The following is a 96,514-nucleotide window of genomic DNA, read 5'->3' on the forward strand; positions in this document are numbered from 1 at the left end:
GGCTCTGGGCCGATTCCTTGATGACGGCGTCCTTGCCGAAGGACAGGCCGGCCTTCTCGGCGTAGTCGTTGTTGATGGCCGAAATGGCCAGGTCGTCGAGCGAGCGCGGCAGCTGGGCGGCGTCCAGCGACACCAGCTTGAGCTTCTTGGGGTTGGTCACCACGTCCAGCGGCGTGGCGTTGTTGTTCTTCACGGCCTCGGGCTTGAGGGTGATGAGCTTGGCCTGTTGCAGCAGCAGCAGGGCGCGGTTGCCGTTCGAGGGGTCGTTCTGGATGCCGACCGAGGCGCCGTCGGCCAGCTGGTCGATCGACTTGATCTTGCGCGAGTAGAAGCCCAGCGGCGCGGTGATGGTCAGGCCCACGGGCACGAGGTCGAAGCCGCGCGCCTTGATCTGGTTGTCCAGGAAGGGCTGGTGCTGGAAGGCGTTGGCGTCCAGGTCGCCGGCGGCCAGCGCCGCGTTGGGCAGCTGGTAGTCGTTGAACACCACGACCTGGACGGTCAGGCCGTCCTTGGCCGCGACCTTCTTGACCACCTCGAACACCTGCTCGGCGCTGCCGACGGAAATGCCGACCTTGACGGTGTTCTTGTTGTCCTGCGCGACGGCAGCGCTGCCGGCGAAAAGGGCGGTGACGAGCGTGGCGAGGGTGGCGAGCGTGAGGCCGCGGCGGCGGAAAGTGGAATGCATGGTGGCGCGAAATCGAAGAAATGAAGGCGCCGAATGTGGCATTGCCGCCGCGGATCGGGAACGAACCAATCCTCATATCGATATGGCGTCCACTCGCCTCATGTGGTCTTTCTTATCTGATTTTTAATATAAGCACGAGCCGATTTGTTCGTTCCCTTTCGGCTTGTTTCTTTTCATACTCGGCACCTTTTTGCGAACCTGCGCGGTCGCGCCTGTGCGGCCCGCGCCTTCTTTCATGACCTTCCCTTCGCCTGATGCGGCACGCGGCAACGCGGCGCCGGTCATCCGTCTTCAATCGGTGCAGAAGTCGTTTGCCTTGCCCAGCGGCGAGGTGTTCGACGCCGTGCAATCGCTCTCGCTCGAGATCCAGCAGGGCGACGTGTTCGGCCTGATCGGCAAGAGCGGCGCCGGCAAGTCGACTTTGCTGCGCCTCATCAACCTGCTGGAGCGGCCCGATACGGGCCAGGTGTTCGTTGGCGGGCGCGACCTCACGACGCTGTCGCGCCGCGAGCTGCGCGACACGCGCCAGAACATCGGCATGATCTTCCAGCAGTTCAACCTGCTGCAGAACGCCACGGTGTTCGACAACGTGGCCTTCCCGCTGAAGATCCACGGCCGCCACTCCAAGGCCGAGATCAACGAGCGGGTGCGCGAGTGCCTCGACCTCGTCGGCCTGGCCGAAAAGATCGACACCTACCCGGCCCAGCTCTCGGGCGGCCAGAAGCAGCGCGTGGCCATCGCCCGCGCGCTGGCGCCGCGCCCGCAGGTGCTGCTGTGCGACGAGCCCACCTCGGCGCTCGACACCGAAACCACTCGCGCGCTGCTCGAAACGCTGCGCGACATCAACCAGAAGATCGGTGTGACCATCGTGATCGTCACGCACGAGCTCTCGGTGGTCGAGGTGCTGTGCCGCAACGTGGCCATCCTCGAAAAGGGCCGCCTCATCGAGCAGTTCGCCGTCGATGCGCCGAGCGAGGAGCGCAAGACCGCGCTGGGCCGCGAGATCGACGAACTGGTGCGCCGCCGCGAACGCGAAGCACGTGAACCCTTGGCGCCGCGCGTGGCGACCGCACAGCGCAACGCGCAGGAGCTGGCCTATGTTTGAGAACATCACCCCCATCCTTCCCGAGCTGTGGACGGCCACGGGCCAGACCTTCCTGATGCTGGCCATCGGCCTGTCGGCGGCGGTGCTCATCGGAGGACCGCTGGGCATCCTGCTGTTCCTGCTCGGCCCGGGCCAGTCGCTCGAGAACAAGCCCGCGTTCCACATCCTCAACTGGATCGTGAACACGGTGCGTTCCTTCCCGTTCATCATCCTGCTGGTGGCGCTGGTGCCGTTCACGCGGATCATCGCGGGCACCTCCATCGGCCCGCTGGCGGCCGCCGTGCCGCTGTCGTTCGCGGCCATTCCGTACTTCGCTCGGCTGGTCGACCAGTGCCTGCGCGAGGTGCCGCGCGGCGTGATCGAGGCGGCGCATGCCATGGGCGCCTCGGAGCTGCAGATCGTCTGGCGCGTGCTGATCGTCGAGGCGCGCTCGGGCCTGGTGCTCGCGCTCACCGTGCTGGCCGTGAGCTTCCTGTCGTACTCGGCCATTGCCGGCGTGGTGGGCGGCGGCGGCATCGGCGACCTGGCCATCCGCTACGGCTACTACCGCTTCCAGACCGACGTGATGGTGCTCACCGTGGCGCTGCTCGTAGTGCTGGTGCAGATCCTGCAGTTCGTGGGCAACACCACGGCGCGCCGGCTCGACAAGCGTTGATTCGTTTCCTTCTTTTCTCCCTTCATCTTTCTGTTCATTCCATGAAAACCGCACTGCTGCGCCGTTCCGTCCTCGCCGTTTCCCTCGTCGCGCTGTCGCTCGGCGGCCTCTCGCTGTCGGCGCAGGCGCAGGACGCCAAGAAGAACCTCGTGATCGGCGGCACCGCCGGCTCCAACGCCGACCAACTCAAGGCCGGCATCATTCCGATCCTCGAGAAGAAGGGCTACAAGGTGAAGCTGGTCGAGTTCAACGACTACGTGCAGCCCAACCTCGCGCTGGCCCAGGGCTCGCTCGACGCCAATTTCTTCCAGCATCGGGTCTACCTGCAGAAGTTCTCGGCCGACCAGAAGCTGGACCTCGCCGAGCTGGTGCAGGGCCCGATCGCGCCCATGGGCGTGTACTCGACCAAGCGCAAGACGCTGGCCGACGTGAAGGAAGGCGACCGCGTGACGCTGCCGAACGACCCGAGCAACCTGGCGCGCGCGCTGGTGCTGCTGGAGCAGAACAAGCTGGTCACGATCAAGGCCGGCATCGATCCGCTGCGTGCGTCCGAGAAGGACGTGGCCGAGAACCCGAAGAAGCTCAAGTTCATTCCGCTCGAGGCCGCGCAGCTGCCGCGTTCGCTGGGCGACACCGAGTACGCCATCGTCAACGGCAACTTCGCGATCTCGTCGGGCCTGAAGCTCACCGAGGCCGTGGTGCTCGAGAAGACGCCCGACTACTACCTGAATGTGGTCGCCGTGAAGAGCGCCGACAAGAACGCCGCCTGGGCCAAGGACATCGCCGAGGCCTACCGCTCGAAGGAATTCAAGACGGTGGTCGACAGCAAGTTCCAGGGCTACGCCAAGCCCAGCTTCCTGCAGTAATCCCTCACGCTTCAGCGAAGGACGCCCCATGCCCGTGCTCGCCGTATTCGATGGCCAGGCCAATTGGCGCGACACGCACGTGTGCGACGGCTGGATCAGCGACCACCTCGCGCGCCACGGCGTGCGCTGGGGGCGCGGCGAGGCCGAAGGCCAGCGCACGCTCGACAGCGCGGGGCTGTTCTATCTGCCGACGGCGGAGGGGTATCTGGGGTTGTTGGTCGAAGGCGGGGAATGGGTCGCCATTCCCGCCGGTGCGCCGCATTTCTTCGATGCGGGCGAGGTGGCTTCGCCCGACGGGCTGCCTGCCGCGTTGCCGCGCTTCGAGGCCTTTGTCGAAGAGGTGCTCGCGATGACGGGCAACGACGCGAGCGACGAGTAGGTCAGCGACGGGCCTGCGCGGCCCGTCGCATCCCAGGCGTCGCTCAGGCCGGCGCCGTCGTCGGGCTCGGGCGCGCCGAACGCGAGGGCCCTTGCGTGTAGCGGTCCATCGCCAACCCATCCGTGCGGATCTCCGGCCGCTGGCCCGTCACCAGGTCCGAGATCAGCTTGCCCGAGCCGCAGGCCATGGTCCAGCCCAGCGTGCCGTGGCCCGTGTTCAGGAACAGGTTGGGGTAGCGCGTGGCGCCGACGATCGGCGTGCTGTCGGGCGTCATCGGGCGCAGGCCGGTCCAGAAGCTGGCGTTGGGCAGGTCGCCGCCCGGGAACAGGTCGCTCACCACCTTCTCGAGCGTGGCGCGCCGCGCCGGGTTCAGGCGCAGGTCGAAGCCGCCGAGCTCGGCCATGCCGCCCACGCGGATGCGGTTGTCGAAGCGCGTGACGGCCACCTTGTAGGTTTCGTCGAGCACGGTCGATTGCGGCGCGAGCGATTCGTCGAGCAGCGGCACCGTGAGCGAATAGCCCTTGACCGGGTACACGGGGATGTCCAGGCCCAGCGAGGCAATGGCGGCGCGCGAGTAGCTGCCGAAGGCCATCACATAGCGGTCGGCCGTGAGGATCTTGCCGGCGCGCGTGCGCACGCCGGTGATGCGGCCGCCGTCGGTCTCGAGGCCGTCGATGGTCTGGCCGAAGCGGAAGTCCACGCCCAGGCCGTGCGCGATCTCGGCGAGGCCGCGCGTGAACAGGTGGCAGTCGCCGGTTTCGTCGTTGGGCAGGCGCAGGCCGCCCGTGAGGCGCTCGCGCGCGCCGGCCAGGCCGGGTTCGACGCGCGCCAGGGCGTCGCGGTCGAGCAGTTCATAGGGCACGCCGCATTCCTCGAGCACGGCGATGTCGCGCTGCACCGCGTCGAGTTGCGCCTGCGTGCGGAAGAGTTGCAGCGTGCCGCCGGTGCGGTGCTCGTACTGCAGGCCGGTGTCGGCGCGCAGTTGCTGCAGGCAGCCGCGGCTGTATTCGGCCACGCGCATCATGCGTTCCTTGTTGACCGCATAGCGCTCGGGCGAGCAGTTGCGCAGCATGGCGGCCATCCAGCGCAGCTGGAACAGCGTGCCGTCGGGGCGGATCGACAGCGGCGCGTGCTTCTGGAACATCCACTTGATCGCCTTCAGCGGAATGCCGGGCGCGGCCCACGGCGTCGAGTAGCCGGGCGACACCTGGCCGGCGTTGCCGAAGCTCGTTTCCTCGGCCGCGCCGGCCTGCCGGTCGAGCAAGGTGACTTCGGCGCCGGAGCGCGCGAGGTAGTACGCCGTGGTGGTGCCGATCACGCCGCCGCCGAGAACGATGACTTTCATGGTGTATCCGCTGATTTGAATGGAATGATGTGAATCTAAAGTGCACAATGCAGTGAATTCCATTGTTTTTAGGTCTTTGGCCGTGAAAATCGCTGCCGAAAACCGTCCAAGGCCCCGCGCGGAGTGAAATGCCCGAACTCGACCGAATCGACCGCAAGATCCTCGACCTGCTGCAGCGCCAGGGCCGCATTTCCATGACCGAACTGGCCGAGCGCATCGGCCTGTCGGCCTCGCCTTGCGCCGAGCGCGTCAAGCGCATGGAGCGCGACGGCGTCATCAGCGGCTACCACGCGCACGTGTCGCCCGAGGCGCTGGGCAAGACGCTGCTGGTGTTCGTGGAGATCAAGCTCTCGGCCAAGTCGGGCGACGTGTTCGACAAGGTGAAGCAGGAACTGCTGCACATGCCCGAGGTGCTCGAATGCCACCTGGTGTCGGGCAGCTTCGACTACCTCGTGAAGGCGCGCCTGAGCGGCATGAGTGAGTACCGGCACCTGCTGGGCGACATCCTCAAGAAGCTGCCGGTGGCGGCCGAGTCGCACAGCTATGTGGTGATGGAAGAGATCAAGGAAACGCTGATGCTGGCGGTGGACCGGTGAGCGCCGCCGTCATCGTCATCCGGCCCTGGCGCCTGGCCGACTTCGACGCGGTGAAGGCCATCCTCGACGACACCTTCGCGAGCACCTGGCTGCCGCAGCTCACGCCCGAGGCCGCCAAGGCCTATGCCGACAGCGGCGAGCCCGTGGGCTACATCGACGAGAGCGGCCCGGCCTTCTTCGTGGCGGAAATCGACGGCGAGGTGGTCGGCATGGTGCACTGGGAGCACGACTTCGTGCAGGCCCTGCACGTGCCCGCCGCGCACCAGCGCAAGGGCATCGCCCGCGCGCTCATGGCCTTTGCCGAAGCCGGCATGCGCGCCGACGGCGTGACGCAGGCGCGGCTCGAGACCGACACCTTCAACACGCAGAGCCAGGGCCTGTATCGCGCGCTCGGCTATCGCGAGGCAGGCCGCTACCCCGACCTCGAATGGCACAGCGGATTCACGACCATCCTGTATGTGAAAGACTTGGCCTGAGCTTTCGTTTCACCCCTTCAAGGACATCGGCATGACCCTCTCGATCCGCCGCGACGGCACCACCGGCACGCGCCACATCCTCAAGATCCGCAACCACGAGATCCCTGTCGATGCTTCGCCCGCGGGCGGCGGCAGCGACGGTGGCGCCGAGCCGCACGACCTGTACGACGCGTCGCTGGCGGCCTGCAAGGCGCTCACGGTGCTGCTCTACGCGCGCCGCAAGGGCATTCCGGTGGAAGACATCGAGGTCGTGGTCGACCGCGACGACAGCGAGGAACGCAAGGGCATCTACCGCCTGAAATCGGGCCTGCGCCTGACGGGCGAGCTGACCGAGGCGCAGCGCGACGAACTGCTGCGCGTGGCGGGCAAGTGCCCTGTGCACAAGCTGATGACCGAGGTCAAGACCGAGATCGAAACCGGCTGGGCCGACTGAAGGCGCAATAAACCTACTGCGCGTCCCGATCTCGCATCTGCGGTCCTCACCGTACGGGAGTACGGTTCCGGTCCTCGACGCGACCTCGGGGCGCTCGCTACGGTTTCTTCGCGCCTTCAGAGGCGCCGGTCTTACTTCGCCGCTTCGGCCTGCTTGCGCGCCGCCGCCACGCGCTTGGCATAGCGGTCGCCCCAATCGGCCAGCGGCCCCAGCGCCGCATTGAGCGTGGCGCCCAGCGAGGTCTCGGAGTATTCGACGCGCGGCGGCACTTCGTGGAACACCTCGCGGTGCACGAGGCCGTCGGTTTCCATCTCGCGCAGCTGCTGGATCAGCATCTTCTCGCTGACCTCGGGCAGCAGCCGCTTCAGCTCGCCGAAGCGGTAGGGCTGCAGGTGCAGCTCCCACAGGATGACGGCTTTCCACTTGCCGCCGATGACCTCGAACGCGGGGCCGATGCCGCAGTTGTAGGGCTTCTTCGCTGCCATCTCTTGCTCCTTGCGATTCCAATACTTCCCATTTGGTAAGTACCTTACTTTATCGTAGGTACTTGACCATATGGAAGTGTAATTTCTACCATGCAGGCGTCATCAACCACTGCATCGGATTGCCATGAGCAACAAGAAGGAAGTTTCGGTTCTGGGCCTGGGCGCCATGGGCGTCGTCATCGCGCGGCTCTTTCTCGACCAGGGCTACAAGGTCACGCTGTGGAACCGCACGGCCGACAAGGCCGACGCGCTGGTCGCCCGCGGCGCCGTGCTGGCGCGCAGCGCGGCCGAGGCCTTGCGCGCGAGCCGCATGGCCGTGATGTGCGTGTACGACTACCGCGCCGCCGACGCGATCTTCGCGATGGACGGCGTGGCCGCCGCCATGGACGGCCGCCTGCTCGCGCAGCTCACCACCGGCAGCCCGAAGGACGCGCGCGAGGCCGAGGCCTGGGCGCACCGCCACGGCGCCGCCTACCTCGAAGGCGCGATCCAGGCCGCGCCGGACCAGATGGGCCGGCCCGACACGCCGCTGCTGGTGTCGGGCGCGCAGGCCGTGTTCGCCGAGGCCGAGCCCTTGCTGAAGGTGCTGGCCGGCGGCATCGTCTACCTCGGCGAGAAGGCCAGCGCCGCCGCGGCCATGGACCTGGCCACGCTGTCCAGCATCTACGGCACGATGCTTGGCTTCCTGCACGGTGCGCGCATCGCCGAGCACGAAGGCTTCGACGTCGCCGAGTTCGGCCGCATCGTGGCGGGCATCATGCCGACCTTCGCGGGCTTTCTCCAGCACGAGGGCGCGGTCATCCAGTCGGGCGACTTCACGATCACGCAGAGCCCGATGCGCATCTCGGTCGAGGCCACGCAGCGCATCCTGCAGACCGCGCAGGAGGCGGGCATCAACACCGAGTTCCCGGCCTTTGCCGCAGGCCTGTTCCAGCGCGCCGATGCGGCGGGGCTCGGCGGCGAGGAACTGGCGGCGCTGATCAAGCTGCTGCGCAAGTAAGGATCAGGCCCAGCGCATCGACTGGATGGCGCGCACCACCTCGGCCTCGCGTTCCATGAAGAAGTCGGTGTGGTTGCAGTGGTCCAGCGTGAGCCGGTGCGAGGTCTGCAGCGCGGCGGCCAGGCGGTCGGCGTCGGCGCGGCGCACGCGGCGGAAGATGCGCAGGAAGTCGGCGGCGTCCTGGCCGGTCTGCGCGTCGAGCGGCCGTTCGAGCCAGGGGAACAGGTCGCGCTGGTCGAACGGCAGCGCGCTCACCACCAGCGCCGGCGCGCGCACCGGGCGGTAGTCTGGCGAGAAGCGGTGGGCCGCGGTGTCCATCGCGGTCTCCACGGTGTCGGGCGTGTTGGGGCGCACGCTGCCGTCGGCCTGCACCTCGAGCGCGTCGCGCAGGTTGGCCTCGAGCGCCGGCCACCAGTTCTTCGACTTGCGCCGCAGGTAGGCAATGGCCGCCTTCATCGAGCGGCCGTCGTCGGGCGTGGGCGCGGGCTCGTCGAGCCGGCGGTTCATCGGCGGGTCTTCGCCGCCGGTGTCGGCGTCCTTCGTGTAATCGAAGGTGGTATCGAGGTACACCAGGCCGCGCACCCGCTCGGGAAAGCGGCCCGCGAAGCGCGTGAGTTCGTTGCCGGCGATCGAGTGGCCGCCGAGCACCACGCGCGTCAGGCCGAGCGCGTCGCACAGCGCGGCCAGGTCGTCGACCAGCGTGTCGACCTCGTAGTGCTGCGTGGCGCTCTTCACCGGCAGCGGCTTGTCCGACAGGCCGTAGCCGCGCCGGCTGACCGCGACCACGCGCGAGGCGGCGCCGGCTGCGACCAGTGCGGGCGCCAGGCTGTCGAAGCAGCGCGCGTTGCCGCCGAGGCCGGCGAGCAGCACGAGCACGGGACCGCCGTCGTCGCTGCGCTGCCAGTCGCGCACCTGCAGCGAGACCTCGGGCGTGGTCGACACTTTCACGCGGCGGTCGGTGGCCGCCACGGAAAGGTCGTTGCCGATGGGAGTGGGGCCGGCGTTGCCGCCGCCACCGCCGCCGCAAGCGGCGAGCCCGGCCGCGCTGCCCAGGAGCACGGCGCGCAGCAGGTCGCGGCGCTGGAAGTGAAGCGGGTTCGCCCAGTGGGGGCGAACCGTGGAAGGTGAGGGGCGAGGCACGTCGATGCTCCAGGCATGAAGAAGAAAGTAAGAGCCTTGCAGTGTGGGCACGCCGCCTGAAGAAGCCCTGCAGCCTTCATGAAGGCTTCCTGAAGCGCGGCGACGGGGTGTGGCAGATACTTCGGCCACTTCCCGGAACCGGGCTTGTTCGCTTGGAATCCTTCCCATGAATCTTTTGCTTGTTGAGGACGATCTTGATCTTGGCAACGGCGTGCGCATTGCGCTCGCCAACCAGGGCCTGGACGTGGTGTGGGTCCGCAGGCTCGACGACGCGCTGCGCACGCTCGACAACGGCGCCTTCGACATGGTGCTGCTCGACCTGGGCCTGCCCGACGGCGACGGGCTCGACCTGCTGCTGCGCCTGCGCCGCACCCGCCAGATATTGCCGGTGCTGGTGCTGAGTGCACGCGACGCACTCAACGACCGCCTGCGCAGCCTGGACGACGGTGCCGACGACTACCTCGTGAAGCCCTTTGCGCTGGCCGAGCTGCTGTCGCGCGTGCGGGCCTTGGCGCGCCGCAGCTACGGCTTCAACGACGAGACCATCCGCATGCGCGGCCTGGCGCTGCATGAACCCACGCGCGGCGTGATCGTCGACGGCGAGCCGGTGGAGCTGTCGCGCTGCGAGTTCGACCTGCTCGCGCTCTTGCTCAAGCGCACCGGCCGCGTGGTCACGCGCCGCGTGATGGAAGAGCAGGTGCTGCCCGGCGGCCAGGCCAACGGCAGCAACTCGCTCGAGGTGCACATCTCCAACCTGCGCAAGAAGATCGGGCAGGGCTACATCCGCACGGTGCGCGGCATCGGCTACGTGATCGACACGCAATCGCTGGTGCGGAGCCCGTCGAAATGATGCGCCAGCTGGCGCGGGGCTGGAAGAACTGGAACCAGCCGTCCCTGATGCGCCGCCTGCTGGTGGCGCAGATGGCGGTGGTCGCGCTGCTGTGGACTTCGGCCGTGGGGCTGCTGTTGTACGACTCGTACAAGGACCCGGGGTTGCTCAGGTTCAGCAGCATCTTCAAGGCTGCGATCTCCATTGCGCAGAAGCTGGAGGGTCAACCCGAACAGCAACGGGAAGCGCTCGAAGCCTTCGACGCCGCGCTCATCGAGGCGCTCAGCGACGGCGACGAAGGGACCGAAGCCATTGCGATCATGCAGGTCTGGCAGCACGGCAAGCTGATCTACAACTCGCGCGCCGGTGTGCCCGTGCTGCTGAACTCGGTGCCCGACCGCAACGAGACGCTGGTCGCGGGCGGGCGCGAGTGGCGCGCGCGCACGATGGCCTCGCCCATCGCCGACACCCGCGTGGTGCTGGCCGAACCCAGCGTGTGGCGGCTGGCCGTCACCATCCTGTCGCGCGGCTACTACCTGCTGCCGCTGGTGATCAGCCTGCCGTTCCTGGTCTTTCCCGCGTGGCTGTCGGTGCGGCTGGCGCTGCGCCCGTGGCGCCAGGTGAGCCGCGAGACCGCCGAGCGCGGTCCCGACGACCTGACGCCGCTGTCGTACACGCCGCCGCACAAGGAGCTCAAGCCGCTGGTGCAGAGCATCAACAGCCTGTTGCTGCGGGTGCGCGACAGCACCACGCGCGAGCGCAGCCTGATCGCCGATGCGGCGCACGAGCTGCGCACGCCGCTGGCGGCCATGCGCGTGAACGTCGAGGCACTGAAAGAGCAGAGCGCCGACGAGGGCCAGCGTGAACTCATGGCCAACCTGCTGCGCAGCAACGATCGCGCGGCCCGGCTGGTGGGGCAGCTGCTGCAGCTCATGCGCAGCGACGCGGTGGCCACCAACGCGCTGCCCGTGATGCTGTCGCTCGACGGGCTGGTGCAGGATCGGCTGGCCATGATCGAGGGCCTGGCGCGTGCGCGCGGCGTGGAGCTCGAACTGGTGTGCGACGACGCCGTGCCGGTGCTCGGCGAGCGCGAAAGCCTGGTCTCGATGATCGACAACCTGATCGACAACGCGATCAAGTACAGCCCCTGCGGCGCCACCGTGACGGTGCACGTGGCGCGCGAGGGCGCGCGGGCGCTGCTGACCGTGGCCGACACGGGCCCGGGCATTCCGCCCGCGCTGCGCGAGCGCGTGTTCGACCGCTTTTTCCGCAACCCCGACCAGACGCAAAGCGGCAGCGGGCTGGGCCTGGCGATCGTCAAGTCGGTGGTCGACCGGCATGGCGGCGACGCGGTGCTGGGCGAGGCCCCGGACGGCGGCCTGCTGGCCACGGTGCGGCTGCCGCTGGCGCAGGCCGATGTGCCGCAGCCCTTGCTCGTCGGCGCCTGAGCCCGGGGGGAAAGGCCCCCGGTCAGGCTCATTTCAGGGCGAGGAATTACACTAGCCGGCTCCCCCGGCGCTCGTCTACAGGACACTTTCACCAATGAAGTGGGTCATTCTTGCCATCTTCGTGCTCAGCGCACTCTACGTTCACTTCCGCGGCCAGGTCCGGCACAAGTTCTTCAGACAACTCTCTGATCACTCGACCTTCCTGGCGCCGCTGAACGTCTTCATGTACCTTTTCTCGAAGGTGCCCGGTACGCCGTACCTGTCGCCTGCGCAGTTCCCCGAGATGCGCATCCTCGAGGAAAACTGGGAAGTGATCCGCGAAGAGGCGCTGGCCATGCGCAACGGCGGCAGCATCAAGGCCTCGAGCCAGTTCAACGACGTGGGCTTCAACTCCTTCTTCAAGAGCGGCTGGAAGCGCTTCTACCTGAAGTGGTACGACGAGGCGCACCCCTCGGCCGCCGTGCTGTGCCCGCGCACCACCGAGCTGCTCAAGGGCATCGGCACCATCAAGGCCGCGATGTTTGCCGAGCTGCCCCCGGGCAGCCGACTCGTGCGCCATCGCGACCCGTTCGCCGGTTCGCTGCGTTACCACCTGGGCCTGTGGACGCCGGGCGTCGAGGGCTGCTACATCGACGTGGACGGCCAGCGCTACCACTGGCGCGACGGCGAGGCCGTGGTGTTCGACGAGACCTACATCCACTACGCCGAGAACACCACCGACCACGACCGCGTGATCCTGTTCTGCGACATCGAGCGCCCGCTGAAGTACCGCTGGGCCAGCGCCGTGAACCGCTGGTTCGCCAAGAACCTGCTGGCCGCCGCCGCCTCGCCCAACGACGCGGGCGACAAGACGGGCGGCCTGAACCGCGCCTTCAAGTACATCTACCAGATCCGTGTGGTCGGCAAGCGCCTGAAGGCCTGGGACAAGCGCGCGTACTACCTGGTCAAGTGGACGATCTTCGGCGGCCTGGCGCTCTGGATCTTCTGGTAACCGACGGCGCTCACGCCTCGGCCAGCACCAAGCGTGCACGCGGCGCGCGCCGCCAGCACACGAGGCCCGCCAGCAGCACACCACCGAGCACGTCGAGCAGCACGTGCTGGCGCGTGGCCAGCGTCGAATAGACGATCCCCGCGGCCCACAGCACGTTCACCCATTGCGTCCACGCGGGCGCCTGCACGCTGCGCAGCTGGCGACCGAGCCACACGGCCGCGAACACGGCAAAGGCCACATGCAGCGACGGGAAGGCATTGCCGCCCGCATCGGCGCTCTTGAGGAACTGCAGCGCCGGGTACTGCGACCAGTCGATCGCAAAGCTCGGTACCACGGTCGGAAAACACCAGAACACCGCCAGCCCGATGGCCGCCATGAGTGCGGCCCCGCGTGCGCAGGCCCACAGCTCGGCCTTGTTTTTCGTGAAGGCGGGCGCCAGCGAGATGTAGAACCACAGCGAGCTGTACAGCAGCATCGCGTCGTCGCTCACGTCCACCCAGTGGTCGATGGCCGTGAGCGGCATCACGGTCGGCACCGAGGGCGGGTGGTGCATCACCCAGAAGTACAGGACGAAGAAGCCCGAGATGCCGAGCGTGGTGCCGATCATCTTCACGACCCACAGCGTGGCGAAGCGCTGCCCCAGCGCCAGGTGCCAGGGCGTGACGGGGAGGGCGGCGGGGTTCGGGCGGGAGGGCAGCGTCACCGGTGCGCTTTCAGGAGAGGGAAGCGCCACAGCGTAGGCGCATGCATTGCGTGAACATTGCGCTGCCTCATGTGACGGCTCTCTAGAATCACCCGCCTGTCCGGTCTCTCCCCATCCCCCCCATGAGAATCCTGCTTGTCGAAGACGAAGCCGACCTGGCGCAGGCGCTCGCGTCGGCGCTGCGCCAGAACCAGGCGGTGGTCGATGTGGCGAGCTCGCTGCGCGCGGCCGAGGAGGCCGCGCTCGGCGCGCCCTACGACGTGGTCGTGCTCGACCGCGGGCTGCCCGACGGCGACGGCCTGTCGCTCGTCGCGTTCCTGGCGCAGAACGACATCGCCTGCGCCGTGCTCGTGCTCACCGCCATGACCGACGTGGCCGAGCGCGTGCTGAGCCTGGACGGCGGCGCCGACGACTACCTGGCCAAGCCCTTCTCGATGGACGAGCTGCTGGCCCGCGTGCGCGCGCTGGCACGCCGCCCCGCGGTGCGCGCCAACTTCATCATGACGCTCGGGCAGCTGCGCTTCGACCACCACACGCGCCAGGCCCATGTGGGCGAGGCTTGCCTCACGCTGCCGCGGCGCGAGCTGCTGGTGCTCGAGACGCTGCTCGAACACCGCGGCCGCACCGTGCTGCGCGAGGCGCTGCAAGACCGCGTGTACGGCCACAAGGACGACATCCAGTCGAACGCGCTCGACACGCACGTCTCGCGCCTGCGCTCGAAGCTCGACAAGGCGGGCGCGCAGGTCGAGATCCATGCGATCCGTGGGGTGGGCTACCTGATGTGCGCGCCGCAGTCCGCATGAGCCTCAGTTTGCTTTCGCTGCGCTGGCGGCTGATCTGGAGCCTGATCCTCTTGCAGGTGGTGGTCGGCCTGCTGGTGATGGGCGGCTTCCTCGGGCTGGCGTGGGCGTTGGGCCGCGTGGTCGACGAGACCGGCCACGAGACGGTGGCCGCCATCCAGCGCGCCCTGATGCGCGGCGCCGACGGCCAGCTGGTGGTCGAGCCCACGAGCGCACTGCGGCGGCTGCAGAAGGCCGACCCGCAGTTCTGGTTCATCGTGCGCGACCCGCACGGCGTGCAGCTGCGCCACGGCGAGGTGCCGCCGACCTACCTGCGGCTGCTCGACGCGCTCGACGACACCGAGCGCGTGGCCATCGACCCCGAGAGCGACGGCACCCGCCCCAAGGCCCGTTTCGAGCGCATCGAATCGCGCGCCGGCCCGGTGGCCGTGATGGCGCAGACCGGCGGCCCGCTCACGGTGGAGAACACGCTCAAGGGCACCGGCATCGCCTTCCTGTTCCTGGTGGCGCCGATGGCGCTCGTCACCTGCCTGGGCGTGATCCTGGCGACGCCGTTCGTCGTGAAGCGCGGCCTGAAGGGCGTGGTGGCCACGGCGGAACATGCCGAGGGCATCGACGTGCACGAGCGCACCACGCGCCTGCCGCTGGCCAACGTGGCCAGCGAGATCCGTCCGCTGGTCAACGCGGTCAACCGCGCCTTCGACCGGCTCAACGAAGGCTACGACCGGCAGGAGCGCTTCCTGGCCGATGCCGCGCACGAGCTGCGCACGCCGATCACCACGCTGCAGATCCATCTCGAAGGCCTGCCCAACGACCCGTTGAAGATGAAGCTCATGCAGGCCTCGGCGCGGCTGGCCACGCTGGCCGAGCAGCTGCTCGACCTGCAGCGCCTCGACCACGGCCTGTCGCTGGACCAGCAGGTGGAGCTGAAGTCGCTGTGCGAGCGCGTGGCGGCCGACATCGCGCCGCTTGCCATCCGCAGCCGCTGCACGCTGTCGGTCGACGCGCCGCAGCCGCTCACGGTGCGCGGCGATGCGCCCTCGCTCGAACGCGCGCTCACCAACCTGATCCAGAACGCCATCGAGCACGGCGGGCCGGGCTGCGACATCCAGGTGCGGCTGTGCGAGCCCTCGTGCATCGAGGTGCGCGATTCGGGCCCCGGCATTCCCGAGGCCGACCGCGAGCGCGTGGTGGCGCCGTTCCACCGGCTCGTGCCGCGCGGGCGCGGCGCCGGGCTGGGCCTGCACCTCGTGGCCGAGGTGGCGCGGCTGCACCGCGGCCAGCTGAGCATCGGCTCGAGCGAATCGGGCGGCGCGAAGATGCGGCTCGAACTGATGAACCTCGAGGCCTGAAGAAGACTCGCTTGTCATGAACGCCATCGACCGGCTGCCCGAACCCACGAACCTTGTCGGCGCGCAAGCGCTGATCGCGCGCGTGCAGGCCATGCTCGATGCCGAAGGCGTGGCGATGCGTGCGCCGCCGCCGGAGCCCACCACCTGCTGCGGGCGCGGCTGTAATGGGTGCGTGTGGGAAGGGTGGCTGGCGGCGGTGGCTTATTGGCGGGATGAGGCGTCGCTGCGGCTGGGTTAGTAGATGCGGGGCCGCAGCACCTTGATTGTTTCCGCACCCGCCAGATGGTCGACAAAAAGATGCTCTGCGAAAAGGTAGCGCCCCACCACGCTGCGCAGATCAGGTGACTCGTACACCGTCACGGTCTCATGGCGCTCGGTGAACACGAGTTGGAAGGCCGGACCTTCCTTCAGCATGTAGAAGCAGCCATCGCTGGTGATTCGCTCGGTCCTGATCCTGCCTTCGTACCAACGGGTGGCCATCGCGCGGTCTACCAACGCCTCAGCGTCGATGGTGAATACCGCTCGGCACTCGTCGGGCGTGAAGTCATCACGCAGGGCTGTGCCGTTCTCGCTGTTGTAGGCCTTGTGGATCAGGTCCGATGCCGTGTTGTGCAGCAGGGCCTCGAGTTGCGCTTGGCGGTCCGGAGGCTGCACCATCTGGTAGGGGACGATCAACGGAGGCGTGGCAAGGCTGGCGATGTGGAAAGGCTCGACACCCGTTTCCAGGCTGGTGGAAAGCTTCAGGTACCAACGCTCCTGTGCTGCGCGCGGTGTCCTGCGAGTGGCTGTCACGCTGCCGGCATAGTGCACGCGGCGTTCGCCTGTGCCGGTGGGCGTCGATGGAGCAGCATCGGCACTGCCCGTGCCCCAGAACTGATCCCTCAACGACCAATCACCGTCCACCGGATCGTTCAGGGTCTGGACGATGAGGTCCGCGAGGATCTGCGGCGGTGCCTGCGCGGGCTGGCCATCGACGGACACCGGCACCATGGCATCGACCCTGAACGCCATCGGCTCGCCGAGGCGAAAGCTTTCGTCGCGACCGACGTGGATCGCTTCGAGCGCCTGGCGTCTCGGCGGCGGCAGGGCGCGCCGCACGAGGGTATAGACGGCCACCAGCGTCAGCACGCCGAAGATCGGAAACACCGGCAGCCCCACCAACAGCCACAGCAGGTTCCAACCTCCATTCAACGACCAGCGCAGTGCGTTGAAACCGAAGGCGGCAAAGAAGGCCAGCACCGCCAGCGCGACCAGCGAACCCAGCCAGTCGGTGATGCTGGTTCGTGAAGGGGCATCTGAAGGCGGCGGCGCCGGAGACGTCCACGCCGTGTCATGCCGCTGCACGATGCGCGGCAGGCCGATCACGCGCGGATCGGGCAGCGGCGTCCAGAAGCTGTCGTCCTGCGCAGCCAGCGCGATCGTGCGAACGCCATCGCGGTGTTCAAGCTGCAGCGCTGCCTGCGCGACGCCGTCGTGCGCCGCGTCTTCAAAGCTCAGAGGGCGCGCATCGGGCTCGCGGTGGTAGCGGCGCTTCTCGATGTCGACGATCAGCGTGTCCGCACCCGCCGATGCCGCATGAAAACTTTCGTCAGAAGACGCGAGGCTTTCCGACATCGGCAGCGCCAGAACCCGCGCAAGGACGTCGAGGTAGGAGTGAGGGCGAGACATGCGTCCGAATCTAGCCGGCGATCCCGAGCGCCGCAGCCGCCAGTCTCGCCACCTCCAGCGTGCTCCCGGGCGCCTCGCCATCTTCCAGCATCCACACCGACGACAACCCGGCCCACGCCAGCACCCATTGCAGCAATCGCCGCTGCTCGATGCCCGTGGCCTCTGTGATGACCTCGATGCGGCGCGCGAAGCGCCCCGGGGCCAATGCGCTCTCGCCGTCCGGGTTGCACAGAATGTTCGTGTGGTCGAAGCCGCGCTCGCCGTGCAGCCCCTTGGGGTCGATGGCGAGCCAGCCGGTCGGGCCGAAGTCGAGCACGTTGCCGTGGTGGATGTCGCCATGCAGCACGACCACGTCGCGCGGCGCGGCCAGCAGTTCGCGTGCGGTGCGTGCGCTTTGGCCGAAGACGCTGCCGTGCGTGGCCGCGCCGGCCCACAGTGACTCGAACCAGCGCGAGAGCGGCACCAGTGTCGGAGGCGGCGGCGTGTCGCGCGGGGCATGCAGGCGCGCGGCGGCGGCGCACAGGATGCGCGTGGCCTCGTCGTCGCGACCGCCGTGAACCAGCTGCGCGAGCGAGGCCGAGCCTTGCGCACGCACCATCAGCAAGGCTTCGCCGTCATGGGCCAGCACGGGCGCGGCGCCGTCGCCGTTCCACCAGGCCATCAGCAGGCTGCCCGCCTGCTCCTCGGCTTCGTGCGAAGTCTTGAGCATGGCCGCCACGCCCTGCTGGCGCACGGGCAGCAGCGTGCCGCTCGGCGAGGTGAAGGCCTCGCCGTCGGGTGTGAGATGCCAACGTTCCAGGTAAGGCGCGAACACGCCGTGCGGGGCCACTAGCGCGATTCCCAGAACCCCCGGTGCGTGGCGATCATCTCGTCGGCCACCTCGGGCACGGGGCCGATCACCTCGACGGGTTTCTGCCCGCGCGCGAAGACCTCGCGGCAGGGCAGGCTCAGCGTCGGGTTCTCGGGGTGGTCGCCGGTGAGGGCGAGCAGCGCCGATTCTTCCGCGCCGTACACGATGCGGCCGATGTTGGCCCAGTAGCTCGTGCCCGCGCACATGGCGCAGGGCTCGAAGGTGGTCACCAGCGTGCACTGCCACAGGTACTCGGCCGGCCAGTTCTGCGCCGCATGGCGCGCGAGGGTGGCCTCCGCGTGGTGCACCGTGTCGATGTTGCCCTGCTCGGCGAGGACGGTCTCGCCGTCGGGTGCGACGAGCACGGCGCCGAAGGGGTGGCGGCCCATGGCCATGGCGCGTCGCGCCACGGCGTCGGCGCGACGCAGCGCGCGGGTGATCTGTTCGGGGGTCATGCCCCCATTATTTATGCGTTCTGCGAACCGCGGTGTGCCCAGCCGGTGGTGTGCTTCTCGATGAGGCTGAACAGCTCATACATGATCATCGCCATCGCGCCCACCACCATCAGGCCCGCGAAGGCCAGGCCCATCTGCATGGCCGAGCCGGCCGAGATCAGCAGGTAGCCGATGCCCTCGTTGGCGGCGGTCATCTCCGACACCGTGGTGCCGACGAAGGCCAGCGTGATCGCCACCTTCAGCGAGCCGAAGAAGTAGGGCATGGAGCGCGGCAGGCCGATCTTGATGAGCACGTCCCAGCGCTTGGCGCCCAGCACGCGCAGCACGTCTTCCAGCTCGGGTTCGAGCGTGGCCAGGCCGGTCGCGATGTTCACCATGATCGGGAAGAAGCTGATCAGGAACGCCGTGAGAATCGCCGGCCCGATGCCGATGCCGAACCACACGACCAGGATCGGCACGAAGGCCGCCTTGGGCAATGCGTTGAAGGCCGTCATGAGCGGGTAGATCGCCGCATACGCCAGGCGCGAGCTGCCGATCACGAAGCCCATGAGCACGCCCACCACGATCGCCAGGCCGAAGCCCGCCATCGTGACCCAGTAGGTGCGCCACGCGTGGCCCGCGATGATGGCCTTGAACTCCCAGAACTGCTCCCAGATGCGCAGCGGGCTCGGAAAGATGAAGTCCGAAACGCCGAAGCCCGCGCAGATCACCTGCCACAGCAGGAGCACCGCCACGAGCAGCAGCCACGGCGACCAGCGCTCGAGTTGTTTGCTGTTTTTCATCGCCGCCTCCTCAGTGCGCTGCCGCCGCCGCAGCAGCGGTGGGGGTGGTGGCGTTGCCGCGGATGGCGCCGATGTGGCCGCGCAACTCGAGCACGATGTCGGTGAACTCCTTGGTGTAGGTCAGCTCCAGCTCGCGCGGGCGCGGCAGGTCGATCTCGCGCTTGACCACGAAACGCCCGGGGCTCTTGCTCATCACGTACACCGTGTCGGCCAGGAACACCGACTCGCGCAGGTCGTGCGTGACCAGGATCACGTTGAACTGCTGCTCGGTCCACAGGTCGCGCAGGATGCACCACAGCTCTTCGCGCGTGAACGCGTCGAGCGCGCCGAAGGGCTCGTCCAGCAGCAGCATCTTGGGCTCGTGGATGAGCGCGCGGCAGATGCTCGCGCGCTGCTGCATGCCGCCCGAGAGCTGCCACGGAAACTTGTCCTCGTAGCCGCCCAGGCCCACCTTCTGCAGCAGGCGGCGGGCACGCTCTTCGTATTCCTTGCGTTTCGCCTTGAAGTTCGAGCGGTAGGGCTCGACGATCTCCAGCGGCAGCAGCACGTTGTCGACCGTGGTGCGCCACGGCAGCAGCGAGGGCGCCTGGAAGGCCATGCCCGAGATCTTCAGCGGCCCGGTCACGGGCTGGCCGTCGATGCGGATCTTGCCCATCGAGGGCATCTTCAGCCCCGTGGTGAGCTTCATGAAGGTCGACTTGCCGCAGCCCGAGGGGCCGACGATGGCGATGAACTCGCCGCGCGTCACCTTCAGGTCGATGGCCTCGACCGCGAAGTGGTTGGCGCGCAGCAGCTCTTCGTTGTAGGCGAGCCAGACGTCCTGGAAATCGACGAAGGGGGCGGCTGCGTCGGGTGTCGTTGCGCCGGCCGCCATCACTTGCGCAGGATTCCGCTGAGCTCGGCCGCGGGCGGGAGCATGGCCGCGGTCCACACGGCGTCGGGGCTCACGCGCGTCTTGGTGTTGAAGGCGTCGGAGACCTGCGAAGCCATGAGCGACATGCGGCCCGCGTTGACGGCGCCGAAGCCGTCGGTGCGCGCATCGGCACTGTTGATGACGGTGTCGATCGCCAGCTGCAGGCGGCGCGTCTCGAGCTTGCTGTCGATGATGCCGTCGCGCGCCTTCACCGACTCGATGCCCAGGGCCGGGTTGGCGATGACTTCCTTGGCACCCTTGGCGAAGGCCGAGAGGAACTTCTTCACCGCCGCCGGGTTGTCCTTGAGCAGCTTGGGCGAGGCGATGATCACGTTGCCGTACAGCTTCACGCCGTAGTCGGGGTAGGGCAGGATCACCACGTCGGCCGCCTTGGCGCCGCGCGCCTCCAGGTTGAGCAGCGAGGTGAAGGTGAAGCCCGTGATGGCGTCGATGTCGCCGCGCACCAGCATGGTCTCGCGCAGCGTCGGGTCCATGGCGGTCCAGTTCACGGCGCCGATGTTGTTGGCCTTGGCGAAGATGGGGAACGCGCGGCGGCCCGCGTCGAACACCGGCGCGCCCAGCTTCTTGCCGGCGAGGTCGGCCGGCTTGGTGATGCCGCTCTTCTTGAGCGCCATGACCGAGGCCGGCGTGTTGTTGTAGACCATCATCACGGCCACGGGTTTGTTCGGGCTGTCGGGGTTGTTGGCGTGGAACTCCATCAATGCCGCGAGGTCGGCAAAGCCCATGTCGTAGGCGCCCGAGGCCACGCGCGTCACGGTGCCGCCCGAGCCGTTGCCGGCGTCGATGGTCACGTCCAGGCCGGCGGCCTTGAAGTAGCCCTTGGCCGCGGGGTGCAGGAACAGCGCGGCCGGTCCTTCGAAACGCCAGTCGAGCTGGAACTTGATCGGCGTCGGGCTCTGGGCCATGGCCGAAGACAGGCCGAAGCTGAGGGCCGAGGCGGCGAGGAAGGACTGGATCAGTTGACGCTTGTTCATGCGGGTTCCGTGAAGGTGAATGCTTCGGCATTCAAGCAAAAACGGTGCCCGCACGCGATTGGTGCGAACCCTTCCGGTGAATCACCGAGGTGCGCGGTGCGCCCAGGGCGTGTGCGGCGTGCACCGCGCCTGGGAATCGGGGCCGTGGACTGCCGTCAGAGCGTCGCGCCGATCTTGCGCAGCTCGGCGATCTGCGGTGCCTTGGGCAGCCAGACCTTGTCGAACTCGGCGATGACCGGCGCGGGGTTGTAGTTGCTGGCGCTCTTGATCGCGATGCCGCTGGCCTTGAACTTGTCGATGAGGCCGAGTTCGGTGGTCACGATGTCCTTGATCTGCGCGTCGAGCTGCTGCTTCACGAGGTCGGTGATGAGCGCCTTGTCCTTCGCGTCGAGCGTCTGCCAGATGCGGCCCGACACCAGCGGCGCGAAGGGCATGAACAGCGCGTTCATCGGCAGCAGGCTTTTCGAGACACGGTCGAAGCGCTGGTTCCACGAGAACTCGATGTCGGCTTCGAGCCCGTCGACCTGGCCGTTGGACATGGCGTCGAACACGCCCGGCGTGGGAATGGGCGTGGGCGCGGCGCCCAGCAACTGGTAGAAGTCGCGGTACACCGGCGTGGGGTTGATGCGCAGCTTCATGCCTTTCAGGTCGGTGGGCGAGGCGATGTCCTTGGTGGCGAACACCACGCGCATGCCGGTGATGCCCCAGCCCAGGCCGATGGTGCCGGTCTCGCGCGGCAGCACATCGAGCAGCTTGAGCGCCGCGGGCGTGCGCACGAGCGAGGCGACGTTGGTGGTCGAGCGCACGAGGTAGGGTGCGTTGATGGCCGCCACGCTCGCCACGCGCGAACCGAGTTCGGCGGCTTGAATCCAGCCCATGTCGAGCGCGCCCGACTGCAGCTGCTGCATCATGGCCGACTCGTTGCCGAGCTGGCCCGAGTGGAACACCGTGGCGCTCAGGCGGCCGTCGGTGGCCTTCTTCAGCGCCTCGCCGAAGCTCACCGCGGCGCGGTTCCACGAGTGGCCTGCGGGCGTGATGAGGCCCAGGCGGAATTCCTTGGCGGCGGCGGCACGCGACACGGTGCCGAAGAGGGCGGTCGACGCGGCGGCGGTGCCGGCGGCGGCCTGGACGAACTGGCGGCGGGAGAGGGGCATGCGAAGCTCCTGTGGGGTGAGGTGAAGGAACGGGAAAGAAAGCGGATCAGCGCCTACTTGATGAGCGCGAGAGAAAGACTCGGGAACAGCGACAGCAGCACCAGCGCCACGCAACAGATCAGGAAGAAGGGCAGCGTGACGATGAACATCTTTCCGGGCTTGGCGCCCGTCACCGCCGAGGCCACGAAGAAGCTCAGCCCCACCGGTGGTGTCATCAGCCCGAGCACGAGGTTGATCACCACCACCACGCCGAAGTGGCGCGGGTCGATGCCGTAGATCTCCGTCGCGATGGGCAGCAGGATCGGCACGGTCATGATGAGCCCGGGAATGCCGTCGATCACGGTGCCGATCACCAGCAGGATCACGTTCACCAGCAGCAGGAAGGCGATCGGGTCCTTCGCCACGGTCTGAATCCATGCGGCCGTGGCCTGCGGCACCTTGCCGTAGATCAGCAGCCACGAGAACACCGCGGCGGCCGCCACCAGGAACAGCACCACCGCCGAGTAGATCGCCGACTTCAGCAGGATCTGCGGAATCATCGCGAAGCGGAATTCCTTGGTCACGTAGCGCCCCACCAGCACCGCGGCCACCGCGCCCACCGCCGCCGATTCGGTGGGGTTGGCCAGGCCGCCGAGGATCGAGCCGACGATCACGATCGGAATGAGCAGCGTCGGGCAGGCCGTGAGGATCGTGTGCAGCCGCTGGCGGGCGGTGCGCTTCTCGGTGCGCGGGTAGTTGTAGATCATGCCCATGCCGGCGATCACGATGAAGAACAGCACCGTGAGGATCACGCCGGGGATGATCCCGGCGATGAGCATGTCGCCCACCGCCACCTGCGCGAGCACGCTGTACACCACGAACATCACCGAGGGCGGAATGATCGGGCCGAGCATGCCGCCGTACACCGTGATGCCGGCCGCGAAGGTCTTGTCGTAGCCCTGCTTCTCCATCTCGGGCACCATGATCTGGCTCATGATCGCCACCTGCGCGGTGGCCGAGCCGATGATCGACGACACCAGCATGTTCGCCAGGATGTTCACGTAGGCCAGGCCTCCCTTCACCGAACCGATGAAGGCCAGCGCGAGGTCGACGAGGCGCCGCGTGATGCCGCCGCCGTTCATGATCTCGCCGATGAGGATGAACAGCGGAATCGCAATGAGGCTGTAGCTGTCGACGCCGCCGAACATCTGCACCGGGAACGACTGGAACAGCACCGTGTCGCCCGAGTTGAGGATGTAGACGATGCCCGACAGGCACAGGCAGGCACCGATCGGCACGCCGACCAGCATGATCAGCAGGAAGAAGGCAGAGGTCAGCATTTCAGTTCACGGCGTCCGCGTTGGCGACATGGAACTCGTCGTGCGTGCGCTTGGGCTGCAGGCCGAGGTCTTCGAAGAGGTTGGCCAGCGCATGCACGCTGAGGGTGAGCGCGAAGATCGGCAGGATCAGCTGCACCACCCACGTCGGCCAGTCGAGCGTCTGCGTGCGCTCGGTGTAGAGAAAGTTGAAGCTCTCGGCCGCGAATTCCTTCGCGTCGAAGCCGTGGCGCACGATGCCGGCCGGGTCCATCCACAGCCAGCACATCGCGAGCAGGGCCAGCCCGAGCAGCAGCACGCCGCCCGAGGCACTGGCCTTGGCGATGCGCGCGGCCCGGGTGCCGAGCTTGTCGGTGAGCAGCGTCACCGCAAAGTCCAGCCGCAGCCGCGTCATCGCCGACGCACCGAAGAAGGTGAGCCAGACCACGCAGTACACCGAGGCCTCGTCCACCCAGTAGAGCGGAAAGCCGCCGTAGCGCGTGACCACGTTCAGCAGCACCAGCACGATGAGCAGCCCCATCAGGCTGCTGAGCAGGTGGCGCTCGCAGCGCAGGACGAAGTCCGACGCGTCGAGCACGCGGCGGGACAGACCGCCGCTTTCTTTCAAGGCGTTGTCTTGCATGGTGTTCTGGGCCTTGTGGTGCGTCGTGCGCGCGGCGATTACATGACCGACTGGTATTGCGCAGGCCGCGTGGCCAGCGCCTTGGCGACGACCTTCTCGATGAAGGCGCGCTCTTCGCCGATGAGCGGCAGGCGCGGGCGGCGCATGTGCTCGGTGCCCACGCCGACCAGCAGGTCGATGAGCTTGAGGTTCTGCACCAGCTTGGTCGACACGTCCAGGTGCAGCATCGGCGTCATCCACTGGTACAGCTTCAGGGCTTCTGCAAACTTGCCGGCCTTCATCAGGTCGTACAGCGCCACCGTCTCGCGCGGGAAGGCGCAGCCCACACCGGCCAGCAGGCCGTCGCAGCCCAGCGCCAGGCCTTCGTAGGCCAGGTCGTCCACGCCCAGGAACAGCTGGTAGCGGTCGCCCACCGTGTTGCGCAGGTCGGTGATGCGGCGGATGTCGTCGGTGCTTTCCTTGATGGCGGCGATCCACTCGCAATCGGCCAGCTCGACCATGTGCTGGGGCTTGAGGTCCACGCGGTAGGCCACCGGGTTGTTGTAGACCATGATGGGTTTCTGGGCCGCGTTGGCGATGGTGCGCACGTTGAGCATGGCCTCGCGCGCGTCGGCCACGTAGATCACCGAGGGCATGACCATGTAGCCGGCCACGCCCAGCTTGTTGGCGCCGTCCACGTAGCGCAGGGCTTCGCGGGTGCTGGTCTCCGACACGTTGGCCAGCACGGGGATGCGGCCGTCGGCGGCTTCCAGGGCGATCTTGGCGACCTGCAGCTTTTCTTCGAGCGTCAGCGTGCTGGCTTCGCCCAGCGAGCCGCAGGTGACGAGGCCGTGGATGCCGTTGCGGATCTGGAAGTCGATGTGGCGGGCGGTGCCCTCGGCGTCGATGCTTTCGTCGGCGTGGAACTTGGTGGTGATGGCGGGGAAGATGCCTTGCCAGCGGGGATTGCTCATGAATGTGTACCTCGAAAAAAAGAAGAAAAGGGCGCTGCGGACAGCGGTCGAAACCAGGGCTTGAAGGCTTGGTTTTTAAATATATTAGTAAGATATGAGAAATATCTGCTCAGGGTATTAGCAGATTGCATGCCAGCCGAAATGGTGGTTGGAGGCTTCTGGAAAGGGCGGTCGGGCGCCTGGAAGCACCGCCTTGGCGCACCCACGCCTCAGGATGCGGCGGACGAAAAAAAGCCCCGCAGCGGTGAACGCGGCGGGGCGCGCAGCTGGCGCCGGCGCGGTGCTCAGGTCGGCGTCGTCGCCCCGAAGCCCAGCCAGTACGGATCGCCCACGCGCTTGCCCACGCTGCTGGCGGCGTCGCGCACGGTGGCGCCGAAGCGTTCCACCAGCGCTTCCGACAGCTGCTCCGCGGGCAGCGCGATGCCGAAGGCGTAGGTCTGGCGCGTGGCGGGGTCGAGCACCGCCGACGAGATGCCCGCCACGTTGGTCACGTACTCGCCGCGCGACAGGGCCCAGCCGGTGTCGCGGATCACGGCCAGGCGCGCGAGCAGGTCCTTGCGCGTCTTCGGTGCGTGGCCGCGGCCCTGGTCGAGCTTGGTGCCGATCAGGGCGCCCACTTCGTCGTCGTCCAGGCGCGCCAGCAGCGCGCGGCCCATGGCGCTGGAGTAGGCGGGCGCGCGGCTGCCCGGCGGCGTGTAGATCTGCAGCGCGCCGGCGCCGGTGCGCATCTGGATCACCAGCGTGTCGGTGCCGTCGAGCACGTTGATGTAGCCCGTGCAACCCGTCTCGCGCACCAGCGCATCGAGCGCTTCCTCGACCAGCGAGGCCGTGTTGCGCGAGGCGCGGAAGTGGTACGAGGCTTCCATGATCACGCCGCCCGGGCGGTAGGCGCGCGTGGCCGCGTCGCGGTCCAGGAAGCCGTAGCCGGCCATCATGCTCAGCGTGCGGGAGGCAGAGCTCTTGGGCAGGCCCAGCTCGGTCACGACGTCCGTCACCGTGATGTCGCGGCGCAGCCGCGCGATCAGCTTCAGGACGTCCATGGCGTTGGCAAGGGTGCTCATCGTGTTCGGTGGGTTGGGGTGGGAATCATAGGTTCGGCGCCGGTGCGTCTTTTCGGCCGACCCGGGTGAACGCCCGCTTGACAGCCGAAAGTACGGTTTTATCATTCAGTCCAAGTTTATTGGACATGGTTCCAAAATATGGAACTAACAAGGAATGACCATGCACCATGAAGTGACCGCCGTCGCGCCGCTGGAAGACAAGGGCGCCGGGCACACCGCGTTGCCGCCGGCCGCGCTGCATCCCAAGGCGCTCGCGCCCGCCAACCTGATCCTCACGGTGGTGCTGAGCGTGTTCGGCGCCATCGTCGGCATCCAGATGCTGGCCAGCCTGGGCATCACGCCGAGCACCTCGCTGATCGGCGCGCTCGCGGCGATGACGCTGGCGCGCGTGCCGCTGGCCATGTTCCGGGGCTTTCGCTCGGTGCATGCGCAGAACCTCGCGCAGACGAGCATCTCGTCGGCCACCTTCGGCGCGGCCAACAGCCTGTTCCTGCCGATCGGCATTCCCTTCCTGTTCGGCCTGCCGCAGATGGTGGTGCCGATGCTCATCGGCGTGAGCCTGGCGATGCTGCTCGACGCCTGGCTGCTGTACCGCATGTTCGACACGCCCGCCTTCCCGGCGAAGAACCCGTGGCCGCTGGGCATCGCCGCGGCCGAGGCGATCAAGGCGGGCGACGGCGGCGGCAAGCAGGCCTGGCTGCTGCTCGGCGGGCTGGCCACCGGCGTGGCGGGCGCGGTGTTCAAGCTGCCGATGTCGGCCTTCGGCGTGGCGCTGATCGGCGGGCTTGGCGCCATGACCGCCTTCGGCATCGGGCTGCTGGTGCGCGGCTACTCGGCGCCGCTGTTCGGCTTCGACATCGGCACGCGCTACGTGCCGCACGGGATGATGATCGGCGCCGGCCTCGTCGCGCTGGTGCAGGTGGCGCGCGTGGTGCTGAAGAAGCACGGGCGCGCGGCCGACACTGACGGCACCGTCGCGACGACAGAGGCGCTGGCCGAGGCGCGCGGCGCCAGCGTGCTCGGCCGCTCGCTCAAGCTGGGCGGCGCGGGCTACCTCGCGATCATGGTGCTGCTGTGCGCGGGCACCGGCATCTACACCGGCATGTCGCCCGGCATGCTGGCCTTGTTCATCGTGTACGGCACCTTCGCGGCCTTCGTGCACGAACTCATCGTGGGCATTGCGGCCATGCATTCGGGCTGGTTCCCGGCCTTCGCGGTGGCGCTGATCTCTTTGCTGCTGGGCATCCTGATCGGCTTTCCGCCCGAGGCGCTGGTGGTGCTGGCCGGCTTCTCGGCCGCCACCGGCCCGGCCTTTGCCGACATGGGCTACGACCTCAAGGCCGGCCACCTGCTGCGCGGCGAGGCCTCGGGCTCGGCCTTCGAACTCGAAGGGCGGCGCGAACAGATGATCGCCGGCATGGTCGGCTTCGGCGTGGCGATCGTGGTGGTGGCCTGCGCCTACCCGCTGTTCTTCGCCAACCACCAGACCGCGCCGATCAACGCCGCCTACGTGGCCGCGATCAAGGCCGGCATCTCGGGCGAGACCGCGCGCAACCTGGCGCTGTGGGCCGTGCCCGGCGCGCTGCTGCAGCTGGCGGGCGGGCCGCGCCAGCAACTCGGTGTGCTGTTCGCCACCGGCCTGCTCATCGCCAGCCCGATGGCCGGCTGGATGGTCGCGGCCGGCATCGCCTGCCGGCTCGCGGTGCACGGCGTGCTCGGCGCCGCCGCGCGCGAGCGGCTCGAGGTGTTCGCCGGCGGCGTCATCGCGGGCGACGCGCTCTACAGCTTCTTCTCGGGCGCGGTGAAGAGCCTGCGCAAGTAGTTCTCCTTCTTTCCTTTCATCACACACACAGGAATCGAATCCATGAAACGCAATCTGACCAGCGACGACGTCCGCGCGGCCATCTGGGGCGGCGCCATCCTCGGCGGCGGGGGTGGCGGGCTCATCGCGGCCGGCGAACGCGCCGCGCGGCTGGCGCTGCAGGTCGGCACGCCGCAGCTGTGGAGCGTCGACGAGTTCGACGACGCCGCGCTCACCGCCACCATGGCCCTGGTCGGTGCGCCGGCCGCGCCCGATCCGCACGTGCAGCCGGCGCACCTGCTGCGCACGCTCGACCTGCTGCGGCGCGAGCTGCCGGCGGGCCAGAAGCTGGTGGCGCTGCATGCCAACGAGAACGGCGCCGAGACCACGGTCAACGGCTGGTTCCATGCCGCCATGACCGGCCTGCCCGTGATCGACCTCGCGTGCAACGGCCGCGCCCACCCCTCGAGCGTGATGGGCGCGCTGGGCCTGCACACCGAGCCCGACTACCTCTCGGTGCAGGCCTACGCGGGCGGCGAGCCGCACCGCTATGTCGAAGGCGTCGTGTCGGGCCGGCTCGAGCAGACCTCGGCCGTGGTGCGCCGCGCCTCGGTGGAGGCGGGCGGCCTCGTGGCCGTGGCGCGCAACCCCGTGACCGTGGGCTACGCGCGCCAGCACGGCGCGCCGGGCGCCATCAGCCACGCCATCGCGCTGGGCCAGACCTTCCTGGACGGCGGCGTCGATGCCGTGGCCCGTTCGCTCGACGGCCGCCTCGTGGCCGAGGGCACGGTGCGCAGCTACCGCTGCGAGCAGCAGGAAGGGCTGGACGTCGGCGTGGTCGAGCTCGACGATGCGGCGGGCACCACGCTGCGCTTCATCAACGAGTACATGCTGCTGGCGCAGGGCGGCGAGCGCATCGCGCGCTTTCCCGACCTGATCATGACCTTCTCGGACGACGGCCAGCCCGTGGTGTCGGCCCATGTGCGCCAGGGCGCGCGGCTGCGCGTGCTGGTGGCGCCGCGCGCGCGGCTGCTGCTGTCGCGCACCATGTTCATGCCCGAGCTGTACCGGCCGCTCGAGAAGTCGCTGGGCGAAGCCTTCGCGCCGGCCTGAACGGAGACATGCCATGACACTGCGCATCCGCTGGATCCGGGCCGTCGGCAACGACACCTACAACGCGCGCTTCGCGCAAGAGTTTGCCGAGGTGAAGAACCCCGGCACCGAGGTCGAGGTGGTGTCGCTGCGCAACGCGTCGGTGCAGCACCACGTCGAGTACCAGAGCTACGAGGCGCTGCTGGGCGCCGACATCGTGCGCGCCGTGCGCGACACCGCGCAGCAGGGCTTCGACGCCGTGGTGGTCGGCTGCTTCTACGACCCGGTGCTGGTCGAGGCGCGCGAGATCTCGGGCCAGACCGTGGTGGTCGCGCCCTGCCAAGCCTCGTTCGAAATCGCGTCGAATCTGGCACAGAAGGTGTCGGTGATCGTGGGGCGGCGCAAGTGGGTGCCGCGCATCGAGGCGCGCGTGCGCGAGTACGGCCACGCGCACCTGATCGCCTCGTTCCGCGCGCTGGAGCTCGGCGTGGAAGATTTCCAGCGCGACCGCGACGAGACCGTGCGCCGCATGATCGCGCAGGGCCGCCGCGCCATCGACGAGGACGGCGCCGAGGCGCTCATCCTGGGCTGCACGCTCGAGTTCGGCTTCTACCGCCAGCTGCAGGACGCGCTGGGCGTGCCCGTCATCGATTCGGCGCTGGCGGCCTTCAAGCGTGCCGAGGCGCTGGCCGACATGAAACAGCGTTTCGATTGGAAGCCCAGCCGCGTCGGCGGCTGCGAGCCACCGCCCGAAGACAGGGAGCTGCTGGCCTGGAACGTGTTCGATCCGGCCGACGTGCCGGTGGTGTCGCCTGTCCACGCCTGAACACGGCCATCCATGAAAAACGCCCCGCCGCGGAGACCGCGACGGGGCGTTGTTGTTTCAGGGAAGAAACGTCGACGTCAGCGTCAGTCCTGCGCCTTCACCTTCGCCACGGCCAGCGCCGTCATGTTGATGATGCGGCGCACCGTCGCCGAAGGCGTCAGCACGTGGGCCGAGCTGGCGGCGCCCAGCAGGATCGGGCCCACCGTGATGCCGTTCGCGCCGGTCATCTTCAGCACGTTGTAGAGGATGTGGGCCGAGTCGAGGTTCGGGCACACCAGCAGGTTGGCCTCGCCCGTGAGCGTGGTCTCAGGCAGCGCGGTGCGGCGGATCTCGTCGGACAGCGCGGCGTCGCCGTGCATTTCGCCGTCGCACTCGATGTCGGGCGCCATCTGCGAGAACAGGTCGCGCGCCAGGCGCATCTTGCGCGCCGAACCGCGGCTGGAGGTGCCGTAGTTCGAGTGCGAGAGGAAGGCCACCTTCGGCGGCAGGCCGAAGCGGCGCACCTCTTCGGCGGCCATCACGGCGATGCTGGCCAGCAGTTCGGCGCTCGGGTCTTCGTTCACGTTGGTGTCGGTGATGAACACCGTGCGCTTCTCGAGCGTGAGCGCGTTCAGCGTGGCGAAGCCGGGCGCGCCGCGCTTCAGGCCGATCAGGTTGCGGATGTGCTCCAGGTGCACGTCGAAGCGCCCGACCAGGCCGCAGATCATCGCGTCGGCGTCGCCCAGGTGCAGCATCAGCGCGGCGATGGTCGTGTTGGAGCGGCGCACCATGGTCTTGGCGGCCTCGGGCGTGACGCCGCGGCGGCCCATGAGCTTGTGGAAGCTCTCCCAGTAGGTGCGGAAGCGCGGATCGTCCTCGGGGTTCACGATCTCGAAGTCGACACCCGAACGGATGTGCAGGCCGGCCTTCTGGATGCGGGCCTCGATCACGGCGGGGCGGCCCACCAGGATGGGCTGGGCCAGGCCTTCGTCGACCGCCCACTGCGCGGCGCGCAGCACGCGCTCGTCTTCGCCCTCGGCGTAGGCCACGCGCTTGGTGGTGGAGATCTTGGCGGCGCTGAACACCGGGCGCATGAACATGCCCGTCTGGTAGACGAAGCGCGTCAGGTGCTGGCGGTAGGCCTCCATGTCCTCGATCGGGCGCGAGGCCACGCCCGAGGCGGCGGCCGCCTTGGCCACGGCCGGCGCGATACGCAAAATGAGGCGCGAATCGAAGGGCTTCGGAATGATGTAGTCGGGGCCGAAGGCCAGCTCCTGGCCGGCGTAGGCGGTGGCCACTTCTTCGCTGATGTCGGCCTTGGTGAGGTCGGCGATCTCGCGCACGCAGGCCAGCTTCATTTCTTCCGTGATCTTGCTCGCGCCGCAGTCGAGCGCGCCGCGGAAGATGTACGGGAAGCACAGCACGTTGTTGACCTGGTTCGGGTAGTCCGAACGGCCCGTGGCAATGATGCAATCTGGGCGCACGGCCTTGGCCAGCTCGGGGCGGATTTCAGGCTCGGGGTTGGCCAGCGCCAGGATGATCGGCTGCGTGCCCATGGTCTTGACCATTTCGGCGCTCATGACGCCGGGGGCCGAGCAGCCCAGGAACACGTCGGCGTCCTTCACCACGTCGGCCAGTGTGCGCGCACCGGTGTCCTTCTGGGCGTAGCGGGCCTTCGATTCGTCGAAGCCGCCCGCGCGGCCCATGTAGATCAGGCCCTTGGAGTCGCAGGCGTAGATGTTGGCGGGCTTGGCGCCCAGGCCGACCATCACGTCCAGGCAGGCGATGGCCGCGGCGCCCGCGCCCGAGACGGCGATCTTGACGTCTTCGATCTTCTTGCCGACCAGTTCCAGGCCGTTGAGCAATGCTGCGGCCGAGATGATGGCCGTGCCGTGCTGGTCGTCGTGGAACACCGGGATGTTCATGCGCTCGCGCAGCTTCTTCTCGATGTAGAAGCACTCGGGGGCCTTGATGTCCTCGAGGTTGATGCCGCCCAGCGTGGGCTCCAGCGCCGCGATGATGTCGACCAGCTTGTCGGGGTCGTTCTCGGCCAGCTCGATGTCGAACACGTCGATGCCGGCGAATTTCTTGAACAGGCAGCCTTTGCCTTCCATCACGGGCTTGGAGGCCAGCGGGCCGATGTTGCCCAGGCCCAGCACGGCGGTGCCGTTGGTGATGACGCCCACGAGGTTGCCGCGGGCGGTGTATTCGGCCGCGAGCGCGGGATCTTCCGCAATGTCGAGGCAGGGGTAGGCCACGCCCGGCGAGTAAGCCAGCGACAGGTCGCGCTGGTTCAGCAGGGGCTTGGTGGGGGTGATCGAGATCTTGCCCTTGACGGGCGAGCGGTGGTATTCGCGCGCTGCTTCTCGAAGTGCTTCTTCAGCGGGGGACAGGGATGCAGCCATTTGAAAAGTCTCCTTGGTTCTGGCGGGCAATGAGGCTACCGCAAAAGCGCAGCCTCTTCTCTCGGGGGGAACGACGAGACCCTCTATCTTCCGCCTGATCGAGAGGGTCTGCCGACTCGCTAAACTTCAACACCCCTGTTTCAGGGGGGCAAATCCGTGCCGCACGGGCGGTGCGGCGAACCAACGTCCACAAGCACAGAACAACACGGAGGGACATCGAATGACACCCGGACCTTTTACCGGCACCGAGCCGGACGTCGTGGTCATCGGCGGAGGCCCTTCGGGCTCCACGGTGGCGGCCTTGCTCGCAGACAAGGGCCACGACGTGGTGCTGCTCGAGAAGGCGCAGCATCCGCGCTTTCACATCGGCGAATCCTTGCTGCCGATGAACATGCCGCTGTTCGACCGGCTCGGCGTGCGCACCGAGGTCGAGGCCATCGGCCTGCGCAAGCACGGCGCCGAATTCGTCTCGCCCTGGCACGACCACACCAGCCACTTCGACTTCGGCCAGGCGATGGACAAGAGCTTTCCCTATGCGGTGCACGTGCGCCGTTCGGAATTCGACGAGCTGCTGTTCCGCCACGCCGGCAAGCGCGGCGCGCGCACCTTCGAGGGCCGGCGCGTCACCGGCGTCGACATGGACGCCGGCAAGGGCACGCCCGACAACCGCCCGCTGGTGAAGGTCAAGGCCGACGACGGCACCGAGACCGAGTGGCGCCCGCGCTTCGTGATCGACGCCAGCGGGCGCGACACGCTGCTGTCGAACCAGTTCGACGCCAAGCAGCGCAACCGCAAGCATGCGAGCGCGGCGCTGTACGGCCACTTCGCCAACGCTGAGCGCCGGCCGGGCCGCTTCGAGGGCAACATCTCGCTCTTCTGGTTCGACCACGGCTGGTTCTGGTACATCCCGCTGAAGGACGGCACCGTGAGCGTCGGCGCCGTGGCCTCGCCGGCCTACTTCAAGCGGCGCCAGGGTGCGTCGCTCGAAGATTTCCTGATGCAGACCATCGCGCTGGCGCCCAAGCTGGCCGCGCGGCTGAAGAACGCCACGCTGATGGAAGGCGCCACCACCACCGGCAACTACGCCTACGACTCCAAGTTCTGCCGTGGCGACCGCTTCATGATGGTGGGCGACGCCTATGCCTTCGTCGACCCGATGTTCTCCTCGGGCGTGTACCTGGCGATGAACAGCGGCTTCGAGGCTGCGACCTGCGCCGACCACTGGCTCAAGGGCGAGGCGAAGGAGGCCGAGAAGGCCTTCCGCCACTACGAGAAGGTGATGAAGCACGGGCCGAAGATGTTCTCGTGGTTCATCTACCGCATCACCTCGCCCGCCATCCGCCGCCTGTTCATGGCGCCGCGCAACATCTGGCGCATGCAGGAGGCGCTGTTGTCCATCCTGGCCGGCGACCTGTTCCGCAACACGCCCATCGGGCCGCGCTTCTGGGGCTTCAAGGTGACGTACTACGCGTCGTGCATCGGCATCCTGCCGCAGGCCGTGAAGACCTGGGCATGGCGCCGACGCAATCTGAAGGAATCGCTGGAAGCTGCAAAGAGCTAGTTTCAGTCTGGAGCGACCGTGTGCTGGGCGAGGGCTTCGAGGGCCTTCACCAGCGCCGAGTGATCCAGCTGACCATAGCCCATCGCCGCGCAGGCGTTCATCAGCTGCGCTGCGTTCGCGGTCTGCGGCAGCGCCACGCCCAGCGACCGCGCGCTCTGCATCGCCAGGTTCAGGTCCTTCTGGTGCAGCGAAATGCGGAAGCCCGGTGCAAAGGTGCGCTTGATCATGCGTTCGCCGTGCACTTCCAGGATGCGCGAGCTGGCGAAGCCGCCCATCAGCGCCTGGCGCACCTTGGCGGGGTCGGCGCCGGCCTTCGAGGCGAACACCAGGGCCTCGCTCACGGCGGCGATGTTCAGCGCCACGATGATCTGGTTGGCCACCTTGCAGACCTGGCCGTCGCCCGCTCCGCCCACCAGCGTCACGTTCTTGCCCATCTTGTCGAGCAGCGGCTTCACGCGGCCGAAGGTGCCTTCGTCGCCGCCGCACATGATCGTCAGGCTCGCGGCCTTGGCGCCCACTTCGCCGCCCGAGACCGGCGCGTCGATGTAGCCGGCGCCCAGCGCGACGATGCGGCGCGCGAATTCCTTGGTGGCGATCGGGTCGATGGAGCTGCAGTCCACCACGATCTTGCCCTGCGAACCCTTCAGGCCGTCGGCCACGCCTTCCGCGCCGGGGGCGCCGAACAGCACTTTTTCCACGTCAGGGGTGTCGGGCACCATGATGAAGATGATGTCGGCCTTGCGCGCCACTTCGGCGGCCGAGCCGCAGATGGTGGCCTTGGAGACGAAGGGCTCCGGCGTGTTGCCGTGCGTGTTCACGAAGAGCGTGTGGCCTGCGTCGAGCAGGTGGCCCGCCATGGGGGCGCCCATGATGCCCAGGCCGATGAATCCGATTTTTTGTGGTGCTGCTGCGGTGGTCATGTCTCTGTTTCCTTCGTGAACGTTCATTGCTTCTTCGTGAGGGCTTCGCGCCAGCCGAGGCCTTCCACCGTGGTGGCGCGGGGCTTGTATTCGCAGCCGATCCAGCCGTCGTAGCCCAGCGCATCGATGTGCTGGAACAGCCACGGGTAGTTGATCTCGCCCGTGCCCGGCTCGCCGCGGCCCGGGTTGTCGGCCAGCTGGATGTGGCCGATGCGCGCCAGCTGCTTGGTGAGCGTGTTGCCCAGCTCGCCTTCCATGCGCTGTGCGTGGTAGATGTCGTACTGCACGCGCAGGTTGTCCGAGCCCACCTCGTCGATCAGCGCCAGCGCCTGGTCGGTGCGCGTGAGGAAGAAGCCGGGGATGTCGAAGGTGTTGATCGGCTCGATCAGCAGGCGCAGGCCCGCGGCTTCGAGTTCGCGCGCTGCGAGGCGCAGGTTCTCGACCACGGTCTTGTGGGCGGCGTCGGTGCTCACGCCCGCCGGCACCTTGCCGACCAGGCAGTTGAGCTGCGGGCAGCCCAGCGCCGTGGCGTAGTCGATGGCCAGCGCGATGCCTTCGCGGAACTCGCCGGTGCGGTCCGGGTGGCAGGCGATGCCGCGCTCGCCCTTGTCCCAGTCGCCGGCCGGCAGGTTGTGCAGCACCTGCTGCAGGCCGTTGGCGCGCAGGGCCGCCGTGAGTTCCTTCTTGTCGAAGGGGTAGGGGAAGAGGTACTCCACCGCCTCGAAGCCGGCCTTGGCGGCCGCCTCGAAGCGCTGCATGAACGGCAGCTCGGTGAAGAGCATCGTGAGATTGGCTGCGAACTTGGGCATGTCTCTTGTCTCCTCAATCAGTCCAGCATCGCCACCGCGAGGGCCGTGGGTGCGTCGGCCATGCTTTCGGCCAGCGGTTCGAATTCGTTGATGGCGTCGATCTCGGTGCCCATCGCGATGTTGGTCACGCGCTCGAGCATCACCTCGATGACGACCGGCACCTGGAACTCGGCCATGAGCGCTTCGGCGCGGGCGATGGCGGGCGCCATCTCTTCCTGCTTGTGCACGCGGATCGCCTTGCAGCCCAGGCCCTCGACCACCTTGAGGTGATCGACGCCGTAGCTGCCTTCGATGCCGGCGTCGGCCGGTGCGTTGATGTTGTCGAAGGCCAGCTGCACGCAGTAGTCCATCTCGAAGCCACGCTGCGACTGGCGGATCAGGCCGAGGTAGGAGTTGTTGACCACGATGTGCAGGTAGGGCAGCTTGAACTGCGCGCCCACGGCCAGCTCTTCGATCATGAACTGGAAGTCGTAGTCGCCCGAGAGCGCGACGATCTTGCGCGTCGGGTCGGCGGCGCGCACGCCCAGCGCGGCGGGAATGGTCCAGCCCAGCGGGCCGGCCTGGCCGCAGTTGATCCAGTGGCGCGGGTTGTACACGTGCAGGAACTGCGCGGCCGCGATCTGCGACAGGCCGATGGTGCTCACGTAGCAGGTGTCGCGCTCCAGGTGGTTGTTCATGCACTGGTACACGCGTTGCGGCTTCATCGGCACGGTGTCGAAGTTGGTCTTGCGCAGCAAGGTCTTCTTGCGCTCGCGGCATTCGCCGGCCCAGGCGCCACGGTCGGTGAGCTTGCCGGCGGCCTTCATTTCCTCGGCCACTTCGACGAAGAGTTCGAGCGCGGCCTTGGCGTCGGAGACGATGCCGAAGTCGGGCGTGAACACGCGGCCGATCTGCGTGGGCTCGATGTCCACGTGCACGAAGGTGCGGCCCTTGGTGTAGACGTCGACCGAGCCGGTGTGGCGGTTGGCCCAGCGGTTGCCGATGCCCAGCACGAAGTCCGAAGCGAGCACGGTGGCGTTGCCGTAGCGGTGGCTGGTCTGCAGGCCGCACATGCCGGCCATGAGCGGGTGGTCGTCGGGAATGGCGCCCCAGCCCATGAGCGTGGGGATCACCGGCACGCCGGTGGCTTCGGCAAAGCGCACGAGCAGCTCGGAGGCGTCGGCGTTGATGATGCCGCCGCCGGCCACGATCAGCGGGCGCTCGGCCGCCTGCATCATGCCGATGGCCTTCTCGATCTGGGCGCGCGTGGCGGCCGGCTTGTAGGGCTTGAGCGGTTCGTAGGCGTCGATGTCGAACTCGATCTGCGCCATCTGCACGTCGAAGGGCAGGTCGATGAGCACGGGGCCCGGGCGGCCCGAGCGCATGAGGTGGAAGGCCTGCTGGAACACCTGCGGCACCTGGCCGGGTTCGCGCACGGTGACCGACCACTTGGTGACGGGCTTGGAGATGGACTCGATGTCGACCGCCTGGAAGTCTTCCTTGTACAGGCGTGCGCGGGGTGCCTGGCCGGTGATGCAGAGAATGGGAATGGAATCGGCCCAGGCCGAGTACAGGCCCGTGATCATGTCGGTGCCCGCCGGGCCCGAGGTGCCGATGCACACGCCGATGTTGCCGGCCACGGCACGGGTGTAGCCCTCGGCCATGTGCGAGGCGCCCTCGACGTGGCGCGCGAGGATGTGCGAGATGCTGCCGCGCTGGCGCAGGGCCGAGTACAGCGGGTTGATTGCCGCGCCCGGCACGCCGAAGGCCTGCGTGACGCCTTCTTTTTCCATCACCAGAACTGCGGCCTGGACCGCTGTCATCTTTGCCATTTGAAAGTCTCCTTGAGGTGGCCTCACTGTAGGAAGCAGGGCGCATTCCAAGAAGACGGCTGGGGGCCATAAAACCTATTCCGCCATGGAATAACTGGCTACCATCCGGCCATGGATCGTTTACTGGCTATGGAAATGTTCGTGCGGGTCGTGGAGACCGGCAGCTTCTCGAAAGCGGCGCGCGAGTTCAACACCACGCAACCCACCGTGACCAAGCAGGTCGCGGCCACGGAGGCGCGCCTGAAGGTGCGGCTGCTCAACCGCAACACGCGCGGCGTGAGCCTCACGGAGCCGGGCGCGCTGTACTACGAGAAGTGCAAGACCATCGTGCGCGATGCGGAGGAGGCCGACAGCATCGTGCAGCTGCGCCAGAACCAGGCGCAGGGCCTCTTGCGCGTGGGCACGTCGGTGGCCTTCGGGCGGCGCGTGGTGGTGCCGCTGGCGCTGGAGTACATGCGCCGGCATCCGCAGGTGCAGCTCGACCTGAGCTTCGAGGACCGCTATGTCGACCTCATCGCGCAGGGCATCGACGTGGCGATCCGCATGGGCAAACTGGCCGATTCGTCACTGGGCGCGCGCTACCTCGGCGCGAATCCGTGGGTCATGGTGGCGTCGCCGGCCTACCTGAAGAAGCACGGCACGCCCAAGCGCGCGCAGGACCTCAGCGCGCACGTGGCACTGATCTACAGCAGCGTGGTGGGCGATGAGTTCTGGCGCATGCACACGCCCAAGGGCGACCCGGTGACGGTGCCTGTGTCTGGGCGCTTCCGTTCCAACAACCTGTCGGCGGTGCTGGCTGCGGCGCGTGACGGACTGGGCATTGCGTTGATGCCGCGCTATGTGGCGAGCGAGTCACTGGCTGCTGGCAAGGTGAACGCCGTGCTGGGGGACCATGCGTTGCCTGAGCAGGAGATTCACGCGGTGTTTCCTTCGCCGAAGCTGGTGCCGGGGAAGGTGTCGGGGTTCGTGGCGTTTCTGCAGGGGCGGTTTGATGAGGGGTGGTGGGACGCCTGACGGGGTTTGTTCAGGGCGCGTGCACAGGACATCGGGTACTCCCCTCCGCGAATGTCCCCCGGGGCTGCGCCCCTCCTCCTTGATTTCGCTGCGGGGAGCACCCAATGCCCTGCGCGCAGGGCACGCTGTGGGTGTTCGCCCTGTGTGAAGGGCCGCCTTCAGGCTGCCAGCCGCTGTGCCGCCCGCCCTGCAGGCCGGGCCAACCCCAGGTGATCACGCAGCGTGCGTCCCTCGTACTCGGTGCGAAAGATGCCTCGCTTCTGCAGGATCGGCACCACGCCGTCCACGAAGTCCTGCAGCCCGTGCGGCAGCGCATCGGGCATCAGATTGAAGCCATCGGCCGCGCCGCCCTTGAACCAGCGCTCGATGTCGTCGGCGATCTGCTCGGGCGTGCCGACAATCACGCGGTGCCCGCCGCCGCCCGCGAGTTCGCGGATCAGCTGGCGCACCGTGTAGCCGTGCGTTCGCCCGGCCGCGACCACGGCGTTGAAGAAGGTGTGGTTGCCGTTGCCATTGCCGGGCAGCGGCAGGTCGTCGGGCAGGCGCTCGTCGAGCTTGAAGCGGTCGGGCGTGATGCCCAGCGTGCCGGCCAGGCGCGTGAGACTGTAGTCCCACGGGATCAGGTCGACCAGCGCATCGCGGCGGCGAAGCGCCTGCGCTTCGGTGGCGCCGACGATGGTGGTGAGGCCTGCCAGCACCTTCACTGCGTCGGGGCCGCGGCCCAGCTCGGCGGCGCGGGTCTTGAGGGCGCGTGCGTAGACCTGCGATTCTTCGAAGGATTGCGAGGCGGAGAACACGGCTTCGGCATGGCGCGAAGCGAGCTCGCGGCCATCCGCCGAGGCGCCGGCCTGCACCAGCACCGGGTGGCCTTGCGGCGGGCGCGGCAGGTTGAGCGGGCCCTGCACCGCGAAGTGCTCACCGCGGTGCGCGAGGGCGTGCACCTTGGCGGGGTCGATGAAGCGGCCGGCGGCCTTGTCGCCGACGAAGGCATCGTCTTCCCAGCTGTCCCACAGCGCCTTGACGATGTCGGCGAACTCCGAGGCGCGGGCGTAGCGCTTGGCGTGGTCGGGCGTGGTGTCCAGGCCGAAGTTGCGGGCCGAGGGCAGGTCGGCCGTGGTCACCATGTTCCAGCCGGCACGGCCGGCGCTCACGTGGTCGAGCGTGGCGAAGCGGCGCGCGAGGTTGTAGGGCTCGTTGTAGCTGGTGGAGGCGGTGGCGATGAGGCCGATGTGCGTGGTCGCGGCGGCCACGCAGGCCAGCAGGATGGTGGGCTCCAGCGCGGTGATCGGGCGGAAATGGATCTGGTCGACGATGGCGGCGTTGTCGGCCAGGAACACGGCATCGAGCTTGGCGGCCTCGGCGATCTGCGCAGTGCGGATGTAGTGCTGGATGTCGGCGAACGCCCACGGGTCGCTCTCGGGCAGGCGCCAGGCCGAGGGCACGAAGCCGGAATGCAGGATGTTGACGTTGAGGTGCAGCTGCCTGCGCGGCGCGGTGGTGTTATTGCTCATTGGCTGAAATAGTCCGGCAGCCGGTAGCCGGCCCACACGGGGTTGGCCTTGAAGAACTTCTGGAACTCGGGCGACTGGTAGGCGGTGGCGATGTCCTTCGCGAACTTCGCGTTTTCGTTGCTGCGCTTGACGGCCACCACGTTGACGTAGGGCAGCGTCATGTCTTCGAGCTTCAGCGCCTCGGTGAGCTCCGAGGCCACGGCGAAGTTGCCCTGCACGGCCGCGAGGTCGGCGTCGGCCAGCGAGCGCGGTGCCTGCGCGGCGTCCAGCGGCACGATCTTCAGGCGCTTGGGGTTGCTCGCGATGTCGCGCTCCGACACGCTCAGCGGGCTCACGCCCGGCTTGAGCGTCACCCAGCCGATGGCCGCGAGGATGTTGAGTGCGCGCGCCGCATTCACCGGGTCGGCCGGCAGCGTGACGGTGGCGCCGTCGGGCACGGCGTCGAGCGTCTTGTGGCGGCGCGAATAGAGGCCCATGGGCGGCGTCGGCACGTGCACCACGGGCACGAGGTCGAAGCCCTGCTGCTTGTTGGTGGCGTTCAGGTACAGCGAGTGCTGGAAGATGTTGGCGTCGATCTGGCCGCGCTCCACGGCGTCGTTGGGCTGCACGCCCTGGCTGAACTCGACGTACTTGATGCTGTAGCCCAGCTTCTTCAGCTGGGGCTCGATGCCGTGGGTGAAGGCGTCGCGGTAGGGGCCCGGCATGAAGCCGACGCGCAGGTCGTCCGCGTGGGCGGGCGCGAGCAGCAACAGGCTCAGTGCGAGCCCGCCGGACAGCGGGGCGAGGCGGCGCAGCCACGAGGGCGCGCGCGAAAAGGAAGGCATGGCGACAACTCCGGGAGACGGCAAGGGGAGTCGGGCACTCTAGGTCGCACGCTGCGCGCCGCGAACGAAGATTTGCGCGCTTGCATATCCGCAGGCCGGATAAACCGCGCCGGCTTTTGTAGGATGCGCCCCATGACCCTGCACATCGGAATCGTCGGCTGCTCCGCCGAAGGCGCGGCCCTTTGCTACAAGACCATCTGCATCGAGGGCGCGGCGCTGCTTGGCCCGCACGCGCACCCCGAGGTGTCGATGCACACGCCCTCGCTCGCGGAGTACACGCGTTGCCTGGACGCAGGCGACCTGGCGGGCGTGGGCGAGTTGATGCTCGGCTCCGCGCACAAGCTCGCCGCGGCGGGCGCGGATTTCCTGATCTGCCCCGACAACACCATCCACCAGGCCTTCGACCACGTGGCGCCGCGTTCGCCGCGGCCCTGGCTGCACATCGCCGAGGTGGTGGCCGACGAGGCTGTGCGCCGGGGCTTTCGCCGCATCGGCATCACGGGCACGCGCTGGCTGACCGACAGCGAGGTGTATCCCGAGAAGCTCTCGGCGCGCGGCCTGGAATACGTGCGCCCCACCATCGACGAGCGCGCCGAGATCGGCCGGATCATCATGGACGAGCTGGTCTGCGGCATCTTCAAGCCGGAGGCCGTGGCCACCTTCCAGCGCGTGATGCAGCGCCTGAAGGACGCCGAGGGCTGCGACGCGGTGGTGCTCGGCTGCACCGAGATCCCGCTGATCATGAGCGACGCGAATTCGCCGCTGCCGACGCTCAACTCGACGCGGCTTTTGGCGCGCGCGGCCTTGCGCCGCGCGACCGGTGACGGCAAGTAAACCGGTGCGCTTCTTCGCGGCCTGCCTCGCGGCGGTTTGCCTGCTGCTGGCAGGCGCGTGCACGGCGCCGCCTGCCCGTCATGTGGACGAGGCCGTCTTTCCGCTCTCGGCGTGGGAGGCGGTTCCCCGTTCGCAACTGAGCGCCGCGTGCAGCCGCGAGCTCGACGCGACCCGCGCGTACCTGAAGACTCTGGACACCTCCGCCCTGATGGCGGTGCAGGACGGGCGCGTGCTGTTCAGCGACGGCCCGGTGGACGCCGTCAGCATCGTGTTCTCCGTGCGCAAGAGCCTGCTGTCGATGATGTACGGCACGTACGTGGCGGACGGCACCATCGACCTGGATCGCACGCTGGCCGATCTGGGCATCGATGACGTCGGCGGACTGCTTGCCAGCGAGCGCGAGGCACGCCTGCGCGATCTGCTCACGGCGCGATCCGGCGTCTACCACGCCGCAGCCAATGGCGGGGACGATCTTGCGTTTGCGCCTGCGCGCGGATCGCAAGCGCCTGGCCGCTACTTTGTCTACAACAACTGGGATTTCAACGCCGCGGGCACCGCCTTCGAAAAGCTGACCGGCCGCAGCATCTACCGGGCGTTTGCCGACGATCTGGCAGCGCCCCTGATGCTCGAGGACTTCGAGCTCGCCCGCCACCAACGCAGCGGCGACGGCGCGAAGTCCGCGCACCTGGCCTATCCGTTCTTCCTGTCGACGCGGGACATGGCGCGCCTGGGCCATCTGATGCTTCGCCAGGGCAACTGGCGCGGGCAGCAACTGGTGCCTGCGGCCTGGGTCACGCAGATCACGCAGCCCGCGACCCCGTCCGCGCAGATGCACCCGCCGCACGTGGCCAGGCGCGGCTTTGGCTATGGCTACCTGTGGTGGCTGCTGGAAGAGCCGTCGGACTCCGCGTTGAATGGGGCGTACATGGCGTGGGGCGTGCACGGCCAGTACATCCTCGTGATCCCGCGGCGGCACATGGTGATCGCGCACAAGCGCCAGGTGCCGGTGGCGGGCAACTGGAACCCGAGCACGGTGAAACCGGAGGACTTCCTGCGCGCCGCCAGGCGGCTCGCATCGGCGCCCTGCGGCTGAGTTTCAATCGGCCAGGAAGTCTTCGATCAGCTGCGCCATGCGCTGCGGCTGGTCGTGGTGCAGCATGTGGCCCGCGTCGTCGAGCTGCTCGATGCGCACCGAAGGCACGGACTTCAGCCGCTCGTGGAACTCGGCGAGCGTGTAGCGCGCCTTCCACCAGCCGTGCAGGCTGTCGTCCGAGGCTTCGACCATCAGCGTCGGCGCGGTGATGCGCGCATAGAGCGCGAGGGTTTCGTCGACGCGGAAGATGTTGGCGTTGACGATCTTGTGCGCGGCCTCGCCGAGGATCTGCCAGCGCGTGCTGCCGTCGGCCTGGGCCTGCGGCGCCGACCAGTGGCCGGCCAGCCAGTCGGCCTTGTCCTGCGTGAGGCGCGGGTTGGTCTTCATGAGGCGGCGCGCCACGCCGTCCACCGCGGAATAGCCCGCGAGCGCCTTCTCGCCGCGGTGCAGGCCCTTGAGCTCGTCGATCCACTGGCCGTAGCGCGCGGGCGCTTCGGCGGGCTGGCGCGCGGGCATGCCGAAGCCTTCGAGGTTGACGAGGCGGCGGATGCGCGCCGGGCGCACGCCCGCGTAGTGCATCGCCACATTACCGCCCATGCTGTGGCCGACGAGGTCGACCGGGCGGGCATCGTCGCCCTCGCCGGCGTAGTGGTCGAGCAGCCATTCGAGGTCGGCCAGGTAGTCGGGCAGCCAGTAGTTGTCGACCCCGCCACCGTCGGTGAGGCCGAAGCCGCGCCAGTCGGGGGCGATGATGAAGCGGTCGTCCTTCAGCGCATCGACCACGAACTGCCAGGAGGCCGCCACGTCCATCCAGCCATGCACCAGCACCAGCGGCGGACGCTCGCTCGACGGCTGCCCCCAGAGGCGGACGTGGTAGTTCAGGTTGCGCACGGGCACGAATTCGCTGCGCGAGGGGCGGAGGGCTTGGTACATATGGCGCTCGATGATACGGAGAGGCCGCGCCGCGCGCAGTCCGCCACAGGACAGGGCTGCGCTCGGTTTCTCGGGGCCGGGGCAGCGCCTGCCGCGCGGGCGCGCTAGCATTCCGCGCATGAAAAAGATTCCACTCGGTCAGAGCGACCTCCACGTCACCCCGATCTGCCTCGGCACCATGACTTTCGGCGAGCAGGTCGACGAGCCCACCGCCCACGCCGTCCTGAACCGTTCGCTCGAGCGCGGCGTCGACTTCATCGACACGGCCGAGATGTACGCGGTGCCGGCAAGCAAGGAAACCTGCGGCGCGACCGAAACCATCATCGGCAACTGGTTTGCGGCCAACCCCGGCACGCGCCAGAAGATCACGCTGGCGACCAAGGTGGCCGGCCCCTCGCGCGGCATGCCCTGGGTGCGCGAAGGCACGGGCATGACGGCGGCCGACATCGAGGCCTCGTGCCACGGCAGCCTGCGCCGCCTGCAGACCGACGTGATCGACCTGTACCAGATCCACTGGCCCGAGCGCCACGTGCCGGTGTTCGGCAACATCCACTACAACCCCGAGAAGGAAACCTCGCAGACGCCGATCCACGACCAGCTCGAAGCGCTGGGCAAGCTGGTGAAGGCGGGCAAGGTGCGCACCATCGGCCTGTCGAACGAGACGCCCTACGGCGTGCACGAGTTCGTGCGGCTGGCCGAGCAGCACGGGCTGCCGCGCGTGGTGTCGGTGCAGAACGTCTACAACCTGGTGAGCCGCGCGCACGAGAACGCGCTCGACGAAACCATGCACCGGCTCGGCGTGTCGCTGCTGGCGTACTCGCCGCTGGCCTTCGGCCTGCTGACGGGCAAGTACGACCAGAGCGGCATCGAAGGCCCCGACGCGCCGAAGGGCGCGCGCATCTCGAGCTACGAGTCGGTGCGCAAGCAGCGCTGGGGCAAGCCCGACGCGCTGCGCGCCGCGCGGCGCTACAACCAGCTGGCACGCGACCACGGCCTGAGCCCCACGCAGCTCGCGCTGGCCTTCTGCTACACCAAGTGGCAGGTGGCGAGCACGATCATCGGCGTGACCTCGGTGGCGCAGCTCGACGAAGACCTGGACGCCTACGGCACCACGCTGTCGGCCGAGGTGCTGGCCGAGATCGACAAGATCCGCCTGGACATCCGCGACCCCGCCGCCTGACCTGAGCAAGTGAGCAAGAAAGCCCACGTTTCCGAGACGCCCGCCACCCAGCTGCTGCGGGCGAACCAGGTCGCCTTCACCGAGCACCCCTACGAGTACCAGGAGCACGGCGGCGCCCAGCACAGCGCGCAGGTGCTGGGCTTCGACCCGTTCACCGTGGTCAAGACGCTGGTGATGCAGGACCAGGACGCCAAGCCGCTGATCGTGCTGATGCACGGCAACCGCACGGTCTCGACCAAGAACCTCGCGCGGCAGATTGGCGCCAAGTCGGTCGAGCCCTGCAAGCCCGAGGTGGCGCAGCGCCACAGCGGCTACATGGTGGGTGGCACCTCGCCCTTCGGCACGCGGCGCGAGATGCCGGTCTACATCGAGTCGAGCGTGCTCGAACTGCCGAAGATCGCGATCAACGGCGGGCGGCGCGGCTACCTCGTGGGCATCGATCCGCAGGTGTGCGTGACGCTCCTGGGCGCCAAGCCCGTGCAGTGCGCGCTGGCAGAATAGCCGGCGTTTGCTTTTTCCCGCCGGGCATGCAGGCCGGCGGCGCACAACAACAATCCGTTCCCCGGAGACCGCCTTGAGTTTCGATCTGCCTTCCCTCCTTGCCATCGTGGCGTCGTACCTGATCGGTTCGCTGTCGTTTGCGGTCATCGTGAGCAAGTCGCTCGGCATGGCCGACCCGCGCAGCTACGGCAGCGGCAACCCCGGCGCCACCAACGTGCTGCGCTCCGGCAACAAGGGTGCCGCGCTGGCCACCTTGCTGCTCGATGCCGCGAAGGGCTGGCTGCCGGTGTTCCTGATCCGCCAGTTCGGCGCGCAGTGGGGGCTGGGCGAGGGCGTGGCGGCGCTGGCGGGCCTGGCGGCCTTCCTGGGCCACCTGTACCCGGTGTTCTTCAGCTTCCAGGGCGGCAAGGGCGTGGCCACGGCTGCCGGCGTGCTGGTGGGCATCGCGCCCTGGCTGGGGCTGGCCACGGGCGCGACCTGGCTGATCATCGCGATCTTCTTCCGCTACTCGTCGCTGTCGTCGCTGGTGGCGGCGTTCTTCGCACCGGCCTACTACCTGCTGGGTGGAAACATTGCGTGGCCACTCGACCGCACGGTGCTGATTGCGATCATCATCATGAGTCTGCTGCTGATCTGGCGGCACCGCGAAAACATCCGCCGGCTCGCGGCCGGCACGGAGTCGAAACTCGGCTCGAAGAAAAAGGCTTGAACTCACCATGGCATCCATCACCCGCTTCCACGTCGGCCCGCGTCTGTCCGAGACCGCGGTGCACAACGGCACCATCTACCTCGCGGGCCAGGTGCCCGACGACACCACGCAGGACATCCGCGGCCAGACCGCGCAGGTGCTCGGCATGGTCGACCGCCTGCTGGCCGAGGCCGGCAGCGACAAGTCGCGCATTCTCATGACGCAGATCTTCCTGGCCGACATCGGCGACATCGGCGCCATGAACGAGGTGTGGGACGCGTGGATTCCGGCCGGCCACACGCCGCCGCGCGCGACCGTGGAGGCCAAGATGGCCAACGCGGCTTACAAGATCGAGATCGTGGTCACGGCCGCACAGGCCTGAGACCGGGGCGGGAGCGGTCTCAGTACCGCTTCTCGAGAATCATCTCGTCGGCGTCGCGCCGCATCGAGAAGCGGTTGAGAAAGCTGTTGCCCAGCAGCACGTACGGCATGGGCTGCTGCGAGACGATGGCCTCGATGTCGTAGACCTCGACGTCGCCCACGCGCACGCTCTGCAGCCGCAGCCGGTAGCCCGGGGCGTTGCCGTTGGCGGTGCGTATCTGCACCGGCTGCCCCTTGCTGTAGTCGAGCCCGATGCGCTGGGCATCGACCGCCGACAGCGCGATGGTGGTCGCGCCGGTGTCGAGCATGAAGGTGACGGCGCGGCCGTTGATCTGGCCCTGCGTCATGTAGTGGCCCCGGCTGTCGGCCTGTAGCACGATGCGGTTGCCGCCGCTGCCGGCAATGCCGCCCCGGCCGATGCTCACGGGCGAATCCATGCGCAGCGAAAAACGCTTGCCCGCCGATTCGACCACCGCCTGGTCGGCCTGCAGCGACACGAGCTTGACGCCCTGGAAGGTCTCCCCGACCGCCACCGTCTTGGGCGGCGCGCCGTTCACGATGAGGATGGCGCGGCTGCCGATGGAGCCGGTCAGCGTGACCGAGTCGGCGGCGTGCGCCCCCATGGCCGCGACCGAGCACAGCGCCGCGACGAGGAGCGCCTTCATGCGCGGGTCAGTCGCGGAAGTTGTTGAAGGACACCGGCATGTCGGGCACGTCCTTCTTGATGAGGGCCATGGCGGCCTGCAGGTCGTCGCGCTTGGCGCCGGTGATGCGCACGGCATCGCCCTGGATCGCGGCCTGCACCTTGAGCTTGCTGTCCTTGATGATGCGGGTGATCTTCTTGGCCTGCTCGGTCTCGATGCCGTTCTTGATCTTGATGACCTGCTTGACCTTGTCGCCGCCCATTTTCTGGACGTCGCCCTTGTCGAGAAAGCGCACGTCGACGCTGCGCTTGGTGAGCTTGCTGCGAAGGATGTCTTCGACCTGCACGAGCTGGAACTCGGCGTCGCCGATCATGGTGATCTCCTTGTCCTTGAGCTCGACGGCAGCGGCGGTGCCCTTGAAATCGAAGCGTGTGCCGATTTCCTTGGCGGTGTTTTCCACCGCATTCTTCACTTCGGGCAGATTGGGCTCGCAGACGGTATCGAAAGACGGCATGGGCACTCCTGGACGCACGGGGACTGAATGCGACAATTCTCCCATGATCGTGGAGTCCAATGTCCCGCTGCAGCCCTACAACAGCTTCGGCATCGTCGCGCGTGCGCAGCACCTGGCGCGCATCGCCAGCGAGGCCGACCTGGCCGCGCTGCACGCCGACCCCGCCTGGCGCGACGAACCCCGTTTCGTGCTCGGCGGCGGCAGCAACATCGTGCTCACGGGCGACGTCAAGCCGCTGGTGCTGAAGGTCGAGATCAAGGGCCGCCGACTGGTCGAAGAGACGCCGCGGGCCTGGATCGTCGAGGCCGGCGCCGGCGAAACCTGGCACGACACCGTCGAATGGATGGTGCGCAGCGGCTACCCGGGGCTGGAAAACCTGGCGCTCATTCCCGGCACGGTGGGCGGCGCGCCGGTGCAGAACATCGGCGCGTACGGCGTCGAGCTGCAGGACCGCTTCGATTCGCTCGACGCCTTCGACCTCGAAACCGGCCGCGCCTTCACGCTCGATGCGGCGCAGTGCGCCTTCGGCTACCGCGATTCGGTCTTCAAGCACGTGCGCAGCGGCCCGAACGACTTCGGCCTGGCGGGCCGGGCGGTCATCACGCGGGTGCGTTTCCGGCTGCCGAAGCCGTGGAAGCCGGTGGTCGGCTACCTCGACCTCGAGCGCAAGATGGAAGAAACCTCCAACTTCACACCCAGTGCGGTCGACATCTTCGAGTGGATCTGCGCCATCCGCCGCGCCAAGCTGCCCGACTGGCGCGTGCTGGGCAACGCCGGCAGCTTCTTCAAGAACCCCACCGTCACGCCCGAGCAGTGCGCCGACATCATCGCGCGCGACCCCAAGATCGTGCACTACCCGATGGACGACGGCAGCATCAAGTTGGCGGCCGGCTGGCTCATCGACGCCTGCGGCTGGAAGGGCAAGTCGGTGGGCAACGCCGGCGTGTACGAAAAGCAGGCGCTGGTGCTGGTTAACCGGGGCGGCTCGGCCAACCCGGTGACCGGCGGTGAGGTGATGACGCTGGCCAAGGCGATCCAGACCAGCGTGTACGAGCGCTTCGGCATCCGGCTGGAGCCGGAACCCGTGGTGGTCTGAGGCGGTGGATCTCGACTTCCTGCACCTGAACTACCGCCGGCGCATCGCCGTGCTGGGCTGGGCGCAGCTTGTCGTCATCGTGGCGGGCATCGCCTCGGTGTTCTTGGTGCGGGCGGGCTGGTGGGGGTCGGTGCTGCTGATCCTCGCGGCCCTCTGCTTCGCGGGGCTCCTGAGCCAGATCGAACTCAGCCTGCGCCGCCAGTTCATCCGCGAGGCCCGGCTGCCGCCGTTCCTCATCGGCAAGCTGCGCGCGGCGCACCCGCAACTGAGCCGACGCGACGCCGAGCTGGTGCTGCGCGGGCTGCGGCAGTTCTTCATGGCGCACCTGCGCAGCAACCTCAAGTTCGTCGCCATGCCTTCGCGGGTGGTCGACACGGCCTGGCACGAGTTCATCCTGCACACGCAGGGCTACCAGACCTGGTGCCAGGCGGCCTTCGGGCGCCTGCTGCACCACAGCCCGGCCGAGGTACTGGGCCAGGATGCGCGGCGCAACGACGGCCTGCGCCGCACCTGGTACTGGGCCTGCAAGGAAGAAAGCATCGACCCGCGCAATCCGGCGCGGCTGCCGCTGCTGTTTGCGCTGGACATCAAGTTCGCGATTGCGGACGGCTTTCACTACATCCCCGATTGCCGGGCAATCGAGCGCGCAACGGGCACCGACGCGCACTGCGGCTCGAGCTTCGGCGATTCGTCGTCTGACGGCGGCAGCTCGGGCGATGCCGGGGGCTTCGGCGGCAGCGAGTCGAGCGGGGGCGGCGATGGCGGTTCCAGCGACGGAGGTGGCGCGTCCGATGGGGGCGGTGGATGCGGTGGTGGGTGCGGAGGGGGCGGCGACTGACGCCGGGGCATTTCCCAAAGTCTCCCAAAGAAAAACGGGCCGCAAGGGCCCGTTTGTCATGGCTGCCCTTGCGAGTGGCAGGGGCAGGGGGATCGATCGATCAGCTCGCGTCGCCGTCGTTCGCCAGCTTCGGCAGCGAGGCACCTTCGCCCGACGACAGCAGGCCCACACGGGTGTAGATCGCCAGCTTCTCGCGCGTGTCGACGATGTCCAGGTTGCGCATCGTGAGCTGGCCGATGCGGTCCAGCGGCGTGAACGCGCCTTCGACCTTTTCCATGCTCAGGCGCTCGGGCTTGTACGTGAGGTTGGCCGATTCGGTGTTCAGGATCGAGTAGTCGTTGCCGCGGCGCAGCTCGACCGTCACTTCGCCGGTGATGGCGCGCGCCACCCAGCGCTGGGCCGTTTCGCGCAGCATGATGGCCTGCGGGTCGAACCAGCGGCCCTGGTACAGCAGGCGGCCCAGGCGGCGGCCGTTGTCGCGGTACTGCTCGATGGTGTCTTCGTTGTGGATGCCGGTGACCAGGCGCTCGTAGGCGATGAACAGCAGCGCCAGGCCGGGGGCCTCGTAGATGCCGCGGCTCTTGGCCTCGATGATGCGGTTCTCGATCTGGTCGCTCATGCCCAGGCCGTGGCGCCCACCGATGCGGTTGGCTTCGAGGATCAGCTCGACCAGGTTCGTGTAGCGCACGCCGTTCAGCGCGACGGGCACGCCTTCTTCGAAGCGCACCGAGACGGTTTCGCGCTTGACTTCGACTTCGTCCTTCCAGAAGGCCACGCCCATGATGGGCTGCACGATCTGCATGCCGCTGTTCAGGTGCTCGAGGTCTTTGGCCTCGTGCGTGGCGCCCAGCATGTTCGAGTCGGTCGAGTAGGCCTTCTCGGACGACATCTTGTAGGCGAAGCCGGCCTTTTGCATGAATGCCGACATTTCGGCGCGGCCACCCAGCTCGTCGATGAAGACCTGGTCGAGCCAGGGCTTGTAGATCTTCAGCGCGGGGTTGGTGAGCAGGCCGTAGCGGTAGAAGCGCTCGATGTCGTTGCCCTTGTAGGTGCTGCCGTCGCCCCAGATGTGGACGTCGTCTTCCTTCATGGCCGACACCAGCATGGTGCCCGTCACCGCGCGGCCCAGCGGCGTGGTGTTGAAGTAGGTCACGCCCGCGGTGGTCACGTGGAAGGCGCCGGCCTGCAGGGCGGCGATGCCTTCGTTGGCCAGCTGCGCGCGGCAGTCGATGAGGCGGGCGTTCTCGGCGCCGTAGAGCATCGCCTTGCGCGGGATCTCGTCGTAGTCGGGCTCGTCGGGCTGGCCGAGGTTGGCGGTGTAGGCGTAGGGGACCGCGCCCTTGAGCTTCATCCAGTGCAGCGCCGCGCTGGTGTCCAGGCCGCCCGAGAAGGCAATGCCGACCTTCTGGCCGGCGGGAACGTTTTGGAGAATGGTCGACATGTCAGGGGTTCCGTTTCAACCGAAGTGGCAGATGTAGCTGTAGGGCTCGCCGCTTACGCGGATCTGGAAGCTCGAATTGCCGGGAATGCTGAACTTCTGGCCGGGGCCCGAGGCGACCCATTCGCTGGTGCCTGCGAGCTGGTATTCGCAGCTGCCGCCGGCGCCTTCCATGATTTCAGGCGCGCCGGTGTTGAAGGTGAGGGTGGACGGCAGGATCACGCCGACCGATTTCTTGGTGCCGTCCGCCAGCGTGAGGTTGTGGCTCACGCACTTGCCGTCGAAATACACATTGGCCTTGGTGGCCACTGCGGCGCTGTTGATGGTGTCGGTAGTCGTCGTCATTGGATGGATGGCGCCGGCGCCTGCGCGTTCGGCGGATCGAGGGACGCGCCGCGGCAGCAGCACCCCCGGGGTTGGAGAAGCCCTCGATTTTAGGGGCTCGGCAGAGCCGGCCCGCCGTGGGGGAACTCAGTAGCGCCAGCCGTGGCGATAGCCGCCCCATCCGCGGTAGCCACGGTAGTAGCCGCCACCGCCCCAGCCGCGCGAATAGCCCAGGTTCAGCGAGATGCCGACCGGCGGGTAGACGTAGGGCTGCGCATACGGGTAGGTGTAGGCGGGCTGTACGTAGACGGGCGGGGCGTACACCGGGGCTGGCTGCGTGTAGACCGGCGCCGGCGCGTTGGACACCACCACGCCGGGTTCGGGCACGACGCTGTCCCACGGAGAGTTGGCGCCTTGCGGGTACGGGTATTGCCCCTGCTGAGGGTACTGTTCCGGGTACTGCGGGCCGTTGTTCGCCTCGACCGGGTAGGGCTGCAATTGCGACTGGGGCTGGACCGGCGCGGTGGTCACGCCGTAGGCGCTGGCCTGGATCGGGAGGGTGGCGCCCGGCCGGCTGGTGGTGCGGGTCGTGTACTGGCGGCCCTGGTATTCGTAGGTGACGTTGTAGCTGAGGTCGCTGCCGGTCGTTTCACGGATCGGCGTGGCGGAAATCACGCGCGCCTGGACCACCTGCTGGGCCTGCACGACGCTGGCGCCCGTGGCCAGCAGGCCGGCCGCCGAAAGCCCCGTGAGGATGCGAAAAACGTGTCTGTTCATGGTGTTCTCTCCTGCAGATCGCGGTTGGAGGCCGGCCGGCGGGGCGGGGTTCCGGGGTTTACACGGCGTTCACAGCCCAGCTCGACGCGTCGAAACCGGTCGTTACGCCGGTTTTCGGGCCCCAGTCGACCACCGGCCGCTTGATCAGGCTGGGGTTGGCCAGCAGCACGGGACGGGCCGAAGCGGCGTCGACCACGGCGTCGCGCGTGGCCTCGTCGAGCTTGCGCCAGGTGGTGCCTTTGCGGTTCACCAGCGCCTCCCAGCCGGGGGCCTTGAGCCAGCGGTCGAGTTCGGCCTCGGGCACGCCCTGTTTCTTGAAATCGTGGAAGGCGTAGGCCACGCCATGGTCGTCGAGCCAGGCGCGGGCGCGCTTGACGGTGTCGCAGTTCGGAATGCCGTATAGGGTTGTCATGGCCGCCATGATGCCGCGAGCGGCGGGTCGGCGACAATGCCGGCCTCCATGGAAACCCTGAACGACTGGCTCGCGCGCGCCGAGCACCTTCATCCCGACAAGATCGAACTCGGGCTCGATCGCGCCAAAGAAATGGCGCAGCGTCTGGGCCTGCGTTTCGACTGCCCCGTCATCACGGTGGCGGGCACCAACGGCAAGGGTTCGACCTGCGCCATGCTCGAGTCGATCCTCACGCACGCGGGCTACCGCACGGCCGTGTTCACCTCGCCGCACCTGGTGCGCTTCGAGGAGCGGCTGCGGCTGAAAGGCGAAGCGGTCGATGCTTCCAAACTGATAGCAAGCTTCGAGGTGGTGGAAAGGGCCCGCGGCGACATGGCCCTGACCTACTTCGAGTTCACCACGCTCGGCATCCTGCATTGCATGATCCAGGAGAAGCCCGACGTGGCGATCCTCGAGGTCGGCCTGGGCGGCCGGCTCGACGCGGTGAACATCGTCGACGCCGACTGCGCGGTCATCACCAGCATCGACCTGGACCACATGGAATACCTCGGTCCCGACCGCGAAAGCATCGGCTTCGAGAAGGCCGGCATCCTGCGCGCCGGCAAGCCCGCCATCGTGAGCGACCCGGTGCCGCCGCAAAGCGTCATCGACCACGCGAACGCCATCGGCGCCGACCTGTGGCGCTTCGGGCACGACTTCAACGTCTCGGGCGACAAGCAGCAGTGGGGCTGGTCGGGCCGGGGGCGACGCTACAGCGGGCTGGCCTATCCGGCGCTGCGCGGCGCCAACCAGTTGCTCAACGCGGCGGGCGTGCTCGCGGCGCTCGAGGCGCTGCGCCCGCAGCTGCCGATCACGGCGCAGGCGGTGCGCAACGGGCTCGCGATGGTCGAGCTGCCGGGCCGCTTCCAGATCGTGCCGGGCGAGCCCACGCTGGTGCTCGACGTGGCGCACAACGCCCACGCCGTCGCGGCGCTGGCCGAGAACCTCGACGCGATGGGTTTTTCGCCCACCACGCACGGCGTGTTCGGCGTCATGGCCGACAAGGACCTCGCGCCCATCCTGGCGCGCATCGGGCCGCTGATCGATCGCTGGTACTTCACCGACCTGCCCACGCCGCGCGCCGCCAAGGCCGCCGATCTGCTGGCCGCGTGGCAGGCCCAGAACACGCGCAAAGACGCCTCGGGCAGCGTGCACGCGAGCCCGATGGACGCCCTGCGCGCGGCCATCGAGCAGGCAGGTGCCACTGATAGAATCGTGGTCTTCGGATCGTTCTTCACCGTGGGTGGCGTCCTCGAAAACGGCACCCCCCGGCTGCAAGCCAAACACCTGCTGCCAGGCGGCTGATCGTCGGGCTGTCCACACCCATCCGGCACCATCGGGCACCACCTCGCTGCACTCCTCCAGGGATCGAACTTCATGGCGTTTTTCAAGTTCCGCGCGCGCGGCCCACAAGGCAACGAAGGACGCAGCGCCCCCGCGGCGGTGCCGGCGGAAAGTGTCGAAACCATGCGCCGGCGTGCGCGCCACCGGCTGCTCGGCGCGGCGGTGCTGGTGCTGGTCGGTGTGATCGGCTTCCCGCTGTTGTTCGACACCCAGCCGCGCCCCGTGCCGGTCGACATCCCGATCGAGATTCCTGACCGCAACAAGGCCAAGCCGCTGCCCGTGCCCGCCACGCCGGCACCCGCAACGAGCAGCGCGCCTTCTTCCTCGTCCGATGGCAGCTCCCGCGTGGCCGCGGCCTCGTCGGCCGGCGGCATGATCACCGAGACCGCCGACGGCACCGTGATCGAGCCGGGCGCGACGGTGCCCGCGACTCCGGCGGCGCCCAAGCCCGCCGTCGAGCCGAGAAAGCCCGAACCCAAGCCGGAACCCAAACCCGAGCCGAAGCCCGAACCCAAACCGGAGCCCAAGCCGGAGCCGAAAAAGCCCGAACCGAAACCCGAGCCCAAGCCGAAGCCGGAACCCGCCAAGCCCGCCGCAAATGCCGACGACGGCGCCCGCGCCCGCGCGCTGCTCGAAGGCAAGCCGCCCGCCGCCGCGCCCAAGCCGGCCGCCGACGACAACGGCCGCTTCGTGGTGCAGGTTGGCGCCTTTGCCGATGCCGACAAGGCGCGCGAAGTGCGCCAGAAGCTCGAGCGCGCCGGCCTCAAGACCTACGTGCACGTCGCCAAGACGGCCGACGGCGAGCGCACGCGTGTGCGTGTCGGGCCGTTCGCCTCGCGCGCCGAGGCCGAGAAGGCTGCGGACCGGGTCAAGGGCTTGTCTTTGGCCGCGGCCATCCTCACGTTGTAAGCACCGTCATCGCCCGCTGCCTGTAGTTCATTGCCGTGGCCCTGCTCGACTGGATCGCCATCGCGCTCATCGTGCTGTCGATGCTGTTCGGGCTGGTGCGCGGCCTCGTGTTTGAAGTGATTTCGCTGATCGGCTGGGTGGCCGCCTTCATCGTGGCCCAGTGGGTGGCCTCCGACGTGGCGGCCTGGCTGCCGTTCGGCGACCCGCAGGCTACCTGGCGCTACCCGCTGGCCTTTGTGCTGGTGTTCGTGGCGGTGGCGTTCGGCGTGGGGCTGGCGGCAGCCCTCACGCGCAAGCTGATCGCCGCGGTCGGCCTGCGGCCGGTGGACCGGATTTTGGGAGCAGCGTTCGGCGCGGCACGGGGGGCAGTGGCCCTGCTCGTGCTGGCGGTCGTTGTTCATTTGCTGGCGTTGAGCGACAGTGCCTGGTGGCACGAATCGCGCAGCGCCATTGTTCTCGATGCGGCATTGCAGGGCCTCAAACCCTCGCTGCCTGAAAAGTTGGCAAGCTACCTGCCCTGAGAGGAATCGTTCATGTGTGGAATCGTCGGCGTTGTCAGCAACGCACCCGTCAACCAGTTGCTCTATGACGCGCTGCTGCTGCTGCAGCACCGCGGCCAGGATGCGGCCGGCATCGTGACCTTGCTGGAACGCAAGTTCTTCATGCACAAGGCCAAGGGCATGGTGCGCGACGTGTTCCGCACCCGCAACATGCGCGCGCTGCCGGGCAACGTGGGCCTGGGCCAGGTGCGCTACCCGACCGCGGGCAACGCCTACAGCGAGGAAGAGGCGCAGCCCTTCTACGTGAACGCGCCCTTCGGCATCGTGCTGGTGCACAACGGCAATCTGACCAACGCGCACGCCCTGCGCGCGGAGCTGTTCTCCACCGATCACCGCCACACCAACACCGAGAGCGACTCCGAAGTGCTGCTCAACGTGCTGGCCCACGAGATCGAGCGTTCCTCGCGCGGCGTGCCGCTGCACCCGGCCGAGGTCTTCGCCGCCGTCAAGAACGTCTACAAGCGCCTGCGCGGCTCGTACGCCGTGGTCTCGCTGATCGCCGGCCACGGCCTGCTCGCCTTCCGCGACCCCTACGGCATCCGCCCGCTGTGCATGGGCCGCAACGCCGACGGCACCGTCATGGTGGCCAGCGAATCGGTCGCGCTCGAAGGCTCGGGCCACGTGTTCGAACGCAACATCGAGCCGGGCGAGGCCGTGTTCATCGACCTCGAAGGCAACGTGCACTCGATGCAGTGCGCCGAAGGTGCGTCACTCAACCCGTGCATCTTCGAGTTCGTGTACCTCGCGCGTCCCGACTCGGTGCTCGACGGCATCTCGGTGTATCAGGCACGCCTGAACCTGGGCGAAACGCTGGCCAAGCGCGTGGTCTCGACCGTGCCGCCGAACCAGATCGACGTGATCATTCCGATCCCCGAGTCGAGCCGTCCGAGCGCCACGCAGCTCGCGCACCTCCTGGGCATTCCGTACCGCGAAGGCTTCGTGAAGAACCGCTACGTGGGCCGCACGTTCATCATGCCGGGGCAGGGCGTTCGCAAGAAGTCGGTGCGCCAGAAGCTCAACGTGATTGCGAGCGAGTTCAAGGGCCGCAACGTGCTGTTGGTCGACGACTCGATCGTGCGCGGCACCACCAGCCGCGAGATCGTGCAGATGGCGCGCGACGCCGGCGCCCGCAAGGTCTACCTGGCCAGCGCCGCGCCGCCGGTGCGCTACCCGAACGTCTATGGCATCGACATGCCGACCAAGGACGAACTCGTGGCGCACGACCGCACCGTCGAGGAAATCCGCGAACTCATCGGCTGTGATGCGCTCATCTACCAGGACGTCGACGCCATGAAGCGCGCCATCGGCTCGCTCAACCCGAAGCTCGCCGGTTTCGATGCCTCGTGCTTCGACGGCGTGTACGTGACGGGTGACATCGACACCGAGGCCATCTCTCGCATGAACGGCAACCGCCCGCGCATCGAGGAAAACGAAGAAGACGCTTCGCGCCTCGCCCTGCCGAACCCCAGCGAGTAAGAGAAAGAAGAGAGGGCCGACGTGAGCGACAACGAACGCACCCTGCCGCCCGGCCTGCACCGCGACACCCTCGCGCTGCGCACCGGCCTGGCACCCAGCCAGCACGGCGAGCACTCGGAGGCTCTGTTCCTCACGAGCGGCTTCGTGCAACCCGACGCCGAAACCTCGGCCCGCCGCTTCGCCGGCACCGAGGCCGGCTTCACCTACTCGCGCACGTCGAACCCGACGGTCGCCAGCTTCGAGCAGCGCCTGGCCGCGCTCGAAGGCACCGAGGCCGCCATCGGCGCTTCGACCGGCATGGGCGCGATCCTCATGATGTGCATGGGCCTGCTCAAGGCCGGTGACCATGTGATCTGCTCGCGCTCGGTGTTCGGCTCCACGCTGAACCTGTTCGGCAAGGAGTTCGCCAAGTTCGGCGTCGAGACCACGTTCGTCTCGCAGACCGACGTGGCCGAATGGCGCGCCGCGCTCAAGCCCAACACCAAGCTGCTGTTTGCCGAGACGCCGACCAACCCGCTGACCGATGTCTGCGACATCCGGGCGCTGGCCGACCTGGCGCACGGTGCCGGTGCGCTGCTCGCGGTCGACAACTGCTTCTGCACGCCGATCCTGCAGCGTCCGACCGAACTGGGTGCCGACCTCGTCATTCATTCGGGCACCAAGTACCTCGACGGCCAGGGCCGCGTGATGGCCGGCGCGATCTGCGGGCCCTCGAAGCTCATCGTCGACGTCTTCGGCCCCGTGGTGCGCACCGCCGGCATGGCGCTGTCGCCGTTCAACGCGTGGGTCGTGCTCAAGGGCATGGAGACGCTGGGCGTGCGCATGCAGGCGCAGTGCGCGAACGCGCTGGCCGTGGCGCAATGGCTCGAAACGCAGCCCGGCGTGGCGCGCGTGTACTACCCCGGCCTGGCCTCGCACCCGCAGCACGAACTGGCCATGCGCCAGCAGTCGGGGCTGGGTGGGGCGGTCGTGTCCTTCGACGTGGTCGGCAACGACCCCGAGACGGCGCGCGCCAACGCGTTCCACGTGATCAACAGCACGCGCGTGGTGAGCATCGCCACCAACCTGGGCGACACCAAGTCGATCATCACGCACCCCGGCACCACCTCGCACGGCCGCCTCACCGAGGCGCAGCGCCAGGCCGCGGGCATTAGCCAGGGCCTGGTCCGCTTCGCGGTCGGCCTGGAATACATCGACGACATCAAGGCCGATCTTTCGCGCGGCCTGAGCACCCTGACTTCCTGATTCTTCATTTCATGACCGGCAAAGTTCGCACCCGCATCGCACCGTCTCCCACCGGCTTCCTGCACCTGGGCACGGCGCGCACCGCACTCTATTCGTGGGCCTACGCGCGCCACCACGGCGGCGAGTTCGTCTTGCGCATCGAGGACACCGACGTGGCCCGTTCCACGCAGGACTCGACCGACCAGATCCTTGCGTCGATGCACTGGCTCGGCCTCGACTACGACGAAGGCCCGATCTACCAGATGCAACGTCTCGAGCGTTACCGCGAAGTCATCGCGCAGATGCTCGCGGTCGGCACGGCCTACCACTGCTACTGCACGCCGGCCGAACTCGACGAGATGCGCGAAGCGCAACGTGTGCGCAACGAGAAGACGCTGTACGACCGCCGTTGGCGCCCCGAGCCCGGCAAGGTGCTGCCGCCCGTGCCCGAAGGCGTGCCGCCCGTGGTGCGCTTCTGCAATCCGCCCGAAGGCGACGTGACGTGGAACGACCTCGTCAAGGGCGAGATCACCATCAACAACCGCGAGATCGATGACCTCATCATCCTGCGTCCTGATGGTGTGCCCACCTACAACTTCGCGGTGGTGGTCGACGACTGGGACATGGCCATCACGCACGTGTTCCGCGGCGACGAGCACATCAACAACACGCCGTGGCAGATCAACATCTTCCGCGCGCTCGGCGCACCGCTGCCGCAGTTCGGCCACGTGCCTGTGATCCTTGGTGACGACGGACAGAAGCTCTCGAAGCGCCGCGGTGCCGTGAGCGTCACCGCGTACGAGGACAACGGCTACCTGCCTGAAGCCATGCTCAACTACCTCGCGCGCCTCGGCTGGAGCCACGGTGACGACGAGTTGTTCACGCGCGAGCAGATGGTGAGCTGGTTCGACGGCACGCACCTCTCGAAGAGCCCCGCACAGTGGGACGCAGCCAAGCTCGCGTGGGTGAATGCGCAGTACATCAAGGCCAAGAGCGGCGACGAGCTTGCGCCGCTTGTTGCAGCGCAGTTGCAAAAGCGAGGCATCGTCGCCGACGCGCGTTTGCCCGCGATCTGCGCGCTCTTCAAGGACCGTTGCGATACGACAGTGGCGCTCGCTGGTTGGGCTGCAGCGTTTTATGCGGACATCGAAGTGACCGATGCAGACCGCGCGCAGCACATCACCGATGCAGTGAAGCCCGCGATCGCAACACTCGTTGAAAAATTGATGACGGTCGCCTGGGAGAGGGCCGAAATCGCAGTTATGATCAAGGAAGTCCTCGCGACACACGCGCTGAAAATGCCCGTGTTAGCGATGCCAGTACGAGTGCTTGTGATGGGAACATCGCAGACACCGTCCCTCGATTCAGTGCTCGAAATTTTTTCCCGCGAAAAAGTTATCGAGCGATTGAAAAAGGCCTGAAAAATCGGGCTATAATTCGAGGCTCGACACCCACACGGGGGTATAGCTCAGCTGGGAGAGCGCTTGCATGGCATGCAAGAGGTCATCGGTTCGATCCCGTTTACCTCCACCATCAAAGTGTCGAGTAGGTTAGAGATGCTGATCGCAGCACGTCCAAGGTTTTGACCCTATCGTCTAGAGGCCTAGGACACCACCCTTTCACGGTGGCTACCGGGGTTCGAATCCCCGTAGGGTCGCCAGTTTCACTTCGGTGAAGTCGGCACGAGTCGTCAACACTCGGTTCCGCAAGGAACGAACGTTGTCTACCAGGAGTGGTAGTTCAGTTGGTTAGAATACCGGCCTGTCACGCCGGGGGTCGCGGGTTCGAGTCCCGTCCACTCCGCCAGTATTTGGAGCTTGCTCCAGCAAAAAAGCCACCTTCGGGTGGCTTTTTTGTTTTCCAGCGCGGTTGTGGCTTGATGGCCTGAATGCACTCCAACGCTTACGGTGGTTGCCCGTGAGCCGAGCGGAAAAAATCTTCTGTGTGACGAGAGGTCCGACGCGGGCGAGCCCTGTGCAGATCGTGGATTTCTTGGCCGCGCTGGTCTGGATGTTGGCCGCCGTGCCCCTGGCGCTACGGCGCACTGGCATCCTGCATGCGCATCCGCAGAGCCGACAGGACTTTCCCCGGGCCATCGACGCGTGAAGTCCGGGCATACTCGCGCGCCCTCCGGGTTTCTTTCCAACAACTCCAAGAAGAACTTCATGTCTGGACACGGTTTTCACGTGCATGGTCCGCACGATCACGAACTCGAACATGCCGCTTCCGGCGGTCACGACCATGGCCATGGCCATGGCAATGCCGATGCCGCCTCTTCAGGCAAGGGCATGAGCACGACGGGAAAGATCGCTGTGTGCACCGCCGCCATTGCGACGGCGGGCGCGATCTTCGCGTACATGGGCGGGGCCACGCAGGCCAACGCCGGCCTCTACAAGAACAACGCGGCCATCAAGAAGACCGAGGCCTCCAATCAGTGGAATTACTTCCAGTCGAAGAGCACCAAGCAGGCGCTGGCGGAGTTCGCACGCGACACCGCCACCGACGACGGCCGCCGTCAAGGCTGGCAAGTGAAGGTCACTCGCTATGAGCAGGAGAAGACCGACATCCAGGCTGCTGCAAAGAAGCTGGAAGATGAGGCCAGCCGCTGGGACGCGCAATCCGAGACCCAGATGCACCAGCACCACCGCTGGGCGCAGGCCACCACCGTGCTGCAGGTCTCCATCGCGCTGGCGGCCATTGCGCTGCTCACCCGGAAGAAATGGCTGGAGCGCGCCATGTACGGCGTGGCCGTCGCAGGGATCGCGATCGGCGCGCTGGCGGCGCTGCACATCTAGGACCCGCGGGGGCGATTCACCAGCGCGTGAATCCCGCGGAAGTCCAGCCGTTCCAGCAGGTCCAGAAGCAGGGCCATGAACGCAGCGTAGGTGGCTTCGTCGGCGTGGCGTTCGATCCAGTGCTCGATGTCCGTGACGCGGCCCTGAAGCGCCAGGCTGGCGAGCTCGTCCAGCGCGTGATCCTCCGGCATGACATGTCGAGGGATGGCAGGCATCGGTGATGGCTCGCCAGGCTCTGTCTCCCGCTGCGCGACGAGAGGCCAGTCCGCGTCGGATGAATCGACCGGCACCGACAGCGCGAAGGAGAACGTGGCGCCCTGGCCGGCCATGCTGGCCACGCTCAGTGTCCCGCCCATGGCCGAGACGATGCGCTGCGCGATGAACAGGCCCAGTCCCGTGCTGCCGCTCGCGGCGTGTATTTGCTGGAAGGCGCCGAAGATGTCGACGTTGCGGCTCGTGTCGACGCCGATCCCGGTGTCACTGACCGCGAAGTTCAGGACACAGGCGCGCCCCTCGGGCCTGGCCGTGACCGACAAGGTCACCACACCGTCGCGCGTGAACTTGGCGGCGTTGGACAGCAGGTTCAGCAGCACCTGCTGCATGCGCTTTCCGTCCAGGCCGATGTGCCGGGGCATTCGCTCGGAAGGGTGATAGCGAAAGCGGTTGTTCTGCTGCGCGCACAGGGCGACGGCGTAGTCGGAAATGTCGTCCAGCAGGTGCGGCAGGTCGGTGGTGACGGGGCGGACCGTCAGCGGTTGCAGTTCTGCCTTGGCGTATTCCAGCAGTTCGTCGATCAGGTGGAGCTGGTACTTGACGCTGCGCTGGATGGTCAGCAGGTGCTTGCGCTGCTTGTCGTGCGCATCGGCGAGCAGGAGCGACGCGTACCCGCCGATCGTCGCAAGCGGTGCGCGCAGGTCGTGGCCGATGTAGCCCAGGATCTCGACTTTCTGATGGGCCTTGGCCTCGATGTGGGCGAGGGCGGCGCGCAGATCGGCATGCAAGGCGGCGGCGTGCATGTTGCCGAACACCAGCGCGTAGCCGATGTGGGTCAGTTTCAAGCCGAAGGCCAGCAGGGTCTGGAAACTCCCCGATGCCAGAAAGTCCTGTGGCACGGGAAAGAAGGGGGTGCCGGCCAGGCGTGCACCATGAACCAGCAACGCCAGCGAGGCGACGACGAGCACCTCGAGATGGATCTTTCCCCCGCGCGCACGACCCATCGTGCACAGTGCCTGAAGCGTCATCAGGGCGATCACGGACTGGGCCGCGCCGTACACGTAGACACGCGCCGAGGTGTCGTACGTGACATAGGAGAAGAAGGCCAGCAAGGTCATTTCCACAGACACGACCCCTGCCATCCACGGCAGCCACGCGCGGCGCCGATCGAAGAACAGGCAGATGCCTGCATAGAACAGCACCGAACTCAGTGTCGTGAGGAAATTCCCGAGGAGGATGGAGAAGAAGTCCGGGATTCTGTCTCGCAGGATGAGCAGCAAGGCGCCGATTCCGAAGACAAGGAAGCCGACGCCCCAGAACACCAGATAGCGTGCGCGTCCCTTCGCCCACAGCGCCAGCATGCCGGCGGCAAGGACGAACTCCACCAGCGCCGTGAAGAACGCAGCAGTTCCCAGATTCAAGTTCATTTGGACTTTGATCGACGCCTGGCGACGCGCGTCGCTCCGATGGGAGTCTGATTCTGCGGACGATCTCGTCAGCCGCCTTTGCCTGGCGGTGCGCCGGTTTTGATCGGGCGCCCTGTCCGGTCAATGACCGGTCCGCGCCTGCCCTGGCTGCGGAAATTCAAGAGGAGCGCAGCGCTACCCCAGCAGCAGGACCTGCGTGCCGTCGGAGGCCACCATGACGCCGGGCGAGGCCGCATCGATCTCGATGCGGATGCCCATGTGCAAGGCCGGGTCCAGGGGGCGCTGGCGGCCCACGTTGAAGAGCGCCACGTCGCGCAGGTAGGTGTCGTGCTGCGCCAGGTTCAGCACGAACTTCTCCGGATAGGCGCCGGTCGCGCTCAGGTGGTCCGAGAATTTCTCGGTCATCGTGACGAAGAGGAACAGCGGGTTGTCGGCCATGCCGCGAATCTAGCTGCGCTGCCCGCCATCCGACTCCCGCGTTTGTGGGAGGGGAAGAGGCGCCCGGCCGAAGCCCTCAGGCCATCCCGTAGCGCAGCAGCCAGTTCCAGATCACCGCGGACCCGTTCGACATCGCCAATGCCGCCTTCGCGTAGCCCATGAGGTCGGCCAGCCGCACCTCGGCGCGGATCACGACGTCGTGGCGCTGCAGGTCTTCCTCCTTCACGTCCGCGCGCCGCCGGTCGAGCTCGTCGCGCAGCACGGTGGCGTAGGCGCGCGGGCTCTTCAGGCGCAGGAACATGATCGGCTCGACCACGGCGTCGAGCGCGGGATCGACGAAGGTATGGATCTCGGGATCGCGCGACACGACCTGGTCGCCGTGCGCGTCCCGGATGAGCTGCTGGGCCTCTTCGAGCGAGGCCTCGTTCGCCGCATAGATCCGGCCACCGCGCCCTTCGCAGATGAAGATGTACTGGTCGGGGCGCGAGAGCCAGTCGACCGGCCCGCGCTGGGCGAAGACGGCCAGGCCCTCGGCACCGGGCAGCAGCGACTGGCGCAGCGGGTACTTGGTGAGGGGGTCTTCAGCGAACATCTTGCAGCTTCCCCGACATGACGACCGGCGACGCGTCGGCGCGTCGGTCGGAGGGCACCACCAGCACGTCGCCCGTGGCCCAGCACAGCACACGCTGCGCGACGCTGCCGAACAGGAAGTCGGCCAGCGGATGGGCGCGGCGCTTGCCGACCACGAGCAGTTCGGCGCGTGCATGCTGCTGCTGCACCGTGGCCTGCCGCGCCGGGTCGCCGCGGCCGATGGCCGACAGCACACGGTTGCGCCGTGCGCTCGACGAATCGGTCAGCGAGAAGAGTCGCTCGCGCGCCTGCCGCATGCTGTCGTGGCGGTAGGTCTTGATCGCGTGGTCCGACACCTCGGCGTAGCGCAGCTTGCTTTCGTGCATCGTGTTGAGCGCATGGAACAGTTCCAGCGCGGCATTCGGGTCCAGCCCGTGGGCCAGGCTCACGAGCTCGCGCGAGGCGGGCGTGAAGTCGACGGCCACCAGGATGCGGCTGTACCGCAGACGCGTGTCGAGCCGCGTCACGAGCGCCGGGCAGCGCAGCTGCCGCAACAGGCGCTCCACGGGTTGGCCGGTGAAGAAGGCGCCGGGCGAGCGGTCGCGTTCGTGGCTCAGCACCACGAGGTCGACGTAGCGCGCCTCGTCCACGATCTGCGCGAGGCCGCCGCTCGGTCCCGCGACCTGCTTGACCAGCACGTCGAAACGCGAGGCCATGGTGCGGGCCAGGCCTGCGAGTGCGGTGGCCGCTTCGGCGTGTGCGAGCGGCGCGAGGTCCGCGGGCGCGTACACGAGCTTCAGCAGCGCGCCATGTTCGGCCGCGAGCAGGGCGGCCCGTTCGACCGCGCGGTTGCCGCGTGCCGTCAGATCGGTGACGGCGAGGATGGATTGAAAAGAAGGCGTGTTGGATGCGACGCCGCCGCCGGGAAGCACGTGCTCCCGCTGAACCTGATGGTGATGCATGACGCACTCCAGTCGAACGCGACCCCGGAGGACGGGGGCGCAGCCGCGCGGGGCGGGTGCCCGGCGGTCGATGGTTTGCGCTGAAAGAGAAGGGAAAGAGGCGGACCGCCGGGCTCAGGAATGTGCTGGCGTCTGCTGAGCCGCCGCTGTCATCCACGCCAACGCAGGCGTGCAACCGCCGGGGCGGGACGTCAAGGTGTGGAAGGAGGGGTGGGCGTTCATGCGGGCGAGTCTAGGCCAGATGCGGCCGAATCCGTTCAGTACCCGCACGACCTTTGCCAGATTGAAAGGGCGCCGTGCACCTCGCGCATCGCTCGACTTCCCTTTTTTCTTTCTCATTTGTCATGCGCAAGAGGGGACGTGTTTCCGTGTCCCCGGTCTTTCTGGAGGTTCACGCATGAGATCCACCCTAGCGGCCGGCCGGGCCGCAGAGATAGCCCATGAGCGCATCGACGATCGAGGCCTCGAGCGCGGCCGGCTCGAACTGCGCGGGCGGCTCGATGACGGCCGCATGCACCAGCGTCTCCATGATCTGCAGCACCACCCAGGTGGCGAGGTCGAGGTTGCGCGGCGCGAGCTCGGGGCGGTGCTCGTCCAGCAGCTGGCGCACGCGGCGGAAGATGTCGTGGTCGGCCGCGCTCTCTTCGCGCGGCGCATCGAAGAAGGGGAACTCCTTTTCGAGCACGCGATGCAGTTCGGGATACACCGCATGCGCCGCGAGCAGCGCACGCACCATGGCCTGCACGCGCCCGCGCAGGCTGCGCGCGCGCGATGTGGCCAGCACGTCGTCGATGGCCGCGTACATCTGCGCGGCGTGTCGCTCGTGCAGCGCCGTGATCAGCGAGTCCTTGTTCGGGAAGTACTGGTAGAGCGAACCCACGCTCACGCCGGCACGTTCGGCGACCACGTTGGTGTTGGTGCCGGCATAACCGCGTTCTCCCAGAACGCGAGCCGTGGCTTCCAGAATGACCTCGACCATCTGCTGGGAGCGCGCCTGGCGCGGCGCCTTTCTTGGCTGGGGAAGGGAATTCATCGGGCGTCTCGAATGCGAGTTTTCAATGCGAGTGAAGGCTCGTATTCTAAGAAGAACCGAGCAAATGCTCGCATTCAAGCGTTCTCAACATCCGAATCGATACACACACCATGACTGCCAATGCCTCCGAGGCCCACGCGCCGCGTGCGTTGCCTTCCGCCTTCCCGCTCCTGCAGCGGATCGCCGCGGTCCCACCCGAACGGGGCACGCGGCTGGAAGCCCATGTCCTCCAGTGCCGCCTCGTGACGCCGCACATGCGCCGCATCACCCTCGGCGGCCCGGACGTCGCCGCCTTCTTGCGCCACGCGGCAGTCGACCAACCCGGCGCCTGGGTGAAGGTGTTCGTGCCCGGCGGCGAAGGGCGCGCCTACACCATTCGGCGCATCGACCGCGTCGCCGCCACGCTCGAGCTGGACTTCGTGCTGCACGGCGACAGCGGCCATGAAGGCCCGGCCTCGGCCTGGGCGGCACGGGCGCAGCCGGGTGAGAGCATCGGCTTTGCCGGGCCGCGCGACGGCGGCTTTGCGCCCCCGGACGACGCGCGCTGGGTGATGCTGGCCGGCGACGCGACCGCGCTGCCCGCGATCCAGGCGATTGCCGCGAGCCTCGGGCCGGAGATCCGCCTCAAGACCTATGTCGAAGTGCCCACGGCGGCCGATGTGCAGGAGATCCGCAGCCAGGCTGTGTTGCGCACCTGCTGGCTCACCGGCGATCCGGCCGAGCCGGGGCTGGCGCTTCAACAACAGCTGATGCACCGGCCGCAGCCGGCGGGGCCCGGTTACATCTGGCTGGCGGGCGAGTCGGGCGTGGTGCGCACCTTGCGCGCCCATTTCCTGAACGACCAGGGCCTGGCGCGCACGCGCCTGACCGCCAAGGGCTACTGGAAGCACGGCGAAGCCGATCACCGCGACCGGGCCTGAGCCCGACGCGCCGGGTCAGTGTTCCGCCGGTGCGTGGCGCACGCGGGTGTCCGAAGGCCGTTCGCCGAAGCGCGCGCGGTACTGGGCCGCGAAATGGCCCAGGTGCAGGAAGCCGTACTTCTGTGCCACGTCGCGCACGCCCGTCTGCGTGGACGCGGCCTGCAGTTCGGCGCGCACGCGGTCCAGCCGCAGCTCGCGCAAGAACTCCATCGGTCCCTGGCCCGCATGCTGGCGGAACGCGAGCTGCAGGGCGCGCGCGCTGCAGCCGGCCTCGCGGCACACGTCGGCCAGCGACAGCGGCTGCTCGGCGTGTGCGGCCATGAACTCCTGCGCCTTGCGCACCGCGCGCGGCAGCAGGTGGCGCTGCGCGTCACCGGCGAGGGCGCGTGAGTGGTTGTGGCCCGCCGACATCAGCAGGCTCGACATCAGGTACTCCTCGGCATGCTCGGCCAGGCGCCCGCCGCCCTGCAGCGCATTGCCGGCATCGAGCGTGAGCCGCAGGTAGTCGATGAAGTGCACCAGCGGCGCGAGCGCGGGGTTGTCCAGCGGCACGCCGAGGTCGAACACCAGGTGCTGGCGCACGGGGGCCTGCAGCAGTGCCTCGAGCCGCGACAGCAGCGCGGCGCGCGCGATGCGCACGATCAGGTGCGGGCTGTCGTCGGCCCAGCGCATCGACAGCAGTTCGGTGGGCGAGGGCAGCGAGGCGACGCGCGGCGTGGCCTCGACCTGCTGGCCGCCGCAGCGGATGTCGGCGCCGCCGCGCAACGGAATCTGCAACAGGAAGAAGTCTTGCAGGTAGCCCGGGTCGATCTGCACGCCGGGGCCGTACTGCACGTAATTGAGGCTCACGTCGCGGTGCAGGCGGGCGCTGTGGTGGCAGGCGTCCAGTTCGGTGCGCGGGCGCAGCATCGTGAGGCCGTGGGGGCAGAACACGCGGGCCACGCTCTCGCGCGCCTCGTCCATGTCGTGGCTCTCGAACAAACGGTAACGCTGCAGCGGCAGCCGTGGGGCGGTGGCGGTTTCCATAGGGAGGCGGGCAGACCGTAGCAAAAAGCCTTCCAGCCCACAATTCGGGCCGTCCCTTGGACCCCTCGAAAAAACCTGCGCGGCAGGGACAGCCCCTGCGTTTTCCGGATCGGCCGGCGAGGCCCGGCGCTCTACCTTTGGCCCATTCGCCGAACCGGCGATTCAACCGAGGAGAGCAAGCGTCATGTTCAAGGGTCTCGAAGGCAAGAGCGCCATCGTCACGGGTGGTTCGACATTGATAGGCGCCGGCGTGGTGCGCGCCTTCCACGCGGCGGGCGTGAAGGTGGTCGTCGCCGACATCGACGCCGACAAGGGCCAGCCGCTGGCCGACGCACTGGGCGCCGGCGTGCGCTTCGTGCGTACCGACATCACCGACGACGCCCAGGTGAAGGCCTGCGTCGACGAGGCCGCGGCCCGCCACGGCGGCGTGCACTTTCTGGTGAACCTGGCGTGCTCGTACGTGGACGACGGCTTCAAGTCGCCGCGCGCCGACTGGCTCACCTCGTTCAACGTGAACGTGGCCAGCGCCGTGGCCATGCTGCAGGCGGTGCACCCGCACATGGTGGCGGCCGGCGGCGGGGCGGTGGTCAACTTCACCAGCATCTCGTCGCGCGTGGCCCAGACCGGGCGCTGGCTCTACCCCGTGAGCAAGGCCGCGATGGCGCAGCTCACGCGCAACATGGCGATGGACCTCGCACCCGACCGCATCCGCGTGAACAGCGTCTCGCCGGGCTGGACCTGGTCGGCCGTGATGGACCAGCTCACGGGCGGCGACCGCGCGCGCACCGACCGCGTGGCCGCGCCCTACCACCTGCTGGGGCGCGTCGGCGATCCCGACGAGGTGGCGCAGGTGGTGCTGTTCCTGTGCTCCGAGCACGCGAGCTTCGTCACCGGCGCCGACTACGCGGTCGACGGCGGCTACTCCGCCATGGGCCCGGAGCAGGCTGTGCCAGCCATTCCCCGCCTGATGGAACCCTGATCGGCATTGACAACAACACCACGAGACAACGAAAGAAGGAGCAAGCCATGAAGCGAATCGCCATCGTCGGCGCGGGCCAGTCGGGCCTGCAACTGGGACTCGGTCTGCTGGACGCAGGCTACGAGGTCACCATGTACAGCAACCGCACGGCGGACGACATCCGCCACGGCAAGGTCATGTCGAGCCAGTGCATGTTCCACACCGCGCTGCAGGTCGAGCGCGACCTCGGGCTCGACCATTGGGCCAGCGACTGCCCCACGGTGGACGGCATCGGTTTCGCCGTGCCGCACCCCGAGCAGAAGGGCGCCAAGGCCATCGAATGGGCGGCGCGGCTGAACTCGAGCGCGCAGTCGGTCGACCAGCGCGTGAAGGTGCCGGCGTGGATGGCGCTGTTCCAGCAAAAGGGCGGCGAGCTGGTCTTCAAGGACGCCGGCATCGACGACCTCGAGGCCTGCACCCGCAGCCACGATCTCACGCTGGTGGCCAGCGGCAAGGGCGAGATCTCCAAGCTCTTCGAGCGCGACGCCGCCAAGTCGACCTACGACCAGCCGCAGCGCGCACTGGCGCTTACCTACGTGAAGGGCATGCGCCCGCGCACGCCGTACTCGGCCGTGTGCTTCAACCTGATTCCGGGCGTGGGCGAGTACTTCGTGTTTCCGGCGCTCACCACCACGGGCCCGTGCGAGATCATGGTGTTCGAAGGCGTGCCCGGCGGCCCGATGGACTGCTGGGCCGACGTGAAGACGCCGCAGGAGCACCTGGCGCGCAGCAAGTGGATCCTCGACACCTTCACGCCCTGGGAGGCCGAGCGCTGCGCCGACATCGAACTCACCGACGACAACGGCATCCTCGCGGGCCGCTTCGCGCCCACCGTGCGCAAGCCCATCGCCACGCTGCCCTCGGGCCGCAAGGTGCTCGGCCTGGCCGACGTGGTCGTGCTCAACGACCCGATCACGGGGCAGGGCTCGAACAATGCGGCCAAGTGCGCCGACACGTACCTCAAGAGCATCCTGGCGCGCGGCGAGGGCGCGGCCGATGCGCCGTGGATGCAGCAGACCTTCGACCGCTACTGGTTCGGCTACGCGCAGTGGGTCACACGCTGGACCAACATGCTGCTCGCACCGCCGCCGCCCCACGTGCTCAAGCTGCTCGGCAGCGCGGGCGCCGTGGCGCCGATGGCCAGCGCCATCGCCAACGGCTTCGACGATCCGCGCACCTTCTTCCCGTGGTTCGCCGACCCGCAGGAGGCCGACCGCTACCTCGACACCTGCGCGGCTGCTGCGGCAGCAGCGGCTGCGTAGGCGGAGCCAGCGCATGACACGACGCGTGGCCATCGTCGGCGCCGGCCAGTCCGGCATGCAGCTCGCACTGGGCCTGCGGGCCAAGGGGTACGCCGTGACGGTGTATGCGAACCGCACGGCGCAGGAAATCTTCGACGGGCCGGTGATGTCCAGCCAGTGCATGTTCGAGACCGCGCTGCAGACCGAGCGCGAACTGGGGCTCGACAGCTGGGCCGACACCTGCCCGGTGGTCGAGGGCATCGGCATGTCGGTGCGCAGCCCCGAGGGCCAGCGCGCCATCGCGTGGGAGGCCAGGCTCGACGGCCCCGCGCAGTCGGTCGACCAGCGCCTGAAGATCTCTGCGTGGATGCAACTCTTCGAGGCGCGCGGCGGCCGTCTCGTGCACCAGGACGCGGACATCGACACGCTGGAAGACTGCGCGAGCACGCACGACCTCGTGGTCGTCGCGAGCGGCAAGGGCGAGATCTCGGCGCTGTTCTCGCGCGACGAAGCGCGCTCGCCGTTCGACGCGCCGCAGCGCGCGCTGGCGCTCACCTACGTGAAGGGCATGCGCCCGCGCGAGCCGTTCGCGGCCGTGAGCTTCAACCTCATTCCGGGTGTCGGCGAGTACTTCGTGTTCCCCGCGCTCACCACCAGCGGCCCGTGCGAGATCATGGTGTTCGAAGGCGTGCCCGGCGGCCCGATGGACTGCTGGGACGACGTGAAGACGCCGCAGGAGCACCTGGCGCGCAGCAAACAGATCCTCGAGAACTTCCTGCCTTGGGAGGCCGAGCGCTGCACGCACATCGAACTCACCGACGACCACGGCGTGCTGCGGGGCCGCGTCACGCCCGTGGTGCGCCACCCGGTCGCCACGCTGCCTTCGGGCCGCCAGGTGCTGGGGCTCGCCGATGCCGTCGTGCTCAACGACCCGATCACGGGGCAGGGCTCGAACAACGCGGCCAAGGCGGCCGACATCTACCTCAAGCGCATCCTCGAACATGGCGACGCGTCGTTCGATGCCGCGTGGATGCAGCAGACCTTCGACCGCTACTGGGAGGGCTACGCCCGCTGGGCCACCGACTGGACGCACAGCCTGCTCACGCCGCCTGCGCCGCACCTGCAGAAGCTGCTGCAGAGCGCCACGCACAGGCCGGCCGTGGCGAGCGCGGTGGTCAACGGTTTCGACGACCCGCGCAACTTCGCACCCTGGTGGTTCGACGCGGCCGAGGCCGATCGCTTTCTCGAAGCGAAGGCGCGCGAGGCCGCGGTCGACCGCTTCGACCGGCGCGACTTCCGCAAGGCGCTGGGCCAGTTCAGCACCGGCGTCACCGTGATCACCACGCGCGCGCTCGACGGACGCCGCGTGGGCATGACGGCCAACTCGTTCTCGTCGGTGTCGCTCGATCCGCCGCTGGTGCTGTGGAGCCTGGCGCGACAGGCGCCCAGCGTGGCCGACTTCACCGGCGCGAGCCACTTCGCGATCAACGTGCTGGCCGCGCCGCAGCATCATCTGTCGCGCCAGTTCTCGACGCCGCAGGCCGACAAGTTCGGCGGCGTCGACTGCTGCGAAGGCACGGCCGGCGTGCCGCTGCTCAACGGCGTGCTCGCGCGCTTCGTGTGCCGCAACGTGCGCCAATACGACGGCGGTGACCACCTGATCTTCATCGGCGAGGTCGAAGGCTACGAACGCTTCGACGGCGAGCCGCTGGTTTTTCACTCGGGCTACTACCAGGTCACGACGCGCCATCCGGAATGCGTACAGTGAGCCCCTGGATCCCCACGTCCACCTTTGAGCATTGAACGGAGTCATACACCCATGCAGAACAAGGCATCCCCATCGTCGTCGCAAGACATCCGCATCCAGGCCGCCGACGGCAGCGGCAGCTTCGGCGCCTACCTGGCCCTGCCGCGCGGCAGCACCGGCCCGGGCCTGGTGCTCGCGCAGGAAATCTTCGGCGTCAACAAGACCATGCGCGACGTGGCCGACTACTACGCCGAGGAAGGCTACGTGGTGCTCGTGCCCGACCTGTTCTGGCGCCAGGAGCCCGACGTGCAGCTGGGCTACACGCCCGACGACTGGCAGCGCGCCTTCGCGCTGTACCAGGGCTTCGACGAAGCGCTCGGCATGCAGGACATGCAGGCCGCCATCACCGCGCTGCGCCAGCGCCCCGAGGTGCCCGGCGGCAAGGTCGGCGTGCTCGGCTTCTGCCTGGGCGGCAAGCTCGCCTACCTGGCGGCCTGCCGCACCGACGCGGACGTGGCGGTGGGCTACTACGGCGTGGGCATCGACGCCGCGCTCGACGAGGCCGACCGCATCCGCTGCAAGCTGGCACTGCACGTGGCCGAGCTCGACGGCTTCTGCCCGCCCGAGGCGCGCGACCGCATCGTGCAGACCCTGCGCGGCCGGCCGAATGTCGAGGTGCATGTGTACCCCGGCGTCGACCACGCCTTCGCGCGCGTCGGCGGCGAGCACTTCCACCGTGCCTCGGCGCTCATGGCGCACGAGCGCAGCGTGGCCGCGCTGAAGTCGGCCATCGGCCCGAACTACGACCTGGCGGCGCTGTGGGACAAGCACTGCGAGTACGAGTTCGGCACCCGCAATGTCGACGACACCATGGGCACCATGGTGGCCGAGCCCTACGTCAACCACATCCCGACCATGACGGGCGGCGTGGGCTACAGGAACCTGCACGCGTTCTACACGAACCACTTCGTCAACAGCAACCCGCCCGACACCTCGCTGGTGCCGATCTCGCGCACCGTGGGCGCGACGCAGGTGGTCGACGAGATGCTGTTCTGCTTCACCCACACCACCGAGATCCCGTGGATGCTGCCCGGCGTGGCGCCCACCGGAAAGCGCGTGGAGATCCCGCTGCTCGCGGTCATCAAGTTCCGCGGCGACAAGCTCTACCACGAGCACATCTACTGGGACCAGGCGAGCGTGCTGGTGCAGGTGGGCCTGCTCGACGCGGCGCTGCTGCCGGTGGCGGGCGTGGAAACGGCGCGCAAGCTGCTCGACGAGACGCTGCCGTCGAACACGCTGCTGACGCGCCCGCGCGGCTGATCCCTCAGGCGCCGCTGTTGGCCGGCGGCGCCTGCTGCAAGCGGTAGTCGCGCGGCGCCATGCCGTGCTGCTTGCGAAATGCCGCGGTGAAACGGCCGTGGCACTCCCACCCCGCCTCGGCCGCGATGGCCTGCACACTCAGCTGCGTGTCGCGCAGCAGCCGCGCGGCCAGCGCCAGCCGCTCGGCGACGAGCGGGCCGTAGACCGTCGTGCCCTCGGCCTCCTTCACATGGGCCTGCAGCCGCGTGGCGCGCAGGTCGAGCCGCTGCGCGAGCGCATCGACCGTCCACGCTTGCGCCGGCGCTTCGCCGAGCAGCGCGCGCAGCCTGCGCACCGTCTGCGCTGCCGCACTGCCGTGGGTGTCTTCTGAACGTGCGGGGCGCAGCAGCTGCGCCAGGTCGAGCAGCACGCAGGTCAGCAGCTCGGTCGCGCGTGCGTGGAACAGCGGCACGAAGGCCGGGCGATCGGAGGGCTCGTCGCCGATGCGCGCCAGGCAGTCGCGCACGCGCGGCGTGAGCGCCGCGTTGCACAGCACGCGGCCGTCGTCGCGCTCCACCAGCTCGCTCATCTGCCGCGCGGGCAGCCGCACGCCCAGCGCATGCAGCCAGCGCGGCAGCAGGTCGCGCCGCAGGCGGAACTGGACGAAGTTGTTGCGGCAGGCGCCCGGAATGTGGATCAGGTAGCCGCCGTCGCGGTTCGGCGTGCGCAGCAGCGCGCGGTCGACGCGGAAGTCGAGCGGCCGGCCTTGCGCGCTGCCGATCTCGCCCGTGACGTGACCTGAAAGAAAGAAGGTCAGCAGCAGCTCGTTGCCGGGCGCCAGCTGCACGTGCAGGTCGTCGTTCAACCTGAAATCGAAGTACAGCGCGCTCGCGCCTTCCCAGGGCGTGGTGCGCAGCCGCAGGATGCGGCCCCCGTCGTCGGGCCAGCGCACCTCGCGGCTGGCGCCGTCGTGCAGGGCCGGCAGCGCGAGCGGTCGGTCGGCGGGCAGGCGGATCAGCGCGGCGTTGAAGTCGTCCTCGCGCAGCGCGGCGGCCGTGAACGGCGAAGGCTGGATCGGCACAGTCTGCGATGGGATCGGCATAGAAAACCCTGACAGGCGGCGTTAGCGTTGCAACACTTTGGTTTGAACGGAGTTTATGGATGAATGCTCGACGTGTCTGCCGGTTTCTGGGGCTCCTGGCGGCCCTCGCCGCGGGGTGCCTGCCGGCGCTTGCCGGTGCGCAGAGTGCCTGGCCTACGCGGCCGATTCGCCTCGTCGTGCCCTTCGTGGCGGGCGGCGGCGCCGACGTGGCCGCGCGGCTCATCGCCGCCAAGCTGCAGGTGCAGCTGGGCCAGCAGGTGGTGGTCGACAACAAGCCGGGCGGCAACACGCTGATCGGCGCGCAAGAGATCATGAAAGCCCAGCCCGACGGCTACACGCTGCTGTGGTCCATCGACCAGACCTTCGTGCTCAACCCGTCGCTGTACAACCGGCTGCCCTACGACCCGCGCAAGGACTTCACACCGGTGGCGCTGGCCATCACCTCGCCCACGGCCGTCATCGCGCGCACCCAGCCAGGCAGCGTGGGCGACGTGCATGAGCTGGTGAAGCGCGCCAAGGCCGCCCCCGGCAAGATCAACATCGGCGCCGCCGCGATCCTGTCGCAGATGGCGCTGGAAGAGTTCAACCGCAGCGCCGGCATCGAGACCACGCGCGTGCCCTACAAGGGCAGCGCTGAAGTGGCGCAGGCCACCATTGCGGGCGACATCGACGCGGCCTTCGACGGCATGGCGCCTTATGTGCAGTTCGTGAAGGCGGGGCGCGCGAAGATCCTGGCCGTCACCTCGGCCAGGCGCTTTTCGGGCCTGCCCGACGTGCCCACGCTCGACGAGCTGGGCTACAAGGGCGTCGACTTCTCCGTGTGGTTCGGCGTGGTCGGCCCGGCCGGCCTGCCGCCCGAGATCGCGAAGCGCGTGAGCGACGGCGTCGATTGGGCGATCCGCCAGCCCGATGTGGTCGAGAAGCTGCTGGTGTTCGGCTTCGAGCCGGCCGCGCAGACCAGCGCAGCAGCACTCAAGGGCCGCATCGACAGCGACCTGGTGCGCTACAGCCCGGTGATCCGCAAGCTCGGATTCAAGCTCGACTGAGAAGGAACGCGTCATGAAAACCGCGGGCCTGATCGGAGGCGTCGCGTGGCCTTCCACGCTCAGCTACTACCGCTTGTTGAACGAGCACATCCAGCGCGAACTCGGCGGCCTGCATTCGGCCCGCTGCGTGATCGTGAGCCTGGATTTCGCCGGCGTCGTCGCCGCCATGACCGAAGGGCGCCGCGACGATGCACGCGCCCAGATGGAAACCGCCGCGCGCCAGGCCCGTGCGGCCGGCGCGGAACTCATCGCCATTCTTGCGAACACCGGTCACTTCGCGGCCGACGCCGTGCAGGCTGCGGCGGGCGTGCCGCTGGTGCACGTGGCGCGCGAAACCGGTGACGAGATCGCGTCGCGCTTCCCGTCGATGCGCCGCCTCGGCCTGCTGGCCACCAGCTTCGCACTCGACGCGCCGTTCTTCGGCCAGATGCTGGGGGAGGGCGCGGGCTTCGAGCTGGTGCTGCCCGACGCCGCGCAGCGCTGCACGCTCGACGCGGCCATCTTCGGGCCGCTGGCGCGCGGCGAGGCCAGCCCCGCCGACGTGGCCGTCATCTCGACGCTGTGCAACGCGCTCGTGGCGCGCGGTGCCGAAGGCATCGTGCTGGGCTGCACCGAGCTGAGCGCCGTGAAGCCCTGGATCGCGTGCGCCGCGCCGTTGTTCGATTCCACCGACATCCACGCCCGCGCCATCGTGCGCGAGATGACCCGGGCCTGATTCCATTTCCACACACAGAGAACGAAAGAGAGACCACCGCATGCAGACCGCCGACTTCCCCTTGCCCTTTGTCAATGCGCCCTACAGCCGCGCGATGTTCGACGACGAGTGGATCTTCGTCTCCGGCACCATCGGCATGGACTACGACACGCAGACGCTCGCCGTCAGCGCCGAAGACCAGACCCGGCTGATGGTGCGCAACATCGAGAAGTACCTGGCGGCCTGTGGCGGGCGGCTGGAGCAGGTCATCAACTACACGCTGATCGTGGCCGGCGCCGAGCACCTGGGCGCGGTGGTGCAGACGCTGTCGGAAGTGCTGCCCTGCAAGCCGACCGGCACCGCCATGCTGGCCGGCATCGCCGTGCCGAAGGCGTGGGTGGAGATGCAGGTGATTGCGCGCAAGAGCCAGCCGGTGGGCGGGGCCAGGCCATGACACCGCGCGCCAGCGGGTTGCTGCGTGCCGGTTTCTGCGCGCTTGCCTGCGTCGTGGCCGGCTGCGGCGGCGACAACGGAGGCGGTGGCGGCTTCTTCGGTGGGTCGGCGGTGACGCCGCCACCCACACCGCCTGCGTCGAACGACACCTACAGCGCCGAGGTGCACTGGACGCAATACGGCCTGCCGCACATCAAGGCCAGCAACTACGCGGGCCTGGGCTATGGCCATGGCTATGCCGTGGCGCGCGATCACCTCTGCCTGCTGGCCGACCGCGTGCTTACGCTGCGCGGCGAGCGCTCGGAACGCTTCGGCCCGGACGGCCTGGCCACCGTGGCCTTCCTGCAGATTCCCAACCTGGACAGCGACCTGTTCTACCGCGTGCAGCTGTCGGACGACGAGGTCGAGACCGCCTGGCAGGGCCTGTCCACCGATGCACGCCAGCTCGCGCAAGGCTATGCCGCCGGCTTCAACCGCTGGGTGCGCGACCTGCCGCCCGAGGCGCGCCCCGCCGCGTGCAAGGGCCTGGCGCTGCCGCAGATGGAAGCCAGCGATGTGGTGCGCGCCACGATGCAGGTGGGCTCGCTGTGGAAGGCCTTGAGCGTCGCAGCCTACGCCTCGGCATCGACCTGGGACCAGCTGGGCGCGCCACCCGTGGCGAAGGCCAAGGGCGACCGCCCGCCGACGCAGCGCATGGCGAGCAACGCCTGGGCCTACGGCGCCGAGGCCACGGGCACGGACACCTCGATCATGGTGGCCAACCCGCACACGCTGTGGCAGGACCACTGGTTGCTGATGCACCAGATGCACCTCACCATTCCCGGCGAGATCGACGTGATGGGCGCCGACTTCCTGGGCCTGCCGCTGCCGCTGTCGGGCTTCACGCGGCACCTGGCCTGGAGCATCGAGGCGCCCTCGACCGTGACCTATCCGCTGCTGGTGGCGCTGGACGTGAAGCCCGGTGCGAAGCCTTCGTACACGGTCGACGGCGCACCGCGCGAACTGACGATGAAGACCGTCGCGCTGCGCGTGAAGCAGCCCGACGGCAGCGTGCGCACGCAAAGCCACAGCCTGCCGTACTCGCACCTCGGACCGCTGTACCACTTGCCCGCGGAAGCGGGCCGCCCGGCCGGCTGGCATGCCGTGACCGACCCCAACGTGGCGAATGCGCGTGCGCTGGACCAGATCCTCGCCGTGGCGAAGGCGCGCGACATCGGCGCCTTCGAGCAGGCGGTGGCGCGCAACCGCGGCATCACCGCGCACCTGATCGCGGGCGACAGCCAGGGGCAGGCGATGTACATCGAGTCGGGGCCGCTGCTCGATATCGGCGATGCCGCGTTGCGCGACTGCGCCGTCGTGCCGCCGCCCGACGACGCCACCGTGCCGGGCGCACTCGACGGCCGCCGCAGCGCCTGTGCCGTGCGCGATGCCGACGGCCGGCCGCGCCTGGCACCGGCCTCCCGCCTGCCGGCGCTCGCCACGCGCGGCATCGTGCAGAACGCCAACGACAGCTACAGCCTCTCGCTGGTGGGGCGCCAGCTCGATGGCTATTCATTGCTGCTCGGCAGCGCGAAGGCCCCACCCAGTGCGCGCACGCTGATGTCGCAACGGCAGATCGAAGACAGCCTGGCCGACGGACGCATCGATGTGGCCGAAGCCACCGACATGGTGTTCGGCAATCGCAACTACCTGGCCGAGACCACGCTCGATGCCGTGCTGGCCGCCTGCACCAGCGCCAAGGGCGACGCTTCGGTGCAGCGCGCCTGCGGCATCCTGGCCGCGTGGGACCGGCGCCACAACGTCGACAGCCGCGGTGCCTTGCTGTTCGTCGAGCTGGGCCCCCGGCTCGACAACGTGCCCGGCCTGTATGCGCAGCCCTACAACCCGGCGCATCCGTTCCGCGTGCGGCCGGTGTCGTCGTCGGCGGGCGTGACGGCGGGCATCGTCGCGGCGGTGCGCGACACGGCCGATGCGCTGGCGGCGCTGGGGCTGCGTGGCGACGAACGGTGGGGCGACATGCTGGCGCGGCCCACGCCGCGCGGCCGCGTGCCGCTGCATGGCGGACCGGGCGGGCAGGGCGTGCTCAATGCGCTGGAGGGCGCGCCGCTCACGAAAGACGGCTACGGCGACATCGTCGCCGGCACCTCGTACGTGCATGTGGTCACGTGGGCGCAGGGCAAGCCGGTGGCGCGCGTGATGATGGCGGGCGGGCAGTCGAGTGACCCGGCTTCGCCGCACCACGACGATCAGCTCGAACTCTTCTCGCGCAAGCAGCTGGTGACGCCGCCCTTCACCGAAGAGGAGATCGCGGCCGACCCGAAGCTGGAGCGGCGCACGTTGCGCGAGTGACGGTGTCGCCAGGCCCTAGGTGGGGCCTGGCAACGACGTCGCTCAGACCGTCATGCCTTGTTCGACGTCGAGCGTCTTGCGGCGCGCCATCGCCAGGTTCGACTTGGTCTTGTCCAGCACCAGGTAGACGAACAGGCCTTCCTTCTTCTGCATCGGGCGGATGATGTGGTACTGCTTGCCGAGCGTGATCAGCATGTCTTCGATGCTGTCGTTCAGGCCGAGGTCGCGCATGGTGCGCAGCTTGGCGCGGACCACTTCGGTGTTGCCGGCGGCGGCCACCTCGAGATCGACGCCCGAGCCGATCTGGCCCAGGATCATGCCGCTGCTCGAATCGACCAGCGCCGCGCACAGGGCGCCGTCGCAGGTCATCAGTTCGTCCATGGATTGCTTGATATTTGCCATCGAAATCTTTCCTAGTCCTCGCCCCTGAAAGTCGGCGGCCACCCGGGCGAAGGGGATGGGCGGCTGCCGGTGTCGAATGGGTGTGGTGGGCCGATGCCCGGCGTCAGGCGTGCTGCAGCAGCTGCGTTGCCTGTTTCGCGAAGTACAGGACCTGGCCGATGATGGCTTCGCGGCTGGTGACCACGCTCACGATCAGCGTCATCTCGGGATGCCGCGCCTGCAGCATGAGGATGTGGCCGTGCGTGGCCTCGATCGCCACGTTGTCGCAATGGCCCAGCTGGCTTTCCTCGCCGGCCACGGCGCCCAAAGCGGCGAGCGAACTGGCAATGGCCGACAGGCGCGCGACCTGCGCGGTGTTCTCGACGCGCGCGGCCAGCTCCAGACCGTCTTCGGTCGAGATCACCACGGCCTTCACGCCCTTGATTTCCCGCATCAGGGTGTCGATGGCCGATTCCGCTGCAAGCCTGATTCTTGGAGTGATGTTCATTGCTGCTTGAATGGAATGAGAAGGAGAGAAAGAGAAAAGAAGCGCCGTGTCGTCAGACCTCGAGCTGGAGCAGGAGCAGTTCCAGCAGCTGCACGACCTGCTGCGCATCGGTGACGTTGGCCGGCAGCACCGGGCACACGACGCCCTTGGCCTCCATGCGCCGGGCGTAGGCGTCGATGCCGGGGCTCGGGTGCGTTTCCATGCGGCCCACCGCCACGACGCAGGCGGTCTGCGCGATGAGTTCGGCAAAGCCGTCCAGGTAGATGTCCAGGTCGGCCAGCGGATCGGGGCGGCTGTTGTCCACCAGGATCACCACGCCGAGCGCGCCGCGCCCCAGGATGCGCCACATGAAGTCGAAGCGCATCTGGCCGGGCGTGCCGTACAGGCGCAGCTTTTCGCCGTTGTCGAGCGTGAGTTCGCCGTAGTCCAGGCCGACCGTGGTGGTGGCCTTGGCGACCGAGGTGTCGCTGTTGCGCACGTCGGTGCTCACGGGCGGGATCTCGCTCACGCCGGCGATGGCCGTGGTTTTGCCGGCGCCCATGGTGCCGGTGAAGAGGATCTTGTGTTCTACGGTCATTGAGGGCCTGACGGCAGCAAGCCGAGTCGGTTCCTGATGCGTGCCAGCAGGCCGGGCTGCACGGTGTCGCGGGCGGGTGCCGGGAAGCGGCTGTCGGGGAAGACGCTGTCGGGGGCCGAGGCGGCCACGAGAACGCCGGGGCTGGCGGCGCGTTCGAGCAGGCCGGCGCGCTGCAGGTCGGCCAGGAAGTCCGCGCACTCCTGGCGCGTGGCGGGCGAGCGCTGCTGCAGCGACAGCACCGACGCCGGCCGGTTGGACATCAGCGTGGCCAGCCGCAGGCGGATCGGCGCTTCGAGCACGGCCGCGGGCGGCCAGCGCAGCATGCGGAATTCTTCGTGCTCGCCGATCGGCACCTCGGTCACGGCCAGCCCCAGGCCGCGGGCGTGGACCACCATCGCGCCGAGGCGGTTGAGCGCCGTTTCCAGCGCATCGGTGTGCAGCGGCAGGGCGAGGAAAGGGCCGCGCTGCGGGTCGGCATGGGCGACGGTCAGTGTGGGCACCGCCGGTTGGGGCGAGGCGGCCGCAAGGGCGACCTGTTCGCCGACGACCCGCAGGTCGGCCTGTTCGGCCTTCCACGACCAGTTCTGGTGCGTGCGGTGGTCGAGCAGCCGGATCAGCGACTTGAGCAGCACTTCTTCCCGGTGCGCCAGTCCCTCGACGCTGTAGCTCAGCAGGGCGCGTTGACTTTTGGGAACAGTGTTAACGGCCGTCATGCAGCCTCCGCAAAGCGAAGCCCGTCAGCCGACCGCTGCGGGGCATTGCGTTCAACCGCATCGAAAACACCGATTGGGGGCGGCATCGCCGTTCTTTTTGCAACTTAAGCACTCACTGTAGGAAGTTGGACGGTGACGCCGTCCGCAACGCTGGCTTGGAGAACTAAAGTGTTTGTTTGGAGGTGGCGTCAAAAATATAACACTTGTTGCAAATAAAAACACAAGATTACGAACAACTGTTTTCAGTGGGTCGCGGACGCGACAAGGCCTCGCGGGCCGCAGCGCGGCGCGCGAGGTTTCAGGGGGGGCGGTGAAAGAGGCGGGCGCGCGGAACGGCGCCCGCCGGGGCGTCAGTGCGCCAGTTGCGCCTGCAGCGCGGCCACTTGCCGGCGCAGGTCCGCGTTTTCGGCCGTGAGTTCGGCCACGCGCTGTTCCAGTTGCTGGACAGCGTCGAGCGACGCCGGTTCGGCGCCTTCTTCGGTTTCAGGTGCGGCTTCGCGCGGCTTGCGCTTGGCTTCGCGCACGCGCTTGGCGGCCTGCTTGAGTTCGTCCTTGCCGGCGTTGGCGGCTGTCACCTGCTCCTCGGCGGGAAGGGAAGCGACGGCCGCGGCCGTGTTGATCGAGATCACGCCCGACTTCACGGCCGCCACCAGCTCGGGCGCGGCCTGCTTCTGGATCTTCTCGATCATCACGACCTGGCTGCTGCTCAGGCGCGCGGCGCGGGCGATGGCCTCGCGGCTGTTCAGCGGCACGGGCGGCGGCAGGGCTTCGTCGGAAGCGGGAGTGGAGGTCGAAGCGGGCGCGTCGTCGACGTCGAAGGGCGGGTCGTCCGCCGTGGTCGGCGTGGTGGCGGTGCTGCGGGCGCGGCGCTCGTCCACGATGTCCTTCTTGCGCAGCGCCAGCACGCCGCGCAGGTAGTCCGAGATGCTGCGGCGGCCCAGGTGCTGGTCGATCATCCACAGGTGCACGTCCTGCAGCGTCTTGAAGCGCGTGTTCTGCACGGTCTGGAAGGGCAGGCCGTGCTTCTGGCAGATGCCGTAGCGGTTGTGGCCGTCCACCAGCACGTCGCCCCACAACACCAGCGCGTCGCGGCAGCCTTCGGTGAGGATGCTGCGTTCGAGGGCTTCGTACTCCTCCGGCGTCAAGGGATCGATATAGGCTTTGAGTTCTTCGTTGACGACGATGTTCATGGGTACGGGAGCGGGGAAAGGGCCGGAATTTTAGATGGCCGCACTCGTGCGGGTCGTGGGGACCGCAAGCGGCCGGTCCCATTCGAGCGGTGCGATCTCCCGGCAGACGATGCGCGTGGGGGCCGACGCCGAAGGGCCCTGCGCGGCGCACAGGGCCACGAGATGCTTCGGCGTGGGTCGCAGTTGCCAGAAGTCCCAGCCCTGCGCGGGGTCGTCGCCCGTGCGTGAATCCGCGCGCGCGAAGCCGATCGTGCCGGGGGCGTCCAGCGCAAAGCCGAAGCTGTCCAGCGGTATCTGCAGGCCCAGGCCGCGCGCCTTGATGTAGCTTTCCTTCAGCGTCCACAACTCGAAGAAGCGTTCCGCCTGGAACGCTGCTGGCAGTGCATCCAATGCCCGTGCTTCGGCTGGCGAGAAGTAGTGGTTGGCAACGTCGAGCGCCGCCTTGCGTTGGATGTTCTCGGTGTCGACGCCCAGCTCGATGTGGCGCGCAACGACCAGCACGATGAGTCCGTCGGTGTGGCTCAGGTTGAAGGTCAGGCCGACTGCTTCAAGGGCATCCGGAGCGCCAATGCGAGGGCGCCCGAAAGCGTTGCTCGTGAACTGCCAGGCCTGCGGCGCCACCGGCGCGTAGCGCGACAGCACCGAGCGCACCAGCGTGCGTGTCAGCAGCGCGCGATGCCGGTCGCGTGCGAAGTGAAAGCGCGCCTGTTTCGACAGTTCTTCCGCACTCAGCAATGCACGGCAGGCGGCCGTCAACTCGGGGCTGCTGGCATCGCCGTGAAAGCAAAACCAGAGGTGAATCTCGCCCGCGGGCAAGGGAATGAGTGACGCGGCGCTTGGCATGAAGGGGCCACAGCTTAGAGGCCATGAGGAGGCAATCGAGGGCCGCGTTCGCATTTTTTCCATGAAAAATGATGCGACGCGAAGTGGTCTATCATCGCGATCCCCCGCATGGGCAATGCCGGGCTCCGCGTGTGTGCAGAGCTTCCGGGCCGTGCGATTCGCAGCGCCGAATTTTTCGCGGGGACCCACATCACTTGATTCGAACGGTGACCCGGAAGGTCATCACGGTGACTTGAGGTTTGCATATAAATAGTAATGATTCTTATTTGTATTTGTGCATAAAAAGTAGTAATCGGCTTGCGGACCGTTTCGGCTCGCTCACAGGAGGAAGAGGTGTTGAACATGCCAGTGGATTCGTCCGAGCCTTCGCTCGGAGAAGTCTTCATCGCCCATCGCATGCAGCTTTGGCGCGTCGCCCGCAAGATCGTCAACACGGCGGATCTGGCCGACGACGTGGTGCAGGACGCCTACCTGAAGATCGTCGACGGCCCTTGCGTGCGGCAGGCCGACCGGCCCATCGGCTACTGCTGCCAGGTGGTGCGCAACATGGCGCTGGACTACTGCCGGCGCCACCGTGTCGAGGCCAGCTATCGCACCTTCGATGTCGACGTCGAACTCCTGGATGTGCCGGACGTCGGCACGCCCGACCGCATGATGTGCGAGCGCCAGGTCATCACTGCCATCGACCAGGTGCTGTCCGGGCTCGCACCGAAAACGCGCCTGGTGTTCGAGCTCTATCGGCTGGAAGGCCTGACGCAGCGGGAGATCGCGGCGCGCCTGGGTTGCGCGCTGGGGCTGGTGAATGGCCTGATCGCCGAGGCTGCGACGGCCATCAAGTCCTGCGGCCATCTGCTGCTCGACAGCGGCTCGCGCTAGAGGCCGTCGCCCGACGCTGGGAAGGGGCACGCCCGTTTCCCGCGAGAATGCGCGCTGTGCAATGGCCGCAGGCGCTCCAGAGCCGGTCTGCACGGACAACGCGAACGGCTTTCAAGAATGACACAGGAAAAAGACGATCCCATCTGGAACACCGCATGGGACTGGGTACAGCGCGAACACGATCGCGAAAATTTCGATGACGTGGCGCGCGCCGAAATGACGACCTGGCTCCTGGCAGAGCCCGCGCATCGCCGTGCCTACGACAAGGCCGCGCAACTCTGGCTGCTCGCGGGCTTCTTGCCTCCGGCCAACGACTTCGGCGATGGCGACGAATCGCCCGATGCCGGCACCGACACCACGCCGCAGCCCCGCACCTGACGCCCGACGTCCCCGCCAACGCGCGCCATGCCGCGCGTTCGTGGCATGGCCCCGCCGGCCCACCTTGGCGGATGCAGCCATCTCCCCCGCAAGTGCTCCCTCGTGAAATGAACAGATTCGCTTGCGAAGCGTCCTGTTGGCAGGGGCGCTGCAATTCGATCCGGTCCGCGACCGGCCATCCGGCGCTCCTTCTGTTCAATCACACAAGGATGCACCGATGTCTACGAGCTGTTTTGACCGCGAAGACGAGGCCTTCATCGTTCTGGTCAATCACGAAGACCAGTACTCCATCTGGCCCCACTGGAAGGCCGTTCCCGGCGGATGGACCGCCGTCGAAGGCGTCCAGGGCGACAAGAAGACCGTTCTCGCCTACGTAGAGAGCCACTGGACCGACATGCGGCCCAGGTCGCTGCGCGAATGGATGCAGCAGCAACAGGCGGACGCACCGACCACGCAAACCGCGGCAGGTTGATGAGCGCCCAGGCGCCCCTGGCGCTGCTGTGCCTGCCGTGCGCGGGCGCAAGCGCCTCCATGTACCTGCGGTGGCGGCGTTTCCTGCCGCCGTGGGTTCGCATCGTGCCGGTGGAGTTGCCGGGGCGCGGCGCGCGCATGGGCGAAACATTTGTCGAAGACTTCGATGCGATGGTCGCGCGGATCTGCGCCGAGCACGCCGACGCGATGCGCGGCGACTTCGCGTTTTTCGGGCACAGCATGGGCGCGTTGCTCGTGCATGGCGTGGCCCGTCGTCTTCAGTCCTTGCGGCGGCCGTTGCCGCGCGCGCTGCTGGTGTCCGGCTGCGCGGCCCCTTCCCGACGCGATCCCGGGCGCTTCGACGGCGGCGAAGACGACGCCTCGCTGATCGCCGAACTGCGCAAGCAGGGCGGCACGCCCGAAGAGGTGTTCGCGAGCGAGGAGCTCATGCGCATCACGCTGGACACGCTGCGCGCCGACCGCCGCGTCTGCCGCAGCCACGTTCATGTCGCCGCCTGGCCGCCGCTCCCGCTGCCGATCCATGCCTTTGCGGGACGCCAGGACGACATCGAGGTGCCGGCCATGGCGGCCTGGTCCGAAGAGACCGGCGGCGCCTTCACGCTCGACTGGTTCGAGGGCGGCCATTTCTTTCTCAGGCAACACGAGGCCGCCTTTCTCGCGGCGCTCGCACGGCGTCTGCCAACGCATCTTCATCCAGCGCACCTTCAGGCGCATCAAGGGTAGATATGAACGAACCGCTCGCGACGGCATCCGCCGGCCGGCCCCCGCGCAATTTCGTGGCGCACCTGCGCGCGTTGGCCGAACGGCGTCCGCATGACGTTTGGCTCACCGTGGTCGACGAGATCGACGGCGTCTACAGCGAGTTGCCCTTCACCTATGCCGTCTTCGAGCAGCGCGTGCGCGCGCTCGCGGCCCGCCTGCAGCAGCAGTTCGCCAAGGGCGACCGCGCGCTCGTGATGCTCGACAACGGCGACCACTACGCCGTGAGCATGCTGGCCTGCTTCTACTGCGGCGTGATCGCGGTGCCGGTGTTCCCGCCCGAATCGACGCGGCCGCAGCACCTGGCGCGGCTCACCGGCGTGGCCGCCGATTCGCAGGCGCGCTGCGTGCTCACGTCTTCCGCGCTGAGCGCCGCGATGTCGGCGGCAGGCAACCAGTTCGGCGATGTGCAGATCGTTGCCGTCGACGCGATCGACATCGCGCTCGCCGACACCTGGCAGCCTTTCGAGCCCAGCGACGACGATATCGCCTTCCTGCAATACACCTCGGGCTCGACCTCGGCGCCCAAGGGTGTCATCGTCACGCATCGCAACCTGATGGCCAACGAGCAGGCGATCCAGGTCGGCATGGGCATCGGGCCCGACGACAAGTTCGTCTCGTGGGCGCCGCTCTATCACGACATGGGCCTCATCGGCGGCCTGATGCAGCCGCTCTACAGCGGCATCCCGCTGGTGCTGACGTCGCCGCGCTATTTCCTCGAACGCCCGGTGCGCTGGCTGGAGCTGATCTCGCGCCACCGCGCCACGCTCAGCGGCGGCCCCGACTTCTCGTTCCGCCTCTGCCTGGAGCGCGTGAAGGACGCGCAGATCGCGCAACTCGACCTCTCGAGCTGGCGCGTGGCCTACACCGGCGCCGAGCCGGTGCGTGCCGACACCGAATTCGATTTCATCGAACGCTTCGCCCCCGCGGGCTTCGACCCCGGCGCGGTCTACGCCTGCTACGGCCTCGCCGAAGCGACCCTGTTCGTGACCGGCGGCAAGCGCGGCGCCGGCATGGTGGCGCGCGGCTTCGACGCCGATGGCCTGGCCGCCGGCAAGGGCGCGCCCAGCGAGGGCGGCACGCTGCTCGTGGGCTGCGGCGCGGTGGCGGTCGAGCATGTGGTCGAGATCGTCGATCCCGCCACGCTGTCCGTGGTGGCCGAGCCCGGCCGCATCGGCGAAATCTGGGTGAGCGGCGGGAGCATCGGTGCCGGCTACTGGGGCAAGCCGCGCGAATCCGCCGAGACCTTCGTCGAGATCGCGGGTCGCCGCTGGCTGCGCACCGGCGACCTCGGCTTCGTCTGCGACGGCGAGCTCTACGTCACGGGCCGCATCAAGGACCTGATCATCGTCCGCGGCCACAACATCTACCCGCAGGACATCGAGCGCGTCATCGAGGCCGAGGTCGATGCGGTGCGCAAAGGGCGCGTGGCGGTGTTCGCCGCCAGCGGTCCCGACGGCGAAGGCATCGGCGCCGCGGCCGAGGTGTCGCGCAGCATGCAGAAGCTGGTGCCGCCGCAGGTGCTGGTCGAGGCGCTGAGTGCCGCGGTCAGCGAAGTGTTCGGCGAAGCGCTGTCGGCCGTGCTGCTGCTCAACCCGGGCGGCATGCCCAAGACCACCAGCGGCAAGCTGCAGCGCAGCGCCTGCCGCGCGGGCTGGCTCGATCGCAGCGCGGATGCCTATGCGATCTACGAGCGCGGGGCGTTCGTCAAGGGCGGCCCCACCGAGGCGCCGGCCGAAGAACCCGCGCTGGACGAGACCGAGCGTACGCTCGACGCCATCTGGCGCGAGGTGCTGCGGCCGGCCGATGCGAAGCCCTTTGCGCGCGACGCGCATTTCTTCACCCGTGGCGGCAGTTCGCTCACCGCGACCCAGGTGGCCTCGCGCATCTCGGCGCATTGGGATGTCGATTTCCCCGTGCGCCTCATGTTCGAGCAGCCGCGGCTGCGCGAGTGCGCGGCCGCCGTGCGAAAGCAACTCGCGCAAGGCGTGCGCGCCCGCCCGGCGCCCATCGCCGTGTTGCCGCCGGAACGCAGGCTGCACGCGCTGCCGCTGTCCCATGCGCAGGAGCGCCAGTGGTTCCTCTGGCAGCTCGATCCGGCGAGTGCGGCGTACCACATGAGCGGCGCGCTTCGCCTCACCGGCGTGCTGCAGGCCGATGCGCTGCGCGCGGCGCTCGACGACCTCGTTGCGCGGCACGAGTCGCTGCGCACCGTGTTCCGCGTGGGCAGCGACGGCGTTGCCGCGCAATGGATCAAGCCGACCGGCACGCTCGCGCTCGAAGTGATCGACCTGCGTGACGTGCCTGCCGATGAACGCGACAACCGCCTTGAAAGCGAGGTCCGCCGCATCAAGAGCGCGCCTTTCGACCTGGCCCGGGGCGGCTTGTGGCGCGCGGCGCTGCTGCGCCTGACGGACGACACCCAGGTGCTCGCCATGGTGATGCACCACATCGTGTCCGATGGTGCCTCGATGCAGGTGCTGATCGACGAACTGGCCGCAGGCTATGCAGCGCGCCGGCAGGGCCGTGCCGCGGCGTTGCCCGTGCTGCACGCGCAGTACGCCGACTACGCGGTCTGGCAGCGCGAGTGGCTGGCCGCCGGCGAGGCCGAGCGGCAGCTCGCCTGGTGGCGCAAGGAACTTGGCGATGCGCATCCGGTGTTCGAGCTGCGCAGCGACCGCCCGCGCAATCCGCAGGCCAGCTACCGCGCGGCGCGGCACACCGTCGAGTTGCCCGCACCGTTGCTCGGCCAGCTGCGCGGCGTTGCACAGGCCGAGGGCGTCACGCTGTTCATGGTGCTGCTCGCGGGCCTGCAGGTGCTGTTGCACCGCTATACAGGCCAGGAAGACATTCGTGTCGGCGCCACGATCGCCAACCGCAACCGAGTGGAGTTCGAGAACGTCATCGGCCTGTTCGTCAACACGCTCGTGCTGCGCAACCCGATCAGCGGCCGCACACCGCTCTCGCGCGCGCTCGCACAGGCCCGTGAGGCGGTGCTGGGCGCGCAGGCGCACCAGGACCTGCCCTTCGAGCAACTGGTGCAGCACCTGCAGCCTGGGCGCAGCATGGGCCAGAGCCCCTTGTTCCAGGTGATGATCAACCACCTCTTCGAGGACCATCGCCCGCTGCAGCGCCTGGAAGGCATCCAGGTGCAGGACCAGGCGCTGCCCGACCTGCAGACCCAGTTCGACTGGGTGCTGGAAGCCCGGGAGCGGCCCGACGGCCATCTGAGGCTCGACGTGATCTACGCCGACGATCTGTTCGAGCGCGAAACCATCGCACGCATGGCGCGGCATTACGTGACCGTGCTCGGCGCGCTCTGCACCGATGCAGACCGTGCGGTGGACGGCATCGCGCTGCTCGACGATGCCGAACACGCGCAGCTCGCGGCATGGGGCGTCAGCACGGCGAGCCACGGCGAGGCCGAGCCGGTGCACCATGTCATCGCACGCCGGGCTGCCGCGCATCCGGATGTCCAGGCGCTGGTTTTCGGCGATGAAGCACTGAGTTATGCCGAGCTCGAGCGCCGCGCCAACCGCCTCGCCCACCAACTCATCGCCCGCGGCGTGCGGCCCGAGAGCCTCGTGGGCGTGGCGCTGGAGCGCAGCAACGAACTGGTCATCGCGCTGCTTGCGGTCATGAAGGCCGGCGGCGCCTACGTGCCCATCGACCCGGAGCATCCGATCGATCGCATCGCCTACATGGTGCAAGACAGCGGACTCGCGTTGCTGGTCACCCAGGAGCGTCTGCGCGAACGGCTGCCCCAGGAGATGCCGGGCGTGGCGCTGCTGGCCATCGATGGCGACGATGCGCAGGGGCATGCGCCCGACAGCGATCCGGCCGTGGCGCTGAACGCCGAGAACCTCGCCTATGTCATCTACACCTCGGGCTCCACCGGCAAGCCCAAGGGCGCGGCCAACCGTCACCGCGCGTTGCACAACCGGCTCGCCTGGATGCAGCAGGCTTATGCCCTGGGCGCCGGCGACACCGTGCTGCAGAAGACGCCGTTCAGCTTCGACGTGTCCGTGTGGGAGTTCTTCTGGCCGCTGATGGTCGGTGCGCGGCTGGCCGTGGCGGCACCGGGCGATCACCGCGACCCGGCGCGGCTGGTCGAACTGATCCGCCGTCACGGCGTGAGCACGCTGCACTTCGTGCCTTCGATGCTGCAAGCTTTCCTCACGCAGCCCGACGTGGAAAGCTGCACCAGCCTGCGCCGCATCGTGTGCAGCGGCGAGGCCCTGCCCGCCGAGGCGCAGAACGAGGTGCTCGCTCGCCTGCCGCAGGCCCGGCTCTACAACCTCTACGGCCCCACCGAAGCGGCCATCGACGTGACCCACTGGACCTGCCGCGACGACGGCCGCAGCCAGGTCGCGATCGGGCAGCCCATTTCCGGCATCCAGACCCATGTGCTCGATGCTTCGCTCAACCTCGTGCCGCCGGGCGTGGCGGGCGAGTTGTACCTGGGCGGCATCGGCCTGGCGCGCGGCTATGCGAAGCGACCGGGGCTGACCTCGGAGCGCTTCGTGGCCGACCCCTTCGATGCGACCGGCGGCGGGCGCCTGTACCGCACCGGCGACCTCGTGCGCTGGAACAGCCAGGGCCAGCTCGACTACCTCGGCCGCCTCGACCACCAGGTGAAGATCCGCGGCTTCCGCATCGAACTCGGCGAGATCGAGGCACAGCTGCTCGCGCATCCGCAGGTGCGCGAGGCCGTGGTCGTGGCCCGCGAGGGGGCGACGGGCACTTCGCTGGTGGCTTACATCGCCGCCCACGCGCAGCAGGTGGTCGACACCGTCGCATTGCGCGAGCAGCTGGGGCAGGCGCTGCCCGACCACATGGTGCCGCGCGCTCTCGTGGTGCTGGATGCGCTGCCGCTCAACGCCAACGGCAAGGTCGATCGCAAGGCGCTGCCCGAGCCCGGGGAGTCGGGCCGCGAGCGCACTTACGAGGCGCCGCAGGGCCATGTGGCGCGCTCGCTCGCGGCCATCTGGTCGGAGGTGCTGCAGGTCGGGCAGGTCGGGCTGCACGACAACTTCTTCGACCTCGGCGGGCATTCGCTGCTGCTCATCCGTGCGCACCGCCTGCTGGAAGACCGGCTGCAGGGCAGCTTCCCGCTGGTCAACCTCTTCAAGTACCCCACCGTCGAATCGCTCGCGCGCTGGATCGAGCAGGGAGGTGCGCAAGCCGCGGCTGCTTCTGCGGCGGGCGCCGACGACCGCGCGCTGCGCCAGCGCGCCGCGATGCTTCAACGCCGCAAGGCCGCACAGAGAGTCACCTGATGTCTAGCTTCAACGAACCCACCGGTCTCGAGATCGCCATCGTCGGCCTGTCGGGCCGCTTTCCCGGCGCCGACGACGTGGACGCCTTCTGGCGCAACATCCAGGGCGGCGTGGAATCGGTGTCGCGCTTCACCGACGAGCAGCTGCGCGAACGCGGCGTGCCGCAGAGCCTGCTGGACGACCCCGACTACGTGAAGGCCGGCGTGATGTTCGAGGGCTTCGACCACTTCGACGCCGGCTTCTTCGGCTACACGCCCCGCGAAGCCGAGACCCTCGACCCGCAGCAGCGCGTGTTTCTCGAGTGTGCTTCGGCGGCGCTCGAACACGCCGGCTGCGATACCGAGCGCTGGCCGGGCAAGGTCGGCGTCTACGCGGGCGAGGGCGCCAACGTCTACCTGATCCGCAACCTGCTGCCGTCCTTCGGCCTCGGCGCGCACACGGGCATCGCCGACCTGCTCGGCCTGATGAACGGCAACGGCAGCGGCTCGCTGTGCACGCGCGTGGCCTACAAGCTCAATCTGCGCGGCCCCGCCGTGAGCGTGCAGACCGCCTGCTCCACCTCGCTCACGGCCGTGCACACCGCCTGCCAGGCGCTGTTGAGCCACGATTGCGACATGGCCCTGGCCGGCGGCGTGTGGCTCAACCTGCTGCAGGAGGGTGGCTACCGCTACCAGGCCGGCGCGATCCTCTCGCCCGATGGCCATTGCCGCGCCTTCGACGCCGATGCGGCCGGCACGGTGATCGGCAGCGGTGCCGGCGTGGTCGTGCTCAAGCGCCTCGATGAGGCGCTGCGCGACGGCGACACCATCCATGCCGTCATCAAGGGCACCGCGGCCAACAACGACGGCTCCGCCAAGGTCGGCTTCACCGCGCCCAGCATCGACGGGCAGGCCGAGGTCATCCGCGCGGCGCAGCTGATCGCGGGCGTCTCGGCCGACACCATCGGCTACATCGAGGCGCACGGCACCGGCACCACGCTGGGCGACCCGATCGAGATCGCGGCGCTCACGCAGGCCTTTCGCGCCGACACCGAGCGGCGCGGCTTCTGCGCCGTCGGTTCGGTCAAGACCAACATCGGCCACCTCGATGCGGCGGCCGGCGTGGCGGGGCTCATCAAGGCCACGATGGCGCTCAAGCACGGCGTGCTGCCGCCCAGCCTGCATTTCACGAAGCCCAATCCGCAGATCGATTTCGCGAGCAGCCCGTTCTATGTGAACGCGCAGCGCCAGCCCTGGCCCGAGGGCCGCACGCCGCGCCGCGCGGGCGTGAGCTCGTTCGGCATCGGCGGAACCAATGTGCACGCGGTGCTCGAAGAGGCGCCGCGTACGCGTTCCGCGCAAGTCAAGGCATCGCCGTGGCAGGTGCTGCCGCTGTCGGCCAAGGACGCAGGCGCGCTCAAGGAAGGCCGTGAGCGCCTGGCTGCGCATCTGCGCGAATCCGGCGATGAGCAATCGCTGGCGGACGTCGCCTTCACGCTTCAGGAAGGACGCAAACCCTTTGCATGGCGCAGCGCAGTGGTCGCGAACCAGTCCGCGATGGCCGCCGAGATGCTCGCTGCGCCCCTCGCGCTCGCGCCGAAGCCCGTGACCGCGGCGCCCGAAGTCGTGTTCCTTTTTCCCGGCAGCGGCACGCAGCACGCGCTCATGGGCGCAGACCTCTATCGCGAGAGCACCGTGTTCCGCGAGGAGATGGACCGCTGCTTCGCGCTGCTGCGCAAGGACAGCGGCGTCGACTTGCAGCCGCTGCTGTTTCCACCAGCGGGCGGCGAGGGGGTCGCCAATGAGCGCCTGCTGCGCGTCGAGTTCGCGCAGCCCGCGCTCTTCGTCGTCGGCTACGCGATGGCGCGCTGGTGGATGCACTGCGGCGTCAAGCCCGCGCTGATGCTCGGCCACAGCCTTGGCGAATATGTCGCGGCATGCCTGGCCGGCGTGTTCTCGCTCGAAGATGCGCTGCGCATCGTGGCCGCGCGCGGCCGCCTGCTGCAGACGGTGGTGCCGGGCGCGATGACCGCCGTGTCGCTTTCCGAGAAGGAGCTGGCGCCCTGGCTCGCCATGGGCTGCGATCTTGCCGCGGTGAACGGCGAGGCGCTGTGCGTGCTCTCCGGCCCGGTGGATGCGATCGAGCGCGTCGAGGAGGCGCTGCGCGCGAAGCAGCATGTGCCGCGCCGCCTGCACGTGTCCATTGCTTTCCATTCGCGCCTCGTCGACCCGGTGGTCGCGGAGCTGGAGCGCGTCGTGGCTGCGGTGCCGAGGAGCGCACCCGCCATTCCATTTCTCTCCAATGCGTCGGGCAAGCCGATCACGGCGCAGGAAGCCACCGACCCCGCTTACTGGGGGCGGCATCTGCGGGGCGCGGTGCGCTTCGCCGAAGGCCTGCGCGAGGTCTTCGCGACGCCCGGCCGCGCGGTGATCGAAGTCGGTCCGGGCGAGACGCTCGCCGGTCTCGCAAGGCTGCACGCCGACAGCACTTCGGCCGCCGGCATCTGGGCCAGCCAGGCCCATCCGCAGCAGCTCGCGCGCAATGCGCCGCAGCTGGCGAATGCGGTGGCGGGCTTGTGGACCGTGGGCGTGGACATCGACTGGGCAGCCTGCCGCAACGGCGAGAGCCGGCGCCGCGTGTCATTGCCGACCTATGCCTTCCGGCGCCAGCGGTTCTGGGTTGATCCCGCGGCAGCGTCGCAGCAGCCCGTGCAAGCCGGGCCCACCAGTCCTTTCTACGTGCCCGCGTGGAAGCGCACGGCACTGCCGCCGCGTGCCGAGCAGCCCGCAGTGGCCGACACGGGAGGCTCGGGCTGCACGCTGATCCTCGGCGATGCCAACAGCTTCACCGACCGCCTCGCACGCACGCTGCGTGCGCAGGGCGTGCCGGTGGTCGTCGCGTTGCGTGGCAAGGCCTTCGCGCGCACCGCCGCGCTGCAGTACACGCTGCGGCCCACGGAGCGCGCCGAGCATGCGCGGCTCCTGCGCGAGGTGGAAGCCGAGGCCGGTGCGGTGACGCAGGTGTTCCATCTGTGGAGCCTCGACGCGGGGCGCCCCGCCGCCTCGCAGGCCGAGGTCTTCGAGCGTGGTTACTTCAGCCTGCTCGCACTGGCCCAGGCGCTCGACGACGCCGGTGGATCGCAACGCGCACCGCTGGCGCTGACCGTGGTCGCCGACGGCATCGAGGACGTCACCGGCACCGAGGCCCTTTCGCCCGAGAAGGCCACGCTGCGCGGCCTGGCCAAGGTGCTGGGCCAGGAGTCGCCGTCGATCGCGTGCCGCATCGTGGATGTGGTGCTGCCGGCGCCCGAGAGCGCGGCCGAGAGTGAACTTGCACGCCGCGTGGCCGAAGAGGCGGCGGCATCGCACGGCGAAGCCGTCGTCGCCTACCGCGGTCCGCACCGCTGGACCAAGGGCTACGAAGCGCTCGCAGTGGATACGCCGGGCGTGCAGCGCCTGCGCAAGGGCGGCGTGTATCTCATCACCGGCGGGCTCGGCGGCGTGGGCCTTGCGCTCGCGCGCCACCTCGGCAAGACCTGGCAGGCCCGGCTGGTGCTGCTGGGCCGCACGCCGGTGCCCGAGCGCAGCGAGTGGGCGCGCCTTGCCGAAGCAGCCGACCAGCCATTGGCGCTGCGCCGCCGGCTGCAGCAACTCATCGAACTGGAGGCGGCCGGCACCGAGGTGCTGACCGTGGCCGCCGATGTGAGCGACCCTGCCCAACTGCGCAGCGCATGGGCCGCGGCGCGTGCGCGCTTCGGCGCGGTGAACGGTGTCGTCCACGCCGTCATCGAACCCGGCCACGGCATGGTCTCGCAACGCACGCAGGCGCAGGTCGAAGCGGCGTTCGCACCCAAGGTGGCGGGCACGCGCGCGCTGCTCGACGCGGTGGCCTCGGAGCCGCTGGATTTCGTGCTCTTCTGCTCCTCGATCGCGACGCTGCTCGGCGGCCTTGGCCTCAGCGACTACGCCGCGGCCAACGACTACCTCGATGCCTTGGCGAGCGCGCACCGCCGTTCGTCGGCGTTTCCGGTGTTTTCGGTCAACTGGGACGCCTGGCGCGACGTGGGCGCCGCGGCCGGCAAGGACATGCCCGAGGGCATGGGCCTGGACGAGCGCACCGGCGTGCTGGCCTTCGAGCGCATCGTCAACGGGCCCGACCTGCCGCAGGTCGTGGTGTCCGCCTTGCCGCTCGCGCCGCGCCTGCGCCCGCTTCGCGGCCTGCTGGATGCGATGGACGACGAGCCCGAGGCCACCGCCCCCGCGCGCGCCGGCCATCCACGTCCCGTGCTGCAGACGGCTTTCGTCGCCCCAGAAGGCGATCTCGAGGAGGGGCTCGCCGAACTGTGGACCGAGGCGCTCGGCATCGCGCCCGTGGGCGTGAACGACAACCTGTTCGAACTGGGCGGCGATTCGCTGCTCGCCATCCGCCTGCTGTCGAAGGTGCGCAAGGCCTACGGCGTGGACCTGGCGCCTGCCGCCTTCTTCAAGGCGCCCACCGTCGCCGAGCTGGCTGCACTGGTCGAACTGCGGCTGATCGAGGACATCGAAGCGGCCAGCCTCGACGACGAAGCCGACGAAGCCGACGAAGCAGGCGAAAAGGGCCGGGACGGCGATCGCCTCGACCGCAGCACTGCGAGTTTTCCATCATGAGCCAGGGTAACGACATCACCGCACGCCGCGCGAAACTGACGCCGGCGCAACTGAGCCTGCTGCAGCGCCGCCTGAAGCGCGAGGACGGCAACGGTGCCGCCGGGACGGCCGGCACCGCGCCGCGTCCTTCGCGCGAGGGCATCGCGAAGAGCACCGACGACGGCGGCGCCGCGCCGGTCTCCTTCATGCAGCAGGGCCAATGGTTCCTTTGGCAGCTCGATGCCGGCAACACGGCGTATCACGTCGGCGGCGGACTCGGCTTCTCGGGCTTGCTGGACGTGGCCGCACTGCAAGAGGCGGTGCATCGCCTGGTGCAGCGCCACGACAGCCTGCGCACCGTGTTCGGCACCGGCGCGGAAGGCCTGCCCGAGCAGCGCATCGACCCCGTAGCACGCGTCGACATTCCCTTCGCCGATCTGAGCACGCTCGATGCCGCGACCCGCGCGGTGCGCCATCGTGAAGCGGTGCTCCAGGTCTGCCGCACACCCTTCGACCTGACGACCGGCCCGCTGCTGCGCGGCGCGCTGCTGAAGATGGAAGAGGGCGAGCACCAGTTGCTGCTGATGCTGCACCACATCGTCTCTGATGCGTGGACTGTCGAACTCATCCTCGACGAGCTGGCGCAGTTCTATGCGCAGCAGATCGATGGCGTGGCGGCCCGGCCGGGACCCGGGCCCGAGATCCGCTACATCGACTTCGCGCGCTGGCAGCACCGGTGGCTCGAAGGGGAAGAGGGCGCGCGGCAACTGGCTTATTGGCGCCAGCGGCTCGGCGGCAGCCAGCCGGTGCTCGACCTCGCGACCGATCGCCCGCGCTCGGGCCAGTCCGGCTACAGCGCGGTGCAGCATGCGCTCGACGTGCCCGCGCCGCTCGCGCGCGAACTCCGGCAGCAGGCGCGCGCGCAGGGTAGCACGCTCTTCATGGTGCTGCTCGCAGCCTTCCATGCGGTGCTTTTCCGCTACACCGGGCAGGATGAGATCCGCATCGGCGTGCCGGTCGCGGGCCGCAGCCGTCCCGAGACCGTGGGTGTCGTCGGCGCTTTCATCAACACCGTGGTGATGGATGCGCGCCTGAACGCGCGCATGCCGCTGGCCGAACTGCTCGCGCAGGTGCGCGACACCGCCTTCGAGGCGCAGGCGAACCAGGAGCTGCCCTATGAACGGCTGGTGCAGGCGCTGCGCGGCGACGGCGGCCATGCGGCCCCTCCGCTGTTCCAGGTCATGTTCAATCATCTGGGGGAAGGCGAGCGGCCGCTGCGCGGCTGGCCGCGGTTGGCGGTGCGGCGCATTGACCTGGAAGAGCGCACCGCGCCCTTCGAGCTCACGCTGGAAACCATCGAGCGCGAGGACGGCAGCATCCGCGCCGCCTTCCGCTACGCGGCCGAACTCTTCGAGCCCGCCACCATCGCGCGACTTGCGGGCCACTACCACCGCGTGCTCGCCGCACTGGCCACCGACCCGCGCCAGCCGCTGGGCGCGCTCGCGCTGCTCGACGAGGTGGAACATGCGCAGCTCGCGGCATGGGGCGTCAACATGCGAAGCCATGGCGACGTCGAGCCCGTTCACCGTCTCTTCGAACGCCAGGCCGCCGCGCAGCCCGACGCGACCGCGTTGGCCTTCGGCGAGCAGGTGCTGAGCTATGGCGACCTGAACGCACGCGCCAACAGCCTCGCGCACCACCTGCTGGCGCGCGGCGTGAAGCCCGAGACGCTGGTCGGCATCGCGGTGGAGCGCTCGCCCGAT

At 68.3% G+C, this 96,514-nt stretch carries 92 protein-coding genes, 3 tRNA genes and 1 pseudogene (1 of these 96 cut by a window edge); 54 read left to right on the forward strand and 42 right to left on the reverse strand.

Annotation, left to right across the window (positions count from 1 at the left end; genetic code table 11):
- Nucleotides 1-685 carry the 5' portion of a MetQ/NlpA family ABC transporter substrate-binding protein gene (locus AC07OH_RS26755; protein WP_307637742.1) on the reverse strand. 140 nt of this gene lie to the left of the window's left edge, so 685 of the gene's 825 nt are visible here — the first part of the coding sequence; the start codon lies at nt 683-685; its stop codon lies beyond the left edge, outside the window.
- 235 nt (nt 686-920) lie between these two features.
- Between AC07OH_RS26755 and AC07OH_RS26760 the strand changes: the two genes are divergently transcribed.
- The 4 genes from AC07OH_RS26760 to AC07OH_RS26775 are packed head-to-tail and all read left to right on the forward strand — an operon-like array spanning nt 921 to nt 3,690.
- A complete protein-coding gene (locus AC07OH_RS26760; protein WP_495302721.1) occupies nt 921-1,790 on the forward strand; it encodes a methionine ABC transporter ATP-binding protein in 870 nt (289 codons plus the stop codon).
- A complete protein-coding gene (locus AC07OH_RS26765; RefSeq protein ID WP_062473319.1) occupies nt 1,783-2,445 on the forward strand; it encodes a methionine ABC transporter permease in 663 nt (220 codons plus the stop codon). The genes AC07OH_RS26760 and AC07OH_RS26765 overlap by 8 nt, the downstream gene beginning before the upstream one ends.
- Before the next feature lie 41 nt (nt 2,446-2,486).
- The gene (locus AC07OH_RS26770) at nt 2,487-3,311 is read left to right on the forward strand and encodes a MetQ/NlpA family ABC transporter substrate-binding protein (protein WP_062473320.1); all 825 of its coding nucleotides are present in this window, start codon (nt 2,487-2,489) and stop codon (nt 3,309-3,311) included.
- A gap of 28 nt (nt 3,312-3,339) precedes the next feature.
- Entirely contained in the window at nt 3,340-3,690 is a 351-nt protein-coding gene (locus AC07OH_RS26775) for a hypothetical protein (RefSeq protein WP_495302722.1), read from the forward strand.
- A 43-nt stretch (nt 3,691-3,733) separates the two neighbouring features.
- Here AC07OH_RS26775 and AC07OH_RS26780 read toward each other — a convergent pair whose 3' ends face one another.
- Complete coding sequence (locus tag AC07OH_RS26780; protein ID WP_495302723.1) at nt 3,734-5,035, reverse strand: D-amino acid dehydrogenase; 1,302 nt, start codon at nt 5,033-5,035, stop codon at nt 3,734-3,736.
- Between the two features lie 128 nt (nt 5,036-5,163).
- Here AC07OH_RS26780 and AC07OH_RS26785 point away from each other — a divergent pair, with 128 nt between their 5' ends.
- The 3 genes from AC07OH_RS26785 to AC07OH_RS26795 are packed head-to-tail and all read left to right on the forward strand — an operon-like array spanning nt 5,164 to nt 6,540.
- Complete coding sequence (locus AC07OH_RS26785) at nt 5,164-5,631, forward strand: Lrp/AsnC ligand binding domain-containing protein (RefSeq protein ID WP_492743192.1); 468 nt, start codon at nt 5,164-5,166, stop codon at nt 5,629-5,631.
- Nucleotides 5,628-6,107, forward strand: a complete 480-nt coding sequence (locus tag AC07OH_RS26790) for a GNAT family N-acetyltransferase (protein ID WP_495302724.1) — start codon at nt 5,628-5,630, stop codon at nt 6,105-6,107. The genes AC07OH_RS26785 and AC07OH_RS26790 overlap by 4 nt, the downstream gene beginning before the upstream one ends.
- A 31-nt stretch (nt 6,108-6,138) precedes the next feature.
- Nucleotides 6,139-6,540 carry an OsmC family protein gene (locus tag AC07OH_RS26795; protein WP_062473329.1) on the forward strand — a complete coding sequence of 134 codons (402 nt, stop codon included), beginning with the start codon at nt 6,139-6,141 and terminating at the stop codon, nt 6,538-6,540.
- 131 nt (nt 6,541-6,671) lie between these two features.
- Here the strand turns inward: AC07OH_RS26795 and AC07OH_RS26800 are convergent, their stop codons facing one another.
- The gene (locus AC07OH_RS26800; protein WP_062473331.1) at nt 6,672-7,025 is read right to left on the reverse strand and encodes a winged helix-turn-helix transcriptional regulator; all 354 of its coding nucleotides are present in this window, start codon (nt 7,023-7,025) and stop codon (nt 6,672-6,674) included.
- Between the two features lie 124 nt (nt 7,026-7,149).
- On the opposite strand from AC07OH_RS26800, the gene AC07OH_RS26805 reads away from it, so the two are divergent.
- On the forward strand, nt 7,150-8,025 hold the full coding sequence (locus AC07OH_RS26805) for an NAD(P)-dependent oxidoreductase (RefSeq protein WP_495302725.1): 876 nt from the start codon (nt 7,150-7,152) through the stop codon (nt 8,023-8,025).
- 3 nt (nt 8,026-8,028) lie between these two features.
- Here the strand turns inward: AC07OH_RS26805 and AC07OH_RS26810 are convergent, their stop codons facing one another.
- Nucleotides 8,029-9,165, reverse strand: a complete 1,137-nt coding sequence (locus AC07OH_RS26810) for an alpha/beta hydrolase (RefSeq protein WP_495302726.1) — start codon at nt 9,163-9,165, stop codon at nt 8,029-8,031.
- Nucleotides 9,166-9,331: 166 nt separating this feature from the next.
- Between AC07OH_RS26810 and AC07OH_RS26815 the strand changes: the two genes are divergently transcribed.
- The 3 genes from AC07OH_RS26815 to lpxO all read left to right on the forward strand — a co-directional run bounded on the left by AC07OH_RS26815 (nt 9,332) and on the right by lpxO (nt 12,433).
- Complete coding sequence (locus tag AC07OH_RS26815) at nt 9,332-10,015, forward strand: response regulator (protein WP_062473337.1); 684 nt, start codon at nt 9,332-9,334, stop codon at nt 10,013-10,015.
- Nucleotides 10,012-11,442 (forward strand): sensor histidine kinase, encoded by a 1,431-nt coding sequence (locus tag AC07OH_RS26820; RefSeq protein ID WP_495302727.1) that lies wholly within the window; start codon nt 10,012-10,014, stop codon nt 11,440-11,442. The genes AC07OH_RS26815 and AC07OH_RS26820 overlap by 4 nt, the downstream gene beginning before the upstream one ends.
- Before the next feature lie 94 nt (nt 11,443-11,536).
- Nucleotides 11,537-12,433 (forward strand): lipid A hydroxylase LpxO, encoded by an 897-nt coding sequence (lpxO, locus tag AC07OH_RS26825; protein ID WP_062473341.1) that lies wholly within the window; start codon nt 11,537-11,539, stop codon nt 12,431-12,433.
- Between the two features lie 10 nt (nt 12,434-12,443).
- Here lpxO and AC07OH_RS26830 read toward each other — a convergent pair whose 3' ends face one another.
- On the reverse strand, nt 12,444-13,136 hold the full coding sequence (locus AC07OH_RS26830; protein WP_495302728.1) for a phosphatase PAP2 family protein: 693 nt from the start codon (nt 13,134-13,136) through the stop codon (nt 12,444-12,446).
- Nucleotides 13,137-13,258: 122 nt separating this feature from the next.
- Between AC07OH_RS26830 and AC07OH_RS26835 the strand changes: the two genes are divergently transcribed.
- The 3 genes from AC07OH_RS26835 to AC07OH_RS26845 are packed head-to-tail and all read left to right on the forward strand — an operon-like array spanning nt 13,259 to nt 15,526.
- Nucleotides 13,259-13,939 carry a response regulator transcription factor gene (locus tag AC07OH_RS26835; protein ID WP_495260917.1) on the forward strand — a complete coding sequence of 227 codons (681 nt, stop codon included), beginning with the start codon at nt 13,259-13,261 and terminating at the stop codon, nt 13,937-13,939.
- Entirely contained in the window at nt 13,936-15,288 is a 1,353-nt protein-coding gene (locus AC07OH_RS26840; protein WP_495302729.1) for a sensor histidine kinase, read from the forward strand. Before AC07OH_RS26835 ends, AC07OH_RS26840 begins: the two co-directional genes overlap by 4 nt.
- Before the next feature lie 16 nt (nt 15,289-15,304).
- On the forward strand, nt 15,305-15,526 hold the full coding sequence (locus AC07OH_RS26845; RefSeq protein WP_495302730.1) for an oxidoreductase-like domain-containing protein: 222 nt from the start codon (nt 15,305-15,307) through the stop codon (nt 15,524-15,526).
- On the opposite strand, the gene AC07OH_RS26850 is transcribed toward AC07OH_RS26845, so the two are convergent.
- The 11 genes from AC07OH_RS26850 to AC07OH_RS26900 all read right to left on the reverse strand — a co-directional run bounded on the left by AC07OH_RS26850 (nt 15,523) and on the right by AC07OH_RS26900 (nt 26,057).
- Nucleotides 15,523-16,956 carry a hypothetical protein gene (locus tag AC07OH_RS26850; protein WP_495302731.1) on the reverse strand — a complete coding sequence of 478 codons (1,434 nt, stop codon included), beginning with the start codon at nt 16,954-16,956 and terminating at the stop codon, nt 15,523-15,525. The genes AC07OH_RS26845 and AC07OH_RS26850 overlap by 4 nt on opposite strands.
- Before the next feature lie 10 nt (nt 16,957-16,966).
- Nucleotides 16,967-17,785 carry an aminoglycoside phosphotransferase family protein gene (locus AC07OH_RS26855; protein WP_495302732.1) on the reverse strand — a complete coding sequence of 273 codons (819 nt, stop codon included), beginning with the start codon at nt 17,783-17,785 and terminating at the stop codon, nt 16,967-16,969.
- Nucleotides 17,785-18,261 carry a nucleoside deaminase gene (locus AC07OH_RS26860; protein WP_495302733.1) on the reverse strand — a complete coding sequence of 159 codons (477 nt, stop codon included), beginning with the start codon at nt 18,259-18,261 and terminating at the stop codon, nt 17,785-17,787. The genes AC07OH_RS26855 and AC07OH_RS26860 overlap by 1 nt, the downstream gene beginning before the upstream one ends.
- A gap of 11 nt (nt 18,262-18,272) precedes the next feature.
- Complete coding sequence (locus tag AC07OH_RS26865; protein ID WP_390342141.1) at nt 18,273-19,043, reverse strand: ABC transporter permease; 771 nt, start codon at nt 19,041-19,043, stop codon at nt 18,273-18,275.
- A gap of 10 nt (nt 19,044-19,053) precedes the next feature.
- Nucleotides 19,054-19,917 carry an ABC transporter ATP-binding protein gene (locus tag AC07OH_RS26870; protein WP_487848156.1) on the reverse strand — a complete coding sequence of 288 codons (864 nt, stop codon included), beginning with the start codon at nt 19,915-19,917 and terminating at the stop codon, nt 19,054-19,056.
- Nucleotides 19,917-20,951 (reverse strand): ABC transporter substrate-binding protein, encoded by a 1,035-nt coding sequence (locus tag AC07OH_RS26875; protein WP_062473355.1) that lies wholly within the window; start codon nt 20,949-20,951, stop codon nt 19,917-19,919. The genes AC07OH_RS26870 and AC07OH_RS26875 overlap by 1 nt, the downstream gene beginning before the upstream one ends.
- 155 nt (nt 20,952-21,106) lie before the next feature.
- Complete coding sequence (locus tag AC07OH_RS26880; protein WP_495302734.1) at nt 21,107-22,105, reverse strand: TRAP transporter substrate-binding protein; 999 nt, start codon at nt 22,103-22,105, stop codon at nt 21,107-21,109.
- A 53-nt stretch (nt 22,106-22,158) separates the two neighbouring features.
- Complete coding sequence (locus AC07OH_RS26885) at nt 22,159-23,424, reverse strand: TRAP transporter large permease (protein ID WP_495302735.1); 1,266 nt, start codon at nt 23,422-23,424, stop codon at nt 22,159-22,161.
- A gap of 1 nt (nt 23,425) precedes the next feature.
- Nucleotides 23,426-24,043: a TRAP transporter small permease gene (locus AC07OH_RS26890; protein WP_495302736.1), complete on the reverse strand. Its 618-nt coding sequence runs from the start codon at nt 24,041-24,043 to the stop codon at nt 23,426-23,428.
- Nucleotides 24,044-24,081: 38 nt separating this feature from the next.
- The gene (locus AC07OH_RS26895) at nt 24,082-24,996 is read right to left on the reverse strand and encodes a dihydrodipicolinate synthase family protein (protein WP_062473360.1); all 915 of its coding nucleotides are present in this window, start codon (nt 24,994-24,996) and stop codon (nt 24,082-24,084) included.
- Between the two features lie 284 nt (nt 24,997-25,280).
- Nucleotides 25,281-26,057 carry an IclR family transcriptional regulator gene (locus AC07OH_RS26900; protein WP_159275742.1) on the reverse strand — a complete coding sequence of 259 codons (777 nt, stop codon included), beginning with the start codon at nt 26,055-26,057 and terminating at the stop codon, nt 25,281-25,283.
- A 160-nt stretch (nt 26,058-26,217) separates the two neighbouring features.
- Between AC07OH_RS26900 and AC07OH_RS26905 the strand changes: the two genes are divergently transcribed.
- The 3 genes from AC07OH_RS26905 to AC07OH_RS26915 are packed head-to-tail and all read left to right on the forward strand — an operon-like array spanning nt 26,218 to nt 29,776.
- A complete protein-coding gene (locus AC07OH_RS26905) occupies nt 26,218-27,879 on the forward strand; it encodes an OPT/YSL family transporter (protein WP_495302737.1) in 1,662 nt (553 codons plus the stop codon).
- A gap of 42 nt (nt 27,880-27,921) precedes the next feature.
- A complete protein-coding gene (locus tag AC07OH_RS26910; protein ID WP_390342157.1) occupies nt 27,922-28,971 on the forward strand; it encodes an S-methyl thiohydantoin desulfurase domain-containing protein in 1,050 nt (349 codons plus the stop codon).
- A gap of 13 nt (nt 28,972-28,984) precedes the next feature.
- Nucleotides 28,985-29,776, forward strand: a complete 792-nt coding sequence (locus AC07OH_RS26915) for an aspartate/glutamate racemase family protein (RefSeq protein ID WP_495302738.1) — start codon at nt 28,985-28,987, stop codon at nt 29,774-29,776.
- Nucleotides 29,777-29,859: 83 nt separating this feature from the next.
- On the opposite strand, the gene AC07OH_RS26920 is transcribed toward AC07OH_RS26915, so the two are convergent.
- The gene (locus AC07OH_RS26920) at nt 29,860-32,160 is read right to left on the reverse strand and encodes an NADP-dependent malic enzyme (RefSeq protein ID WP_489058085.1); all 2,301 of its coding nucleotides are present in this window, start codon (nt 32,158-32,160) and stop codon (nt 29,860-29,862) included.
- A gap of 220 nt (nt 32,161-32,380) precedes the next feature.
- On the opposite strand from AC07OH_RS26920, the gene AC07OH_RS26925 reads away from it, so the two are divergent.
- A complete protein-coding gene (locus AC07OH_RS26925; RefSeq protein ID WP_489058086.1) occupies nt 32,381-33,721 on the forward strand; it encodes an NAD(P)/FAD-dependent oxidoreductase in 1,341 nt (446 codons plus the stop codon).
- Between the two features lie 2 nt (nt 33,722-33,723).
- Here the strand turns inward: AC07OH_RS26925 and AC07OH_RS26930 are convergent, their stop codons facing one another.
- Genes AC07OH_RS26930 through gcl form a run of 3 tightly spaced genes read right to left on the reverse strand, consistent with a single transcriptional unit; the run spans nt 33,724 to nt 37,261 of the window.
- Nucleotides 33,724-34,641 carry a 2-hydroxy-3-oxopropionate reductase gene (locus AC07OH_RS26930; RefSeq protein WP_495302739.1) on the reverse strand — a complete coding sequence of 306 codons (918 nt, stop codon included), beginning with the start codon at nt 34,639-34,641 and terminating at the stop codon, nt 33,724-33,726.
- Nucleotides 34,642-34,664: 23 nt separating this feature from the next.
- Nucleotides 34,665-35,450: a hydroxypyruvate isomerase gene (hyi, locus tag AC07OH_RS26935; RefSeq protein ID WP_095746340.1), complete on the reverse strand. Its 786-nt coding sequence runs from the start codon at nt 35,448-35,450 to the stop codon at nt 34,665-34,667.
- 17 nt (nt 35,451-35,467) lie between these two features.
- A complete protein-coding gene (gene gcl / locus AC07OH_RS26940; protein ID WP_489058089.1) occupies nt 35,468-37,261 on the reverse strand; it encodes a glyoxylate carboligase in 1,794 nt (597 codons plus the stop codon).
- A 111-nt stretch (nt 37,262-37,372) separates the two neighbouring features.
- On the opposite strand from gcl, the gene AC07OH_RS26945 reads away from it, so the two are divergent.
- Entirely contained in the window at nt 37,373-38,275 is a 903-nt protein-coding gene (locus AC07OH_RS26945; RefSeq protein ID WP_070062397.1) for a LysR family transcriptional regulator, read from the forward strand.
- Nucleotides 38,276-38,433: 158 nt separating this feature from the next.
- On the opposite strand, the gene AC07OH_RS26950 is transcribed toward AC07OH_RS26945, so the two are convergent.
- The gene (locus tag AC07OH_RS26950; protein ID WP_495302740.1) at nt 38,434-39,786 is read right to left on the reverse strand and encodes an LLM class flavin-dependent oxidoreductase; all 1,353 of its coding nucleotides are present in this window, start codon (nt 39,784-39,786) and stop codon (nt 38,434-38,436) included.
- On the reverse strand, nt 39,783-40,610 hold the full coding sequence (locus AC07OH_RS26955) for a MetQ/NlpA family ABC transporter substrate-binding protein (RefSeq protein ID WP_495302741.1): 828 nt from the start codon (nt 40,608-40,610) through the stop codon (nt 39,783-39,785). The genes AC07OH_RS26950 and AC07OH_RS26955 overlap by 4 nt, the downstream gene beginning before the upstream one ends.
- Before the next feature lie 132 nt (nt 40,611-40,742).
- Here AC07OH_RS26955 and AC07OH_RS26960 point away from each other — a divergent pair, with 132 nt between their 5' ends.
- Together AC07OH_RS26960 and AC07OH_RS26965 are read left to right on the forward strand one after the other, a co-directional pair.
- Nucleotides 40,743-41,444: an aspartate/glutamate racemase family protein gene (locus tag AC07OH_RS26960; protein WP_495302742.1), complete on the forward strand. Its 702-nt coding sequence runs from the start codon at nt 40,743-40,745 to the stop codon at nt 41,442-41,444.
- A gap of 4 nt (nt 41,445-41,448) precedes the next feature.
- On the forward strand, nt 41,449-42,537 hold the full coding sequence (locus tag AC07OH_RS26965; protein WP_495302743.1) for a serine hydrolase domain-containing protein: 1,089 nt from the start codon (nt 41,449-41,451) through the stop codon (nt 42,535-42,537).
- A gap of 3 nt (nt 42,538-42,540) precedes the next feature.
- On the opposite strand, the gene AC07OH_RS26970 is transcribed toward AC07OH_RS26965, so the two are convergent.
- Entirely contained in the window at nt 42,541-43,470 is a 930-nt protein-coding gene (locus tag AC07OH_RS26970) for an alpha/beta fold hydrolase (RefSeq protein ID WP_495302744.1), read from the reverse strand.
- Between the two features lie 118 nt (nt 43,471-43,588).
- Here AC07OH_RS26970 and AC07OH_RS26975 point away from each other — a divergent pair, with 118 nt between their 5' ends.
- The 4 genes from AC07OH_RS26975 (at nt 43,589) to AC07OH_RS26990 (ending at nt 46,221) form a co-directional block, all read left to right on the forward strand.
- Nucleotides 43,589-44,650 (forward strand): aldo/keto reductase, encoded by a 1,062-nt coding sequence (locus tag AC07OH_RS26975; RefSeq protein WP_062469984.1) that lies wholly within the window; start codon nt 43,589-43,591, stop codon nt 44,648-44,650.
- Nucleotides 44,651-44,659: 9 nt separating this feature from the next.
- Nucleotides 44,660-45,151, forward strand: coding sequence for an aminoacyl-tRNA deacylase (locus tag AC07OH_RS26980; protein ID WP_489058095.1), 492 nt, complete (start codon nt 44,660-44,662; stop codon nt 45,149-45,151).
- Nucleotides 45,152-45,224: 73 nt separating this feature from the next.
- Nucleotides 45,225-45,860 carry a glycerol-3-phosphate 1-O-acyltransferase PlsY gene (plsY, locus tag AC07OH_RS26985; RefSeq protein WP_070062403.1) on the forward strand — a complete coding sequence of 212 codons (636 nt, stop codon included), beginning with the start codon at nt 45,225-45,227 and terminating at the stop codon, nt 45,858-45,860.
- A 7-nt stretch (nt 45,861-45,867) separates the two neighbouring features.
- Nucleotides 45,868-46,221, forward strand: coding sequence for a RidA family protein (locus AC07OH_RS26990; RefSeq protein ID WP_056572431.1), 354 nt, complete (start codon nt 45,868-45,870; stop codon nt 46,219-46,221).
- 19 nt (nt 46,222-46,240) lie between these two features.
- On the opposite strand, the gene AC07OH_RS26995 is transcribed toward AC07OH_RS26990, so the two are convergent.
- Nucleotides 46,241-46,885, reverse strand: a complete 645-nt coding sequence (locus AC07OH_RS26995; protein ID WP_489058097.1) for a retropepsin-like aspartic protease family protein — start codon at nt 46,883-46,885, stop codon at nt 46,241-46,243.
- Nucleotides 46,886-46,892: 7 nt separating this feature from the next.
- Nucleotides 46,893-47,378, reverse strand: a complete 486-nt coding sequence (locus AC07OH_RS27000) for a YajQ family cyclic di-GMP-binding protein (RefSeq protein WP_099791661.1) — start codon at nt 47,376-47,378, stop codon at nt 46,893-46,895.
- A 43-nt stretch (nt 47,379-47,421) separates the two neighbouring features.
- Between AC07OH_RS27000 and murB the strand changes: the two genes are divergently transcribed.
- Entirely contained in the window at nt 47,422-48,474 is a 1,053-nt protein-coding gene (gene murB, locus AC07OH_RS27005) for a UDP-N-acetylmuramate dehydrogenase (protein WP_495302745.1), read from the forward strand.
- Nucleotides 48,475-48,478: 4 nt separating this feature from the next.
- On the forward strand, nt 48,479-49,312 hold the full coding sequence (locus AC07OH_RS27010; protein WP_495302746.1) for a glycine-rich domain-containing protein: 834 nt from the start codon (nt 48,479-48,481) through the stop codon (nt 49,310-49,312).
- 100 nt (nt 49,313-49,412) lie between these two features.
- Here AC07OH_RS27010 and argG read toward each other — a convergent pair whose 3' ends face one another.
- From argG to AC07OH_RS27030, 4 genes are all read right to left on the reverse strand, one after another.
- On the reverse strand, nt 49,413-50,753 hold the full coding sequence (gene argG / locus AC07OH_RS27015; protein WP_159273312.1) for an argininosuccinate synthase: 1,341 nt from the start codon (nt 50,751-50,753) through the stop codon (nt 49,413-49,415).
- A 15-nt stretch (nt 50,754-50,768) separates the two neighbouring features.
- Nucleotides 50,769-51,095, reverse strand: a complete 327-nt coding sequence (gene ppnP / locus AC07OH_RS27020; RefSeq protein WP_495302747.1) for a pyrimidine/purine nucleoside phosphorylase — start codon at nt 51,093-51,095, stop codon at nt 50,769-50,771.
- A 126-nt stretch (nt 51,096-51,221) separates the two neighbouring features.
- A complete protein-coding gene (locus AC07OH_RS27025; protein ID WP_495302748.1) occupies nt 51,222-51,851 on the reverse strand; it encodes a hypothetical protein in 630 nt (209 codons plus the stop codon).
- A 58-nt stretch (nt 51,852-51,909) separates the two neighbouring features.
- A complete protein-coding gene (locus AC07OH_RS27030) occupies nt 51,910-52,263 on the reverse strand; it encodes an ArsC family reductase (protein WP_495302749.1) in 354 nt (117 codons plus the stop codon).
- Between the two features lie 36 nt (nt 52,264-52,299).
- Here AC07OH_RS27030 and folC point away from each other — a divergent pair, with 36 nt between their 5' ends.
- The 10 genes from folC (at nt 52,300) to AC07OH_RS27080 (ending at nt 60,610) form a co-directional block, all read left to right on the forward strand.
- Nucleotides 52,300-53,607 (forward strand): bifunctional tetrahydrofolate synthase/dihydrofolate synthase, encoded by a 1,308-nt coding sequence (gene folC, locus AC07OH_RS27035; protein WP_495302750.1) that lies wholly within the window; start codon nt 52,300-52,302, stop codon nt 53,605-53,607.
- A gap of 72 nt (nt 53,608-53,679) precedes the next feature.
- Entirely contained in the window at nt 53,680-54,555 is an 876-nt protein-coding gene (locus tag AC07OH_RS27040) for an SPOR domain-containing protein (RefSeq protein WP_495302751.1), read from the forward strand.
- Nucleotides 54,556-54,590: 35 nt separating this feature from the next.
- Nucleotides 54,591-55,076 (forward strand): CvpA family protein, encoded by a 486-nt coding sequence (locus tag AC07OH_RS27045; protein WP_070062414.1) that lies wholly within the window; start codon nt 54,591-54,593, stop codon nt 55,074-55,076.
- A gap of 12 nt (nt 55,077-55,088) precedes the next feature.
- Nucleotides 55,089-56,591, forward strand: coding sequence for an amidophosphoribosyltransferase (gene purF, locus AC07OH_RS27050; protein ID WP_489058104.1), 1,503 nt, complete (start codon nt 55,089-55,091; stop codon nt 56,589-56,591).
- A gap of 21 nt (nt 56,592-56,612) precedes the next feature.
- Nucleotides 56,613-57,836: an O-succinylhomoserine sulfhydrylase gene (locus AC07OH_RS27055; RefSeq protein ID WP_489058105.1), complete on the forward strand. Its 1,224-nt coding sequence runs from the start codon at nt 56,613-56,615 to the stop codon at nt 57,834-57,836.
- A gap of 11 nt (nt 57,837-57,847) precedes the next feature.
- Nucleotides 57,848-59,236 (forward strand): glutamate--tRNA ligase, encoded by a 1,389-nt coding sequence (gltX, locus tag AC07OH_RS27060; RefSeq protein ID WP_495302752.1) that lies wholly within the window; start codon nt 57,848-57,850, stop codon nt 59,234-59,236.
- 36 nt (nt 59,237-59,272) lie between these two features.
- Nucleotides 59,273-59,348, forward strand: a tRNA-Ala gene (locus AC07OH_RS27065).
- Nucleotides 59,349-59,399: 51 nt separating this feature from the next.
- Nucleotides 59,400-59,475 (forward strand) — tRNA-Glu (locus AC07OH_RS27070).
- A 69-nt stretch (nt 59,476-59,544) separates the two neighbouring features.
- Nucleotides 59,545-59,621, forward strand: a tRNA-Asp gene (locus tag AC07OH_RS27075).
- Nucleotides 59,622-59,980: 359 nt separating this feature from the next.
- Nucleotides 59,981-60,610, forward strand: coding sequence for a DUF4337 domain-containing protein (locus AC07OH_RS27080; protein ID WP_495302753.1), 630 nt, complete (start codon nt 59,981-59,983; stop codon nt 60,608-60,610).
- Here AC07OH_RS27080 and AC07OH_RS27085 read toward each other — a convergent pair.
- The 5 genes from AC07OH_RS27085 to AC07OH_RS27105 all read right to left on the reverse strand — a co-directional run bounded on the left by AC07OH_RS27085 (nt 60,607) and on the right by AC07OH_RS27105 (nt 65,253).
- A complete protein-coding gene (locus tag AC07OH_RS27085) occupies nt 60,607-62,250 on the reverse strand; it encodes an ATP-binding protein (RefSeq protein ID WP_495302754.1) in 1,644 nt (547 codons plus the stop codon). The genes AC07OH_RS27080 and AC07OH_RS27085 overlap by 4 nt on opposite strands.
- 174 nt (nt 62,251-62,424) lie before the next feature.
- The gene (locus AC07OH_RS27090; protein WP_489058109.1) at nt 62,425-62,688 is read right to left on the reverse strand and encodes a hypothetical protein; all 264 of its coding nucleotides are present in this window, start codon (nt 62,686-62,688) and stop codon (nt 62,425-62,427) included.
- Between the two features lie 76 nt (nt 62,689-62,764).
- On the reverse strand, nt 62,765-63,280 hold the full coding sequence (locus AC07OH_RS27095; RefSeq protein WP_489058110.1) for a hypothetical protein: 516 nt from the start codon (nt 63,278-63,280) through the stop codon (nt 62,765-62,767).
- Nucleotides 63,270-64,220, reverse strand: a complete 951-nt coding sequence (locus AC07OH_RS27100; protein WP_489058112.1) for a universal stress protein — start codon at nt 64,218-64,220, stop codon at nt 63,270-63,272. The genes AC07OH_RS27095 and AC07OH_RS27100 overlap by 11 nt, the downstream gene beginning before the upstream one ends.
- Before the next feature lie 409 nt (nt 64,221-64,629).
- Nucleotides 64,630-65,253, reverse strand: a complete 624-nt coding sequence (locus tag AC07OH_RS27105; protein WP_495302755.1) for a TetR/AcrR family transcriptional regulator — start codon at nt 65,251-65,253, stop codon at nt 64,630-64,632.
- Nucleotides 65,254-65,363: 110 nt separating this feature from the next.
- Between AC07OH_RS27105 and AC07OH_RS27110 the strand changes: the two genes are divergently transcribed.
- Nucleotides 65,364-66,173 carry a siderophore-interacting protein gene (locus tag AC07OH_RS27110; RefSeq protein ID WP_495302756.1) on the forward strand — a complete coding sequence of 270 codons (810 nt, stop codon included), beginning with the start codon at nt 65,364-65,366 and terminating at the stop codon, nt 66,171-66,173.
- Nucleotides 66,174-66,188: 15 nt separating this feature from the next.
- On the opposite strand, the gene AC07OH_RS27115 is transcribed toward AC07OH_RS27110, so the two are convergent.
- Nucleotides 66,189-67,199, reverse strand: a complete 1,011-nt coding sequence (locus AC07OH_RS27115) for an AraC family transcriptional regulator (RefSeq protein WP_495302757.1) — start codon at nt 67,197-67,199, stop codon at nt 66,189-66,191.
- 184 nt (nt 67,200-67,383) lie between these two features.
- Here AC07OH_RS27115 and AC07OH_RS27120 point away from each other — a divergent pair, with 184 nt between their 5' ends.
- The 5 genes and pseudogenes from AC07OH_RS27120 to AC07OH_RS27140 all read left to right on the forward strand — a co-directional run bounded on the left by AC07OH_RS27120 (nt 67,384) and on the right by AC07OH_RS27140 (nt 72,525).
- Nucleotides 67,384-68,178: an SDR family oxidoreductase gene (locus tag AC07OH_RS27120; RefSeq protein WP_492699218.1), complete on the forward strand. Its 795-nt coding sequence runs from the start codon at nt 67,384-67,386 to the stop codon at nt 68,176-68,178.
- A 47-nt stretch (nt 68,179-68,225) separates the two neighbouring features.
- Nucleotides 68,226-69,479 carry a styrene monooxygenase/indole monooxygenase family protein gene (locus AC07OH_RS27125; RefSeq protein ID WP_495302758.1) on the forward strand — a complete coding sequence of 418 codons (1,254 nt, stop codon included), beginning with the start codon at nt 68,226-68,228 and terminating at the stop codon, nt 69,477-69,479.
- A gap of 13 nt (nt 69,480-69,492) precedes the next feature.
- A pseudogene (locus tag AC07OH_RS27130) lies at nt 69,493-70,728 on the forward strand (styrene monooxygenase/indole monooxygenase family protein); the annotation flags it as partial.
- A gap of 36 nt (nt 70,729-70,764) precedes the next feature.
- Nucleotides 70,765-71,226 (forward strand): flavin reductase family protein, encoded by a 462-nt coding sequence (locus tag AC07OH_RS27135; RefSeq protein WP_253252594.1) that lies wholly within the window; start codon nt 70,765-70,767, stop codon nt 71,224-71,226.
- A 51-nt stretch (nt 71,227-71,277) separates the two neighbouring features.
- On the forward strand, nt 71,278-72,525 hold the full coding sequence (locus AC07OH_RS27140; RefSeq protein WP_495302759.1) for a dienelactone hydrolase family protein: 1,248 nt from the start codon (nt 71,278-71,280) through the stop codon (nt 72,523-72,525).
- 4 nt (nt 72,526-72,529) lie between these two features.
- Here AC07OH_RS27140 and AC07OH_RS27145 read toward each other — a convergent pair whose 3' ends face one another.
- A complete protein-coding gene (locus AC07OH_RS27145) occupies nt 72,530-73,606 on the reverse strand; it encodes a helix-turn-helix transcriptional regulator (protein ID WP_495302760.1) in 1,077 nt (358 codons plus the stop codon).
- Nucleotides 73,607-73,665: 59 nt separating this feature from the next.
- Here AC07OH_RS27145 and AC07OH_RS27150 point away from each other — a divergent pair, with 59 nt between their 5' ends.
- Genes AC07OH_RS27150 through AC07OH_RS27165 form a run of 4 tightly spaced genes read left to right on the forward strand, consistent with a single transcriptional unit; the run spans nt 73,666 to nt 78,148 of the window.
- Nucleotides 73,666-74,652 carry a Bug family tripartite tricarboxylate transporter substrate binding protein gene (locus tag AC07OH_RS27150; protein WP_495302761.1) on the forward strand — a complete coding sequence of 329 codons (987 nt, stop codon included), beginning with the start codon at nt 73,666-73,668 and terminating at the stop codon, nt 74,650-74,652.
- Between the two features lie 13 nt (nt 74,653-74,665).
- Nucleotides 74,666-75,367, forward strand: coding sequence for an aspartate/glutamate racemase family protein (locus AC07OH_RS27155; protein ID WP_495302762.1), 702 nt, complete (start codon nt 74,666-74,668; stop codon nt 75,365-75,367).
- A 40-nt stretch (nt 75,368-75,407) separates the two neighbouring features.
- Nucleotides 75,408-75,800: a Rid family hydrolase gene (locus AC07OH_RS27160; protein WP_495302763.1), complete on the forward strand. Its 393-nt coding sequence runs from the start codon at nt 75,408-75,410 to the stop codon at nt 75,798-75,800.
- A complete protein-coding gene (locus AC07OH_RS27165) occupies nt 75,797-78,148 on the forward strand; it encodes a penicillin acylase family protein (protein ID WP_495302764.1) in 2,352 nt (783 codons plus the stop codon). Before AC07OH_RS27160 ends, AC07OH_RS27165 begins: the two co-directional genes overlap by 4 nt.
- Before the next feature lie 42 nt (nt 78,149-78,190).
- On the opposite strand, the gene AC07OH_RS27170 is transcribed toward AC07OH_RS27165, so the two are convergent.
- From AC07OH_RS27170 to AC07OH_RS27195, 6 genes are all read right to left on the reverse strand, one after another.
- Nucleotides 78,191-78,550, reverse strand: coding sequence for a hypothetical protein (locus tag AC07OH_RS27170; RefSeq protein WP_070062428.1), 360 nt, complete (start codon nt 78,548-78,550; stop codon nt 78,191-78,193).
- Between the two features lie 103 nt (nt 78,551-78,653).
- Nucleotides 78,654-79,037, reverse strand: a complete 384-nt coding sequence (locus tag AC07OH_RS27175) for a roadblock/LC7 domain-containing protein (protein ID WP_062469906.1) — start codon at nt 79,035-79,037, stop codon at nt 78,654-78,656.
- 52 nt (nt 79,038-79,089) lie between these two features.
- A complete protein-coding gene (locus AC07OH_RS27180; protein WP_062469903.1) occupies nt 79,090-79,614 on the reverse strand; it encodes a GTP-binding protein in 525 nt (174 codons plus the stop codon).
- On the reverse strand, nt 79,611-80,327 hold the full coding sequence (locus AC07OH_RS27185; RefSeq protein WP_495302765.1) for a hypothetical protein: 717 nt from the start codon (nt 80,325-80,327) through the stop codon (nt 79,611-79,613). Before AC07OH_RS27185 ends, AC07OH_RS27180 begins: the two co-directional genes overlap by 4 nt.
- Nucleotides 80,328-80,677: 350 nt before the next feature.
- On the reverse strand, nt 80,678-81,517 hold the full coding sequence (locus AC07OH_RS27190) for a plasmid replication/partition related protein (RefSeq protein WP_495302766.1): 840 nt from the start codon (nt 81,515-81,517) through the stop codon (nt 80,678-80,680).
- Nucleotides 81,518-81,547: 30 nt separating this feature from the next.
- Nucleotides 81,548-82,273 carry a 4'-phosphopantetheinyl transferase family protein gene (locus tag AC07OH_RS27195; protein ID WP_495302767.1) on the reverse strand — a complete coding sequence of 242 codons (726 nt, stop codon included), beginning with the start codon at nt 82,271-82,273 and terminating at the stop codon, nt 81,548-81,550.
- A gap of 429 nt (nt 82,274-82,702) precedes the next feature.
- Here AC07OH_RS27195 and AC07OH_RS27200 point away from each other — a divergent pair, with 429 nt between their 5' ends.
- From AC07OH_RS27200 to AC07OH_RS27230, 7 genes are all read left to right on the forward strand, one after another.
- Nucleotides 82,703-83,236: a sigma-70 family RNA polymerase sigma factor gene (locus AC07OH_RS27200; RefSeq protein ID WP_206167912.1), complete on the forward strand. Its 534-nt coding sequence runs from the start codon at nt 82,703-82,705 to the stop codon at nt 83,234-83,236.
- 216 nt (nt 83,237-83,452) lie between these two features.
- The gene (locus AC07OH_RS27205) at nt 83,453-83,614 is read left to right on the forward strand and encodes a hypothetical protein (protein ID WP_495302768.1); all 162 of its coding nucleotides are present in this window, start codon (nt 83,453-83,455) and stop codon (nt 83,612-83,614) included.
- Between the two features lie 217 nt (nt 83,615-83,831).
- The gene (locus AC07OH_RS27210; RefSeq protein ID WP_495302776.1) at nt 83,832-84,086 is read left to right on the forward strand and encodes an MbtH family protein; all 255 of its coding nucleotides are present in this window, start codon (nt 83,832-83,834) and stop codon (nt 84,084-84,086) included.
- Nucleotides 84,086-84,829, forward strand: a complete 744-nt coding sequence (locus tag AC07OH_RS27215; RefSeq protein ID WP_495302769.1) for a thioesterase II family protein — start codon at nt 84,086-84,088, stop codon at nt 84,827-84,829. Before AC07OH_RS27210 ends, AC07OH_RS27215 begins: the two co-directional genes overlap by 1 nt.
- A 2-nt stretch (nt 84,830-84,831) precedes the next feature.
- Nucleotides 84,832-90,144, forward strand: coding sequence for an amino acid adenylation domain-containing protein (locus tag AC07OH_RS27220; RefSeq protein WP_495302770.1), 5,313 nt, complete (start codon nt 84,832-84,834; stop codon nt 90,142-90,144).
- Nucleotides 90,144-94,772, forward strand: a complete 4,629-nt coding sequence (locus tag AC07OH_RS27225) for a type I polyketide synthase (protein WP_495302771.1) — start codon at nt 90,144-90,146, stop codon at nt 94,770-94,772. Before AC07OH_RS27220 ends, AC07OH_RS27225 begins: the two co-directional genes overlap by 1 nt.
- A partial coding sequence (locus tag AC07OH_RS27230) for a condensation domain-containing protein (RefSeq protein ID WP_495302772.1) occupies nt 94,769-96,514 on the forward strand: 1,746 nt, incomplete at its 3' end. The genes AC07OH_RS27225 and AC07OH_RS27230, both read left to right, overlap by 4 nt.

This window comes from Variovorax sp. GW821-FHT10C12, from assembly GCF_059415405.1.

Bases quoted from the DNA above. Each gene is read 5' to 3' on its own strand.
- AC07OH_RS27030 (WP_495302749.1), bottom strand. From the start codon at position 52,263: ATGACAACCCTATACGGCATTCCGAACTGCGACACCGTCAAGCGCGCC.
- AC07OH_RS27085 (WP_495302754.1), bottom strand. From the start codon at position 62,250: ATGAACTTGAATCTGGGAACTGCTGCGTTCTTCACGGCGCTGGTGGAG.
- AC07OH_RS27150 (WP_495302761.1), top strand. From the start codon at position 73,666: ATGAATGCTCGACGTGTCTGCCGGTTTCTGGGGCTCCTGGCGGCCCTC.
- AC07OH_RS26875 (WP_062473355.1), bottom strand. From the start codon at position 20,951: ATGAACAAGCGTCAACTGATCCAGTCCTTCCTCGCCGCCTCGGCCCTC.
- AC07OH_RS27125 (WP_495302758.1), top strand. From the start codon at position 68,226: ATGAAGCGAATCGCCATCGTCGGCGCGGGCCAGTCGGGCCTGCAACTG.
- AC07OH_RS27190 (WP_495302766.1), bottom strand. From the start codon at position 81,517: ATGAACATCGTCGTCAACGAAGAACTCAAAGCCTATATCGATCCCTTG.
- AC07OH_RS27140 (WP_495302759.1), top strand. From the start codon at position 71,278: ATGCAGAACAAGGCATCCCCATCGTCGTCGCAAGACATCCGCATCCAG.
- AC07OH_RS27000 (WP_099791661.1), bottom strand. From the start codon at position 47,378: ATGCCGTCTTTCGATACCGTCTGCGAGCCCAATCTGCCCGAAGTGAAG.
- AC07OH_RS26885 (WP_495302735.1), bottom strand. From the start codon at position 23,424: ATGCTGACCTCTGCCTTCTTCCTGCTGATCATGCTGGTCGGCGTGCCG.
- AC07OH_RS26930 (WP_495302739.1), bottom strand. From the start codon at position 34,641: ATGACCACCGCAGCAGCACCACAAAAAATCGGATTCATCGGCCTGGGC.
- ppnP (WP_495302747.1), bottom strand. From the start codon at position 51,095: ATGACGACGACTACCGACACCATCAACAGCGCCGCAGTGGCCACCAAG.
- AC07OH_RS26910 (WP_390342157.1), top strand. From the start codon at position 27,922: ATGAAACGCAATCTGACCAGCGACGACGTCCGCGCGGCCATCTGGGGC.
- AC07OH_RS27185 (WP_495302765.1), bottom strand. From the start codon at position 80,327: ATGACGGCCGTTAACACTGTTCCCAAAAGTCAACGCGCCCTGCTGAGC.
- AC07OH_RS27215 (WP_495302769.1), top strand. From the start codon at position 84,086: ATGAGCGCCCAGGCGCCCCTGGCGCTGCTGTGCCTGCCGTGCGCGGGC.
- AC07OH_RS26770 (WP_062473320.1), top strand. From the start codon at position 2,487: ATGAAAACCGCACTGCTGCGCCGTTCCGTCCTCGCCGTTTCCCTCGTC.
- AC07OH_RS26775 (WP_495302722.1), top strand. From the start codon at position 3,340: ATGCCCGTGCTCGCCGTATTCGATGGCCAGGCCAATTGGCGCGACACG.
- purF (WP_489058104.1), top strand. From the start codon at position 55,089: ATGTGTGGAATCGTCGGCGTTGTCAGCAACGCACCCGTCAACCAGTTG.
- AC07OH_RS26760 (WP_495302721.1), top strand. From the start codon at position 921: ATGACCTTCCCTTCGCCTGATGCGGCACGCGGCAACGCGGCGCCGGTC.
- AC07OH_RS26800 (WP_062473331.1), bottom strand. From the start codon at position 7,025: ATGGCAGCGAAGAAGCCCTACAACTGCGGCATCGGCCCCGCGTTCGAG.
- AC07OH_RS26895 (WP_062473360.1), bottom strand. From the start codon at position 24,996: ATGAGCAATCCCCGCTGGCAAGGCATCTTCCCCGCCATCACCACCAAG.
- AC07OH_RS26945 (WP_070062397.1), top strand. From the start codon at position 37,373: ATGGATCGTTTACTGGCTATGGAAATGTTCGTGCGGGTCGTGGAGACC.
- AC07OH_RS26970 (WP_495302744.1), bottom strand. From the start codon at position 43,470: ATGTACCAAGCCCTCCGCCCCTCGCGCAGCGAATTCGTGCCCGTGCGC.
- murB (WP_495302745.1), top strand. From the start codon at position 47,422: ATGATCGTGGAGTCCAATGTCCCGCTGCAGCCCTACAACAGCTTCGGC.
- AC07OH_RS26915 (WP_495302738.1), top strand. From the start codon at position 28,985: ATGACACTGCGCATCCGCTGGATCCGGGCCGTCGGCAACGACACCTAC.
- AC07OH_RS26820 (WP_495302727.1), top strand. From the start codon at position 10,012: ATGATGCGCCAGCTGGCGCGGGGCTGGAAGAACTGGAACCAGCCGTCC.
- AC07OH_RS26840 (WP_495302729.1), top strand. From the start codon at position 13,936: ATGAGCCTCAGTTTGCTTTCGCTGCGCTGGCGGCTGATCTGGAGCCTG.
- AC07OH_RS27095 (WP_489058110.1), bottom strand. From the start codon at position 63,280: ATGTTCGCTGAAGACCCCCTCACCAAGTACCCGCTGCGCCAGTCGCTG.
- AC07OH_RS27080 (WP_495302753.1), top strand. From the start codon at position 59,981: ATGTCTGGACACGGTTTTCACGTGCATGGTCCGCACGATCACGAACTC.
- AC07OH_RS26815 (WP_062473337.1), top strand. From the start codon at position 9,332: ATGAATCTTTTGCTTGTTGAGGACGATCTTGATCTTGGCAACGGCGTG.
- AC07OH_RS26950 (WP_495302740.1), bottom strand. From the start codon at position 39,786: ATGAGCAATAACACCACCGCGCCGCGCAGGCAGCTGCACCTCAACGTC.
- argG (WP_159273312.1), bottom strand. From the start codon at position 50,753: ATGTCGACCATTCTCCAAAACGTTCCCGCCGGCCAGAAGGTCGGCATT.
- AC07OH_RS27160 (WP_495302763.1), top strand. From the start codon at position 75,408: ATGCAGACCGCCGACTTCCCCTTGCCCTTTGTCAATGCGCCCTACAGC.
- AC07OH_RS26795 (WP_062473329.1), top strand. From the start codon at position 6,139: ATGACCCTCTCGATCCGCCGCGACGGCACCACCGGCACGCGCCACATC.
- AC07OH_RS27040 (WP_495302751.1), top strand. From the start codon at position 53,680: ATGGCGTTTTTCAAGTTCCGCGCGCGCGGCCCACAAGGCAACGAAGGA.
- AC07OH_RS26850 (WP_495302731.1), bottom strand. From the start codon at position 16,956: ATGTCTCGCCCTCACTCCTACCTCGACGTCCTTGCGCGGGTTCTGGCG.
- hyi (WP_095746340.1), bottom strand. From the start codon at position 35,450: ATGCCCAAGTTCGCAGCCAATCTCACGATGCTCTTCACCGAGCTGCCG.
- AC07OH_RS26780 (WP_495302723.1), bottom strand. From the start codon at position 5,035: ATGAAAGTCATCGTTCTCGGCGGCGGCGTGATCGGCACCACCACGGCG.
- gcl (WP_489058089.1), bottom strand. From the start codon at position 37,261: ATGGCAAAGATGACAGCGGTCCAGGCCGCAGTTCTGGTGATGGAAAAA.
- AC07OH_RS27120 (WP_492699218.1), top strand. From the start codon at position 67,384: ATGTTCAAGGGTCTCGAAGGCAAGAGCGCCATCGTCACGGGTGGTTCG.
- lpxO (WP_062473341.1), top strand. From the start codon at position 11,537: ATGAAGTGGGTCATTCTTGCCATCTTCGTGCTCAGCGCACTCTACGTT.
- gltX (WP_495302752.1), top strand. From the start codon at position 57,848: ATGACCGGCAAAGTTCGCACCCGCATCGCACCGTCTCCCACCGGCTTC.
- AC07OH_RS26905 (WP_495302737.1), top strand. From the start codon at position 26,218: ATGCACCATGAAGTGACCGCCGTCGCGCCGCTGGAAGACAAGGGCGCC.
- AC07OH_RS26870 (WP_487848156.1), bottom strand. From the start codon at position 19,917: ATGGCGGCCGGCGCAACGACACCCGACGCAGCCGCCCCCTTCGTCGAT.
- AC07OH_RS26805 (WP_495302725.1), top strand. From the start codon at position 7,150: ATGAGCAACAAGAAGGAAGTTTCGGTTCTGGGCCTGGGCGCCATGGGC.
- AC07OH_RS26890 (WP_495302736.1), bottom strand. From the start codon at position 24,043: ATGCAAGACAACGCCTTGAAAGAAAGCGGCGGTCTGTCCCGCCGCGTG.
- AC07OH_RS27220 (WP_495302770.1), top strand. From the start codon at position 84,832: ATGAACGAACCGCTCGCGACGGCATCCGCCGGCCGGCCCCCGCGCAAT.
- AC07OH_RS26925 (WP_489058086.1), top strand. From the start codon at position 32,381: ATGACACCCGGACCTTTTACCGGCACCGAGCCGGACGTCGTGGTCATC.
- AC07OH_RS27175 (WP_062469906.1), bottom strand. From the start codon at position 79,037: ATGAACATCACTCCAAGAATCAGGCTTGCAGCGGAATCGGCCATCGAC.
- AC07OH_RS26835 (WP_495260917.1), top strand. From the start codon at position 13,259: ATGAGAATCCTGCTTGTCGAAGACGAAGCCGACCTGGCGCAGGCGCTC.
- AC07OH_RS26845 (WP_495302730.1), top strand. From the start codon at position 15,305: ATGAACGCCATCGACCGGCTGCCCGAACCCACGAACCTTGTCGGCGCG.
- AC07OH_RS26975 (WP_062469984.1), top strand. From the start codon at position 43,589: ATGAAAAAGATTCCACTCGGTCAGAGCGACCTCCACGTCACCCCGATC.
- AC07OH_RS27090 (WP_489058109.1), bottom strand. From the start codon at position 62,688: ATGGCCGACAACCCGCTGTTCCTCTTCGTCACGATGACCGAGAAATTC.
- AC07OH_RS27145 (WP_495302760.1), bottom strand. From the start codon at position 73,606: ATGCCGATCCCATCGCAGACTGTGCCGATCCAGCCTTCGCCGTTCACG.
- AC07OH_RS26765 (WP_062473319.1), top strand. From the start codon at position 1,783: ATGTTTGAGAACATCACCCCCATCCTTCCCGAGCTGTGGACGGCCACG.
- AC07OH_RS26955 (WP_495302741.1), bottom strand. From the start codon at position 40,610: ATGCCTTCCTTTTCGCGCGCGCCCTCGTGGCTGCGCCGCCTCGCCCCG.
- AC07OH_RS26880 (WP_495302734.1), bottom strand. From the start codon at position 22,105: ATGCCCCTCTCCCGCCGCCAGTTCGTCCAGGCCGCCGCCGGCACCGCC.
- folC (WP_495302750.1), top strand. From the start codon at position 52,300: ATGCCGGCCTCCATGGAAACCCTGAACGACTGGCTCGCGCGCGCCGAG.
- AC07OH_RS26900 (WP_159275742.1), bottom strand. From the start codon at position 26,057: ATGAGCACCCTTGCCAACGCCATGGACGTCCTGAAGCTGATCGCGCGG.
- AC07OH_RS26920 (WP_489058085.1), bottom strand. From the start codon at position 32,160: ATGGCTGCATCCCTGTCCCCCGCTGAAGAAGCACTTCGAGAAGCAGCG.
- AC07OH_RS27155 (WP_495302762.1), top strand. From the start codon at position 74,666: ATGAAAACCGCGGGCCTGATCGGAGGCGTCGCGTGGCCTTCCACGCTC.
- AC07OH_RS26995 (WP_489058097.1), bottom strand. From the start codon at position 46,885: ATGAAGGCGCTCCTCGTCGCGGCGCTGTGCTCGGTCGCGGCCATGGGG.
- AC07OH_RS27210 (WP_495302776.1), top strand. From the start codon at position 83,832: ATGTCTACGAGCTGTTTTGACCGCGAAGACGAGGCCTTCATCGTTCTG.
- AC07OH_RS27180 (WP_062469903.1), bottom strand. From the start codon at position 79,614: ATGACCGTAGAACACAAGATCCTCTTCACCGGCACCATGGGCGCCGGC.
- AC07OH_RS27105 (WP_495302755.1), bottom strand. From the start codon at position 65,253: ATGAATTCCCTTCCCCAGCCAAGAAAGGCGCCGCGCCAGGCGCGCTCC.
- AC07OH_RS27025 (WP_495302748.1), bottom strand. From the start codon at position 51,851: ATGAACAGACACGTTTTTCGCATCCTCACGGGGCTTTCGGCGGCCGGC.
- AC07OH_RS27170 (WP_070062428.1), bottom strand. From the start codon at position 78,550: ATGGCAAATATCAAGCAATCCATGGACGAACTGATGACCTGCGACGGC.
- AC07OH_RS27110 (WP_495302756.1), top strand. From the start codon at position 65,364: ATGACTGCCAATGCCTCCGAGGCCCACGCGCCGCGTGCGTTGCCTTCC.
- AC07OH_RS26990 (WP_056572431.1), top strand. From the start codon at position 45,868: ATGGCATCCATCACCCGCTTCCACGTCGGCCCGCGTCTGTCCGAGACC.
- AC07OH_RS26860 (WP_495302733.1), bottom strand. From the start codon at position 18,261: ATGACCCCCGAACAGATCACCCGCGCGCTGCGTCGCGCCGACGCCGTG.
- AC07OH_RS27165 (WP_495302764.1), top strand. From the start codon at position 75,797: ATGACACCGCGCGCCAGCGGGTTGCTGCGTGCCGGTTTCTGCGCGCTT.
- AC07OH_RS26960 (WP_495302742.1), top strand. From the start codon at position 40,743: ATGACCCTGCACATCGGAATCGTCGGCTGCTCCGCCGAAGGCGCGGCC.
- AC07OH_RS27205 (WP_495302768.1), top strand. From the start codon at position 83,453: ATGACGACCTGGCTCCTGGCAGAGCCCGCGCATCGCCGTGCCTACGAC.
- AC07OH_RS27200 (WP_206167912.1), top strand. From the start codon at position 82,703: ATGCCAGTGGATTCGTCCGAGCCTTCGCTCGGAGAAGTCTTCATCGCC.
- AC07OH_RS27100 (WP_489058112.1), bottom strand. From the start codon at position 64,220: ATGCATCACCATCAGGTTCAGCGGGAGCACGTGCTTCCCGGCGGCGGC.
- AC07OH_RS27115 (WP_495302757.1), bottom strand. From the start codon at position 67,199: ATGGAAACCGCCACCGCCCCACGGCTGCCGCTGCAGCGTTACCGTTTG.
- AC07OH_RS26785 (WP_492743192.1), top strand. From the start codon at position 5,164: ATGCCCGAACTCGACCGAATCGACCGCAAGATCCTCGACCTGCTGCAG.
- AC07OH_RS27225 (WP_495302771.1), top strand. From the start codon at position 90,144: ATGTCTAGCTTCAACGAACCCACCGGTCTCGAGATCGCCATCGTCGGC.
- AC07OH_RS26865 (WP_390342141.1), bottom strand. From the start codon at position 19,043: ATGAAAAACAGCAAACAACTCGAGCGCTGGTCGCCGTGGCTGCTGCTC.